The sequence below is a fragment of the Sphingobium sp. WCS2017Hpa-17 genome (genome assembly GCF_031843765.1).
Lineage (GTDB): Bacteria > Pseudomonadota > Alphaproteobacteria > Sphingomonadales > Sphingomonadaceae > Sphingobium.
In genome coordinates this window covers 1-112,891 of the sequence record NZ_JAVTIV010000013.1, presented here as the reverse complement: position 1 = coordinate 112,891, position 112,891 = coordinate 1, and the positions used below count along the sequence as shown (strand labels likewise).

Annotated in this window: 108 protein-coding genes, 6 tRNA genes and 1 other RNA gene; 65 read left to right on the top strand and 50 right to left on the bottom strand. The window is 63.2% G+C overall.

The window, feature by feature from the left end:
• Window positions 1-419: 419 nt before the first annotated feature.
• From RQH62_RS17160 to RQH62_RS17135, 6 genes are all read left to right on the top strand, one after another.
• The gene (locus RQH62_RS17160) at window positions 420-1,193 is read left to right on the top strand and encodes a TIM barrel protein (protein ID WP_311269941.1); all 774 of its coding nucleotides are present in this window, start codon (window positions 420-422) and stop codon (window positions 1,191-1,193) included.
• Window positions 1,194-1,264: 71 nt separating this feature from the next.
• Window positions 1,265-2,221, top strand: a complete 957-nt coding sequence (locus tag RQH62_RS17155; protein ID WP_311269940.1) for a sugar phosphate isomerase/epimerase — start codon at window positions 1,265-1,267, stop codon at window positions 2,219-2,221.
• 19 nt (window positions 2,222-2,240) lie between these two features.
• Window positions 2,241-3,164, top strand: a complete 924-nt coding sequence (locus RQH62_RS17150; protein WP_311269939.1) for a sugar phosphate isomerase/epimerase — start codon at window positions 2,241-2,243, stop codon at window positions 3,162-3,164.
• Between the two features lie 217 nt (window positions 3,165-3,381).
• A complete protein-coding gene (locus RQH62_RS17145; RefSeq protein ID WP_311269938.1) occupies window positions 3,382-3,777 on the top strand; it encodes a DoxX family protein in 396 nt (131 codons plus the stop codon).
• A gap of 223 nt (window positions 3,778-4,000) precedes the next feature.
• Window positions 4,001-6,286 carry a TonB-dependent receptor gene (locus tag RQH62_RS17140; RefSeq protein ID WP_311269937.1) on the top strand — a complete coding sequence of 762 codons (2,286 nt, stop codon included), beginning with the start codon at window positions 4,001-4,003 and terminating at the stop codon, window positions 6,284-6,286.
• Between the two features lie 308 nt (window positions 6,287-6,594).
• Window positions 6,595-7,980 (top strand): glycoside-pentoside-hexuronide (GPH):cation symporter, encoded by a 1,386-nt coding sequence (locus tag RQH62_RS17135; protein WP_311269936.1) that lies wholly within the window; start codon window positions 6,595-6,597, stop codon window positions 7,978-7,980.
• A 74-nt stretch (window positions 7,981-8,054) separates the two neighbouring features.
• Here the strand turns inward: RQH62_RS17135 and RQH62_RS17130 are convergent, their stop codons facing one another.
• From RQH62_RS17130 to RQH62_RS17115, 4 genes are all read right to left on the bottom strand, one after another.
• Window positions 8,055-8,885, bottom strand: coding sequence for a nuclear transport factor 2 family protein (locus tag RQH62_RS17130; RefSeq protein ID WP_311269935.1), 831 nt, complete (start codon window positions 8,883-8,885; stop codon window positions 8,055-8,057).
• On the bottom strand, window positions 8,882-10,564 hold the full coding sequence (locus tag RQH62_RS17125; RefSeq protein WP_311269934.1) for a GMC family oxidoreductase: 1,683 nt from the start codon (window positions 10,562-10,564) through the stop codon (window positions 8,882-8,884). Before RQH62_RS17125 ends, RQH62_RS17130 begins: the two co-directional genes overlap by 4 nt.
• Window positions 10,561-11,211, bottom strand: a complete 651-nt coding sequence (locus RQH62_RS17120) for a gluconate 2-dehydrogenase subunit 3 family protein (RefSeq protein ID WP_311269933.1) — start codon at window positions 11,209-11,211, stop codon at window positions 10,561-10,563. Before RQH62_RS17120 ends, RQH62_RS17125 begins: the two co-directional genes overlap by 4 nt.
• An 87-nt stretch (window positions 11,212-11,298) precedes the next feature.
• Window positions 11,299-12,819 carry an MFS transporter gene (locus tag RQH62_RS17115; RefSeq protein ID WP_311269932.1) on the bottom strand — a complete coding sequence of 507 codons (1,521 nt, stop codon included), beginning with the start codon at window positions 12,817-12,819 and terminating at the stop codon, window positions 11,299-11,301.
• Window positions 12,820-13,141: 322 nt separating this feature from the next.
• Between RQH62_RS17115 and RQH62_RS17110 the strand changes: the two genes are divergently transcribed.
• From RQH62_RS17110 to RQH62_RS17080, 7 genes are all read left to right on the top strand, one after another.
• A complete protein-coding gene (locus RQH62_RS17110; RefSeq protein ID WP_311269931.1) occupies window positions 13,142-14,092 on the top strand; it encodes a ThuA domain-containing protein in 951 nt (316 codons plus the stop codon).
• A 367-nt stretch (window positions 14,093-14,459) separates the two neighbouring features.
• Window positions 14,460-15,686: an MFS transporter gene (locus RQH62_RS17105; RefSeq protein WP_311269930.1), complete on the top strand. Its 1,227-nt coding sequence runs from the start codon at window positions 14,460-14,462 to the stop codon at window positions 15,684-15,686.
• A 3-nt stretch (window positions 15,687-15,689) separates the two neighbouring features.
• The gene (locus tag RQH62_RS17100) at window positions 15,690-16,700 is read left to right on the top strand and encodes a TIM barrel protein (protein ID WP_311269929.1); all 1,011 of its coding nucleotides are present in this window, start codon (window positions 15,690-15,692) and stop codon (window positions 16,698-16,700) included.
• 12 nt (window positions 16,701-16,712) lie between these two features.
• Window positions 16,713-17,105 (top strand): DUF6379 domain-containing protein, encoded by a 393-nt coding sequence (locus tag RQH62_RS17095; protein WP_311269928.1) that lies wholly within the window; start codon window positions 16,713-16,715, stop codon window positions 17,103-17,105.
• A gap of 137 nt (window positions 17,106-17,242) precedes the next feature.
• Window positions 17,243-18,136 (top strand): alpha/beta hydrolase, encoded by an 894-nt coding sequence (locus RQH62_RS17090; RefSeq protein WP_311269927.1) that lies wholly within the window; start codon window positions 17,243-17,245, stop codon window positions 18,134-18,136.
• Between the two features lie 27 nt (window positions 18,137-18,163).
• Entirely contained in the window at window positions 18,164-18,775 is a 612-nt protein-coding gene (locus RQH62_RS17085) for a thioredoxin family protein (protein ID WP_311269926.1), read from the top strand.
• Window positions 18,766-19,278: a hypothetical protein gene (locus RQH62_RS17080; RefSeq protein ID WP_311269925.1), complete on the top strand. Its 513-nt coding sequence runs from the start codon at window positions 18,766-18,768 to the stop codon at window positions 19,276-19,278. The genes RQH62_RS17085 and RQH62_RS17080 overlap by 10 nt, the downstream gene beginning before the upstream one ends.
• A gap of 27 nt (window positions 19,279-19,305) precedes the next feature.
• Here the strand turns inward: RQH62_RS17080 and RQH62_RS17075 are convergent, their stop codons facing one another.
• A complete protein-coding gene (locus tag RQH62_RS17075) occupies window positions 19,306-20,178 on the bottom strand; it encodes a TetR/AcrR family transcriptional regulator (protein ID WP_311269924.1) in 873 nt (290 codons plus the stop codon).
• Here RQH62_RS17075 and RQH62_RS17070 point away from each other — a divergent pair.
• From RQH62_RS17070 to RQH62_RS17030, 9 genes are all read left to right on the top strand, one after another.
• Window positions 20,146-21,228: an LLM class flavin-dependent oxidoreductase gene (locus RQH62_RS17070; RefSeq protein WP_311269923.1), complete on the top strand. Its 1,083-nt coding sequence runs from the start codon at window positions 20,146-20,148 to the stop codon at window positions 21,226-21,228. The two genes, RQH62_RS17075 and RQH62_RS17070, sit on opposite strands and share 33 nt — an antisense overlap.
• 164 nt (window positions 21,229-21,392) lie before the next feature.
• Entirely contained in the window at window positions 21,393-21,995 is a 603-nt protein-coding gene (locus RQH62_RS17065) for an NADPH-dependent FMN reductase (RefSeq protein ID WP_311269922.1), read from the top strand.
• Complete coding sequence (locus RQH62_RS17060) at window positions 21,992-24,379, top strand: glycoside hydrolase family 3 C-terminal domain-containing protein (RefSeq protein WP_311269921.1); 2,388 nt, start codon at window positions 21,992-21,994, stop codon at window positions 24,377-24,379. Before RQH62_RS17065 ends, RQH62_RS17060 begins: the two co-directional genes overlap by 4 nt.
• Window positions 24,376-25,278, top strand: coding sequence for a VOC family protein (locus RQH62_RS17055; protein WP_311269920.1), 903 nt, complete (start codon window positions 24,376-24,378; stop codon window positions 25,276-25,278). Before RQH62_RS17060 ends, RQH62_RS17055 begins: the two co-directional genes overlap by 4 nt.
• A 3-nt stretch (window positions 25,279-25,281) precedes the next feature.
• A complete protein-coding gene (locus RQH62_RS17050) occupies window positions 25,282-26,439 on the top strand; it encodes an alpha/beta fold hydrolase (RefSeq protein WP_311269919.1) in 1,158 nt (385 codons plus the stop codon).
• Complete coding sequence (locus RQH62_RS17045; RefSeq protein WP_311269918.1) at window positions 26,436-27,227, top strand: cyclase family protein; 792 nt, start codon at window positions 26,436-26,438, stop codon at window positions 27,225-27,227. The genes RQH62_RS17050 and RQH62_RS17045 overlap by 4 nt, the downstream gene beginning before the upstream one ends.
• A 4-nt stretch (window positions 27,228-27,231) precedes the next feature.
• Window positions 27,232-28,191, top strand: coding sequence for a fumarylacetoacetate hydrolase family protein (locus tag RQH62_RS17040; RefSeq protein ID WP_311269917.1), 960 nt, complete (start codon window positions 27,232-27,234; stop codon window positions 28,189-28,191).
• Between the two features lie 21 nt (window positions 28,192-28,212).
• On the top strand, window positions 28,213-29,349 hold the full coding sequence (locus RQH62_RS17035; RefSeq protein ID WP_311269916.1) for a Gfo/Idh/MocA family oxidoreductase: 1,137 nt from the start codon (window positions 28,213-28,215) through the stop codon (window positions 29,347-29,349).
• Window position 29,350: 1 nt separating this feature from the next.
• Complete coding sequence (locus tag RQH62_RS17030) at window positions 29,351-30,409, top strand: sugar phosphate isomerase/epimerase (protein ID WP_311269915.1); 1,059 nt, start codon at window positions 29,351-29,353, stop codon at window positions 30,407-30,409.
• Between the two features lie 322 nt (window positions 30,410-30,731).
• Here RQH62_RS17030 and RQH62_RS17025 read toward each other — a convergent pair.
• The 3 genes from RQH62_RS17025 to RQH62_RS17015 form a co-directional block, all read right to left on the bottom strand.
• Window positions 30,732-30,808: transfer RNA gene (locus RQH62_RS17025), tRNA-Ile, on the bottom strand.
• Window positions 30,809-30,833: 25 nt separating this feature from the next.
• Window positions 30,834-31,871 (bottom strand): polysaccharide deacetylase family protein, encoded by a 1,038-nt coding sequence (locus RQH62_RS17020; protein ID WP_311269914.1) that lies wholly within the window; start codon window positions 31,869-31,871, stop codon window positions 30,834-30,836.
• Between the two features lie 46 nt (window positions 31,872-31,917).
• Window positions 31,918-33,702 (bottom strand): HAMP domain-containing sensor histidine kinase, encoded by a 1,785-nt coding sequence (locus RQH62_RS17015; protein WP_311269913.1) that lies wholly within the window; start codon window positions 33,700-33,702, stop codon window positions 31,918-31,920.
• Window positions 33,703-33,904: 202 nt separating this feature from the next.
• On the opposite strand from RQH62_RS17015, the gene RQH62_RS17010 reads away from it, so the two are divergent.
• Window positions 33,905-34,378: an Lrp/AsnC family transcriptional regulator gene (locus RQH62_RS17010; protein WP_056681816.1), complete on the top strand. Its 474-nt coding sequence runs from the start codon at window positions 33,905-33,907 to the stop codon at window positions 34,376-34,378.
• Window positions 34,379-34,408: 30 nt separating this feature from the next.
• On the opposite strand, the gene RQH62_RS17005 is transcribed toward RQH62_RS17010, so the two are convergent.
• Together RQH62_RS17005 and RQH62_RS17000 are read right to left on the bottom strand one after the other, a co-directional pair.
• Window positions 34,409-35,656, bottom strand: coding sequence for a hypothetical protein (locus RQH62_RS17005; RefSeq protein ID WP_311269912.1), 1,248 nt, complete (start codon window positions 35,654-35,656; stop codon window positions 34,409-34,411).
• 98 nt (window positions 35,657-35,754) lie between these two features.
• On the bottom strand, window positions 35,755-37,029 hold the full coding sequence (locus RQH62_RS17000; protein ID WP_311269911.1) for a hypothetical protein: 1,275 nt from the start codon (window positions 37,027-37,029) through the stop codon (window positions 35,755-35,757).
• Window positions 37,030-37,306: 277 nt separating this feature from the next.
• On the opposite strand from RQH62_RS17000, the gene gyrA reads away from it, so the two are divergent.
• Together gyrA and RQH62_RS16990 are read left to right on the top strand one after the other, a co-directional pair.
• A complete protein-coding gene (gyrA, locus tag RQH62_RS16995; protein ID WP_311269910.1) occupies window positions 37,307-40,021 on the top strand; it encodes a DNA gyrase subunit A in 2,715 nt (904 codons plus the stop codon).
• On the top strand, window positions 40,018-40,365 hold the full coding sequence (locus RQH62_RS16990) for a DUF952 domain-containing protein (protein WP_311269909.1): 348 nt from the start codon (window positions 40,018-40,020) through the stop codon (window positions 40,363-40,365). The genes gyrA and RQH62_RS16990 overlap by 4 nt, the downstream gene beginning before the upstream one ends.
• A gap of 183 nt (window positions 40,366-40,548) precedes the next feature.
• On the opposite strand, the gene RQH62_RS16985 is transcribed toward RQH62_RS16990, so the two are convergent.
• Window positions 40,549-41,664 (bottom strand): glycosyltransferase, encoded by a 1,116-nt coding sequence (locus tag RQH62_RS16985; protein WP_311269944.1) that lies wholly within the window; start codon window positions 41,662-41,664, stop codon window positions 40,549-40,551.
• Window positions 41,665-41,733: 69 nt separating this feature from the next.
• On the opposite strand from RQH62_RS16985, the gene RQH62_RS16980 reads away from it, so the two are divergent.
• From RQH62_RS16980 to RQH62_RS16945, 8 genes are all read left to right on the top strand, one after another.
• Window positions 41,734-42,606 carry a lauroyl acyltransferase gene (locus RQH62_RS16980; RefSeq protein WP_311269908.1) on the top strand — a complete coding sequence of 291 codons (873 nt, stop codon included), beginning with the start codon at window positions 41,734-41,736 and terminating at the stop codon, window positions 42,604-42,606.
• A gap of 32 nt (window positions 42,607-42,638) precedes the next feature.
• Window positions 42,639-43,283: a phosphoribosylanthranilate isomerase gene (locus tag RQH62_RS16975; protein ID WP_311269907.1), complete on the top strand. Its 645-nt coding sequence runs from the start codon at window positions 42,639-42,641 to the stop codon at window positions 43,281-43,283.
• 96 nt (window positions 43,284-43,379) lie between these two features.
• Entirely contained in the window at window positions 43,380-44,621 is a 1,242-nt protein-coding gene (trpB, locus tag RQH62_RS16970; protein WP_311269906.1) for a tryptophan synthase subunit beta, read from the top strand.
• Window positions 44,618-44,989, top strand: a complete 372-nt coding sequence (locus RQH62_RS16965) for a hypothetical protein (RefSeq protein WP_311269905.1) — start codon at window positions 44,618-44,620, stop codon at window positions 44,987-44,989. The genes trpB and RQH62_RS16965 overlap by 4 nt, the downstream gene beginning before the upstream one ends.
• Window positions 44,986-45,798: a tryptophan synthase subunit alpha gene (gene trpA, locus RQH62_RS16960; protein ID WP_311269904.1), complete on the top strand. Its 813-nt coding sequence runs from the start codon at window positions 44,986-44,988 to the stop codon at window positions 45,796-45,798. Before RQH62_RS16965 ends, trpA begins: the two co-directional genes overlap by 4 nt.
• Window positions 45,795-46,643, top strand: a complete 849-nt coding sequence (gene accD / locus RQH62_RS16955) for an acetyl-CoA carboxylase, carboxyltransferase subunit beta (RefSeq protein WP_311269903.1) — start codon at window positions 45,795-45,797, stop codon at window positions 46,641-46,643. The genes trpA and accD overlap by 4 nt, the downstream gene beginning before the upstream one ends.
• 36 nt (window positions 46,644-46,679) lie before the next feature.
• Window positions 46,680-48,014 carry a folylpolyglutamate synthase/dihydrofolate synthase family protein gene (locus tag RQH62_RS16950; RefSeq protein ID WP_311269902.1) on the top strand — a complete coding sequence of 445 codons (1,335 nt, stop codon included), beginning with the start codon at window positions 46,680-46,682 and terminating at the stop codon, window positions 48,012-48,014.
• 68 nt (window positions 48,015-48,082) lie between these two features.
• Window positions 48,083-48,523 (top strand): DUF6628 family protein, encoded by a 441-nt coding sequence (locus RQH62_RS16945; RefSeq protein ID WP_184271640.1) that lies wholly within the window; start codon window positions 48,083-48,085, stop codon window positions 48,521-48,523.
• On the opposite strand, the gene RQH62_RS16940 is transcribed toward RQH62_RS16945, so the two are convergent.
• The 3 genes from RQH62_RS16940 to RQH62_RS16930 all read right to left on the bottom strand — a co-directional run bounded on the left by RQH62_RS16940 (window position 48,520) and on the right by RQH62_RS16930 (window position 51,126).
• On the bottom strand, window positions 48,520-49,269 hold the full coding sequence (locus RQH62_RS16940) for a hypothetical protein (protein ID WP_311269901.1): 750 nt from the start codon (window positions 49,267-49,269) through the stop codon (window positions 48,520-48,522). The genes RQH62_RS16945 and RQH62_RS16940 overlap by 4 nt on opposite strands.
• On the bottom strand, window positions 49,266-50,585 hold the full coding sequence (locus tag RQH62_RS16935) for an AmpG family muropeptide MFS transporter (protein WP_311269900.1): 1,320 nt from the start codon (window positions 50,583-50,585) through the stop codon (window positions 49,266-49,268). Before RQH62_RS16935 ends, RQH62_RS16940 begins: the two co-directional genes overlap by 4 nt.
• An 82-nt stretch (window positions 50,586-50,667) precedes the next feature.
• A complete protein-coding gene (locus RQH62_RS16930) occupies window positions 50,668-51,126 on the bottom strand; it encodes a response regulator (RefSeq protein WP_311269899.1) in 459 nt (152 codons plus the stop codon).
• Window positions 51,127-51,300: 174 nt separating this feature from the next.
• Here RQH62_RS16930 and RQH62_RS16925 point away from each other — a divergent pair, with 174 nt between their 5' ends.
• Window positions 51,301-52,710, top strand: a complete 1,410-nt coding sequence (locus RQH62_RS16925; protein WP_405053565.1) for a pseudouridine synthase — start codon at window positions 51,301-51,303, stop codon at window positions 52,708-52,710.
• Window positions 52,707-53,246 (top strand): 16S rRNA (guanine(966)-N(2))-methyltransferase RsmD, encoded by a 540-nt coding sequence (rsmD, locus tag RQH62_RS16920; protein WP_311269898.1) that lies wholly within the window; start codon window positions 52,707-52,709, stop codon window positions 53,244-53,246. Before RQH62_RS16925 ends, rsmD begins: the two co-directional genes overlap by 4 nt.
• Window positions 53,247-53,265: 19 nt before the next feature.
• Here the strand turns inward: rsmD and RQH62_RS16915 are convergent, their stop codons facing one another.
• Window positions 53,266-53,712, bottom strand: a complete 447-nt coding sequence (locus tag RQH62_RS16915) for a globin domain-containing protein (protein WP_311269897.1) — start codon at window positions 53,710-53,712, stop codon at window positions 53,266-53,268.
• 109 nt (window positions 53,713-53,821) lie between these two features.
• On the opposite strand from RQH62_RS16915, the gene RQH62_RS16910 reads away from it, so the two are divergent.
• Window positions 53,822-54,268: an Rrf2 family transcriptional regulator gene (locus tag RQH62_RS16910; RefSeq protein WP_311269896.1), complete on the top strand. Its 447-nt coding sequence runs from the start codon at window positions 53,822-53,824 to the stop codon at window positions 54,266-54,268.
• Here RQH62_RS16910 and RQH62_RS16905 read toward each other — a convergent pair.
• Together RQH62_RS16905 and RQH62_RS16900 are read right to left on the bottom strand one after the other, a co-directional pair.
• Window positions 54,265-54,780: a Fe-S oxidoreductase gene (locus RQH62_RS16905; RefSeq protein WP_311269895.1), complete on the bottom strand. Its 516-nt coding sequence runs from the start codon at window positions 54,778-54,780 to the stop codon at window positions 54,265-54,267. The two genes, RQH62_RS16910 and RQH62_RS16905, sit on opposite strands and share 4 nt — an antisense overlap.
• A gap of 126 nt (window positions 54,781-54,906) precedes the next feature.
• A complete protein-coding gene (locus RQH62_RS16900) occupies window positions 54,907-55,305 on the bottom strand; it encodes a GFA family protein (protein ID WP_311269894.1) in 399 nt (132 codons plus the stop codon).
• Between the two features lie 104 nt (window positions 55,306-55,409).
• Between RQH62_RS16900 and RQH62_RS16895 the strand changes: the two genes are divergently transcribed.
• Complete coding sequence (locus RQH62_RS16895) at window positions 55,410-57,686, top strand: UvrD-helicase domain-containing protein (protein ID WP_311269893.1); 2,277 nt, start codon at window positions 55,410-55,412, stop codon at window positions 57,684-57,686.
• Here the strand turns inward: RQH62_RS16895 and RQH62_RS16890 are convergent.
• The 4 genes from RQH62_RS16890 to RQH62_RS16875 all read right to left on the bottom strand — a co-directional run bounded on the left by RQH62_RS16890 (window position 57,674) and on the right by RQH62_RS16875 (window position 59,058).
• Entirely contained in the window at window positions 57,674-58,192 is a 519-nt protein-coding gene (locus RQH62_RS16890) for a GAF domain-containing protein (protein ID WP_311269892.1), read from the bottom strand. The genes RQH62_RS16895 and RQH62_RS16890 overlap by 13 nt on opposite strands.
• A gap of 132 nt (window positions 58,193-58,324) precedes the next feature.
• A tRNA-Ala gene (locus RQH62_RS16885) sits at window positions 58,325-58,400 on the bottom strand.
• Window positions 58,401-58,565: 165 nt separating this feature from the next.
• A tRNA-Ala gene (locus RQH62_RS16880) sits at window positions 58,566-58,641 on the bottom strand.
• A gap of 87 nt (window positions 58,642-58,728) precedes the next feature.
• Window positions 58,729-59,058: a TIGR02300 family protein gene (locus tag RQH62_RS16875; protein ID WP_311269891.1), complete on the bottom strand. Its 330-nt coding sequence runs from the start codon at window positions 59,056-59,058 to the stop codon at window positions 58,729-58,731.
• A gap of 149 nt (window positions 59,059-59,207) precedes the next feature.
• Between RQH62_RS16875 and aroA the strand changes: the two genes are divergently transcribed.
• The 6 genes from aroA (at window position 59,208) to RQH62_RS16845 (ending at window position 65,573) form a co-directional block, all read left to right on the top strand.
• Window positions 59,208-60,548 carry a 3-phosphoshikimate 1-carboxyvinyltransferase gene (aroA, locus tag RQH62_RS16870; RefSeq protein WP_311269890.1) on the top strand — a complete coding sequence of 447 codons (1,341 nt, stop codon included), beginning with the start codon at window positions 59,208-59,210 and terminating at the stop codon, window positions 60,546-60,548.
• On the top strand, window positions 60,545-61,174 hold the full coding sequence (gene cmk, locus RQH62_RS16865) for a (d)CMP kinase (RefSeq protein ID WP_311269889.1): 630 nt from the start codon (window positions 60,545-60,547) through the stop codon (window positions 61,172-61,174). Before aroA ends, cmk begins: the two co-directional genes overlap by 4 nt.
• 175 nt (window positions 61,175-61,349) lie before the next feature.
• On the top strand, window positions 61,350-63,062 hold the full coding sequence (gene rpsA, locus RQH62_RS16860; RefSeq protein WP_311269888.1) for a 30S ribosomal protein S1: 1,713 nt from the start codon (window positions 61,350-61,352) through the stop codon (window positions 63,060-63,062).
• Window positions 63,063-63,241: 179 nt separating this feature from the next.
• On the top strand, window positions 63,242-63,529 hold the full coding sequence (ihfB, locus tag RQH62_RS16855; protein ID WP_120249753.1) for an integration host factor subunit beta: 288 nt from the start codon (window positions 63,242-63,244) through the stop codon (window positions 63,527-63,529).
• A gap of 105 nt (window positions 63,530-63,634) precedes the next feature.
• Window positions 63,635-63,720, top strand: a tRNA-Leu gene (locus RQH62_RS16850).
• 68 nt (window positions 63,721-63,788) lie between these two features.
• Window positions 63,789-65,573, top strand: a complete 1,785-nt coding sequence (locus RQH62_RS16845; RefSeq protein WP_311269887.1) for a cation:proton antiporter — start codon at window positions 63,789-63,791, stop codon at window positions 65,571-65,573.
• Here RQH62_RS16845 and RQH62_RS16840 read toward each other — a convergent pair.
• The 5 genes from RQH62_RS16840 to RQH62_RS16820 form a co-directional block, all read right to left on the bottom strand.
• Window positions 65,570-66,514: a glutaminase gene (locus RQH62_RS16840; protein ID WP_311269886.1), complete on the bottom strand. Its 945-nt coding sequence runs from the start codon at window positions 66,512-66,514 to the stop codon at window positions 65,570-65,572. The two genes, RQH62_RS16845 and RQH62_RS16840, sit on opposite strands and share 4 nt — an antisense overlap.
• Window positions 66,515-66,557: 43 nt before the next feature.
• Window positions 66,558-67,121 (bottom strand): nucleoside 2-deoxyribosyltransferase domain-containing protein, encoded by a 564-nt coding sequence (locus tag RQH62_RS16835; protein WP_311269885.1) that lies wholly within the window; start codon window positions 67,119-67,121, stop codon window positions 66,558-66,560.
• A 23-nt stretch (window positions 67,122-67,144) separates the two neighbouring features.
• Window positions 67,145-69,808, bottom strand: a complete 2,664-nt coding sequence (alaS, locus tag RQH62_RS16830; RefSeq protein ID WP_311269884.1) for an alanine--tRNA ligase — start codon at window positions 69,806-69,808, stop codon at window positions 67,145-67,147.
• A 136-nt stretch (window positions 69,809-69,944) separates the two neighbouring features.
• Window positions 69,945-70,580, bottom strand: a complete 636-nt coding sequence (locus tag RQH62_RS16825; protein WP_311269883.1) for a hypothetical protein — start codon at window positions 70,578-70,580, stop codon at window positions 69,945-69,947.
• 43 nt (window positions 70,581-70,623) lie between these two features.
• Window positions 70,624-71,895 (bottom strand): Xaa-Pro peptidase family protein, encoded by a 1,272-nt coding sequence (locus tag RQH62_RS16820; protein WP_311269882.1) that lies wholly within the window; start codon window positions 71,893-71,895, stop codon window positions 70,624-70,626.
• Window positions 71,896-72,120: 225 nt separating this feature from the next.
• Here RQH62_RS16820 and RQH62_RS16815 point away from each other — a divergent pair, with 225 nt between their 5' ends.
• Window positions 72,121-73,116, top strand: a complete 996-nt coding sequence (locus tag RQH62_RS16815) for a glycosyltransferase 61 family protein (RefSeq protein ID WP_311269881.1) — start codon at window positions 72,121-72,123, stop codon at window positions 73,114-73,116.
• Between the two features lie 2 nt (window positions 73,117-73,118).
• Here RQH62_RS16815 and RQH62_RS16810 read toward each other — a convergent pair whose 3' ends face one another.
• Both RQH62_RS16810 and RQH62_RS16805 read right to left on the bottom strand, forming a co-directional pair.
• Window positions 73,119-73,745 carry a glutathione S-transferase gene (locus tag RQH62_RS16810; protein WP_311269880.1) on the bottom strand — a complete coding sequence of 209 codons (627 nt, stop codon included), beginning with the start codon at window positions 73,743-73,745 and terminating at the stop codon, window positions 73,119-73,121.
• Window positions 73,746-73,921: 176 nt separating this feature from the next.
• On the bottom strand, window positions 73,922-76,033 hold the full coding sequence (locus RQH62_RS16805) for a malate synthase G (protein WP_311269879.1): 2,112 nt from the start codon (window positions 76,031-76,033) through the stop codon (window positions 73,922-73,924).
• Between the two features lie 94 nt (window positions 76,034-76,127).
• Between RQH62_RS16805 and RQH62_RS16800 the strand changes: the two genes are divergently transcribed.
• From RQH62_RS16800 to RQH62_RS16790, 3 genes are read left to right on the top strand one after another with little or no spacing between them, the layout of a single operon-like run.
• Window positions 76,128-77,033, top strand: a complete 906-nt coding sequence (locus RQH62_RS16800) for a LysR family transcriptional regulator (RefSeq protein ID WP_311269878.1) — start codon at window positions 76,128-76,130, stop codon at window positions 77,031-77,033.
• Window positions 77,034-77,060: 27 nt separating this feature from the next.
• A complete protein-coding gene (locus RQH62_RS16795) occupies window positions 77,061-79,328 on the top strand; it encodes an NADP-dependent malic enzyme (RefSeq protein WP_311269877.1) in 2,268 nt (755 codons plus the stop codon).
• 52 nt (window positions 79,329-79,380) lie between these two features.
• The gene (locus RQH62_RS16790; protein WP_311269876.1) at window positions 79,381-80,076 is read left to right on the top strand and encodes a L,D-transpeptidase family protein; all 696 of its coding nucleotides are present in this window, start codon (window positions 79,381-79,383) and stop codon (window positions 80,074-80,076) included.
• 6 nt (window positions 80,077-80,082) lie between these two features.
• On the opposite strand, the gene RQH62_RS16785 is transcribed toward RQH62_RS16790, so the two are convergent.
• Window positions 80,083-80,970 (bottom strand): EamA family transporter, encoded by an 888-nt coding sequence (locus tag RQH62_RS16785; protein ID WP_311269875.1) that lies wholly within the window; start codon window positions 80,968-80,970, stop codon window positions 80,083-80,085.
• 152 nt (window positions 80,971-81,122) lie between these two features.
• On the opposite strand from RQH62_RS16785, the gene RQH62_RS16780 reads away from it, so the two are divergent.
• The 3 genes from RQH62_RS16780 (at window position 81,123) to RQH62_RS16770 (ending at window position 84,228) form a co-directional block, all read left to right on the top strand.
• Entirely contained in the window at window positions 81,123-82,331 is a 1,209-nt protein-coding gene (locus tag RQH62_RS16780; protein WP_405053564.1) for an MFS transporter, read from the top strand.
• Between the two features lie 40 nt (window positions 82,332-82,371).
• Window positions 82,372-83,511 carry an aspartyl/asparaginyl beta-hydroxylase domain-containing protein gene (locus tag RQH62_RS16775; RefSeq protein ID WP_311269873.1) on the top strand — a complete coding sequence of 380 codons (1,140 nt, stop codon included), beginning with the start codon at window positions 82,372-82,374 and terminating at the stop codon, window positions 83,509-83,511.
• Between the two features lie 90 nt (window positions 83,512-83,601).
• Window positions 83,602-84,228 carry a YitT family protein gene (locus tag RQH62_RS16770; protein ID WP_311269872.1) on the top strand — a complete coding sequence of 209 codons (627 nt, stop codon included), beginning with the start codon at window positions 83,602-83,604 and terminating at the stop codon, window positions 84,226-84,228.
• Here RQH62_RS16770 and RQH62_RS16765 read toward each other — a convergent pair.
• The 14 genes from RQH62_RS16765 to RQH62_RS16700 all read right to left on the bottom strand — a co-directional run bounded on the left by RQH62_RS16765 (window position 84,225) and on the right by RQH62_RS16700 (window position 95,874).
• Complete coding sequence (locus RQH62_RS16765; RefSeq protein ID WP_311269871.1) at window positions 84,225-84,755, bottom strand: hypothetical protein; 531 nt, start codon at window positions 84,753-84,755, stop codon at window positions 84,225-84,227. The genes RQH62_RS16770 and RQH62_RS16765 overlap by 4 nt on opposite strands.
• Window positions 84,742-85,125, bottom strand: coding sequence for a phosphoribosyl-AMP cyclohydrolase (gene hisI, locus RQH62_RS16760; RefSeq protein WP_311269942.1), 384 nt, complete (start codon window positions 85,123-85,125; stop codon window positions 84,742-84,744). The genes RQH62_RS16765 and hisI overlap by 14 nt, the downstream gene beginning before the upstream one ends.
• A 123-nt stretch (window positions 85,126-85,248) precedes the next feature.
• A tRNA-His gene (locus tag RQH62_RS16755) sits at window positions 85,249-85,325 on the bottom strand.
• 100 nt (window positions 85,326-85,425) lie between these two features.
• The gene (locus tag RQH62_RS16750) at window positions 85,426-86,022 is read right to left on the bottom strand and encodes a nucleotidyltransferase family protein (RefSeq protein ID WP_311269870.1); all 597 of its coding nucleotides are present in this window, start codon (window positions 86,020-86,022) and stop codon (window positions 85,426-85,428) included.
• Window positions 86,023-86,032: 10 nt separating this feature from the next.
• Window positions 86,033-86,611, bottom strand: coding sequence for a septal ring lytic transglycosylase RlpA family protein (locus RQH62_RS16745; protein ID WP_311269869.1), 579 nt, complete (start codon window positions 86,609-86,611; stop codon window positions 86,033-86,035).
• 545 nt (window positions 86,612-87,156) lie between these two features.
• A complete protein-coding gene (locus tag RQH62_RS16740; RefSeq protein ID WP_024019962.1) occupies window positions 87,157-87,429 on the bottom strand; it encodes an HU family DNA-binding protein in 273 nt (90 codons plus the stop codon).
• Window positions 87,430-87,612: 183 nt separating this feature from the next.
• On the bottom strand, window positions 87,613-90,009 hold the full coding sequence (lon, locus tag RQH62_RS16735) for an endopeptidase La (protein ID WP_311269868.1): 2,397 nt from the start codon (window positions 90,007-90,009) through the stop codon (window positions 87,613-87,615).
• A 147-nt stretch (window positions 90,010-90,156) separates the two neighbouring features.
• Window positions 90,157-90,480 carry a YbaB/EbfC family nucleoid-associated protein gene (locus RQH62_RS16730; RefSeq protein ID WP_120249737.1) on the bottom strand — a complete coding sequence of 108 codons (324 nt, stop codon included), beginning with the start codon at window positions 90,478-90,480 and terminating at the stop codon, window positions 90,157-90,159.
• Window positions 90,481-90,483: 3 nt separating this feature from the next.
• A complete protein-coding gene (locus tag RQH62_RS16725) occupies window positions 90,484-92,094 on the bottom strand; it encodes a DNA polymerase III subunit gamma/tau (RefSeq protein WP_311269867.1) in 1,611 nt (536 codons plus the stop codon).
• 52 nt (window positions 92,095-92,146) lie between these two features.
• Window positions 92,147-92,244: signal recognition particle sRNA small type (gene ffs / locus RQH62_RS16720), an RNA gene on the bottom strand.
• Window positions 92,245-92,411: 167 nt separating this feature from the next.
• Window positions 92,412-93,377, bottom strand: coding sequence for an SGM family class A beta-lactamase (blaSGM, locus tag RQH62_RS16715; RefSeq protein ID WP_311269866.1), 966 nt, complete (start codon window positions 93,375-93,377; stop codon window positions 92,412-92,414).
• Between the two features lie 8 nt (window positions 93,378-93,385).
• Entirely contained in the window at window positions 93,386-93,721 is a 336-nt protein-coding gene (locus RQH62_RS16710) for a 2Fe-2S iron-sulfur cluster-binding protein (protein ID WP_311269865.1), read from the bottom strand.
• 21 nt (window positions 93,722-93,742) lie between these two features.
• Window positions 93,743-94,831: a cysteine desulfurase family protein gene (locus RQH62_RS16705; protein WP_311269864.1), complete on the bottom strand. Its 1,089-nt coding sequence runs from the start codon at window positions 94,829-94,831 to the stop codon at window positions 93,743-93,745.
• Window positions 94,828-95,874 carry an aminotransferase class V-fold PLP-dependent enzyme gene (locus RQH62_RS16700; RefSeq protein ID WP_311269863.1) on the bottom strand — a complete coding sequence of 349 codons (1,047 nt, stop codon included), beginning with the start codon at window positions 95,872-95,874 and terminating at the stop codon, window positions 94,828-94,830. The genes RQH62_RS16705 and RQH62_RS16700 overlap by 4 nt, the downstream gene beginning before the upstream one ends.
• A 143-nt stretch (window positions 95,875-96,017) precedes the next feature.
• Between RQH62_RS16700 and RQH62_RS16695 the strand changes: the two genes are divergently transcribed.
• Window positions 96,018-96,674, top strand: coding sequence for an alpha/beta hydrolase (locus tag RQH62_RS16695; RefSeq protein WP_155186460.1), 657 nt, complete (start codon window positions 96,018-96,020; stop codon window positions 96,672-96,674).
• Between the two features lie 244 nt (window positions 96,675-96,918).
• Window positions 96,919-98,049 carry an HPP family protein gene (locus RQH62_RS16690; protein ID WP_311269862.1) on the top strand — a complete coding sequence of 377 codons (1,131 nt, stop codon included), beginning with the start codon at window positions 96,919-96,921 and terminating at the stop codon, window positions 98,047-98,049.
• Here the strand turns inward: RQH62_RS16690 and RQH62_RS16685 are convergent.
• A complete protein-coding gene (locus RQH62_RS16685) occupies window positions 98,003-98,194 on the bottom strand; it encodes a hypothetical protein (RefSeq protein WP_311269861.1) in 192 nt (63 codons plus the stop codon). The genes RQH62_RS16690 and RQH62_RS16685 overlap by 47 nt on opposite strands.
• A gap of 119 nt (window positions 98,195-98,313) precedes the next feature.
• On the opposite strand from RQH62_RS16685, the gene rpiB reads away from it, so the two are divergent.
• The 4 genes from rpiB to RQH62_RS16665 all read left to right on the top strand — a co-directional run bounded on the left by rpiB (window position 98,314) and on the right by RQH62_RS16665 (window position 101,837).
• The gene (rpiB, locus tag RQH62_RS16680) at window positions 98,314-98,751 is read left to right on the top strand and encodes a ribose 5-phosphate isomerase B (RefSeq protein WP_311269860.1); all 438 of its coding nucleotides are present in this window, start codon (window positions 98,314-98,316) and stop codon (window positions 98,749-98,751) included.
• 11 nt (window positions 98,752-98,762) lie between these two features.
• The gene (gene glyA, locus RQH62_RS16675) at window positions 98,763-100,061 is read left to right on the top strand and encodes a serine hydroxymethyltransferase (protein WP_311269859.1); all 1,299 of its coding nucleotides are present in this window, start codon (window positions 98,763-98,765) and stop codon (window positions 100,059-100,061) included.
• 90 nt (window positions 100,062-100,151) lie between these two features.
• Window positions 100,152-100,613: a transcriptional regulator NrdR gene (gene nrdR, locus RQH62_RS16670; RefSeq protein ID WP_311269858.1), complete on the top strand. Its 462-nt coding sequence runs from the start codon at window positions 100,152-100,154 to the stop codon at window positions 100,611-100,613.
• A 129-nt stretch (window positions 100,614-100,742) separates the two neighbouring features.
• The gene (locus RQH62_RS16665; protein ID WP_311269857.1) at window positions 100,743-101,837 is read left to right on the top strand and encodes a TrmJ/YjtD family RNA methyltransferase; all 1,095 of its coding nucleotides are present in this window, start codon (window positions 100,743-100,745) and stop codon (window positions 101,835-101,837) included.
• Window positions 101,838-101,921: 84 nt separating this feature from the next.
• Here RQH62_RS16665 and RQH62_RS16660 read toward each other — a convergent pair whose 3' ends face one another.
• The gene (locus RQH62_RS16660) at window positions 101,922-102,218 is read right to left on the bottom strand and encodes a chorismate mutase (RefSeq protein ID WP_311269856.1); all 297 of its coding nucleotides are present in this window, start codon (window positions 102,216-102,218) and stop codon (window positions 101,922-101,924) included.
• A gap of 233 nt (window positions 102,219-102,451) precedes the next feature.
• On the opposite strand from RQH62_RS16660, the gene rpsD reads away from it, so the two are divergent.
• Entirely contained in the window at window positions 102,452-103,066 is a 615-nt protein-coding gene (gene rpsD, locus RQH62_RS16655) for a 30S ribosomal protein S4 (RefSeq protein ID WP_311269855.1), read from the top strand.
• Between the two features lie 110 nt (window positions 103,067-103,176).
• On the opposite strand, the gene RQH62_RS16650 is transcribed toward rpsD, so the two are convergent.
• Complete coding sequence (locus RQH62_RS16650; protein WP_311269854.1) at window positions 103,177-105,147, bottom strand: alpha/beta fold hydrolase; 1,971 nt, start codon at window positions 105,145-105,147, stop codon at window positions 103,177-103,179.
• A 134-nt stretch (window positions 105,148-105,281) separates the two neighbouring features.
• Between RQH62_RS16650 and RQH62_RS16645 the strand changes: the two genes are divergently transcribed.
• Both RQH62_RS16645 and RQH62_RS16640 read left to right on the top strand, forming a co-directional pair.
• The gene (locus RQH62_RS16645) at window positions 105,282-106,943 is read left to right on the top strand and encodes a M28 family metallopeptidase (protein ID WP_311269853.1); all 1,662 of its coding nucleotides are present in this window, start codon (window positions 105,282-105,284) and stop codon (window positions 106,941-106,943) included.
• Between the two features lie 174 nt (window positions 106,944-107,117).
• Complete coding sequence (locus RQH62_RS16640; protein WP_311269852.1) at window positions 107,118-108,263, top strand: acyltransferase family protein; 1,146 nt, start codon at window positions 107,118-107,120, stop codon at window positions 108,261-108,263.
• Between the two features lie 189 nt (window positions 108,264-108,452).
• On the opposite strand, the gene RQH62_RS16635 is transcribed toward RQH62_RS16640, so the two are convergent.
• Entirely contained in the window at window positions 108,453-108,905 is a 453-nt protein-coding gene (locus RQH62_RS16635; protein ID WP_311269851.1) for a DUF6265 family protein, read from the bottom strand.
• Window positions 108,906-109,006: 101 nt separating this feature from the next.
• On the opposite strand from RQH62_RS16635, the gene RQH62_RS16630 reads away from it, so the two are divergent.
• The 6 genes from RQH62_RS16630 (at window position 109,007) to RQH62_RS16605 (ending at window position 112,206) form a co-directional block, all read left to right on the top strand.
• Window positions 109,007-109,993, top strand: coding sequence for an agmatine deiminase family protein (locus tag RQH62_RS16630; protein WP_311269850.1), 987 nt, complete (start codon window positions 109,007-109,009; stop codon window positions 109,991-109,993).
• 1 nt (window position 109,994) lies between these two features.
• Window positions 109,995-110,348 carry a DUF3147 family protein gene (locus RQH62_RS16625; protein ID WP_311269849.1) on the top strand — a complete coding sequence of 118 codons (354 nt, stop codon included), beginning with the start codon at window positions 109,995-109,997 and terminating at the stop codon, window positions 110,346-110,348.
• Window positions 110,349-110,361: 13 nt separating this feature from the next.
• Window positions 110,362-111,210: an N-carbamoylputrescine amidase gene (gene aguB / locus RQH62_RS16620; protein ID WP_311269848.1), complete on the top strand. Its 849-nt coding sequence runs from the start codon at window positions 110,362-110,364 to the stop codon at window positions 111,208-111,210.
• Window positions 111,211-111,216: 6 nt separating this feature from the next.
• Entirely contained in the window at window positions 111,217-111,471 is a 255-nt protein-coding gene (locus RQH62_RS16615; RefSeq protein ID WP_311269847.1) for a hypothetical protein, read from the top strand.
• 119 nt (window positions 111,472-111,590) lie between these two features.
• Window positions 111,591-112,088 (top strand): 2-amino-4-hydroxy-6-hydroxymethyldihydropteridine diphosphokinase, encoded by a 498-nt coding sequence (gene folK, locus RQH62_RS16610; protein WP_311269846.1) that lies wholly within the window; start codon window positions 111,591-111,593, stop codon window positions 112,086-112,088.
• Between the two features lie 42 nt (window positions 112,089-112,130).
• Window positions 112,131-112,206, top strand: a tRNA-Lys gene (locus tag RQH62_RS16605).
• 124 nt (window positions 112,207-112,330) lie between these two features.
• Here RQH62_RS16605 and RQH62_RS16600 read toward each other — a convergent pair.
• The 3 genes from RQH62_RS16600 to RQH62_RS16590 form a co-directional block, all read right to left on the bottom strand.
• A complete protein-coding gene (locus RQH62_RS16600; RefSeq protein WP_311269845.1) occupies window positions 112,331-112,507 on the bottom strand; it encodes a hypothetical protein in 177 nt (58 codons plus the stop codon).
• 13 nt (window positions 112,508-112,520) lie between these two features.
• Window positions 112,521-112,667 carry a hypothetical protein gene (locus RQH62_RS16595; RefSeq protein ID WP_311269844.1) on the bottom strand — a complete coding sequence of 49 codons (147 nt, stop codon included), beginning with the start codon at window positions 112,665-112,667 and terminating at the stop codon, window positions 112,521-112,523.
• Window positions 112,664-112,891, bottom strand: a 228-nt coding sequence (locus RQH62_RS16590) for a hypothetical protein (RefSeq protein WP_311269843.1), incomplete at its 5' end; no start/stop codon positions are given. The genes RQH62_RS16595 and RQH62_RS16590, both read right to left, overlap by 4 nt.

The window sequence follows — 112,891 nt, the reverse complement described above, 5'->3', positions numbered from 1 at the left end:
CTCGCCCGTCCATATCAACCTTCCCCGTAAGGGTTAACGGGTCGGCCTGCACATCGTCCTTTCCGAGGATTGCTCAGCGTTCACTCACGTTACGGCCTGTACGCTCGCACGGTCACCTACGTGACCGTCATCCGGGGGCTTCAGACATTTCGTCACCTCCATGCCTGCCCCGGTTGCTTCCGGCTGGAGCATCGCCGGGCGGGCCTTTCACCCGCTAGAAAGTGCCGCCTTTGCACGGCGCACACCCTTCCCGGACGCTCAACCAAAGCCTCAATATATGCCTGGCGTGGGTATTCCAAAGTAACTTGACCTCATTCGCAAACGCCGCGATATAAACGCTACAAAATAGTGGGGATCAACCTCGCCAGGCATACGAGCGCCTTTGGTGCCACGGGGCCGTAGAATGGGAAGGAGATCCTATGTCTGCGTGCTACCCACTTTCATCCTGTATCGAATGGCAATTTACCGAAGCCGGGGAACTTGACGCACGGCTGCGCGCGGCTAGTGTGGCCGGTTTTGAACTGGTTGAATTTCATCTCTGGCGAGACAAGCCGGTAGACAGACTGGCGACCGCGCTGGCCGAAACAGGCATGCGACTCACCGGCGTGTGCGTCGATCCGCGCCGTTCGATTGTCGATCCGGCTGAACGCGAAGAGATGGTCACGGCAGTGCGCGAGACAATCGCGGCCACGGAGCAACTGGGCAAGCCCGACCTTATTGTCGCGTCCGGTTTCCGGATCGAGGGGCTAAGCGAAGACGAGCATTTCGCCAATGCCGTGACCGCACTGCGTGCCGCGGCAGACGTGGCAGAGGAGGCAGGAGTCACGCTTTTGCTCGAACCACTCAATACCCGATTGTTCGCGGCGATGTATCTGGTCAGCACAAAGCTTGGCCTTGATCTGGTCGAGGCCGTAAACAGCCCCAATCTGCGCCTGCTCTACGATGTCTGGCACAGTGCGGTCATGGGCGAGACGATGGCCGAGGTTCTGGCGGGCCGCATCCATCTGGTCGCCCATGTGCAGGTCGCCGACATGGACGACAGGCATGAACCCGGCACCGGCAGTCTGGACTGGGCCGATATCATGCAAACCTTGCAGGATCTGGGCTATTCGGGTGCCATCGGCCTGGAATATTTCCCCACCCTCCCCATGGACCAGTCGCTGGCGCTGACGCAGCAAAAGCTGGGCTGCTGACGGCAAAACACCGTCAGTCGAAGAGGACGCAAGGGCGACAATCGCTCGCGCCAGATAATTGGATATCCGACATGTATGCCGAAAATATCGCGATCAGTCTCGACCTGATCAATCGCCATTATCAGGAACCAAACCGGAACCGCTACGAAAGCCGGTATTTTTGGGAAGAACTCTATACGCTGATCGCCGCATCCGGTTTCTCCACCATCGAGATTCCTTATGAGCCGGTCTGGCAATTCGGCGGACGCAGCGGCGTGCCGTTCAACCGCTACTGCGTAAACACCAAATATGGCGACGCAACCAATTATCGCGCATTACTGGCGGCAAGCGGGATCAGCCAGGTCAGCGGTGTGACTTTCGATCCCAACCTGTTCATGCGCAACGCCAATCTGGATTTCTATTTCGGCGCCACTGGTCACTTTGCCAAGGAAGCCGTCGGCCACGCAGCAGATCTGGGCGCACGTTATTTCGCCATTAGCCCTTCCCCTTTCCATGGACGGGTCGCGCAATATCATCCCGACATAGAGAATGATCTGGAGAGTTTCACGGCACGCACCGTCACACTGCTGACCGATCTTGCCACCACCGCGGCAGAGCGCGGCGTCGACCTCGTGCTTCGCAACGAATATTGGAGTCTGTTCCGGGGTGAACGGATTTTGGCGCTCGCCGATATGCTACCCGAAACGGTCAAGCTGGACATTGATACGGCGAACCTTTTTATCGCCGGCATCCCGGCCGAAGCCTTCATCGAAGCGCAAATCGGAAGGATCGGTTGCGTGCATCTGACCGACACCGATTTCGTCGATACGCAGTCCGTCTGGAAATCTGCCAATCCCGAATTTCCAAGCGAGCGTGCCACGCAGGTTTTCCGTGATCCCGGCACGGGATCGGTCGACCTGACCGGGATCATGACGCTGCTCGACAAGCTGGACTATCGCGGCGCCGTCACCTGTAGCGCCCGACAGACGAGGGACCCGTTTCGCGCGCTGTTGCGAACCCGCATCCTCCTCAATCAGCTACACAAATAAAGTGAACGGAGCCTCCGTCATGTCGAACATTCGCTACGCAAATATGTGCCACTGGAAAGCGATCCCTTACCGCAAGATCGATAATTTCCGTGAATTCTACTATGAGGACAAGACCAACAGCGCCTATTATTCGGACTGGGACAATATATTGAAATATCAGTCCGCATTGGGCTTTGAAGGAATCGAAATCGCGCCCTGGGACCTAGCCGATATCGTGCCACTGTTCGGATCGCCTCGAAACTTCGCTGAATTCGCGAAGGATCGCGGGGTGCAGGTAATAGGGATGTTCCATGGCGCCCATGCCTCCCATGCTGCGGACCATTTCGACGAAGCCGTGCGCGCCGGGCGGGAGGCGGTCGACACGATCGTCCAGTTTGGTGGCACTTACATGAACACCTGCCCTACCCAGAATTATTACGGGACGGGTCCGTTAAGCCGGGAAGAAGTGCAGCAATGCGCAAAGGTGATGAACGAGATCGGTCTCTACGCGACGGATCATGGGGTAAAAATTGGCCTCCACAATGAATTTTTCTGCGCGATCAACCTCCCCAATCATCGCGAACTGATCGAATCGACCGATCCGAAGCTCGTTCACTACTGCATCGATACTGCTCAGATAGCGATCTTGGGTGAAGATCTGCTCAAATTCTACGATGATTACCATGATCGTATCAGCACGTTTCACCTCAAGGACACCGCTTCTGCCAATCAACCGGATGCCGTGCGCTATGCACAGGATCCGGAAATCGCCGACGATGGCACGCGATGGTTCTGGGAACCGGGCCAGGGTGAACTTGATCTGCAAGGCCTTTATCGCCTGCTAAAGCAACATGCCTTCCAAGGGTGGATTTCGATCGAATATGACGGTTCCCCCGACCTGTTGGCTTCGATGGCCATGACACGCTACTTTTTGGACAAGGAATTGCGGCCAATCTACGACTGAGCGCAGCTTCCGCAGCACGGTGATCAGCCGTTTCTCACGGCTTGACGGACACATGACACCGGATCGCAAAAGTTAGAATGTTATTTTAATTATTGCGATCTCGGGTCCGACACTACCCAGTTTTGCGACCGACATGGTCGACCAACCGGCAACGACCGGACAGGAGAGGAAGCAATTTATGCATTCCCGTAACAGGCTTCATAAGACCGGCAAGATCATGGGCGTCGTCCTCGCATCCTGCTTGCTTGCGCTCTTCTTCCTCTTCGTCGGCTATATGAAGGCCTTCGCGCCGTTGGCCGAGCTGATGCAGCATCACGCCTGGACCGTCTATCTGCCAGAGCCTGTCGGCCGGACCGTCGGGTGGAGCGAAATGGGGTGCGCGCTGTTGCTGCTGATCGGGATCGCTCGACCGGCGGCGGCGCGGGTCGGCGCAGTCGCCCTGCTGCTCAATCAGATGGTCGCGGCGGCGGTGCATGGGTGGATGGGCGAAGCCCAGTCGCTGCCGCAAAATGCCGTCATCGTCCTGATCTGCGTCCTGATCCTTGCCCTGCAATCAGGTCGCCGAATCATGGAGACGGCTCATAAAGAGGCGACGAGCGCCACCTTGCATTGAGGCCCATCGATCCATTGTACGTCCGACCGGCGGACCGACAATTGATCACCCCGACCCGATAAAAACCATGGAATGTTGGGCCTACGCGCCAAAAAACTGGATCGGAACAAAACTAAAATACGTATTCCTTTATGGGTTGACGCATAGGGCGCCCATTATTAAAACCATCATTGCAATTCGTAAAACCCCCTATGAAGGGGGAGGAACATCGAGGGGAGGAACCATGCAAAATTTCCGCCGCATATCCGCGTTGACCGCCAGTGTCGCCGCCATTGCTTTCGCCAGCCCACTCTGGGCGCAGGAGAACGGTCCTGCTGATAACAGCACGACCGGCCTGGCCGACATTATCGTCACCGCGCAAAAGCGCGCCACCAACATTCAGGATACGCCGATCGCGATGCGCGCGTTCGACAGTGACGCCGTGCTGAACGCCGGCATCAGTGACGTGAACGGCCTGTCGCGCCTTGCGCCGGACCTGAACATCACCAACGACACCCAATATACCAAGATTTCGGTCCGCGGCATTTCCAGCCAGGATCATGGCGAAACTGCCGATCCGGCGCTGACCATCAACATTGATGGCGAATATATCAACCGCCCGATTGCGCTGAATGCCAGCTTCTTCGACCTGGAACGCATCGAAGTGCTGCGCGGCCCGCAGGGCACGCTCTATGGCCGCAACGCCACGGCCGGTGCGCTGAACATCGTCGTCGCCAAGCCCAAGCTGGGCGAATTTGCCGGTTATGCAACGGGCAGCTACGGCAATTACAAGTCGCTGTCCGCCGAAGCCGCCGTCAACCTACCGTTGGGGGATAAGGTCGCCATTCGCGCCAGCGGCATGCACAATGAGCATGACGGCTATTTCAACAACGGCCCAGCCGGTCGCGGCAGCGCAGGCAATACCGACGCGGCCCGTCTGTCCATTTACGCCGAACCGACCGAAGGCGTGCGCGCCTATCTGGCCGGCGAATATGTGAATGTCGACACGACCGGCGTCGCCCAATATGGCATCGTCGTCGCCAATAACGGCGTGCTGACCAACCCGGCCTATGCCGGTGGCCTGGTCGATCCCATTCCGTCGACGCCGCAGCTGGAAAATGGCGGCGTGCCGCATAATCTTCAGTTCAATCCGCCGCGCAAATCCTTCCCGCTGGGTGATCTGGGCTATACCCGGATCAAGCAATATGCGGTGCGCGGACGGCTCGACGTCGACGTCGGTTCCATCGGTACGCTGAGCTATATCGGCGGTTATCGCGATGTGCAGTCCGATGTCAGCCAGCCGCTGAACGGCTATGTACCGACCGTCTTCATTCAGAATTACGAGAAGAATTCCCAGACGCAGAGCCATGAAATTCGCCTGTCCGGCGGGGAGAATGGCGGCGTGATCTATCAGGTCGGCGCCTTCTACTTTAACGAAGACCAGTATATGGCGCAGGGACTATTCCTGCCGCTGGCTGCGGGCGGCAGCTACCTCAATTATTTCTACCGCCCCTATGTGAAGAATAAATCCTATGCTGGCTTCGCGCAGGCGACCGTTCCTCTGGCTGAAACGCTGAGCGTCACCGGCGGTATCCGCTATACCAAGGACAAGAAGAACGCCCAGTTCACGAATTTCGGCCCTCGTTTCGGCCTCGGTTCTACACCCCCGACACTCGAAACAGCGGGCAGCACGACCACTTACCCCAACATGAAGGACAGTCAGGTCACCTGGACGCTGGGCGTGGATTATAAGCCGAGCCGCGATAACCTGATCTACGGCAAGGTCGCCACCGGTTACAAAGCGGGCGGTTTCGACAATGTCAGTTCTTTCGGCGCGGAAAAGCTGACTGCCTATGAAATCGGCACGAAGAACAGCTTTGCCAACCGCACGATCCAGTTCAACGCATCTGCCTTCTATTATGACTATAAGGATCAGCAGATCCCGATCTTCCTCGACACCAATGTTGGTGCAGAAGTGGTGAATGCGGGCGCGTCACGCATCTGGGGCATCGAAACGGACACCACGATCCTGCTGTCCCGCAACGATCGCTTCACGGCGACCGTCAATTATCTGAATGCGAAGCTGACCAAATTCTCCGCGAACCTGCTGGGCCTGACGGGCACGCTGACCGACAGCGATCCCAACACGCCGGGACTTCAGCCCTTTGACCTGAGCGGCAATACGCCGGTGCAGTCGCCCAAATGGACCATTGCGCTGGGCTATGACCATGATTTCCACTTCGGCGATCAGAAGGTGACAGCCAGCCTGTTCAGCCGGTTCAAGTCGGATTATTATCTGCAACCCAGCAATGACCTGGCCACCCGGCAGAAGGCGTTCACCCAGACCGACTTCACGCTGGAATGGGTGGCTCCCAATGACCGCTTCAGTGTTCAGGGTTTCGTCCGCAATATCGAAAATTATCGGCCCTTCGCCTTTGCGGGCTATGTGAACGCCGGCGGTTCGCTGCTGATCAACTATGTCTATGGTTCTCCCCGCACCTATGGCGTTCGTGGCACCGTCCGTTTCTGACGGACAGCAGGAACAAAATAGGGCATGATCTGGGGCGGTTCCGGCTAGGCCGGCGGAACCGCCTCTTCTTCGACCGGACCCAGCTTCCGCGACGCGGCAAGCGCCCAAGGAGAAGGTCATGCTTCCGTGCGCCTGCATCGAATGGCTGCTCAGGGACGATACGCCCGATTTCGCCAACCTTGTCCGCGCGGCTAAGGCGGCTGACCTTTTGCATTGAAAAATAACGACAGGGCCGGCCGCAAACCGGCCCTGAATTGCATCCGGCCCGGCACAGACAGGGCCGCCAAAAAGATGGTGAGGAAAGCGCGATGACAAGTGTTGTTGCAGGTCATGCGATGGAGGACCGGCCAGTTACGGCCAGTGCCGGAAACGACAGGCTGAAACCCTGGGAGAAGATCAGCTATGGTCTGGGCGACTTCGCCTGTGGCCTCAGTTGGAACGCGGTGGGCGCATTCCTCCTGTATTTCTATACAAATGTCGCGTTGCTGCCCGCAGCGGCGGTTGGGACATTATTCCTGCTGTCCCGCCTGTTCGACGCAGGCATCGACCTGGGCGTCGGGTTGATGGTTGACCGGACTCGGACGCGCTGGGGCCGCACCCGCCCCTATTTCCTGTTCACAGCCATCCCCTTCTCCATCCTGCTGGTGCTGACATTCACCACCATCGATGCATCGACGGGGGCAAAGCTGGCCTATGCCTATGTCACCTTTTCGCTGCTCGGCATCCTCTACAGCTTTCTGGCAGTGCCCTTTTCCGCGCTGATGCCGATGATGACGACTGACCATGGCAGCCGGATGCAACTGGGTAGTGCGCGCGCAATCGGCACGTCGATCTCCGTCATCCTGGCGACCGCCGCCACCATGCCGCTGGTCGGCATGCTGGGCGGGGGAAATGAACGCACCGGCTTTGCGCTAGTGGCGGCGCTGTTCGCGGTGCTGACGCTGGCGGCGCTGCTCAACCTGTTCTTCAGTTGCCGGGAACGCCACCATGACGAAGCGCCCCGCAGCGAGGCGATCGGCCCACAGGTGCGCGCCATGGTGCGCAACCGGGCGTGGCTGGTGACGTTCCTGTTCTGCACGCTCAATTTCCTGCGCTTCGGCTGCATCATCTCCGTCACCGCCTTCTTTGCAATAGAGGTGATGAAGGCACCATGGATGATCGGCATATTGCTGCCTGCCGTATCCGGTACGCTGCTGCTCAGCGCCTTTATCGCGCCAATGATCTTCAAACGGACGGGCATCCGTAAGGGCTGCATCGCTGCGCTGGCGGCGGCGATCCTGCTGCATCTGATCCTGCCATGGGTCGAGGCGCAGCATATATTGTTCCTGAGCCTGTTCCTGATCGCCGCCATTCTGGTCAGCCTGACCATGACGGCCATTTTCACCATGGCGGCCGACGCGGTGGACTATCATGAATGGATTTTCGGCGTCCGCAACGAAGGGCTGCTGTCATCCGGCATCAGCCTGTCGACCAAGATCGGCATGGCCATCGGCACCGCCATCATCGCCTATGTGCTGGGCATCGCCGGCTATGATCCCAAGGACGTGACGGACGGCGCGCGGGCGGCGATCCGCTGGTCCTATTATGGCTGGCCGATCGCCATCATGGTCATTCAGGTCGCGATCATTGCCTTTTGGCCGATGGACGGCCTGCATGATCGCATCCGCAAGGAGATTGCAGCACGGGCGAACTGATCGTCATTCAGATTGCAAAAAAGGGGGCCGCTGCGTTGGTGCAGCGGCCCCCTTTTTGTTTGCGCTGACGTCGCTCAGAACATCGGGTGGGCGTTGCGCGATGTATCGGGCACGGCCTGGAACATGTCCCAATGTTCGACGATCCGGCCATTTTCGAAGCGGAAGATTTCCACCACCGCCGCGCCGCGATCCTGCGCCGACAATTTGCCGCGATAGTGAACCGCCGCCAGATTGCCGTCGACCAGCACGCGCTGCACCGTGAAGGTCGCGCCGGGGGCCGAACGCAGCCCCTTGATCGCGGCGACTGCTTCGTCGCGCCCCTGCCCCATGCGGCTGTTATGCTGGATCAGGTCGGGCGCGATGAATTGGCTGTATGCGCCATCGACATCGCCCTTTGTGAACAGCAGGTCGATGAAGCGTTCGAACGAACGGCGATTGCGCGCCGTGTCTCCCTGCGCCGCTGGCTTTGCCGGGACCATCGCCAGCGGATCACTGCGCGGCGCGACGGGTTGCAGCACGTCCCAATGTTCGACGACCTTGCCATCGTTCAGCCGGTAAATATCGGCCACGGCCGCGCCCGACGTGCCGGGTGTGCCCTGACCGAACAGATGCACCAGCGCCAAGTCGCCGTCGATCAGCAGATGCTTCACATCGAAATGCGCGCCGGGTTGCGCGAATTTCGGTCCCAGCACGTCCACGGCGACTTTCGCGCCGTCGGGAAGGCCCGGATTATGCTGAGTATAGTCCGAAGCGACATGCGCGGCGAACGCGCCCGCCACGTCGCGCTGCGCGTAGAAGCGGTCGACGAAATCGGTGACGATCGCGCGGTTATCGACCGCTTTTGCCAGCACGGCAGGCGCGATGGCGATGAGCGCGACGCTCAGTGTCCTGATAACGCCCCTCACAGCGCGCCCTCCTTCATCAAGGATACCGCATGGTCGCAGGCCCGCGCCGTCAGCGCCATATAGGTCAGCGACGGGTTCTGGCAGGCGGACGAACTCATCTGCGCACCGTCAGTGACGAACAGGTTGGATATGTCATGCGACTGGCTCCAGCGGTTGAGGACAGAGGTTTTCGGATCATGACCCATGCGCGCGCCGCCCATTTCGTGAATGGCGGTGCCGCCCGGATTGGGCTGGTCAAAGCCCATGATGACATGGCCGCCAGCGGCCTCCATCATCGCAGCGGCTTCCTTCTTCGCGTCGGCCAGCGCGCGCCGTTCATTGTCGCCATGTTCGAAATGAATGCTGAGCATCGGCAACCCTTGCGGGTCCAGCTTCGCAGGGTCTAACGTCAGGCGATTGGTCGCGCGCGGCAGGCTTTCGGCGAAACCGACGAACACCATGCGCCAGGCACCAGTTTTGCGGGTTTCCGCCTTATAATCCTTGCCGATGCCCGCCGACCGCTTGGCCGCCGTCCAGCCGCTCTGCAACGCGCCGCCCTGAAAGCTGTAGCCACGCGTGAAGTCGCCATCCTTGCTATCAAGATTACGGAAACGCGGGATGACGACGCCGGTCGGGCGATTGCCGAATGTCGTGCGATCCTCAAATCCCGGCATCATCGCCATGGTCGACAGGGTCGAGGCATGGTCCATGACATGGGTGCCCAGCACGCCACTGCTGTTCGCAAGGCCATTGGGGAAGGCTTCGGAACGGGAGCGCAGCAGGATGTGCACGCTGTTGAAGGCGCTGGCGTTCAGGAACACCATGCGCGCGCTGTGGCTGCTGCGCTGGCCGGTCTTCACGTTGATGACGCGCACGCCGGTCGCCTTTTTCGTGGCGGGATCATAATCGACCGCCTCCACCAGCGAATCCGTCACCACCGTCAGCCGCCCGGTCGCCTGCGCGGCGGGCAGGGTCGAACTTTGCGTGCTAAAATAAGCGCCGTAGGAACAGCCGCGCGCGCAGATGGAGCGGTACTGGCATGGCGCGCGGCCTTCCTTCGGCTCGGTCAGGTTCGCGGTGCGACCGACAGTCAGACAACGGTCGGGCCATTTTTTCGAGATGGCTTCGCGCACATGCTGTTCCACGACGTTGAGCGCCATGGGCGGCAGGAATTTCCCGTCGGGCAGCGAAGGCAGACCTTCCGCCGCGCCGGACACGCCAATGAAGTCCTCTACATGATCATACCATGGCGCGATATCGGCGTATCGGATCGGCCAGTCGGTGCCGTACCCGTCCGCCTTGTTCGCGCCAAAATCATAGTCCGACCAGCGATAGCTTTGCCGGCCCCAGGTCAGCGACCGACCGCCAAGCTGATAGCTGCGCCACCAGCTGAACTGCGTACCATCGGCAACGGCATAGGGATTATCCTTGTCGTTGACGAAATGGTTCTGGGTGAATTCGGTAAAGTGGCGATTGAGATGCTGCACCGGATATTCCGCAGCATAGAGCTCCGCGTCACCCTCGCCGCGAAACGGCATGTCCCACGGTGCCTTGGTTTCGGTGACATAGTCGGTGCCATGCTCGATCATGCGTCCCCGCTCGATCATCAGCACTTTGAGGCCTTTTTCCGTGAGTTCCTTTGCAGCCCACCCGCCGGTGATGCCGGAACCCACCACGATCGTGTCAAAATCCATGCTCATCCGAAATCCACCGCTGTCCAGTCGCTCGACCAGGAGCGGTTGTTGGGGGCCAAGGGAAGGTTCGGATCCCAGCGACCCGGCACCAGTTCATATTGCAGTTCGCGGCTGCCCCCGATTTCCGAGGTATAATAGCCGGTCAGGATCAGCCCCTTCAGCTTCTTCCACGGATGATCCTTGCGTTCGCCAGTGAAGGCATCCGCATCATAGGCGGACAGCACTTCATGCTGGCGGGCGGGCGGCAGGTTCAGGAACAGCGAGTTGGACAGTTGATTGAGTTCCCGCTCCACCCCATCCAGCACGGAAAGGCCGCCGCGATCTTCGCCCATATGGACACGCCCCGGCGTTTCGGGCGCGGTGTCCTCCAGCCCGTGACGTAGCGCCAGTTCGACGAAGGCCGGCACGCCAGCCGCAACGGCGCCGGGCGTATCGGTTGCGGGAATCACCAGGTCGGACAGACGGGCCAGCAGCAGCTTTTCAGACGCTGTCGCGCCGCCATCCTGCCCTTCGCGCACCTTGTTCCATGCATGCACCGGCAATCCCACCAGCGCACCCAGAACGGCCGCGCCCCCCAATATCTGGCGGCGATCCGCCCTGGCGGGCGACCATTCGTCCGATGGCGCTGAAAGACTTTTTTCGCCTTGTCCCATACCCTCTCCTCGCGCGCCGACACGGGCACCCATATGAACTATAATTCTATTTCTTACAGAGTCAGGAACAAGGCGGCAAGTCTTGTATTACCGCCTTTTATCCCCACTCCCGCGAATTTGAAGCTGACGCGGAATGGCGATCGCGAGCAGGCCAACCACGATCAGGCTGACCGCCACGACTATGGCCGACAGGGTGAAGGCGTGGATCGCATCTTCCCCGGCCGTTCCAGCCAGCGGATCGATCAGGAAGAACAAGGTGCCGATCGCCGCCGCGCCGATGGCGGACCCCAGTTGCTGTGTCGCCTTGAGCGTGCCCGATGCGGAGCCGGCATGGCCGACATCGACTTCGGACAGGGTACAGGGCGGCAAGGGACCGCCGACCAGCCCCATGCCCAGCCCCATGGCGAGCAGCGGAAAGGCTATCAGCCAGGGGGCGGCAGCCATCAGCGGCGGGGCGTTGAACATCGCGATCAGCACGCCCAGCCCCACGACCATCACCGCTGCACCCCATGTGATGATGATCGGGCCGAAACGCGGCAACGCCTTGCGCGACAACATGCCGATAGCGAAGGACGCGCCGAACGCATAAGGCACATGGGCGATGCCCACCTGCGCCGCGGTGAAGTGCAGGCCGCGCTGCATGGCGAGGGTCAGGATGAACAGCAGCCCGCCGGTCGCCGTCTGAAACATCAGGGTGGTGAGCAGACCGAAGGTGAAGCCGCGTGCATGGAACAGGTCCGGCACGATCAGCGCCGAACCGTCCCGCGCCATACGCGCCCGGCTGTGGCGGATCAGGATCAGCGCGATGGGCAGGCTGCATGCCATCAGCGCGAAGCCCCAGAGCGGCCAGCCATAATCGCGCCCCTGAATGAGCGGGAAGATAAGCGCGAACAGCAGCAGCATGACCAGCGCCGTGCCGCCCATGTCGAGGCGCGGACTGTGGGCGGACTTGCCAGCAGGCAGGATGCGCACGGCCATGACCAGTGCGATGATCCCGATAGGCAGGTTGATCAGGAAAATCGGCCGCCAGCCCAGCCCGAACAGATTGGCGCTGAGGATCAGGCCGCCGATGACCGGCCCCAACACCGCCGCAAGGCCGCCCAATATGCCGAACAGGCCCAGCGCCGCCACGCGTTCATGCGGCGGGTACATGATCTGCGTCAGCGACATGACCTGCGGCAGCATGATCGCCGCCGTCGCCCCCTGCAACAATCGCGCTGCGACCAGTTGGCCGGGATCCTGCGCCAGACCGCAGAGCAGCGACGTCAGCGTGAAACCCGCGACGCCGATCAGGAAAGCGCGGCGGTAGCCGAATATGTCGCCCAACCGCCCGCCGGTGATCAGCAACAGCGAAAAAATGGTAGAGTAGCCCGCGACCATCCACTGCACTTCGGCGTCGCTGGCGCCCAGTTGCGCCTGCAATGTCGGCACCGCGACATTGATGATCGTCATGTCGACAAGGTCGAGCACCATGGCGGTGGCGACGATGGCCAGCGCGATGCTGCGTTGCCGGTGGGTGAGCCGCGACGCGGACGCAAGCGCGCTGTCCACGCCGGCCATAGCCTGTCCCACGCCCCGACCTACACCCTGTCCTGCGGTGCCGTTCATACCCCTCCCCTTCGGACCCGCCGGCCACGCCGCGAGTCAATTACGAATTAATATTCTAGTAATAGAATATCGCAATCTGCGTGACCGTCAAGTTTGCCGATCTGGACTGGCAAAAGCCTATCGACAAGCAGAATTTTTGTTCTAATAAATGTTGTGCCGCGCTTTGTCAGCCGCGCGAATCGGTAAGACTGCACCATATTTTGTCCTGCAGGATCAACCCTGTACGGGGTAATTGACGCTGCCGGGCATATCGTCCGGCCGCACCTGACAGCACGCCCCGACTGCCAGCATCATAATCACAATCACAAGAGAGGAGAATGCAATGAAGCTCGTCACGCTTGCCGCCATAACCGCCACCGCCATCCTGGCCCTGCCCGTCAGCGCGCAGGTCATCGTGAACGTCAAATATCGCCCGCCCGAAACCGTGCAGCGCGTCGCCATTCCGGTCGATCCGGCGGAAAAGCGGCTGAAGGTGCTGATCATCAGCGGCCAGAACAGCTATGAACATGACTGGACCGGCGTGAACAACATGCTGCGCACGCTCATGCAGGATACCGGTCGTTTCGATGTGCGCATTACCGAAGATTTCGATCATGGCGACCTGGCGACGCTGAAAAGCTACGATGTGGTGCTGCTCAACTATTCCAGCCGCTGGAACTATGCCGACAAGGATGAACATCGCTGGTCGAAACAGGCCGAGCAGGCGCTGTTCGACTATGTAAAGCAAGGCGGCGGGCTGGTCGCCTTCCACTCGTCCTTCACCTGGGGCCAGAACTCACCCGAATATCAGACGCTGATCGGCGCAGTCATGGAACCGGGGTCCAGCCGCCGTTCGCCGCCGGGTGCTTTCCCCATCCATATCGTCGATCGCGATCATCCGATCACGGCGGGGATGCGCGAATATGTCTGGACCTTCAACGACGACATGTACACCAACATGCGCATGGACCCGAATGCGAAGATCCATGTGCTGGCGACGGCGCGTGATGCGTCGGCCAGTTACGACCCCAAGCTGGCGGGCCACAAATATCCCGCATCCGCCTACACGCCGGAAAAGCTGAAGGCGATGAAGGGCATGGACGCGGATCATCCGCAGGTGTGGACGGCCGATTATGGCAAGGGCCGCGTCTTTTCCATGACGCCGGGCCATGACGAGGTGTCGCTGCATTTCGCGGGCCTGCAATCGCTGGTCCTGCGCGGCACTGAATGGGCAGCGACAGGCAAGGTGACATTGCCCGTGCCCGAAGAGGCGAAGGATTATCCGATCAATTAATCATATGGCCGGGGATGATGCCCCCGGCCATGGCTGGTTTCGACCAGAAGTGGACATGTTCCCCCTCCCGTTGACGGGAGGGGGCTAGGGGGTGGGCTGGACGTCGCGAGAGCCCACCCCGCTGCGACTAACGCGCTGCGCGCGCAAGTCTCGCTGCCCCTCCCGCAGGCGGGAGGGGAGTGGCCGCTCTCCACCCATATCCGCCCTTCCCCAGCCCACGCATTCGTCACGACCAGATAAGGAAGTCACCCTATTGCGGCCCGTCAATCGACGGATTGACAGGCCGCAATCAAAACAATAGACGAATAACAGTTCTAATTAGAGACGTCCGCATTTGAGTCGTCCGGGATAGAGGAGCCAAGGCGCAGTGCGTTCCCTGATCGATTTCTTCCGACGGCTGTCGCTGGTCCCCCAGGGGATCACCATCGTCGTAGCCGGTTTCCTGCCGATCTTCGCGATCGTTTCCATGTTCCCCGCCATCCCGGCGATCATCGATCATTTCGCCGGCGACCCCGCCGCACGATGGAAAGTGCCGATGATGGTGTCGGCTCCTGGGCTGACCATTGCGCTGCTGGCGCCGTTCGCCGGCTTCTTCATCGACCGGTTCGGACGTCGGCCCCTGCTGATCGGCGCGACATTGCTTTATGGCATCGTCGGCACCGCGCCTTTCTTTCTCGACAGCCTGAACGCGCTGATCGCCTGCCGCCTGCTGCTGGGCGTGGCGGAAGCGGCGATCCTGACCATCGTCAACACGCTGATCGCCGATTACTGGGACGATCGCGGTCGCAAGGACTGGCTGTTCCTTCAGGGGGTTTGCGGGCCTTTCTTCGCGTCGGGCGTGATCCTGATGTCAGGCGCGGCATCGGCCGCGCGCTGGAACGGCATCTTCCTCGTCTATGCCGTCGCCTTCCCGATCTTCATCGCGATGATCCTGTGGCTGTTCGAGCCGCGCCGCGCCGATGGCGCGACCGTCGCCGACATCGCCCGCAAGGAAACGGCGCAGCGCCCCCCCTTCCCCACCGCATCGGTCGCGCTGATCGGCGGGGTGACGCTGATCGCGTCGGCGCTCTATTATGTGTTTATCATCAGCGGTTCGCTGGCCTGGCGCGAAGTCGGCGTTATGGACCCGGCGCGCATCGGCCAGCTGACCGCCATTCCCAGCCTGTTCGTGATGCTGGGCGCGCTGATCTTCCGCCTGATGGGCAATATGTCGCATCAGGTGAAACTGGCCACTTTCTTTGGCCTGCTGGGCGCCGGTCTTGCTGGCATTGGCCTCGCCCCGGACTGGCGCTGGCTTACCGCCGCGCTCATCGTTCAGCAGACGGGCGCAGGCATGGCCGTTGCGACCATCATCCTGTGGGCGCAGAGCATGCTGCCCTTTGAACATCGTGGCCGCGGCATGGGCGTGTGGACCGCCTGCTTCTTCTTCGGCCAGTTTTCCAGCCCCTGGCTGGTCCACAAGGCCGAAACCATCGTCGGAACCATGCAGGGCGCGTTCCTTGCAGCGGGCCTGATGGGCATCGTCGCCGCGATCATCATAAGCTTCGTGCGCTCGCCGCGCACCCCTGCCCCTTCCATCGCTCCAGCGGAGTAAATCATGACCAGCGATATCAAACGGGGCGTCAGCCTCTACAGTTTCCAGCACGAAACCTTTCAGGGCAAGATGAGCCTGGAGGATTGCTTCAGGGCCTGCGCCGACATGGGCGCGCTGGGCATCGAAATCATCGGTGAACAGACCTTCTGGGGCTGGCCCGAAGCCAGCGTGGATGAAGCGAAGATCGACGAATGGCACAGCCTGATCGCGAAATATGACGCCGTGGCCGTCAGCCATGACTTCATGCTGGACTACAAGCGTTACAAGGGCCGCATGATGCCCTTTGAGGAGCAGGTTGCCAGCGTGAAGAAGGACATCGACTTCGGCGCGCGCCTGGGGATGAAATATGTCCGCGCGCTCGTGTCGATCGCGCCCGAAGTGCTGGTCGCCGCCGCGCCCTATGCAGAAGAAAAGAACATCAAGATCCTGATCGAAGTGCATGCGCCGCTGCATTTCGATCATCCCTGGATCATCCGCCACGCCGAAGCCTTCGAAAAGTCGGGTTCGGACGCGCTGGGCTTCCTGCCCGACATGGGCATGTTCCTGTTCAAATTTCCGCCGGTCTGGAAGGAACGCTTCATCCGCAACGGCGTGCCGCAGAAGATCGCCGACTATATCGAGACGGCCTATGAAGACCGTGTATTGTCGGAATATGTCATCCTGAACGTGCGGGAAATGGGCGGCGAGGGCCCGGCGCTGGGCATGGCCGAAACGCTGCGCCACAATGCCGCCTATGAACCCAGGCGGATGCTCGATTACATGCACCGCATCCACCATATCCACGGCAAATTCTATCAGATGGATGAAAATCTGATCGAACCCTGCATCCCTTATGACGAGATCGTCAAGGTGCTGAAGCAAGGCGGTTACCAAGGCTATATCTGCTCCGAATATGAGGGCAATCGCTGGATCGAGGATGCGCAGGAAGTCGATTCCGTCGAACAGGTCCGTCGTCAGCAACTCATGCTGCAATCGCTGATCGGCGAACCCACCCCCACCGTTCTCGCTGCCTAAGGAGCCGCAACCATGTTCGACAAGATGATGCTGTGCGACGAAGGTTTCGAAAATGTCGTCGAAGGCGGCGAGACGGTCGGTTTCTCGCTGCTCGCCCGCCTGCCCTATTATCGTGGCCTGGGCCTTTCGATGATCGAGGATATCGGCCTGACCATCGACGGCGAGCCGGTGGCGCGCGAGGATGTGCGCTTTTCGGTGCGCGGGCGGAGCTGGACCCTGGATGAGTTGGAAAGCGTCTATGACGACCGCTGGAACTTCGGCGAAAAGGCGAAGGTCACGGTCCTGCGCGCAGGCGGCCTGACGCCGGGCGCGCACAAGGTGGACATCGCCGTGCGGATGCGCGTGTCCTACCTGCCCTTCGTTCCGACGACCAAGACCGGCCGCGAACTGCAACTCGCCGCCTGATGCGTGCATGGCATGGCGGCGCGATGCGTCGCCATGCTGCCGACCCGCCCAGACGAGAGCGCGGGAATTTAATGACATGGGGAGAGATTGAGATGATGCGACGGCATCGTTGGCGCATGGCGTGCGCCCTGCTGGCCATGGCAACACCTTGTGGCACGCAGGCGCTGGCCACAGGGCCGGGTAGTCCGCCCAGCTTTCAGTTTGCGCCGGCCTCTCCCCCTTCGCAATCCACCGCCATTCCGTTGAACACCGGCCCACAGGCGCCGGACGTTCCAGCGGAAAACTGGTTTCGGATGAACGGCGACCTGAATGTCCGCAACGTGTCCGCCGCCACGCTGACACCCATCCTGCCCGACCCTGCGAAAGCGACGGGCACCGCCGTCATCGTGGCGCCAGGCGGCGGGTTTCTGGGCCTCGCCATCGAAACGGAGGGCTATGCCGTTGCCCGGTGGCTGGCCGACCATGGCGTCGCCGCGTTCGTCCTGAAATATCGGCTGGTTCCGACGCCGGGGGATTTCGGCATGTTCACGCGCGAAATGACAGCCGGCCGCACGGGCAAACCGTCGTCCATCCGTCCGCCGCAAAACACGCCCGACTTTTCCCGCGATGACGGCCTTGCCGCGTTGGCACTGGTGCATGCGCGGGCGAAGCAATGGAAGATCGACCCCGCCCGCATCGGCATGATGGGATTTTCGGCGGGCGCATTCACGACCATCAGCACGACTTTGTCAGCGAAACCGGGGGAACGCCCCGCCTTCATCGCGCCCATTTATGGCAGGCTGACCGCTCGCGACGTGCCGTCCGATGCGCCGCCGATGTTCGCAGTGCTGGCCGCCGACGATCATTTCTTCGCTAGTCAGGGGTTCGGCCTGATCGACGCATGGTTGCAGGCTAAGCGACCGGTGGAGTTCCATCTCTATCAGGATGGCGGCCATGGCTTTGGTCTGGGAAAAGCCGGGACCACCAGCAATGGCTGGATCAACGGTTTCATGACCTGGCTGGAGGTGAATGGCCTCCTGAAAAAACGCTGAGCATTTTCCCAACAGAAAGGGGTCACCATGTTGCGCATGTCCCGAATGGAAGGATTGGGCGCACCAGCCCAGCCCTTCTCCCTGCCCGACACACAGGGCAATATCGTGTCGCTGGACGATTTTGCGGGCTCGCCCGCGCTCCTCGTCGCCTTCATCTGCAACCATTGTCCGTTCGTGCTGCATGTCATCGACGAGTTGGTAGCGTTCGCGAAAGACTATGCGCCAAAGGGGCTGGCGATGGTGGCGATTTCCTCCAACGATCCCGCCGATTATCCCGACGATGATGCGGCTCATATGACGGCCTTTGTGCAGCAATATGGCCTGACCTTTCCCTATCTGCACGATGAGACGCAGTCGGTCGCGCTGGCCTATGGCGCGATCTGCACGCCCGATTTCTTCCTGTTCGGGCCGGACCGGACTCTGTTCTACGCAGGTCAGTTCGATTCCAGCCGTCCGAAGATCAACCGGCCGCCGGTCCCCGGACTGCTGCCGCTACGCACCGACCTGCCGGTGACGGGAGAAGATCTGCGGGCGGCGGTCGATGCACTGCTGACCGGAGAAGCGCCCCCCTCCTCCCAGCGAGCCAGCGCGGGATGCAGCATCAAATGGCGTGAGGATCGGCAACCATCATGGGCATAACCCGCGAGATATGGGTCGCCCCGGCGGCGGTGCAGTTGCAGGAACATGGTCCTGACTGGCTGGACGTGGTGGACGACAAGCCATGGTCGAGTGAGAATGGCTTCCATCGCGGCTTCTGTTCCAGTTTCCGCATTCGTCCCGATCGGCAAATCTGGTTCCATTTCCCGTTTCAGGTTCCGGCTGGCGGGTCCATCGACCAAGTCTCGCTGCTGTGGGAGACGGAGGAAGGTGCGAAGGTCAGCTGGGCCTGCGTCCATCATGGCGGAATGGAACGCCAGCATCTCTACGAACCCAACGCGCCGCTGAACGGTGTGCCCGAACCCATTGATCCGCCGGAAATGTGGCGGAAATTCTATCCTGCCGCAAAGCGGATGCGCGCCGACATGGCGGTGGAACCGGCGATTATCACGCGGTTCGGATTTCAGCTTTGCATATTGGTGGATGGCCCCGGCGTGGTCCGCTTTTATGGGGCGGGGCTACGCTATACAGACATGGTCGGCTGACTGACGCACAGCGCTCTGGCCCAAGGCTCAGCGCGCCAGCGGACCTGCGCGCAGGAAGGCTGCGCACATGATCGCCAGATCTTCCTTCAGTTCTTCCCAATTTCCCTGATTCGCCGCTTCAGGCGAAGACCCCAAGCCCAGGAAACGCGCCAGCGTGTAATAGATCATGCGGAACGCGTTGCCGACCAGCCGCGCATGATCAGGCCGCCCGAATTCGGCTGAATAACGCAACATCTGCGATTCGGCCTCCTGAGTCAGTTTTTCCGCTGAACTGCGCCCTAGTGACGAGATCGATTCGTCATAAATCGCGCGGAACATGATGGGACGCAGCACCGGGCTGTAGCGCTTCAGCAGTTCGGCATAGGATTCGACGAACAGCTGCACGAATTCGTCAAGGCTGGTCGCCTTTTCACCGATGGCCTGCATCATCACCTCCTGATCGTCGCCGATCTGCGCGAGGACGCGACCATGGACGGCGCGGATCAGATCATCCTTGCTGTCGAAGCGCAGATAGATGGAGCCGATCGACACCTTCCCCGCCTTCGCCACTTCGGTCAGCGTGAAATCGTCATTGCCGCCCTTCACCATCAGCTTTTCCGCGGCGGTCAGCATCCGCTCATAAGAAGCGCGCGAACGGCCCTGCTGCGGTACGCGGCTGGCCTCCGCAGGGCCAGAAATAGAATCATTCTTCGACTTCATAGTTGACACTGGCGGCATAATGACCCTATCGATAACGAGAACAATGGTTCTAATTGATTTCCATTCTGACGGCTTTCGCCGCCAATGTAAACAAGTCGTCATATCAGCGCCCACAGGGCAGCGATGGAGGGGATAATGCGCTTTTCTGTTTTTCTGAATGCCCGGTCGATGGCCGCGGAAGAAGATCGCCAGCTGATCCATGACCTGACCGATCACGCCACGCAGGCGTCGGATCTGGGTTTCGACGCCATCTTCATGCCCGACCATCATTTCAACGGCTATATGCCGGTGGCATCGGACAGCTTCATGTTCGCATCCTATCTGGCCGCAAAGCTGCCACGGATGCATTTCGGCTTTTCTGTCGTGTCCGTGCCGCTGCACCACCCGGTGCGCTTTGTCGAACGGATCAACATTCTGGACCAGTTGACCGACGGCAAGCTGCTGGTCGGCGTCGGCAGCGGCACCACGCCCGAAGAAATGATCGGCTTTGGCGTCAATTATAAGGAAGCCGGTGCCGTTTCCGAAAACAACCTGGCCATCGCCGAGCAGCTTTGGACCAAGCGGATGGAAGATCCCGCGATCGACATCGACAATGGTCCGCACAAGGGCCGCGTGTTGCAGCGCATTGCACCCGCGCAGTACAGCCCGCGCCACGCACGCCTGATGCCCGTCGCCATGAAGGAAAGCAGCGCCCGCCGTGCCGCCGAAAATGGCTGGCCCGCCTTCATCCCCGCCTTCACGCCGCCGCAGATCGGCGGCACCGAACCGATGAAGCATGTGTCCAAATATTTCGGCATCTATCGCCAGATGCTGGACGAAGCCGGCCATTCGCCCGAAGTCATCGCGCAGGCGCTCGACTGGACGACGCACACCTATCAGGTCGTGCACGTCGCCGAAACGGACGAGCAGGCGCGCGAGGAACTGGAAGTGATCCTGCGTTCCTATCAGGAAGCGATCGAACGCGAAGCCGCATTCAACGACCGCGCCGAAGCGGACTCCGCCAACAAGAAGACGGACCGCACGCCCAACGCCCTGACCGAAGACTGGATCGGGACATGGTGCCTCTATGGTTCGCCCGAAACGGTGATCGAGCATCTGAAACCCTATGAAGAACTCGGTATCGGCAACATCCTGTGCGGCACTACCACCGGCCCGCTGACGCAGGAGCGGCTGCGACTGGGCAACCAGACGCTGCGATTGCTGTCGGAAAAGGTGATGCCAGCATTCAAGGTTGCCGAACCGGCGGCATAATCAGCTTCACGTGCGAGCGCGGCCCACGAGAAGGCCGCGCCGCTCCTTTCAGCATCGTGCGAAAAAGTGGGTACCGGTTTTTCGCTTGAGACGATGCGACAACAAAAAATGAGAGCCCGCGACCCAGGTCCCATTTAACGGCGCGCGCACCAGAGGAGTGTGGAATGTCCGGTCTTTCCGTGGCCCGCGTAAAGCGGATCATCGGCCTTGGCGGCACCTTTCGTCAGGCATCCTCCAGCGAGCGGATCGTCCGCGCGGTGCTGGCGGACTGTGCGGCGCTGGGCGCTGAGACGATTATGTTCGATGGCCCGGCGCTTGCCCGGCTGCCCCATTTTAATCCTGAAAATCCGACCCGCACCGACGAGGAAAGCGCGCTGGTCGAAGCCGTGCGCGGATGCGACGGCCTCGTCATCGGCAGCCCCGGCTATCATGGCGGCTATTCCGGTCTGGTGAAGAACGCCGTCGACCTGCTGGAAGATTTGCGCGCCGACGCCCGCGTCTATTTTGACGGGCGGCCGGTGGGTCTGGTCGTGACGGCGGCGGGGTGGCAGGCGTGCGGCACGACATTGTCGGCGATGCGCGACGTGGTCCACGCCATGCGCGGCTGGCCCACCCCCGTCGGCGTCGCCGTGAATAGCGTGGAACAGCGACCGTTCGGGGCGGACGGCGCGCTGGCCGACGAAGGTGTCGCCCGCGCCGTGCGGACGCAGGCGCAACAGATCATGGCCTTCGCCATGACAGCAGTTCCGATGGAGAATGCAGCATGACAGACGCGCTGACGCTGGAGCAGCGGATCGCGATGAGCGCGGGGGCCACCATGTGGACCACGGTCGGCTATGCAGATGCGGCCATCCCCTCGCTCGCCATGGCGGACGGACCGATGGGCATTGCCAGCGGCCGGGTGGACGAACGCGACATCGCGTTGCTGACCCCCTGCCCCACGGCGCTGGGCGCAAGCTGGGACGTAGAGTTGAACAGCCGCGTCGGCGCGCTGGTGGGTGGCGAAGCGATCCGCATGAATGTCGACATGGTGCTGGCCCCCAACGTCAATCTGGCCCGCAGTCCGCTGGCCGGGCGTGCATTCGAATATTTCTCCGAAGAGCCGCTGCTGGCCGGGATATTGGGCGCGGCCTGGGCGACCGGGCTGCAATCGACCGGCACGGCGTCGGTCGCCAAGCATCTGGTGTGCAATGACAGCGAAACCGACCGCGACCGGATGAACGCCGTGGTCGACGAAGCGACGCTACGCGAAATCTACCTGCTGCCGTTCGAGCTTTGCGCGCAGGCAGGCGTGGGCGGCATGCTGACCGCCTATAATCGCCTGAACGGGCAATGGTGCGCGGAACATCATCACGTCATCACCACCATCGTCAAAGGCGAATGGGCATTCCCCGGCGTCATGATGAGCGACTGGTTCGGCACGCACAGCACCGTCGCCACGCTGAGCGCGGGGCTGGATCTGGAAATGCCCGGCCCGGCCCGCTTCCTGGGTTTCAAGGCAGCCGAAGCGGTGGCGCAGGGACAGGTGAGCGAAGAGCGTGTATCCGACGCAGCTACCCGCGTCGCTCGTGCCGCCGCCCGGTTCAAAAGCGGCAAGAACGCGTCGATCACCGGCAAGGCCGCCGACGACCTGCTGGTGGAGGCGGCCGCCGCCGGCTTCGTGCTGCTGCGCAATCAGAACGCTCTCCTCCCCCTCATTCCGGGGCGGGACAGGCATATCGCCATCATCGGTCCCAATGCGGCAGCCCCCTGCTATCAGGGCGGCACCTTTGCCAAGATCGCCGTATCGCCCGACGCATCGCGTCCGCTGGAAGCGATACTGGCGCGCTTCGCCCCGCATGGCCGGATCGATTATGAACCGGGCGTCGACCCGCAACCGCGCCTGCCATCCATGCCCGCCAGCCCCGCGCGCGATCTGGGCGATGGCTATGTCAGCGGCATGACCGTCGATTATTATGACGGGCAGGACGCCGACGCGCGCAAAATCGCCAGCGAAACCCGCGACACCAATTCGCTGGTCTGGTTTGCAGGCGTGCATGACGATGTGGCGACGCTGAACAAGCCGGCGCGGATCGTCGCGAGCGGCGTGTTCAAAGCCGATCGGGATGGCGACCATATCTTCTATCTCGGCGCGACCGGCCCCGTCGTGCTGCGCGTCGATGGGCAGGATGTGCTGGCGCAAAAGGAACCGATCCCGTCGTCCGACGTCATGGGCAAGCTGAAAAGCGGCGATGCGCGCAGCAGCACCATTGCGCTGAAGGCCGGACAGAGCGTCAGCATCGAGATCGAGTTCAGTTACGATCCTGCCCGCGTCCATGGCCTGTGGTACGGCATTCGCCGTCCCGACACGCCGCAAGCGATGCTTAAGCGCGCCGTCGATCTGGCGGCGCAGGCGGACGCGGTGATCCTGATGGTCGGTGAAACGTCCGATGCCAGCGTGGAAAGCAAGGATCGCAGCCATACGCGGCTGGCCGACGAGCAGATCGCGCTGATCGAAGCCGTGACCGCCGCCAATCCGCGCACCGCGATCATCGCCAATGTCGGCCATGCGTTCGATACGGCATGGGAAGACAAGGCCGCCGCGCTGCTGATCGCCTGGTATCCGGGCGAAGGCTTTGGCGATGCGATTGCGCAGGTGCTGGCGGGCGACCGCGAACCGGGCGGACGCATGCCCGTGTCGATCGCGCGCCGGGATGAGGATTATCCCGCCTTGTCGCTGACCCCCGATGCCCAAGGCGACCTGATTTATGCGGAAGGACGGCGCGTGGGCTATCGCGGCACGGCCGATCCGCGCCATACGCTGGGCGCAGGCTTTGGTTATGCCGACATCGCCATCGTCGCGGTGCAGCCATTGCCGGACGAAGGCGACGGACTGCGCATCGCGGTCACAGTCGAAAACCGGTCCGACCGGGCCGGTAGCGACGTGGTGCAAATCTACCGGCGTGAACCCGAACTGGCGCTGGCCGCCTTCGCCAAGTTGCACATGCAGGCGGGCGAGCGGCGGGACGTTGTGATCGATGTACCCGAACGCCGCCTGCAATATTGGCGCGACGGATGGCGCGACATCGACAACCCGCGCCTGTTCGTCGGCCGGTCCGCCGCCGACATTGCCTTTGACCTTGCCCTTCCCGTTTCGGAGTCCGTTGCATGAGCCGCGTTAGTGAGATTCGATATGTCGGTTATGCCGTTCCTGATCTGGAGGCTGAGCGGGCATTTTACGCTGAGCAGTGGCAGTTGGTGGAGGCTGGCGAGCGTGATGGCATGGTGTATTTCGCGGCGGATGGCGGCGAGGAAGGCTATGTGGTTCGGCTGCGCGCGGCGGAGGAAAAGCGCATCGATGTGATCGCGCTCGCGGCCGACAGCCGCGCCGATGTCGATACCCTGCATGACAAGGTCGCGGCGGCGGGCGGACGCATCATCTTCGCACCGAAGAATCTCGACACGCTGGGCGGCGGCTACGGCTTCCGTTTCTTCTCACCCGACGGCCTGACCTTCGAGATTTCGAGCGACGTCGCCCGCCGAAAGGCGCGGGACATGGTGCATTGGGAAGGCGTGCCGCAGAAGATCAGCCATATTGTGCTGCACTCGCCCGATCATAAGGCGCTGGTGCAGTGGTTCTGCGATGTGCTGGGCTTCAAGGTGTCGGACTGGCTGGGCGATTTCATGTGCTTCCTGCGCTGCAACGGTGCGCATCACCGCATCGCCATCCTTCCCGGACCGCCCTGCCTCAACCATGTCGCCTATGACATGCTTAGCGTCGATGACATGATGGTGGGCATCAACCGGTTGCGACAGAAGGGTACCGACATTCGCTGGGGTCCGGGTCGCCATACGGCGGGCAACAATACCTTCAGCTATTTCACCACGCCTGCAGGCTTCGCGGTCGAATATACTTCGGAACTGGAATATGTGGATTTTGAGGGCCACCAGCCCAAGGTCCATATTCCCGGTCCCAAGGTGATGGACCAGTGGGGCATCGGCGTCGGTGGTCCGCAAACCATGCCGCATCCCGAACCCGACAAGGGCCTGTTCCGGGCGGCGGAGGTCTGACGAATGGCCCTGTTCGAATATTTCCCCAATTATATCTGGAATCTGTCGGTCGCGATCGCGATGGAGAGCGGTGGGCAGATCGGCGAGATCGTCGACATGTGCCAGCCGATCAAGGATGCGGCGGCCAATGGCGGCGACGCGGGCACGCCGATGTTCATGAAGGCCTGGGCCGCGATGGGAGACAAGCTGGTCAATCTCGCTGCCGAGGATGAAGTGAAGGGACGCAATTTCTCCGCGTCCAACAAGCTGGAGCGCGCGTCGCTCTACCTGATCACGGCCGAGCGGATGCAGGGTCATGGCGCGCCGGGGCGCGAAGAAACCTATGCAAAAGCGCGCGATGCCTTCGATCGTTCGACCGCGTTGGGCGCGATCAACCGCGAGCGCGTGGAAATTCCGCTCGACACCGGTACGATGCCCGCCCTCTTCACCCGCGCTCCTGGTGAGGGCAAGAAGCCCGTCGTGGTCTTTTGCAACGGCCTCGATAGCTGCAAGGAGCTGCTCTACTGGACGCGCCTGCCTGAACAACTGGCGCGGCGTGGCATTTCGACCCTCTGCGTCGACCAGCCCGGATCGGGCGAGGCGCTGCGGCTCCAGAACCTGCCCGTCAATCCGCATAGCGAAAGCTGGGCGAGCAAGGCGGTCGACTGGCTGGAACAGCAGCCCGAAATCGACCCCAAAGCCATCGGCATGACCGGCATTTCGCTGGGCGGCCATTTCGCGCCGCGCGCCGTCGCCTATGAACCGCGCTTCGCCAGCGGCGCCGTCTGGGGCGCGAACCACAACTGGCGCGAAGTGCAGGACAAGCGCTTGGCGCGCGAGGGCGAAAATCCGGTCCCGCATTATTGGGCGCATGTCCATTGGGCTTTCGGCGCGAAGGATCAGGAGGATTTCCTCGCCAAGTCGGAGGCGATGAACCTCAACGGCCATATGGATAGCATCAAAGTGCCCTTCCTCGTCACCCATGGCGCGAATGACCGCCAGATCAGCGTTGCCTATGCCGACGATCTCTATGACCAGCTCGTCAACTCGCCGCGCCGGGAGAAGGTCATCTTCACCCCTCGCGAAGGCGGCGTGGAGCATGTCGGCGCTGACAATATGGCCTATGGTCGCGATCTGATTTCGGATTGGTTCGCCGAAACGCTCGGAGGAAAGACCGCATGACCCGCCGCTTCATCGACCTGTCGATCACGCTGGACAATGACGTCGTCTCCGATCCGCCCTTCATGCGGCCCAAGATCACCTATGAGACGCATCAGGAAACAGTGAAGGAATTGCAGCATTTCTTCCCCGGCGTGACGGCGGAGCAGACGCCGGGCGGGGAAGGCTTCGCGGCAGCGGAGTGGGTGACGCTGACCACCCATAATGGCACGCATCTCGACGCGCCCTATCATTTCTCGCCGACCATGGATGCCAAGAACGGTGAACCCCAGCGGGCGATCACCATTGATGAAGTGCCGCTTGACTGGTGCTTCCGCCCCGGCGTGAAGCTGGACTTTCGCCACCTCCCCGACGGCTATGTCGTCACCGCGGCGGATGTGGAGGCGGAACTGGCGCGCATCGGCCACGACCTGCAACCGCTCGACATCGTGCTGGTCAACACGGCAGCGGGCAAGGCGCTGGGTCGGCCCGATTTCGTCAATGTCGGCTGCGGCATGGGCTATGAGGCGACCATGTATCTCACGACGCGCGGCGTGCGCGTGACCGGCACCGACGCCTGGAGTTGGGACGCGCCGTTCAGCTATACCGCCGAGAAGGTGAAAGAGACGGGTGACACCTCGCTGATCTGGGAAGGGCATAAGGCCGGCCGCGACATCGGCTATTGCCACCTTGAAAAGCTGCACAATCTGGAGGCGTTGCCCGCGCACGGCTTCACCGTGAGTTGCTTCCCGCACAAGATCAAGGGCGCTTCGGCCGGCTGGACCCGCGCCGTCGCCATCATCGAAGAGTAAGCCCATGCGCCTTACCACCCTTTCCAACGGGACGCCGGACGGCGAACTGGTCGTTGTGTCGCGTGATGCGCAGCGCTGCCTGCTTGCGGGCGGCACGCTGCAACAGGCGATCGAGCGCTGGCAGATCGCAGAGCGGCAATTACGCGGGCTTGAAAAGCTGCTGGAGCAGGGCGGCGGCGAGCCGCTCGATCATGGCCGCCTGCTCGCGCCGCTGCCGCGCGCCTGGCAATGGCTGGATGGGTCGGCCTTTCCGCAACATGGCGAACTGATGCAAAAAGCCTTCCACCTGCCGCCGATCGAGACGGACCGGCCGTTGATGTATCAGGGCCTGTCCGATCGCTTCTTGTCCGGCGCGCAGGACGTGCCCCTGCCCAGCGAAGCAGACGGCATTGATTTCGAGGGCGAGTTCGGCATCATCACTGATGCTGTACCGATGGGCACGCCCGCCGAACAGGCGATCGCTCATATAAAGCTGGTCCTGCTCATCAACGACTGGTCGCTGCGCGCGATTGCGCCGGTCGAAATGAAGACCGGCTTTGGCTGGGTGCAGGCCAAGCCCGCCTGCTCGGTCGCCCCCTTCGCGGTGACGCCTGACGAACTCGGGGATGCTTGGGCCGACGGCCGTGTTCACCTGCCGCTGGAAGTTCAGGTCAATGGCCAATGGTTCGGCCATCCTCATGGCCGTGAAATGGCTTACGGCTTCCATGACCTCATCGCCCATGCGGCGCGGACCCGCGATCTGGTCGCTGGCACCATCATCGGTTCCGGCACCGGGTCCAACACCGATTACGCCAGTGTCGGATCATCTTGCATATCCGAGCGCCGCGCGATCGAGATGATCGCCGGCGGCAAGCCGGAAACGTCCTTTCTCCATTTTGGCGACAGGGTGCGAATGGAGGCGCTGGGACGGAACGGATCGCCGTTCGGGAATATCGACCAGCGCGTCGTAGCCGCCGCAATCTGAGCGACAATAGGGAAGAGAGACATGGCTAAAATCCGTGCAAAAATCCGTATGGGCATGGTCGGTGGCGGGCCCGGCGCTTTTATCGGTCCGGTCCATCGGATCGCGGCGGAACTGGACGGGCATATCGCATTGGTTGCGGGCGCGTTCAGCAGCAGCGTTGAACGCTCGCGCGAGGCTGGCGCGCATTATCGCATCGATCCGGCTCGCGCCTATCCCCACCTGAATGCCATGCTGGCGGACGAGGCAGCGCGTGAAGACGGCATCGATTTCCTGTCCATCGTTACGCCCAACCACTTGCACCTACCTGCCGCCATCGCCGCGCTGAACGCCCGCGTGCCAGTGATGAGCGACAAGCCCGCCACTGCCACGCTGGACGAAGCGCTGGAACTGCGCCGCGTCGTGCGGGCATCGGGCACGCCCTATGCGCTGACCTATACCTATTCCGGTTATCCACTGGTGCGCGAAGCGCGGGCGCGCATCGCCGCCGGAGAGATTGGCAAGGTACGCAAGGTCGTGGTGGAGTATCCGCAGGGCTGGCTGGCCGGAGAAGCCAGCGGCAAGCAGGCTGAATGGCGGGTCGACCCGGCGCGTTCGGGCCTGGGCGGATGCATCGGCGACATCGGCGTCCATGCCTTTCATCTGGCGGAGTTCGTCACCGGCCTGACCGTCACAGAATTGCTGGCGGATCTGGCCGCTATGGTGCCGGGCAGAGCGCTGGACGATGACTGTACCGTGTTGTTGCGGTTCGACACCGGCGCGCGCGGCGTGCTGATGGCGTCGCAGATTTCGGTCGGCGAACGCAATGGCCTGCGCATCCGCGTCTATGGCGAACATGGCGGCATCGACTGGCGGCAGGAATCGCCCAACGCGTTGACGCTGCATCATGGCGACGGCCGCACGGAGATTATTCAGGCGGGCGACGCCTCACTTGGCCCTGATGCGCGCGCCGCGACGCGCACGCCCGGCGGCCACCCGGAAGGCTATCTGGAAGCCTTCGCCAACCTCTACAGCGATTTCGCCCGGATGCTGCGCGGCGAACCTGCCCCGTTGCTACCCGGCATAGACGATGGTGTCCGGTCCATGGCGTTCATCGCCACCGCCGTCGACGCCAGCGCCCGCCGCGCAGGCTGGACGCCGCTCATCATCCCCGGAGAATGACATGAAGACGATCAAAGGCCCGGCCATTTTCCTGGCGCAGTTCGCAGGAGACACAGCGCCGTTCAACAGCCTGGACAGCATCGGCCGGTGGGTCGCGGGCCTGGGTTACAAGGGCGTACAGATACCAAGCTGGGACGCGCGCCTGTTTGATCTGGCAAAAGCGGCGGACAGTCAGAATTATTGCGACGAAGTGAAAGGAACGCTGGCTGCCCATGGCCTGTCGATCACGGAACTGTCGACCCATCTTCAGGGGCAGCTTGTCGCCGTCCACCCCGCTTATGACGCGCAGTTCGACGCCTTTGCAGCGCCGGAAGTTCGCGGCAATCCTACCGCGCGGCAGGCATGGGCCGTGGATCAGGTGAAAATGGCAGCTCGCGCCAGCCAGCGTCTGGGCCTTACCGCCCATGCGACTTTTTCCGGCGCGCTGGCATGGCCCTATGTCTACCCCTGGCCACAGCGGCCCGCCGGCCTGGTGGAGGATGCGTTCGACGAACTGGCACGGCGCTGGAAGCCGATACTGGATGTGTTCGAGGATAATGGCGTCGACGCCGCGTTCGAAATCCATCCGGGCGAAGACCTGCATGACGGTGTTACGTTCGAAATGTTCCTCGACCGGCTGGGCGGCCATGCCCGTGCCAACATATTGTACGATCCGAGCCATTTCGTGCTGCAACAGCTCGACTATCTGGCGTTCATCGACATCTATCGCGACCGCATCAAATGTTTCCATGTGAAGGATGCGGAGTTCCGGTCTACCGGGCGTTCCGGCGTCTACGGCGGCTATCAGAGCTGGGCTGACCGGCCGGGCCGGTTCCGGTCACTGGGCGATGGCCAGGTCGATTTCCCCGCGATATTTTCCAAGATGGCGCATAACGACTTCCCCGGCTGGGCTGTGCTGGAATGGGAATGCGCGCTGAAGCACCCGGAGATCGGCGCAGCGCAAGGCGCGCCTTTCATCGCTCGGCATATGATCGAAGTGACGGAACATGCGTTCGACGACTTTGCCGCTGGTGGTGCCGATCGTGCCCTCAATCGCCGCATGATGGGGCTCAATGACTGACGACCATCATAGCCCGGCAAACAGCGTAACGCGATGAAGAACGGTGTCCGAGCCGAGCAACACGGCAACCGTGCCCGTCGCCTCCAATCCTGTTCACGGCGATTTTTGAAACGGTCTGCACCGAGATGCGGGATTTGGTACGACCCTTTGCTGCCGTTCCTGCGCCAATTTCCGATCCTCACGTCCAAAAGGGACAGTTGGTCGAACGTCGCACTTCAAACCGGCCCTATGCCGTCCAACTGTGGCTAGCCTTTTCTGACGATGCCGGACGACGGCTTAACTATGACGGCAGCGCGCGACGTCATGATAGTGACGCTTCATTTGGTGGGCCCGGCAGGACTTGAACCCGCAACCTATCCGTTATGAGCGGACAGCTCTAACCAATTGAGCTACAGGCCCCACCTTGCGCTGCCGATAAGCAGCATCACGCCGCTTGGCAAGCCCGTCCGTGCATGGGAACGGCGGCAATGAACTGATCCAAGGTCGCGGCCGTTACGCCACGGCGCGCCAGATGCGCCAACACCCCGTCCCACCAGGCATAAAAGGCAGCCCGGTTGCCTTCATCGCGGACATAGGGCGTATGGCCCGGCTCCAGCGTCGGCGAATGGAAGCTGAAGTTGAGGACCGGCACGCCTTCCGCGATCAGCGCGTCGATCGCGACGATCGCCTCATGCAGCGGCACGCCTTCGGGCGTCAGCGGAATGCGGCTGAGCATCCGCGCGCGTGACAGCGCCCCGGCAAGCGGCCCCATCGCCTGGGCGGCGCGATACAGCCGCTCCCCGCCCCCGCGCAGCAGGCCGGCAAAGGCGGTCGACAGCGGCAGTTCGATCAGCGACCGGGTCGGTCCTGCCCAATAGGGCGTTTGCGGCAGACCGTGGAAATCCGGACCATGCTGGTGGCTGTAATCGAAACGGCTGCGAACCGAACTGTCGAGCAGAAAGCCGGCCTCCTCCAGCAATCGCGCGCTATTGGGACCAACACCGTAACGGCCGGCGCGATAGGCGATAGGTCGGCGACCGAAACGCTGCTCGATACGCTCGCACAACGCCTCCAGCTTGGCACGCTCCACCGCTTCGGGCAGGAAACCGACATAGCTGTTGGCGGCATTGACCGTCTCCACATGGGGCGGATTGACCCAGGGGTGAAGATGCGCACCGATATCGGCCGCGCCGTCGCTGGCCCATTGCCCCATCATCGCCGCCGCCGCATCATCGTCGATCACCGGATAATCGGTGACATAGATGGGCTTCACCCCTGCGGCGGCAAAATAGGCCTGGCCGCGCGCCATGCCGGCCAGAGCCGTCACGCCATGGCCGATACGGCTGAACGGCGCGTCCCAGTCAAACTCTTCCTCGGTATCGACGAACAGCATGAAGCGCGTGCCGAACGCAGGATCGAGCCGGATCATATCCTGCGCCAGCGGCGGCTGGAGCAGATTGCCATCATGATGGGGAACAGTCATGCCCAACCTCTATCGCCCAATGGTTGCGATAGGGTTTCCCCGGCCTTTAGCCAATATCCGCCATGCCACCGGCCGCCGCAACGGCGGGGATGGTGAGCAGCAGGCGACCCGGTTCGATGACGAGACCGCCACCGCTGGTCGCCGCCAGCCCTCGGATCAGGCGCAATGAGAAGCCGAGGCCGAGCAACGGCCCGTCGACCCAGTCGCCCGTGCCGTCATAGCCCGGATCGAGCAATTGCGTCTCTTCCATGCCAGCCAGCGTAGAGGGGCGATCGACGGCGAAAACCACCCGCCCCGCCCCGCCGTCCGGCTGGAACCAGCAGGCGCCGGTGACGGTTTCGGCCGGAGGCGCTACGGACAGCACGGTGCGCAGCAGATGCTGCACCATCCGCTCGCCCTGCACCGGGTCTACCCGCACCTGCGGCAGGCCGGGCGCGATGGCGATGTCGATCTCCGGCGCGCCCTGATCGCGAAAGCGGGTGGCGACCTGCGTCACCAGCAGTGCCGGGTCGATCAGTTGCGGCACGGTCGCGCCGTCGCCGCGTGACACGCGCGCGGCGAGGTCCAGATCGTCAAAGGCGGCGAGCAGATGGCGGGCATCGACCGCAATCTTGCCGGCCATGTCGCGATAGGCGACGCCGGCCGCACCGAACAACTCCTGCTCGATGATCTCGGCAAAGCCCAATATGGCGTTCAGCGGCGTGCGCAGTTCGTGCACCAGTTGCCGCAGCGAATCCGCCGACAGCCCGGCGATCGCCATGGCGGCAGGCCGGGGTTCGCTCGCCACCTCATGCAGGAAAGGCCGGCGCGCCTGTCCGCGATAGCCCTGGAACCGGCCCGAACGGGTATCGAAGAAGGGCGTGGCCGACAGGCGCCATTCCCCCGCCATCACGCCCCCGACGATGGTGAAGCGGCCATTCTGGAAAGCGCTGCGGCGGGCAAAGGCGCCGGCGACATGCGCGTCGGGACCGCTATCCCCCTCCAGTGCGACGACGCCCAGATCCAGCCCGATCAGCGCCGCGCGCGGCCCCTGGTCGATCCACAGGATCACGCCTTCCGCATCCGTCTCGAACGCGAAGAGGCGCGGCGCGGGCGGACCGCCATTATCGGAATTGGCGGCATCGGAATTGGCGGCTTCGGGCGGCTTGCGATTGCTGGTGAAGCGGGCGATCCGATCGACCAGATTGCGGATCTGCCCTTCCTCGCCCGATTGCGCGCGCAACGGTGTGACGTTCGTTGCGGGAGGGGTTTCCACAGAAGCTGCTGCCGGCGGGACCGGAGGATCGAACGGCGCCGGCCCTTTTGTCGCTTCGGGTTCCCGATCGACCTGCATATCGGCGCTCAGGATCATGTCTTCGTCACCGACCATGTCCCGCCGCTCGGTGGACAGCACCAGATCATGCGGACCGAATGCTGCGAGCGCCTGCCGCGTCGCCGCGCCGATATCCCGGCGCCCGCGCAGCACGCCCCGCGCCGTCGGCGTCAGATGCGACAGCAGGTCGACCCACGCACCATCGGGCAGTTGCGCCCGCGCGGCCGCGGCCGCGGCGATGGACGGCCGATCATTGGCGAAGAAGGCGACCAGGCTCGGCGAACGCAGCCGGCCGCCCAATTCCACCACCGTCGCGATTCGCTGCGTTTCGGTCAGGTGCGGCCGCAGGGCGGACAGGCGATCGAGCAAGGCACCCCGCTCCGAGGCATCCATCAGTGCCCGGTCGACCCGGTCGCGCTGTGCCAACAGGTCGACGCATTGGCGCCACAACGTCACCGCGCCCAGCCCGCCGCGGTCGTCCGCTGCCAGAACTGTCTGCAAGAGATCGTTGAAACGCACGAAATTCCCCAAATTAGACGGGTTGCAGGCCCATAGCCGACCTTGTGCCGACGCGGCTCCCATCACCGATAGGCGCTCGGACCGAAAAGGAAAAGGCCCCGATCCCACGAACGAAAGCGATCGTCGCATAGTGGGACAATTGCATTGCCCTGAAATATTATTATGATGGCTTGCACAAACAGGACAGGAAATAAGCGAAATAATGGCCGGCCCCAATATCGACGACATCGACATGCAGATCCTGGGAGAACTGCAACAGGACGGCAGGATGACCAATGTGGAATTGGCGCGCAAGGTCGGCCTGACCGCGCCGCCCTGCCTGCGCCGCGTACGCGCGCTGGAGGAAGCCGGCGCGATCAAATCCTATCATGCCGTCGTCGACCCGGCCATGCTGGGCTACACGATCACCGTCTTCGCCATGGTCAGCCTGAAAAGCCAGGCAGAAGCGGACCTGAAGGCGTTTCAGGACCATGTCGCCTCGCTGCCCGAAGTACGCGAATGCCATATGCTGAACGGCGAAATCGACTTCATCCTGAAAGTCGTCGCGCCCGATCTGCAAAGCTTCCAGCAATTCCTGACGTCGAAGCTGACGCCGGCACCGAACGTGGTCAGCGTCAAGACGTCGCTGACCATCCGCACGTCGAAAAATTTGCCCGGCGTCCCCCTGCCCGTCTGAACCGACGGGCAGGCAGGATCGCCGCCGTCGTCAGCCGACCTTGCGATCCTGATGTTCGGCCCACAGCGTCCAGAAACCCGCAATCGCGGTCCAGTTGCCGGTCACCTGCGCCAGCGTCGCCTGCGCATTGGCCAGATCGCCAGACCGCGCCAGCGCCACGCCCAGACGGGCGTTGGTGCGGCCGGCATCGACGCCGCCCTTGCTCAGCGCCAGCCGATACTGCTCCACCGCCTGCGGAAACTGGCTCAGGGAGAAATAGCTGTCCGCCACGGCCAGCGCATCCTTGCCATTGCTGGACGCCGCCGCCTTCTTCGCCTGCGCGGGTAAGGCGGCGATTTCCTTCACCGCCTTGGGCGTGATGCTCTTGAGCAACTGGCTGGTGACGCTCTGTGTCGGCGTCAACTTACCGGCGCTGCGGCCTGACTCGATGATCGCCTTCGCCTCCGCGTAATAGCCGGACTTTTCCGCTGCCTGGGCATAATTCTGATAATCGCGCTCACTCGCCATCGCGCCATTGGCCGCCTGAAGACGATAGAGGTCGAGTTGCAATTGCGGCTCCAGTTCGGCCGCGGCCTGATAATTGACCAGGGCCGTACGCCATTGCGGCTTGCCGTCCTCCTGATTCAGCCGTTCGCGATACAATTGCCCTACCTCGGCCCAGTCGCCGGCCTGATAAGCCATGGATATCCCCCGGTCGATCCAGGCCAGCGGTACGACTTTTCCTGCTGCTTTCTGTTGGGCGATCGCCGCCTGCACGAGGGGCCGGGCGTCCTTGGGTCTGTTGCGGCGCAGGGCGATGTCGGCACGCAACATGGTGGCGTCGACCCCGTCATAGCCCAGCGTCTTGGCGTAATCGAGTTGCGCGATCGCATCGTCATAATTGCCGACCCGATAGGACAGATAGGCAGCGACAAAACGCAAACGCGGCGCCTCGGTGCGCGGCAAAGCACTGGTTTTGAACATGTCGGTCAGCGCGACCCGCTGTGCCTGCACATCACTGCGCAGGACCGCCAACTGGAATCGCAGCCCGGCGGCAGTATAGGATTCGAAATCATTGCTCGGCATCAGCGCGGATATCCGCGTGCCCGCAGTCGCCGCATCGCGCGCCTTCAGCGCTGCCTCGGCCGCCTGTACGCTGGCACGAAAACCATCGGACATGGCGATCGGCGGGCCACTCACCACCGGCTTCTTCTTCGCGATGGCCGGCGTCGCGATCATCATGGTCGCGGTCAGCAGCGCCGCCATCGGCAGGCGGGAAATCAGGATAGAATCACGCATGGCCGCCCCGGCCTCCCCCAGAAATATATCAAAGCAAAAAACAGCAAAGCGAAGGCGCCATGGCCGCATGCGACCATGGCGCCTTCGCTTCAAGGGTATCAGGCGCCCTTGGTGCTCAGATAGGCGAGCCACAGGTTGGCGACCTGCTTGCGCGATCCGGCCTGCACCGCTTCGAACGACGCCTTGGCACCGGCATTGTCGCCGCTCAGCGTCTTGGCGATGCCGAGGCGCGTGTTGACTTCATCCGCATCGACGCCACCCTTCTGCTTGGCCAGTTCGAACAGCGACACCGCCTTGGCATAGTCGCCATAGCCCAGATAGGCGTCGGCGGTCGCTGCGGCGATCTTGCCGTTGGCGCCCTTCTGCGCGTCAGCTTCGGCCGAACCCAGCGAAGCCTTGTCGCCCGCGATCTTCGACGTCGCCGCCTGATAGATGTCGCTGGCCGCGCTGGCGTTCAGCACGCCCTTCGACCGCCCCTTGTCGATCACGGACTTCACTTCGCCATAGATACCGGTCTTCGACGCCATTTCGGCATATTCGGTGAAGTCGGCCGCGATCACCAGACCGTCCGACGCGCCAAGAACGCGCAGCACGTCCAGATTTTCACGATTCGAGATGGTCGGGTTGGCGCGCTGGAACAGGCGGACGAGCGTGCGCAGATTCTGGCCGTTGGGTTCCGCCTGATAGGCCATGGTCGCCCATTCGGTCACTTCCGGCAGCTTGGCAGCTTCCGCACGGCCCACGCCTATCTGATACCATTGCGCCGGCACAGCCTGGCCCGACGCCTTGGACGCTGCAGCAGCGGCCTTCAGCGCGGCCAGGCCCTTCTGGTTGAAACCACGCGCCGGTTCGACCGAACCATTGCCGGTACCCGCCTTGCCGAAATAGGCCTGCGCCAGCGTCGGCTGCACCGCTTCGGCCTTGTAGCCGGCGGCCAGTGCCGCTTCGCCGCGCTGGATGGCGAGGTCGTAATTCTTCGCCTGCATCGCCTGATCGGCGGCAATGGCGTTGAACTGACCGGCCTGCTCCGGCGGGGTCAGGCCGCTGTCCAGCATCTGGGTCAGCGCTTCGCTTTGCAGCGCGCTATCCTTCGATGCGATCGACGCGTTCAGCTTGATCGCGCCGATCTGATATTTGTCGTCATTCGACTGTGCCTTGCTGTCTGCTTCGGCCAGTGCCGCCTTGGCACCCGCAAAGTCCTGCTTTTCGGCAGCGGCCTGCGCGGTCTGGAGCGCCTTGATGACATCGGGCGAAACGTTGAGCTTCGGCCCTGCCTTCTTCTCTTCCTTCTTCGCGGCAAAGGCGGGCGCCGAAACGGCACCGCTCGTCAGCGCCAAAGCCAGCGCGAGCGCCACCGGGGTAACAAAACGCATGATCCTCATCTCCTCTGCGCGCCTGTCGGGGGACAACAGGCGACATTTCGCGATTAAGCGCCGATTAGGGGGCGGCGCGTGAACGGCCATTGAACAAGCCTATATCGTCCGATTTTGCAACAGTTATGCGCCCCTTTCGTTCCGCCTGCGATCATATCCGTGCATCATGGCGTCCTCCTTGCACATGCGGGCGCGCGATCCTGCGCGAGGGGTGACAGATTTGTTTCGCTCGGCTAGGGATCGGGCAACAGACTCCATCCTGAAAAAGAGAATCGCATTGACCGACGAGACTGTCCTCGCCGACCCTTCGGACATCAGCCCCATCTCCATCGTCGACGAGATGAAGGCCAGCTATCTCGACTATGCCATGTCCGTCATCGTCGCCCGCGCCCTGCCGGACGTGCGCGACGGGCTGAAGCCGGTGCATCGCCGCATTCTCTTCTCCGCCCAGGAATCGGGCTTCGTCTATAACCGTCCCTACCGCAAGTCCGCCCGTCTGGTCGGTGAAGTCATGGGTAAATATCACCCCCATGGCGACAGCTCGATCTACGATGCGTTGGCCCGCATGACCCAGGACTGGTCGATGCGCATGCCGCTGATCGACGGTCAGGGCAATTTCGGTTCGATGGACCCCGATCCGCCAGCCGCCATGCGCTATACCGAAGCGCGTCTTGCCAAGGTCGCCAATGCACTGCTGGAGGATCTCGACAAGGACACCGTCGATTTCACGCCTAACTATGACGCGTCGGAAAGCGAGCCGCAGGTATTGCCGGCCCGGTTCCCCAATCTGCTGGTCAATGGCGCGGGCGGCATCGCGGTCGGCATGGCGACCAACATCCCGCCGCACAACCTCGGCGAAGTGCTGCGTGCCTGCCTCGCCTATATCGACAATCCCGGCATCACCACGGACGAACTGATCCAGATCGTCCCCGGCCCCGATTTCCCGACCGCGCCGCTGATTCTAGGCCAGTCGGGCGCCCGCAGCGCTTACCACACCGGCCGTGGTTCCATCATGATGCGCTCGCGCCATGTAGTCGAGGAAGGGCGTGGCGATCGCCAGTCGATCGTCCTTACCGCCATCCCCTATCAGGTCGGCAAAAGCGGCCTCGTTGAAAAGATCGCCGAAGCCGCCAAGGACAAGCGGATCGAGGGCATCAGCGACATTCGAGACGAATCGAGCCGCGAAGGCGTGCGCATCGTCATGGACCTGAAGCGCGATGCGACGCCCGAAGTCGTGCTGAACCAGTTGTGGCGTAACACCCCGGCGCAATCGAGCTTCCCCGCGAACATGCTCGCCATCCGTGGCGGCCGGCCGGAAATATTGGGCCTGCGCGAGATTATCGAAGCCTTCGTCAAGTTCCGCGAAGAGGTCATCACCCGCCGCACCAAGTTCGAACTGAACAAGGCACGCGACCGGGCGCATATCTTGCTCGGCCTCGTCGTCGCGGTCAGCAATCTCGACGAGATGGTGAAAATCATCCGCGGATCATCCAGCCCCGCCGAAGCCCGCGAAAAGCTGCTGGCCCGCGAATGGCCGATCAGCGAGATCGCGCCCTACCTCCGGCTGGTCGAAGCGATCGAAACCGAAGTCACCGGCGATATCTACAAGCTGAGCGACATTCAGGTTCGCGCGATCCTCGACCTGCGCCTGCATCGCCTGACGGCGCTGGGCCGCGACGAAATCGGCAAGGAACTCGCCGAGCTGGCCGAAGCGATCGCCGAATATCTCGCCATTCTGGGCGACCGGGTGAAGCTCTACGCCGTGATGCGCGAAGAGCTTGAGGCGATCGAAAAGGAATTTGCGACCCCGCGTCTGTCCGAAATCACCGCTGCCGCCGACGGCATCGAGGACGAAGACCTGATCGAGCGCGAGGAGATGGTCGTCACCGTCACGGTGCAGGGCTATATCAAGCGCACCCCGCTCGAAAGCTTCCGGGCGCAGGCGCGCGGCGGCAAGGGCCGGTCGGGCATGGCGACCAAGGATGAGGATGCCGTCACCGAATTGTTCGTGACGTCGACCCACACGCCGGTCCTGTTCTTCTCGACCGCCGGCAAGGTGTATCGCATGAAGGTGTGGCGCCTGCCCGAAGGCGGGCCGGCGACGCGTGGCCGTCCCATGGTCAACCTGCTGCCGCTGGGTCCGGGCGAAACCATCCAGACCGTCCTGCCCCTGCCCGAAGATGAGGATAGCTGGAAGGATCTGCACGTGATGTTCGCGACCGCGAACGGCACCGTGCGCCGCAACAGCATGGACGCCTTCGCCAACATCCCGTCGAACGGGAAGCTGGCCATGCGCTTCGATGAAGGCAGCGACGATCGCCTGATCGGCGTCGCGCTGCTGACCGAAGAAGATGACGTCCTGCTCGCCACCCGTCAGGGCAAGGCGATCCGCTTCGCCGCGACCGACGTGCGCGAATTCCAGAGCCGGACCTCGACCGGCGTGCGCGGCATGACGCTGAAGGCCGACGACGAGGTCATCTCGCTGTCGATTCTCAAGGGCTTCGACGCGACCCCGGACGAACGCGACGCCTATCTGCGCGCCGCGCCGTGGAAGGATAATGACGCCGAATCGACCCTGCCGGCCGAACGCGCCGCGGAATTTGCGGCGGCGGAACAGTTCATCCTGACCGTCTGCACCAATGGCTATGGCAAGCTGTCGTCAGCCTATGACTATCGCCGCACCGGCCGTGGTGGTCAGGGCATCACCAATATCGACAATATCGCCCGCAACGGCCGCGTCGTCGCCAGCTTCTCCGCCACCCAGGCGAACCAGTTGATGCTCGTCACCGATCAGGCGAAGTTGATCCGCATGGGCCTCGACAGCCTGCGCGTCATCAGCCGTAACTCGGCCGGCGTCCGCCTGTTCGACGTTGCGAAGAACGAACATGTCGTCAGCGCCGCGAAGATCGAGGAAAGCGACGAAGCCAGCGAAGCGCCCGAAGCAGGGTCGGAAGCGGGTTCGGAAGCGGGTTCGGGCATGGGGGAAGCGTGAGCGACCTCTTCGCCTACAAGGTGCTGACGGCCGATCAATATGACCATTTCAAGGCCGACGCTGTGTTCAAGGGCGCACCGATCGACCTTGCCGACGGCTATATCCACATGTCCACCCGCGATCAGGCGGCCGAAACGGTCGCCAAGCATTTCGCGGGACAGGATCGGCTCGTCATGCTGATGATCGACCTCGCCCCGTTCGGCGATGCGGTAAAGTGGGAAGTGTCGCGCGGCGGCGCGCTCTTCCCCCACCTCTATGGCGACCTGCCGATCAGCGCGGTCGCGGGCAAAGTCGTGCTGCGCATCGGCGATGATGGCGCGCATCTATTCCCGGCGGGGTTTTAAAAACTACTTCCAACCAACAGCCGTTCGCCCTGAGCCTGTCGAAGGGCGCGAGCCGGACGCAAAACTGTCCTATTCGGTGTAGAGGTGGTAGCCGCACTACCGGCTGCCACTTCAATCTGCACCCCGACAGAAAATATCCTATTCCCGCATCGAAATTTCAGGATCAGCGGGAAATATGCGAAGTTAAGCGCTGCGCACCATGCCCACTACCTTGCCGCGCCTCACCCGGTAGTCCCAGCCGCCCCAGCGGATATGGCTGGACAGGGCCGCCCGCCCCTGCACCGCCAGATGCGCCCATGTCACCACAAAGGGCGCAACCACATCCCACCAGAGCGATCGTCGGGCCTGTCCTATCTGCCCCGGTTCCAGCACGCCTGCGATGATCCTCCGCCGCACCAGCGCCCGGCTCCAGGCCGCGCCATAGCCGACCGCAACCGCCGTCCATCCACCCCAGACCAAAGCCCAGAGCCAGAACGCCGCCTGCACCACGACAACACCCGTCGCCAGCGCCCACATGCCGACGCTGTTGGTGACGATGTGGCGATATTGCCGCACGCCAAAACCCAGCAACTCCGCGAAACCGCCTTCCAGCGGACTGGCCACCAGCAGGTCGCGCACCGGCCGCAGCCGCAGCCTGGCGCGCCAGCCTGCCAGCCCGATGCTCATGTCGTCAGACAGCCGCCCCGCCAGCGCCCCATCAAGATCCAGCCGATCGGCCACCGCCCGAGGCAGCGCCATGGCCCCGCCCCATGGCATGGTCGCACTGGCGAAGCGGGGCAGCGTCGCCAGTTGCATCTCCACCGCCCCGACCAGCGCCGCCATGCCACCCTGCCCCGGCAACAGCAGCCGATAGCCGGTGGCGATATCCGCCTTCCCCCTCACCAGCGGAAAGAGCAGCCGGCCAACCAGTCGCGGCGGCGGCGCAATGTCAGCATCGATGAAGACCAGCCATGCGTCATCCGGCCGCAACGCCCGTAACGCCGCGCGCAGCTTATGGACCTTCTGCCCCTCGTCGCTCGCCACACCGGCCGCGACGACCTGAACCCAGCCGCCTTCCCGGAACGCCAGCGCCTCAGCCGCCGAACATTGTCCCGATGTCGCGATCAACAGGCGAAACTGCGCAGTCTGCGCCTTCAGCCGGGCGATCAGGTCCGGCCCACCATCCCAGTCATCCCGCACGCTCAGGATGACCACCGCCCCCTCCGGCGTCTCGATCTTGCGATCAACCGGCAGGTTGCGCCAATAATTGATGACGCCCAGCACGGTCAGCGCCTGAAGGCCGATCCAAACCCAAAGCATCGCCCCAAAAAGCATCACCTTCCCTGCGCCCCTTTACCGTCTCACCCGCTGCTGTATGACGCTTGGGCGATGCTCTCCAACCCCTTTCTCTTCTCCCTGATGCGCCATTTACCCGCACCGGCCGCAAGCTGGCTCGGCGGATGGCTGTCCGCCCATGTCGCGCGCCGCAGCATGAAGCTGCGCGACGCCCGCGCCCGCGCCAACCTCGCCATCCTGCGCCCTGAACTTTCGGCGGCAGAACGCGAAGCGATCCTCACCCGGCGCTGGGTGAATGTCGGCCGTACCATGGCGGAACTCGCCAATATCGACCGGTTGGTGAACGACGCCCATGTGACGGTGATCGACAAGCCCGCCTATCAGGCTGTGCTTGATGGCCCCGGCCCGATGATCGCCTTCACGGCCCATCTCGGCAATTGGGATCTACTCGCAGCCCATATCAAATGGTCGACCGACCGGCCCGGCCTTGGCGTCTATGAAGCGCCCGAAGATCCGAAGATCGCGGCCCAACTCAAGAAGGCCCGCTCCAGTTACATGGGTGAAGCGATCGGCGGCGAAGGCGCAGCGCGCGGCGTACTCAAGCATCTGACCCAGAAGGATCGCGCGACCCTCTATATCTTGGCGGACGAGCGGCGCGACCGGCAGGTCTGGTTCCCGACCTTCGGCCGGCCGCTGGAACCATCGGGCAACCTGTCCATCGCCCTGCGGCTGGCGCGCAAGGTCGGCGCGAAATTTCTGCCCTTCTACCTTTTGCGCACCGGCGGCCCGCATTTCGCACTCCATTGGCACCCTCCGCTCGATCCCGCGACGATGAGCGATGCGGAGATCGTCGCCACGCTGGACCGCTTCCTCGGCGACGCCTGCGTCACCCATGCCGAACAGTGGCTCGCCCTGCACGATATGGACCTGACCCAGCCGGGCCAGCCGCCTTTGAGCGGTATGTGACTTCCCTGCCCTGACGGTCTAAAGGCTCGCCCATGTCCCGACTCGCGATCAAGATTTGCGGCCTTTCGACGCCAGAGACGGTGGGCGCCGCCGTGCAGGCAGGCGCGAGCCATGTCGGCTTCGTCCATTTCGCCAAAAGCCCGCGCCATGTCGCGCCGGACCAGATCCGCGCACTGTCCGCCGCCATCCCCGTGCATGTCCAGCGCGTCGCCGTCGTGGTCGATCCGACCGACGAGATACTGGCCGAACTGGTCGCCACCGGCGCGCTCAGCACCTTCCAGTTGCATGGCAAGGAAACGCCCGAACGCGCCGCCGCCATCCGCGCGCGCTTCGGCCTGCCGGTGTGGAAGGCGATTTCGGTCAAGACCCGCGCCGATATCGACGCCGCCAATGGCTATGCCGGTGCCGCCGACCTGCTGCTGTTCGACGCCAAGACGCCCGATGGCGCGGCGTTGCCCGGCGGCATGGGCCTGCGCTTCGACTGGACGCTGCTGCGCGGCGCGCCGATCGCCGCGCCATGGGGCCTGTCCGGCGGCCTTGGCATCGACAATGTGGCCGAGGCCGTGCGCATCACCGGCGCGCCTCTGGTCGACGTCTCGTCGGGTGTGGAAAGCGCGCCGGGCATCAAGAGTGTGGACAAGATCATGGCCTTCTGCAAAGCGGTTCAGCCATGTTGATGCTGAACATCCCTGCCATGCGCATCGAAGGACGATGGCGCTGATCGCTTGCCCATTTGAAAGCGAACGCCCCATATTGTCCTTGGAAAGATAGTCATGACCGATACCGTAACCCTGCCCAATAGCCTGCGCAGCCAGCCTGACGCCAACGGCCATTTTGGCGCCTTTGGTGGCCGCTATGTTGCCGAAACGCTGATGCCGCTGATCCTGGAACTGGAGAAGGTTTATAAGGAAGCGAAGGCCGATCCGGCCTTCGACGCCGAATATGCCGAACTGCTGCGCAGCTATGTCGGCCGCCCCAACCCGCTCTATTATGCCGAGCGGTTGACCGAAGCGCTGCGCGCCAAGGCCGAGCCGGGCAAGGGCGCCAAGATCTACCTGAAGCGCGAAGAACTGAACCACACCGGCGCGCACAAGATCAACAATTGCATCGGCCAGGCTTTGCTCGCCCGCCGCATGGGCAAGAAGAAGGTCATCGCCGAAACCGGCGCGGGCCAGCATGGCGTCGCGACCGCGACCGTCGCCGCCCTGTTCGGCATGGAATGCAAGATCTTCATGGGCGCCAAGGATGTCGAGCGGCAGAAGCCCAACGTCTTCCGCATGAAGCTGCTCGGTGCGGAGGTCATCCCGGTCCATTCCGGCTCCTCGACGCTCAAGGATTCGATGAACGACGCGCTGCGTTACTGGGTGTCGAACGTCCACGACACATTCTACATCATCGGCACCGCTGCGGGTCCGCATCCCTATCCCGAACTGGTCCGCGATTTCCAATCGATCATCGGCAAGGAAACCCGCGCGCAGATCATGGAAGCCGAAGGCCGCCTGCCCGACCTGCTGATCGCTCCGGTCGGCGGCGGCTCCAACGCCATCGGCCTGTTCCATCCCTTCCTGGACGATCCCGATGTCGCGATGATCGGCGTGGAAGCGGCCGGCGAAGGTCTGGACAAGAAGCATGCCGCGTCGCTCGCCGGTGGCAAGTCCGGCATCCTGCACGGCAACCGCACCTATCTGCTTCAGGACGAAGACGGCCAGATCACCGAAGCGCACAGCATTTCTGCCGGCCTCGATTATCCCGGCATCGGCCCGGAACATAGCTGGCTGCACGAAATCGGCCGGGTGCAATATATGCCGATCAAGGATGACGAGGCGCTGGAAAGCTTCCAGACCCTCTCGCGCCTGGAAGGTATCATCCCCGCGCTCGAATCCGCCCATGCCGTCGCCGCCGCCGAGCAGGTCGCGCCGACGCTGGACGCGGACAAAATCATCGTCGTCAATCTGTCCGGCCGAGGGGACAAGGATATCTTCACCGTCGCCGACGCGCTGGGAGTGGAGATGTGAGGCAGACGGGCTGGATAGTAATCGCGCTGGGGTGCGCGTTTGCAATCGCAGCATATGGTTGCCGATATGCCGGCTATGACAATTGGGAAGCGCTTGCGATTATCGCCTTTGCTGTTTGCTTCACATTGGGATTAACCATTGTTTCGATATCGGCGGCAAGTCGCTTGATCAAAGGCGAAGTTATCTTGCGGCCAATAAATGCTTTCAAATCCGCACTTATCATTTTTGGGTTGATGATTGGGATTAGAGTCCTGTTTTGGACCTTCTCCCATTCCGCTAATCCAGATTATTCCGAGGCTCTCATACATACTGGAGCTTTTTCGATAGTGTATGGCCTTTACACGACAGCATATCGCAGGATGACATGACTGACCGCCTCACCACCCGCTTCGCCGCCTGCAAGGCGCAGGGCCGCGCGGCCCTCATCACCTTCGTCACCGCTGGCGATCCTGACGTCGCTTCGACGCCCGCCATCCTCGATGCGCTCGTCGCGGGCGGCGCGGATATCATTGAACTGGGGATGCCCTTCACCGATCCGATGGCCGATGGCCCGGCGATCGAACTGGCGAACCTGCGCAGCCTCGGCTCCGGCACGAAGACGAAGGATATTTTCGCCCTCGCCGCCGATTTCCGCGCTCGCCATGCCGACACGCCGATCGTCCTGATGGGCTATGCCAATCCGATGCTGATCCGCGGCGCCGACTGGTTCGCCGACCAGTGCAAGGCCGCCGGCGTCGATGGCGTCATCTGCGTCGATATCCCGCCGGAGGAAGATGCCGAAATCGGCCCGGCCCTGCGCGCGGTCGGCGTCCACCTCGTCCGTCTCGCCACGCCGACCAGCGATGCAGCGCGCCTGCCCGCCGTGCTGAACGGCGCCAGCGGCTTCCTCTATTATGTTTCCGTCGCAGGCGTCACCGGCAAGCAGTCGGCGGCCCAGGCGTCGATCGACATCGCCGTCGCCAAGCTGAAGGCCGCCACCGACCTGCCGGTCGCCGTCGGCTTTGGCGTGCGCGGGCCGGAACAGGCCGCCGCCATCGGTCGTATTGCCGATGGCGTGGTCGTCGGCTCCGCCATCGTCGATATCATCGGGTCGCATGGCGATGCCGCCGCCCCCTTCGTCCAGGATTTCGTCGCCACATTGCGCGACGCCCTTTCTATTCGGGAGACCGCCGCATGAGCTGGATCAACCGCGTTCGTAACGCCCTGCCCTTCACCAAGAAGGAAACCACCGCCGAAACGCTGTGGCACAAATGCCCCTCCTGCAAGGAGATGATCTTCATCAAGGAGTGGGAAGAGAATCTGTCCGTCTGCCCGCGCTGCGACCATCATGGCCGCATCGGCCCGTCGGAACGGTTCGAGCAGATTCTCGACGCCGGCTTCATCCTGCTGCCGACGCCGCATGTGCCGGAAGACCCGCTCAAGTTCCGCGACTCCAAACGCTATCCCGACCGGATCAAGGCCGCCCGTGCCGCGACCGGGGATCAGGACGCGCTGATCAACGCGCGCGGCGCGATCGACGATGTGCCTTTGGTCATGGGCGTGCAGAATTTCGCCTTCATGGGCGGCTCCATGGGGATGGGCGTGGGCGCGGCCTTCATTCAGGGCGTCAATGACGCAATCGCTCATAAATGCCCCTATGTCATCTTCACCGCTGCCGGCGGCGCGCGGATGCAGGAAGGCATCTTGTCGCTGATGCAGATGCCGCGCTCCACCGTGGCAATCCAGAAGCTGCACGCGGCCGGCCTGCCCTATATCGTCGTGCTGACCGATCCGACCACGGGCGGCGTCACAGCCAGCTATGCCATGCTGGGCGATATTCAGATTTCGGAGCCCAATGCTCTGATCGGCTTTGCCGGCCAGCGCGTGATCGAAAGCACGATCCGTGAAAAGCTGCCCGAAGGGTTCCAGCGCGCCGAATATCTGCTCGATCATGGCATGATCGACATGGTCGTCCATCGCAGCGAATTGCGCGATGCGCTGGCCCGCGTGATCGGCTATCTCAGCCCGCGCGCGGCAGCCTGATCCAGTCGTAAACGCGCGATAAGGGAGCAGCGCGCCATGGCCGACCACGCCGTTTCGGACGACCGCGAAGTGCAGGCGCAACTGGACCGGCTATGGTCGCTGTCCCCCGGCGCAGACGTGCTGGGGCTGGAGCGCATCACCCAGTTGCTGAAGCGGCTGGACAATCCACACCGCTCGCTGCCCCCCGTTTTCCATGTCGCCGGCACCAATGGCAAAGGATCGACCTGCGCCTTCCTGCGCGCGGCGATGGAGGCGGACGGGAAAAGCGTCCATGTCTTCACCTCCCCTCATCTGGTGCGCTTCAATGAGCGTATCCGCATCGCGGGGCAGTTGATTTCAGACGAACAGCTTGCCCGTTATCTGGAACGGGTGCTCGATATCGCCGAAGGCGTGAACGCCAGTTTCTTCGAGGTCACGACCGCCGCCGCCTTCCTCGCCTTCTCTGAGCATGAAGCGGATGCCTGCATCATCGAAGTGGGCCTGGGCGGGCGCCTCGACGCGACCAACGTCATCGCCAATCCCGTCGTGTGCGGCATCGCGCAACTGGGCATCGATCATCAGGCCTTTCTGGGCGATACGCTGGAAAAGATCGCAGCGGAAAAGGCCGGCATCGCCAAGGCCGGCGCCCCGCTGGTAACCCAACGCTACGCCGAATCGCTCATGCCCGTCATCATGGACGCGGTCCGCAGCGCATCGACCCGCTGGATCGGACAGGGTGATGGCTGGGATGCCGCCGTCTATCGCGATCGTATCCATTATCGCGACGATCTGGGCCGACTGGAAACGCCGTTGCCGCGCCTCGCCGGCGCGCATCAGGTGCAAAATGCCGCGCTCGCCTTTGCCATGCTGCGCCATCAAAATGCCGTGCCGCTTTCCGAAGCGGCGCTAAAGGCCGCGCCCCTCTGGGCGCAATGGCCTGCGCGCCTGCAAAGACTGGACCATGGCCCGCTGCTGCGATCGCTGCCGGACGATACGACCGCCTGGCTGGACGGCGGCCATAATGCCGGGGCTGGCGAGGCGATCGGCGCCTTCTTCACCGCCGACCGACTGGAAGGACAGAAGCTCCACCTCATCATCGGCATGCTGGCCAACAAGGAAGTGGACGCCTTCCTCGCGCCCTTCGCGGGCAAGATCGGTCATATCCACGCACTGCCAGTGCCGAGCCATGACCATCATCCGCCAGAACGCTTTGCCGCAATCGCGGCAAAATGGGGCATCGGCTGCACCGCGCACCATGATGTAAGCGCGGCGATCGGAACCATCGCTGCGGAATGTGCGGCAGCGAGCGAAACCGCGCCCAAGCTGCTAATCGGCGGCTCCCTCTATCTGGCCGGCGAAATTTTGCGACTGAACGATCAACTGCCTGATTGATTATAGTTGCGACTAACTCGCAATAGCGTAGGATAGCCTTCTCGAACCAACGCAGAAGGCGCGATTCTATGGCTTATGGAGAGACTTCCCCCCTCGACCTACCCCGGCCCATTCCGGGCGGCTATGGCAATCGCCTGTTCCTGTTCGTGATGCGCCGGATGGCGACGGCCGGGGTCAATGACGCTCACGCCGCCAACGCGATGCTGGGCGCGTTCGGTCGCAGCTATCGTCGGCCGCTGGTGCTGATGCGGGCAATGATGCTCGAACTGGCGCGCGCGTCGAGCCGCAAGATATTGGTCGCCCCCTGCTGCTGCGCGCGCATGACGGCGGACGAGGCGTTGATGATGCAGGCGACCGGCGATGCGCTACGCAACCCCAATGCCGCCTATGATCAGGTGAGCGAATTGCTGGGCAACGACCATGCGCTGGGCGCACTGACCTGCCTGCAAGCGGTGGCGCAGGCGCATAGCGACCTTGGCCGACCGCTGGACCTGTACGCCGCCGGTTAAACCTTCCGCAATTCGGCCAGTTGCTCGCCAGCCCAGCGATACATGTCGGCCTGAGCCGCGCGCTGGGTACGGTCCATTCGTTTTGCGCGCCGCTCTACGTCCTCCAGGATCGACCTGGCGCGATGGCGATCCCCCTGTTGCAGCAGGAAGGCAACATAGTGGCAGCGGGCTTCCTCGCCCGCGATCCGTTCGATGACATCCTCGAACAGCAAGCGTGCTTCCGCCGCACGGCCAAGATCGGCCAAGATTCGTGCCTTCAGCAACGCGCGCCGGTCCCGTTCGCTGCCCATGGCCAGGTCTGGCGCGGCATCGAGCAGGCGCAATGCCTCAGTGCTTGTCCCGCGTTCGAACAGCACCCCGGCCAGTTTCACCTGCGTGCCCCAGTCACTGCCCGGCCCCATCGACAGCGCCTTGCGATAGGCGCCCTCCGCCTCGGCATAGCGATGGCGCACCGCCTGCGCATCGCCCAGCGCGATATAGTTGGCGGCGGTTTCGGCGAGGTCGAGATTGCGCTCCGCATCGCGCACCGCCCGTTCCGGATCGACCTTCCCCACCACCTGCGCCCGCGCGGTGCGGACATGGCGGTTGTTCCAATGCTGCGGCAAGACCTCCAGCATCAGATAGGCAAAACAACCCAGCAGCGAGAAGAGCATGATGAACAGCAGCCAGATCTGGTTACGACCCGACCGGATCACATGGACGGCGCAAAGTATCTGGACGCAAAGCGATGCGACGATGAGGATCATGGCGTGTCACTTGTCTCCGTTGCCGCCGTGCCGACGCTGGCATCAATCAGACCAGCGCGCATCATCAGCCAGAAGAGCAATATGCCCGGCACCGCCAGTGCGGTCGTGAGCAGGTAGAAATCGACATAGCCGAACCGCTCGATCAGCCCCCCTGCCGTGGTGCCGGTCAGGAAACGACCGACGATGCTGGCCGCGGCGGAAATCAGCGCATATTGGGCGGCGGTGAAGCGCAGGTCGCACAGGGCGGAGAAATAGGCGACAACGGTGACGCCACCAATGCCGCTGGCGAAATTTTCAAAGCCGATCGCGCCGGCCATACCCCAGTTACTTTTACCCAGCGCAGCAAGGGCGGCGAAGCTGAAATTGGATACGCACATCAGGATCAGGCTGAATAGTACCGAGCGCTTCATCCCCATGCGGGCGTAAAGAATGCCCCCAACGAAAATGCCGATCAGATAGGCCCAGAAGCCGATACCAACGTCATAGATGGCGATTTCGTCGTTGGTGTATCCCATGTCATCGAACAGCAGGCGGAATGTCAGATTGGCCAATGTGTCGCCAATCTTGTGCAACAGGATGAACAGCAGGACCAGAAATGCGCCACGGCGCCGGAAAAACTCCATCAGCGGCCCGGCGATCGACTGCCAGACCTCTGCCATGCCGCGCCGCTCGACCGGATCGCGATGCCGTTCCGGCTCACCCAGCAGCAGGCCGGTCAGCATGGCGGGCAATGCGAAGACAGCGCAGGCGAGATAGGCACCCTGCCAGCCGATGCGCGACGCCAGCACCAGCGCCAGCGCGCCTGCCGCAACCGAGCCGATGCGCCAGCCATATTGCGACATGCCCGACCCGACGCCCAATTGCTCAGGCTTCAGCGTTTCGATGCGGTAGGCGTCGATCACGATATCAAAGGTCGCGCCAGCGGCGCCGACAAGGATAGCAGCATAGGCCGTCTGGATAAGGCCGGTCGAGGGATCAACGAGCGCCAGATTAGCCACGGCCGCCATGACGAGGATGCCGGCGACCAGCAGCCAGGAGACGCGCTGCCCCAACCGGCCGACTACCGGTAGCCGAACGCCATCCACCACCCACGCCCATAACCATTTAAGATTATAGACGAGGAAAGCCAGGGTAAAGGCGGTCACTGCCTTCTTGTCGATGCCGTCCTGCGCCAGCCGCGTGGTTAGCGTCGCGCCAATCATCGCATAAGGAAAACCGGACGACACGCCCAAGAAGAAAGCAGCCAGCGGCCCTTTCTGTGCATAGGGTCTGACGGCATCCAGCCAGCTGCGGCTGCCTTGTGTAGCGTCAGTCATAAATGCGTGCGTCCCCCGATGGCGTCAATGCGGGCGCCACCATATGGCCAGATCGCCGCCAAGCAAGCCTGCTGTGCGGCGATCAGCCCGGCAGTTCGAACAGGCTGAGGCCCGGTGGCAGTTTCGGCCGCCTTGCGCCGCGCAGAAGCGCATCAATCACGCCGATCGCGGCAATCAGGTCGCGTGGGCCATAGGGCTTGGAGAGGCAGCCGATGGCCAGCGTCCGCGCCTCGACCGGGCAACGACCGGTCACGAACAGGACTGGCAGACCGCGCAGGGCGGCATGGCGAGCGACGTCGATGCCGGTCTTCTCGCCATGAATGGCGACGTCTGCGATGACGAGGTCGACGCCGCCTTCGTCCATCACCCGCACAGCATGGTCATGATCGTCCACGGTGGCGGCGATGCCATAGCCGGCCTGCGCCAGCGCATGTTCATTGTCGAAGGCGACGAGCGGCTCATCCTCCACCACCAGCACGGTGCGGATCGCCTTGCGGCGCTTCGACACAGCGCCTCCCTCTTTCACCAGCCCGAAAAACATTTGCCGATCCGCCCTGATTCCGCCATGCACCCGATGAAACGCCGCGCCCCCGCACCGGGTTGCCCGATGGACGGTCAGTCCCCCTCGCCCAAGCGCCGGAGCGGCACATCTCAGCCTGTTGCTGGCTTTCGTCCCATATGGGAATAGCCAGTGCCCATGAAAAGGAACCCGCCCGTGCAACCGCCGAAAAAATCAGGACCGCCCCGGCGGGGAGGACCAGGCGGCCCGAAACGTCCGACCGGCCCCGGCCGGGGTGGCGCAGGCCAGGGCGGATCGGGCCGGCGTTTCGGGGCTTCGCCCGATCGCGGCGCTGGCCGGGACGCCGAGCGGGGCGATGCAAAGCCGCGCTTCTACAAGGGCGACGACAGTCGTTCGGATCGTCCGCGCGGCGAGCGACCCGAACGAAGCCGTGCCGACACTGGTGCGCGTCCGGCACGTGGCACTGGCCCGCGCGACACGACGGCCAAGCCACGTAGCCAGCGCACGGAAAGCGAACGGAGCGAGCGCCCTCGGACCGAACGCGCGCGCAGCGATCGTCCCCGGACAGAACGTGCCGGCAGCGATGGTTTCCGCCCGAATGGCGTACGGCAGGAGCGTGCTCGCCCGGCGGCCCGGCCGGACGGTTCACGCCAAGAGCGCATGCGGCCCGATCGCCCAGACGGCCCACGGCAGGACCGTAGCCGCCCTGACCGTCCGCGCGATGACGTCGTCAAATCCTATCCGCCGCGCCGCCCGCGCGGGAAAGGTCCGACGCCAACGACCAATCCCCATCCCGCTCATGCCGCTGCCAGCGAGGGCAAGGGAGAACCCCAGCGCATCGCCAAACTTCTGGCCCGCGCTGGCGTGGCCTCCCGCCGCGAGATCGAGCGGATGATCGAGGAAGGCCGCGTCGCCAAGGACGGCATAGTCATCGACACGCCCGCGACGCTGCTAACGTCGCTGCGCGGCGTGACGGTGGATAAGGTCGCGATCGCCGCGCCCGAACCCACGCGCCTGTTCCTGTTCCACAAGCCAACCGGCTATCTGACGACCGAGCGCGATCCGGCAGGACGGCCGACCATCTACGACCGGCTGCCCGCCGACCTGCCGCGCGTCATGCCGATCGGCCGGCTGGACATGAATACCGAAGGGCTGTTGCTGCTGACCACCGATGGCGGCTTCAAGCGCGAGATGGAATTGCCTGCAACCGGCGTGCCGCGCACCTATCGTGCGCGCGCCTTTGGCGAGGTCAGCCAGCAGCAACTGGAAGACCTGTTCGACGGTCTGGAAATCGACGGCATCCGCTACGGCCCGATCGAGGCCAATCTGGAGCGGCGCACCGGGCGCAACCAGTGGATCGAAATGACCCTGACCGAAGGCAAGAACCGGGAGGTTCGTCGCGTGCTCGAACATATGGACCTGAAGGTCAACCGGCTGATCCGCACCAGCTATGGCCCCTTCCATCTGGGCGAATTGCCGGTCGGCGCGGTCGAGGAAGTCCGCGAGCATGAACTGGCGCATTTCCGCAAGAGTTTGCGGGATGCGGGCAAGGCCGCAGGCAAGAACGCAGACCGGAACGAGGCTGACGGAGACGGGGACGCATGAGGATCATTTCGGGCCAATGGCGCGGCCGTCCGTTGACCGCGCCCAAGGGCGACGCCACCCGCCCCACCGGCGACCGGACGCGCGAAACGCTGTTTTCCATGCTGCTCAGCCGCATCGGATCGTTCGAGGGGCTGGCCGTGGGCGATTTCTTCGCCGGGTCGGGCGCGCTAGGGTTCGAGGCCCTGTCGCGCGGTGCGGCCTCCTGCCTGTTCGTGGAGCAGGACAAGCCGGCGCTGGACGCGATCCGCGCCAATGGCGACCGGTTGGGCATCCGCCCGGACATCCGTCCCTCCAGCGTGTTGGCGCTGGGGTCGGCGCCCAAGCCGCTGGACCTGATTTTCATGGACCCGCCCTATGGCACCGGCGCGGGCCAGGTGGCGCTCGACAAGCTGGCGCGGCTGGGCTGGACCAATGCCGCCAGTTGGATCAGCATCGAAACCGACCGGCGCGAGGATGTGGTGGTGAAGGGCTTTGCCGTCGACGCAGTGCGCGACGTCGGCAAGGCGCGGATCACCCTGCTGCGGGCAGAGGATTGATCGCTCCGCGCCGGAGCGCTCAAGCCGCTTCGGCGTAGGCCTTCGCTTCTTCACCGATTAGAATGTCGGCCAGGAACTGATAGGCTTCGGCCCAGGCGGCCAGCACTTCGTCGGTGGCGACCTCTTCACCCAGCACATCGCGGATGGCAGGCAGCAGCGCGGCTGCAACCTTGGGATAATGGTCCGGCTGCACCCCGGTCTGGACATGGCGCGCAACCATGCGCGCGACCGCGCCGCCCAGCGCCTCCAGCCTGTCGATATTTTCCGCATAGCCAATGATCGCCGCGGCCAGCCTTTTGGGCTGCTCGCCGCTGTCCTGCGCCGCCTGATCGAACATCGCCTTCACCGCTTCGTCCTGAAACAGGCGCGCATACATCGCGGTGGTGATGGCGACGCCATGCTTACGCAGCGCAGGGCCGGTGGATTTCACGATGGCGATGGTGGTTTGAGACAGCGAGTTGGACACCTGATTGACCTTTTTTATGAGTCGATAAGATGCATTTATTTTGCATGTTTTAACATGTAAATAGAATATATGTTTGATAGCATCATCCCGCACGCGTATCAGAACGAAGATGCAACTGACCCGCCACACCGACTATGCCCTGCGCGTGCTGATCCATCTCGCCGCCGCGCCGTCCGGGCGGGCGACGATCCCGGAGATCGCCGACGGCTACGGACTGTCGCGCAATCATCTGATGAAAGTGGTGCATCATCTGGCGCAGGGCGATTTCATCCATACCCAGCGCGGGCGTGGCGGCGGCTTCACGCTGGCACGCGCAGCAGGGGATATCAGCATCGGTGCAGTGGTGCGGCATAGCGAGCCGGACATGAAAATGGCGGATTGCGCCCGTTGCGCCATCCGCCCATCCTGTGGCCTGACCGGTATATTGGCCGAAGCAACCCATGCTTTTCTGGCCGTGCTCGACCGCCATAGCCTCGCGGATGCGGCGCGCGACCGAAGCGGGCTGGCGGCCTTGATCGCCGCACTGCCCACTTCGGCCTGCGCCTCAGCCGGTTAGCGCTTGCGCCCCTTCGGCGCCTCGCCGCGATTGACGCAGCTATCCTGCACCGTGCGGGTACAGGTCGGATAGTCTTTCGCTTCGGTCGGCGCCGGGCTCATATTACCACCCACCGTCACGGGATTGGATGCGGAGCCGATCGGTGCCGATGGATCCTGCGGCACGTCTGCGGGCGCCGGCACCATGCCGGGGTCTGCCGGCACCGCGCCCTTGGGTTGACCGGCATTGGGGTCGCCTTGCGGTGGTACGGGCGGCGTGGGTGCCGCCGGAGCGGGAGGCGCAGCAGACGGCGCGGGCGGTGCGGCCGGGGCGGATGGCTCTGCCGGCGCGGCAGGGGCAACCGGCGCCGATGGCGGCGTGGCTGCCGGATCGGCGGGCGCCGGCTGTTCCGGTGGCGTCATGGCGTCAGCGGGTGGCTGACTGCCCGGTGCGGGTGCCTCCTGCGCGATGGCAGCACCGCCCAGCGTGGCAAAACCGAGCATCGCGACGCCGGCCAGCATGATGGATTTCATCGGGATCATCCTTTCCTATTCTGTTCTTCGCCCCGTTCGGAAAGGAAAACCGATGTCGTGACAGCCCCGTTCCGTCCCGACGACGAAATGAGGCATGCGCACGACGGGATGAGCGCTCGCAGTAGCTTACGGCCCTTCGGGATAGCGGGCAAAAGATGGCAGGTCGTGGGCCTTTTCCACCCATGGCAGGGCTTCGGCCATCTGGATCTGCGCCTGGGGCGGCAGGGCGGTCGGATCGTCCAGCGTTCCCGTCTGAATATCGATCGCGCCGGGGAAAGCGATGGGATTGGTGTAGAAGACACCGGTGCCGCAGGTGCCACAGAAATGGCGCGTCGCATGTTCGGAGCTTTGGTAGCGCACAGCCTCCCCCTCGATCTTTACCGCATCTTCCGGAAACAACGCCCAACCGACCATCGGCGCACCGGCGCTGGCGCGGCAATCCTTGCAATGGCACAGCGCGCTATAGGCCGGATCGCCGGTCGCTTCATAGCGGATCGCCCCACACTGGCATCGTCCCGTCAGCATCACTCTTGCTCCCTTGCATGATTCGCCTTTTGTTCTCATAGAAGGCCCGTCGCTGCAAGCACCTGCCCTTGCCCCTGCTCCCTCCCATGCCTAGTTGATCCATCATGACTGTCCCTGCCCCCTCCCCGAACGATCCCCCCTATCTGGACGGACTGAACCCGCCGCAACGCGAAGCGGTGCTGACCACCGAGGGGCCAGTGCTGGTTCTGGCCGGTGCGGGGACGGGCAAGACGGCGGCGCTCACCGCACGGCTGGCGCATCTGATCGGGACACGGCGGGCATGGCCATCGGAAATCCTGGCCGTGACTTTCACCAACAAGGCGGCGCGGGAAATGCGCGCGCGCGTGGGGCGGATGATCGGCGACGCGGTGGAGGGGATGCCCTGGCTCGGCACATTCCACGCCATCGCCGCCAAGATGCTGCGGCGCCATGCCGAACTGGTGGGACTGCAATCCAATTTCACCATCCTCGACACCGACGATCAGTTGCGGTTGCTGAAGCAGCTGGTGCAGGCGGAAGGGATTGACGAGAAGCGCTGGCCGGTGCGGCAACTGGCCGGCCTGATCGACCAGTGGAAGAATAAGGGATGGACCCCGGCCGATGTCGGCGCGGGCGAAGCGGAAGGCTATGCCCATGGCAAGGGACAGAAACTCTATGCCGCCTATCAGGCTCGACTGCGCGATGTAAATGCATGTGATTTCGGTGACTTGCTTCTCCATGCTCTGACGATTTTGAAGACGCATCGCGACGTGCTGGAGCAATATCAGCAGAAATTCCGCTATATCATGGTGGACGAATATCAGGACACCAACAGCAGCCAATATCTGTGGCTGCGGCTGCTGGCGCAGACGCGCAAGAATATCTGCTGCGTGGGCGACGACGACCAGTCCATCTATTCATGGCGCGGCGCAGAGGTGGCGAACATCCTGCGGTTCGAAAAGGATTTTCCCGGCGCGACCATCATCCGGCTGGAGCAGAATTATCGCTCCACGCCGCACATATTGGGTGCGGCGTCCGGGGTGATTGCGGAAAATGGCAATCGCCTGGGCAAGACATTGTGGACCGACATCGACGTCGGCGAAAAGGTGCAGGTCGCCGGCGTATGGGACGGGCCGGAGGAAGCGCGGCGCGTCGGCGAAGAGATTGAATCGGTGCAACGCAAGGGCGGCTCTCTGGACGAAGTCGCGATCCTCGTCCGCGCTCAGCATCAGACCCGCGAATTCGAAGACCGGTTCATCCAGATCGGCCTGCCCTATCGCATCGTCGGTGGCTTCCGCTTCTATGAGCGGGCGGAAATCCGTGATGCGCTGGCCTATCTGCGGCTGGTGAATCAGCCGGCCGACGACCTGGCGTTCGAGCGAATCGTCAATGTGCCCAAGCGCGGGTTGGGCGACAAAGCGGTGGAGAAGTTGCACCGGCTGGCGCGGGCGGAGGGCATTCCGCTGGCGCTGGCGGCTGCGCGCATCCTCGACACCGACGAACTGACGCCCCAGGCACGACGGTCGCTGGGCAATTTCATTGGCGATCTGGCGCGCTGGCGGGACCGCGCGGCGCAGCTCCCTCATGCCGAGCTGGCACGGCAGATACTGGACGAAAGCGGCTATACCGCGATGTTGCAGGCCGAACGCACGACCGAAAGCGCCGGACGGCTGGAAAACCTGTCCGAACTCGCCCGCGCGATGGAGGAATATGAGACGCTGGGCGCCTTCCTGGAGCATGTCAGCCTCGTCATGGACAATGAGGCGCAGCAGGACGAGCGCAAGGTCACGATCATGACCATCCACGCCGCCAAGGGACTGGAGTTCGATACCGTGTTCCTGGCGGGCTGGGAGGAAGGCATCTTCCCCTCGCAACGGGCGCTGGACGAAGGCGGCCTCAACAGCCTGGAGGAGGAACGGCGGCTCGCCTATGTGGCGATCACGCGGGCGCGCAAGCGCTGCACCATCCTGCACGCCGCCAACCGCCGCATCTACGGCCAGTGGACCAGCAGCATCCCGTCGCGATTCGTCGGCGAATTGCCGCCCGAACATGTCGAATCGGAAAGCAGCATGTCAGGGGGGGCATCGTTGTGGCGCGCCAACTGGTCGGAACGGGACGATCCCTTCGCCAATGTCGCGCGCGGCAGCGGACGCGGGCCGGGCTGGCAACGGGCGCAGTCCACCGGGCAGTTCAGCAAGGAACCGGTGCGGATCGTGGAAGCGCGGACATCGGCTGTGTCGCTGGGCAACAAGGGACGCAGCGACATGAGTGTCGGTCTGCGCGTGTTCCACCAGAAGTTCGGCTATGGCAGCGTCGCGGAGATCGAGGGTAACAAGCTGGAGATTGATTTCGAAACCGCCGGTCGCAAGCGGGTGATGGATAGTTTCGTTCAGCCGGCTTGAGGGTGGGACGTCGGCGTCGAAATCGATTTCGGCACGGCGCAGAGTTTGGCGGACAGAATGGCGCTGACGTCGCTGGCGAACCCTTCGACGATCGCCACCGCCGCTGCATTGCTGACCAGCCGCGGCTCCGGGTCGATTGCGCAGAGCGTGCCGTAAAAGCTGCCGTCCGACAGGATCAGCGGGAAAGAGACATAGCTTTTGAATCCGTAGAAGCGCGGCACCGGATGCCGCTGCCAGGCAATGTCGGCATCGACATGGTCGATCACCACATAATTTTCGGTCTGGCGGATATCGTTGCAGATGGTCATCTGCACCTCCAGTTCAGCGCCGGGTTCCAGCCCGAAGGCGATCTTGTCCAGCACCTGGCAGGCAATCCACCGATCTTCGGTCACGCGCGCAACGGCGGCAAAGCCCATCTGCGTCACCTGACACAGGCGCACCAGAATGGCGCGGATCGCATCGTCATCGCCCTGCGCAGCGGCCTGAACGGCTAAATCATCCTTCATAACAGCGGAATGGCAGGAAAGCGCGCTCTTGGCCAGTAGGAGGATGTGGCAGCGGGAGAGGATCGCAGCGGCGATGGCGCTGGCAGCAACGCAAGGAAGCGCCTGAGCCTACATATGGAATTTGAAGAAAGTTGGTGGAGCCTAGCGGGATCGAACCGCTGACCTCCTGCATGCCATGCAGGCGCTCTCCCAGCTGAGCTAAGGCCCCATCCTGTGCAGCGTTGCCGTCACATCATGGTCAGACCATGTCCGGCACTGCCGTCGGTCTTATGTCTAACGCGAAGTCAGGGATAACTTCTCGTCTTCCCCCCTCACTTGCGTTCGGGAATTTTTCGGGAAAATGTCCCCTGGACATTTTCTGATCCCGAAAAATTGGTGGAGCCTAGCGGGATCGAACCGCTGACCTCCTGCATGCCATGCAGGCGCTCTCCCAGCTGAGCTAAGGCCCCGTACCAGTGAGGCGCCGCTTGGGTCCGGCGCCTCGGAGGTCGCTGCCTCTAGGGTCGTGTGACCCCGTTGGCAAGCAGAAATTTCATTTAATTATCGTCGTTGTCGTCATCGCCGCCAGCGTCGACGCCCAGGTCGTCATCGCCGCCCAGATCGACGTCATTATCCGGCGAATCGCCGTCGTCATCGACGTCGATGTCCAGATCGTCGTCCGCCGCTTCCAACTCACCGTCAGCGGTTTCGATCACCTTCTTGGGCGCTTCTTCATAAGGAAGCGGCTGCTTCGACTTCAGCACCGGTTCCGGTTCCCAGGCGCTGCCGCAATTGATGCAGGTTACCGGATCGTCCTTGCCCAGGTCGTAGAAGCGAGTCGCGCATTTCGGGCAGGTCCGCTTCGTGCCCCATTCAGCCTTCACCATGTCCGGCCTGTTCCTTCTTCGATGCTTCAAACAGAAATCACGCGGCGCAACGCACAGGTTGCCCGCGAAACGTCGGGCGCCTTGCCATAGCGGGATCGCGCTGTCAAAAGCCGCTCGCATTTTTTCGGTTCCAACACAATGGATACCCCGTGACCCAGCATGACGATCAAGCCATCCCCCGCACCTTCTCCGCCGCGCCAGCTTTGGCGGGCAGCGTCACCGTGCCGGGCGACAAAAGCATTTCCCACCGCTCGCTGATGCTGTCGGCGCTGGCCGTGGGCGAAAGCCGGGTCGAGGGCCTGCTGGAGGGCGAGGATGTGTTGGCTACGGCGGCAGCCATGCGTTCCATGGGCGCAACGATCGAGCGCGACGAGGATGGCGTGTGGCATATCCATGGCGTGGGCGTCGGCGGCCTGCTCCAGCCCGAAACCGCGCTGGACATGGGCAATAGCGGCACGTCGACCCGCCTGCTGATGGGCCTGCTCGCCAGCCATGACCTGACCGCGACCTTCGTGGGCGACGCATCGCTGAGCAAGCGGCCGATGGCGCGCGTGACCGAACCTCTGTCCCGCATCGGCGCCAGCTTCACGACCAGCCCCGGTGATCGTCTGCCACTGACGATGAAGGGCGCCTGCCCTGCCGTACCGCTGGACTATACCCTGCCCGTCGCGTCGGCGCAGGTGAAGTCGGCGATCCTGCTGGCCGGTCTCAACACGCCGGGCATCACCCGCGTGGTCGAGCCGATCCCGACCCGCGACCATAGCGAGCGCATGCTCAAGGGATTCGGCGCTGACCTCAAGGTCGAGGTGCAGGCGGACGGCACGCGCATCATCACGCTGGTCGGCGAAGCGGAACTGAAACCGCAGAATATCGTGGTGCCGGGCGACCCGTCCTCCGCCGCTTTCCCGATGGTCGCGGCGCTGCTGGTGTCGGGATCGCAGGTCATGATCGCGAATGTGGGCCTGAATGGCACGCGCGCCGGCCTGATCGACCTGCTGCGCGAAATGGGCGGATCGATCGAGGTGGTCAACGCCCGCGAAGTGGGCGGCGAGCCGGTCGGCGACCTGATCGTCACCGCGTCGGCGCTGAAGGGCGTGGAGCCAGACCCGGCGCGCGCGCCCAGCATGATCGACGAATACCCCGTCGCCTTCATCGCCGCAGCTTTTGCCGAAGGGCGCAGCATCTTCCGCGGTCTTGAGGAACTTCGCGTCAAGGAATCGGATCGGATCGCCACCATGGCGCAAGGGCTGCGCGCGATCGGCGTGAGCGTGGAGGAACTGGAAGACGGCATCATCATCGAGGGTAGCGGCGGCGCGCCGCTGCTTGGTGGCGGACCGATCGCCACCAGGCTGGACCACCGCATCGCGATGAGCTTCGCCATCGCCGGGCTGGTGTCCAAGGATGGCGTCACCATTGACGACATGCGCCCGGTCGCTACCAGCTTCCCGACCTTCCTTCCCCTCCTCCAGTCTCTGGGAGCGATTGCATGATCATCGCCGTCGACGGCCCCGCCGCATCCGGCAAGGGCACCATCGCCAAGGCGCTGGGCCGGCATTACGGCCTTCCCGTTCTGGACACTGGGCTGCTCTATCGTGCGGTCGGCCTGTCCGTGCTGAAGGCGGGCGGCGATCCGGATCATGAGGGCGACGCATTGGCCGCCGCCGGTTTCGATGACGCGACCCTGGCCGATCCCGCGCTGCGCAGCGAAGCGGTGGGCAGCCTCGCCTCTCGCGTGTCGGTGCATCAGAGCGTGCGCGACGCACTGGTCAAGCGGCAGCGCGACTTCGCCACCCAACCGGGTGGCGCGATCCTGGACGGGCGCGATATCGGTACGGTTATCGCGCCCGATGCCGACGCGAAGATCTTCGTCACCGCCAGCGTCCATGTCCGCGCCGAACGCCGCTTCAAGGACGCACAGGCCCAAGGCGGCCATCCCGACATGGACAGTCTGATCGCCGACATTCAGGCGCGTGACACCCGCGACATGAGCCGCGATCATGCACCGCTGAAGGTGGCCCAGGGCGCGGACTTGCTAGATACGAGCGATTTGACTATAGACGCGGCCGTCCAGCGGGCCATCGCGCTTGTGGACGCCCAGCTTGAAGGTCGCCCCTGAGGGATGACCCGACAAGGCGCGCGGAGTTTCCGGGCGCCCTTTTCGCTTATCTCGCCTGCGCGTTTCACGGCCGTAACCCATTGGATACGCGCCGGATATTCGGTCCTGCGCGTGGTTTGGCCAAAGACCATCGGACACAACCGATTGGCCAGCAATGATGAGTGAAGGACCAACCATGGCCTCTACGGCATTCCCCTCGCGCGACGATTTCGCCGCGCTTCTCAATGATTCTCTCGGTGGTGAAGACGGCGGCTTTGAAGGCCGCGTCGTCAAGGGCACCGTTACCGCCATCGAAAACGACCTGGCCGTCATCGACGTAGGCCTGAAGTCGGAAGGCCGCGTGCCGCTGCGCGAATTCGCTGCGCCGGGCCAGAAGGCTGACCTGAAGGTCGGCGACGAAGTCGAAGTCTATGTCGACCGCGTCGAAAACGCCCATGGCGAAGCCATGCTGTCGCGTGACCGCGCTCGCCGCGAAGCCGCCTGGGACAAGCTGGAAAGCGAATTCACCGAGAGCGCCCGCGTCGAAGGCGTCATCTTTGGCCGCGTCAAGGGTGGCTTCACCGTCGACCTCGACGGCGCCGTGGCGTTCCTGCCCGGTTCGCAGGTCGACATCCGCCCCGTGCGCGACGTCACCCCGCTGATGGACATTCCGCAGCCCTTCCAGATCCTGAAGATGGATCGTCGCCGTGGCAACATCGTCGTGTCGCGTCGCGCCATTCTGGAAGAAACCCGCGCCGAACAGCGTTCGGGCCTCATCCAGACGCTGGCCGAAGGCCAGATCATCGAAGGCGTCGTCAAGAACATCACCGACTATGGTGCGTTCGTTGACCTAGGCGGCATTGATGGCCTGCTGCACGTCACCGACCTGTCGTACAAGCGCATCAACCACCCCAACGAGATGATCAACATCGGCGACACCGTCCGTGTTCAGATCATCCGCATCAACCGCGACACCCAGCGCATCAGCCTCGGCATGAAGCAGCTGGAAAGCGATCCGTGGGAAGGCGCCGCCGCCAAATATCCGATCGGCGCCAAGCTGTCGGGCCGCGTCACGAACATCACCGAATATGGTGCGTTCGTCGAGCTGGAGCCGGGCATCGAAGGTCTGGTCCACGTTTCGGAAATGTCGTGGACCAAGAAGAACGTCCACCCCGGCAAGATCGTTTCGACCAGCCAGGAAGTCGAAGTTCTGGTCCTCGAAGTCGATCCCGAGAAGCGCCGCATCTCGCTCGGCCTCAAGCAGGCCCAGTCGAACCCGTGGGATTCGTTCGCCGAACGTCACCCGATCGGTTCGACCGTCGAAGGCGAAGTCAAGAACGCGACCGAATTCGGTCTGTTCATCGGCCTGGACGGCGACGTCGACGGCATGGTCCACATGTCGGACATCGCATGGGGCATTTCGGGCGAAGACGCGCTGGCGCTGCATCGCAAGGGCGAGTCGGTTCAGGCCGTCGTTCTCGACATCGACGTCGAGAAGGAGCGCATCAGCCTCGGCATGAAGCAGCTTGAGCGTGGCGGCCCGGCCGCTGGTGGCACCGCTGCGGCGGCTGCCGGCCTCAACAAGAACGCGATCGTCACCGTGACCGTTCTGGAAGTGCGCGACGGCGGCCTGGAAGTCCAGGCTGGCGAAGACGGCGCTGCCGGCTTCATCAAGCGCAGCGACCTGGGCCGCGACCGCGACGAACAGCGTCCGGAACGCTTCCAGGTTGGCCAGAAGTTCGACGCCATGGTGACCGGTTTCGACCGCGCCAAGAAGCCGACCTTCTCGGTCAAGGCGATGCAGATCGCCGAAGAGAAGCAGGCGGTTGCGCAGTACGGCTCGTCCGACAGCGGCGCGTCGCTGGGCGACATCCTGGGCGAAGCGCTCAAGGCGAAGAGCGAAGGCTAAGCCCTTTCGCTTTCCAAGTGACAGAAAAGCCCGCCGGACCATCGTCCGGCGGGCTTTTTCATGGCCGTGATCGCATCATCCTTTTGGAAACGTAACGATCCCCTTGTTCGCCGATTGTCAACGCCTTGCAGATTATCTATAACAGCGCAGGGGCACAGCAGAGGGGCGCTGGAGATCCAATGATCCGTTCGGAACTGATCCAGAAACTGGCCGAGGAAAATCCCGGCCTGAGTTTGCCGGAAGTGGAAAAGATCGTCGATCTTTTCTTCCGGGAGATTGTCGACCGCCTGTCCACGGGCGGTCGTGTCGAATTGCGCGGCTTTGGCGCATTCACCACCCGCGCACGCGATGCCCGCACCGGGCGCAATCCGCGCACCGGCGAGCAGGTCCCGGTGGACGCCAAGCGCGTACCCTATTTCAAGCCGGGCAAGGAAATGCGTGAACGGCTGAACGGCAAGGACGCCTGAGTCAGCCAATCTGTCGAAAACGGAAGACGATCGCGCCATTGCGCGATCGCCCTTGACCTGCCGCGCGCCAGCCGCCACTGAGACGCGGCGTGGCTATTCTGTCATGCGGACGTGGCGAAATCGGTAGACGCAGCGGACTTAAAATCCGCCTCCCCCTGGGAATATGGGTTCAAGTCCCATCGTCCGCACCAGCAAAGATGACAGGTTTTTTCCTGTCAAAACACTGGCTATTGCGGCCAGTTGCCGCAATGATGGTTTCATGGCCGGCGCAATCAATCCCAACAGCTTCAGCGACTCCCTCGTCATCCTGGGGGCGGCGGGACTCGTCATTCCGGGATTTGCCCGTTTTCGGATCAGTCCGGTAATCGGCTTCATTCTGGTCGGCCTGGCGGTCGGCCCGGCGGGTCTGGGGTCGCTGGTGGGCCAATATCCCTGGCTCTATCATGTCACCATTTCCAATAGAGAGGCGATCGAGCCGTTCGCGGAACTGGGCGTCATCTTATTGCTCTTTTCCATCGGGCTGGAGCTGAGTTTCCGGCGATTATGGACCATGCGTACGCAGGTGTTCGGGGTCGGCGCGGCGGAACTGATCGGCGGCGCGCTGCTCATCGCTATGGGCCTCTATTTCCTGGGCCAGCCCTATGCCGGCGCGATCGGACTGGGGCTGGCGCTTGCCCTCTCCTCCACCGCCGTCGTGTTGCCGATGGTCGGCACGCAAAGCGCAGTCGGTCGCGCGGCCTTCTCCATGCTGCTGTTCGAGGATCTGGCGCTGGTCCCGATCATCTTCATGCTGGGCGCCCTTGCCCCGTCCGTCGCGGCCAGCCCGGACGGCGCCTGGGGCGAAATGGCCAACACGCTGATGAAAGGCGGCATCACCATCGCCGTCATGCTGGTGCTCGGCCGCGTCATCCTGCCCCATGTGTTCAGCCAGGCAGCGCGGACCAAGAGCCCGGAAGTGTTTCTGGCGGCCAGCCTGCTGGTGGTCATCATATCCAGCCTGGCGACATCGATCGCCGGCCTGTCGCCGATCGTGGGCGCTCTGCTCGCCGGCCTGCTGATCGCCGAAACCGATTATCATAGCGAGGTCGAGGTGATGACTGCCCCGTTCAAGGGGCTGGCGCTGGGCGTGTTCCTGATCACCGTGGGCATGAGCCTGGACATTCGCGTCATTCTGGCCAACTGGCCCAGCCTGATGCTGGCAGTGGTCGGCGTAGTGCTGGCCAAGACGCTGGTGACAGGGGCACTGCTTTACATTTCCGGCGCGCGCAAGGGCGTGGCGCTGGAGGTCGGCGTGCTGATGTCCAGCCCGTCGGAAACCACGCTGATCGTGCTGTCGGCCGCTGCCGCCGCGCAACTGATCCTCCCCTCCACCGCCGCCTTCTGGCAAATCGTGACCGCCATCGGCCTCACCATCACACCGCTGCTGGCGCGGATCGGCCATGACATCGCCCGCCGGCTGGAAACGGCGCTGGGGGAGGAAACGGTCGAAACGACCGAGGAACATACCGAAGCAGCGGCCGTCATTATCGGCTTCGGTCGGGTGGGGCGCATGGTGTGCGACCTGCTCAAGACCCACAAGCAGCGCTTCATTGTCGTCGAATCGGACCCGGATGTCGTCGCGGAGGCGCGGCGACTGGGCTATCCGATCCTGTTCGGCGACGTCGCGCGCGCGGAGATGCTGGACCGGCTGCGTCTGGGCCATGCCCGCGCGCTGATCCTGACGATGGACGATCCGGTGCTGTCGGTGCGCGTAACCAAGCGGGTGCGGGGCTGGGTGCCCGACCTGCCGATCATTGCCCGCGCCCGTGACACCGATCATGCCGCGCAACTCTACAAGGCCGGAGCCAGCGATGCCGTGCCCGAGACGCTGGAAAGCTCGCTGCAACTGGCGGAGACGGCGCTGGTCGATCTGGGCGTAGCGATGGGGCCAGTGATCGCGTCGATCCACCAGACCCGCGAGGATCTGCGCGTCGGGATCAAGGAAGCCGCGCAGATGGAAACCGCGCCGAAATTGCGGCGGTTACGCGCAGACGAAGTACCCTAATCCCCCTCTTCGGGCGGACTAAATACCGACCAGCCGGTGCGCCGCGCCAGCATTTCCAGCGCCTGCGTGCCAAGCTGACTGTTGCCGCTGTCGTTGAGGCCGGGCGACCAGACCGCGATTGAGGCACGGCCGGGAACAATGGCCAGGATGCCGCCGCCCACGCCCGATTTGCCGGGGATGCCCACGCGAAAGGCGAAGTCGCCCGACGCATCATAATGGCCGCAGGTCAGCATCAGCGCATTGATGCGCCGTGCCCGGCTGGGCGACACCACCCTGCCCCCGTCGGGATGTCGCCCGTCCAGCATCAGGTAGCGGCCGGCAAGCGCCAGTTGGCGGCAATTCATCTCGATCGCGCATTGATGAAAATAGCTGCCCAGCACCAGATCGACCGGATGCCTGACATTGTTGAACGCGCGCATATAGTTGGCGAGCGCCATGTTGCGGAAGCCGGTCGCGGTTTCGGATGCGGCAACATCCTCGTTGATGGCGATGCTGTCGTCACCGGTCAGATAGCGCATGAAGCGCAGCATTTCGCCGATCGCCACGCGCGGTTGATGGCCACCGAGATTCACGTCGGACACGACGATGGCGCCTGCATTGATGAAGGGGTTGCGCGGAATCCCCTCCTCCCGTTCCAACTGCGTGATGGAATTGAAGGCGTTGCCGGAAGGCTCCCGCCCCACCCGGTCCCATAGCTGGTCGCCGACCTTGCCCAGCGCGAGCGTCAGGGCGAAGACCTTCGATATGGACTGGATCGAAAAGCCGGTGTCCGCGTCGCCCCCGGTCAGCATCCGTCCGTCCGCCGTCGCGATGGCGATGCCGAATTGGGCCGGATCGACCTTCGCCAGTTCGGGAATGTAGCTGGCAACCGTACCGCGATCGTCGGCAGCGGCCATGGCGGCGGTGATGTCAGTCAGGAGCGCGGGAAGATCGATGGCCATGATAGGCCTTTAGCCCAAGCTGGTACTGATGAGAAAGGCGCGATCAGTCGAGCGCGCGGTTGACCGTCGCGATACGCGCGCGGACTTCGTGCAACAGCGCGTCGAAGGACGAAACCTGCTTCGCGCCATAATGCCCGGCCGTAATATCGACATTGCCCTTCCGCCAATAGCCGTCCGGGCAGAAGATGATGAGTTTTCCCGATCGGGCATGCAGCCCCATTTCAAGCAGACTGACCGGGCTTTGCGATCCCGGTGCGAAGTAGAGGATGATGATATCCGCGCTGTCGAGCGCGGCCAGTTCCCATTCCACCTGTTGCCGGAAATTCGGGTCGCTCGCTTCCGGCTTCCACGCCGGGTTCCAGTCGGGCCGGCGCGGATTGAGGATAGCCACGCGCGCATCGGCCAGCGCCGCGATCATGTCGCGCTGCCAGTCGGTCGCCTTGCCCATGTCGATGCTGCCGCCCAGAAACAGGCGGGCGCGGTCATGGCTGGCTGGCAGCGGTTGCGGCGAGGTGACGACCACCGGTTCGGCGGCCTGCGCAGCGAGCGGTGCCGCCAGCAGCAACGATGTCAGCAACAGGCGACGCATGCCGATGGACGGCGTCATGTAGTGACGCCACCCCGCTCCATTCAGGCCGGCACGCTGGCGAGCGCAGCCTTGACCGCGTCAATGGCCGCCTGTGCCTTGTCGCCGTCGGGGCCACCGCCCTGCGCCATGTCGGGACGGCCGCCGCCGCCCTTCCCGCCCAGCGCTTCCACGCCGGCGCGGACCAGATCGACGGCGCTGAACGTGCCGGTCAGGTCGTCGGTGACGCCCACGGCAATGGTCGCGCGGCCGTCGACCACGGCCAGCACGGCGGACACCCCGCTGCCCAACGTCTTCTTGTTGCCGTCCACGATACCGCGCAATTCCTTGGGATCGAGGCCGTCGATGACCTGACCGAGGAAATCGATAGCGCCGACCTTTTCCGGCCCGGCCGCCTGTGCGGACCCGCCACCGCCAAGGGCCAGTGCCTTCTTGGCGTCGGCCAGTTCGCGTTCCAGCTTGCGGCTCTGCTCGACCAGCGCGGCGATGCGTGCGGGCACGTCGTCGGGCGAGGTCTTGAGCGCAGCAGCGGTCTGGCGCAGCTTGTCGTCGCGGTCGATCAGCCACAGACGCGCGGCTTCGCCGGTCAGCGCTTCGATCCGTCGAACGCCCGAGGAGACGGCGCTTTCCGCCACGATCTTGAACAGGGCGATATCACCGGTCGCGCGGACATGGGTGCCACCGCACAGTTCGACCGAATAGCTGTTGCCGCCCGGTTCGCCCGGCAGGCCCATGGACAGGACGCGCACTTCGTCGCCATATTTCTCGCCGAACAACGCCATGGCACCGGCCGCGATGGCATCGTCAGGGGTCATGAGGCGGGTCGTGACCTCCTCATTATGGCGGATCTGCGCGTTCACATCGGCCTCGACCTTCGCGATCTGCGCATGGGTCAGGGCTTCGGGGTGCGAGAAGTCGAAGCGCAGGCGCTCCGCCGCGACCATGCTACCCTTCTGCGTAACATGCCCGCCCAGTTCCTTGCGGAGCGCGGCGTGCAGCAGATGGGTGGCGCTATGGTTGGCGCGGATGCGGTCGCGACGCTCGACGTCTACGACGAGGTTGACCGTATCGCCGACCTTGACGCTGCCGGCGCTGATCGTCGCCTGATGCGCGTGCAAACGGCCCAAAGGCTTCGACGTATCCGCCACATCTGCGGACAGGCCGCCCAGCGAACTGATCGTGCCGGCGTCGCCATTCTGGCCACCGCTTTCGCCATAAAAGGGAGTCTGGTTGGTGATGATCGCCACGCTGTCACCAACGGTGGTGCTATCCACACGCACGCCGTCCTTGACGATGGCCAGCACTTCGCCTTCACCCTTGGTAGAGGCATACCCAACGAACTCGGTGCTGCCGAGCGTTTCGGCTATATCATACCAGATTTCGTCCGACGCCTTTTCGCCCGATCCCTTCCAGGCGGCGCGCGCGGCGGCCTTTTGTTCGGCCATGGCGGCATCGAAGCCAGCGCGGTCGACCAACAGCCCTTGAGTGCGCAGCGCATCCTCGGTCAGGTCATAGGGGAAGCCATAGGTGTCGTAGAGCTTGAACGCGGTTTCGCCCGGCAGGGTCGCCCCTTCGCCCAAATCGGCGGTCGCTTCGTCCAGCAGGCGCAGGCCGTTTTCCAGCGTCTTGCGGAACCGGGTTTCCTCGCGCAGCAGGGTTTCCTCGATCAGCGGCTGGGCGCGGACCAGTTCGGGGAAAGCGCCGCCCATTTCCGAAACGAGGCTCGACACCAGACGATACATCAGCGGGTCTTTCGCCCCGATGATATGCGCGTGACGCATGGCGCGGCGCATGATCCGGCGCAGCACATAGCCGCGGCCTTCATTGGCGGGCAGCACGCCGTCCGCGATCAGGAAGCTGGTCGAGCGCAGATGGTCCGCGATGACGCGATGGCTGGCCTGAAACTCGCCATCGGTGGCGGTCTTGGTCAGTGCGGCCGAATCCTCGATCAGCGCCTTGAACGTGTCGGTGTCATAATTGTTATGGACGCCCTGCATCACCGCCGCGATGCGCTCCAGCCCCATGCCGGTGTCGATCGACGGCTTGGGCAGTTCCGAAACGATCTCGTTCGCTTCCTGCTCATATTGCATGAAGACGAGGTTCCAGATTTCCACGAAGCGGTCGCCATCTTCTTCCGGCGAACCGGGAGGGCCACCCCAGATATGGTCGCCATGGTCGTAGAAGATTTCCGAGCAGGGACCGCAGGGACCGCTATCGCCCATCGCCCAGAAATTATCCTTGGTCGGGATGCGGATGATCTTGTGATCGGGCAGGCCGGCAATCTTCTTCCACAGGTCGAACGCCTCATCGTCCGTGTGGTAGACGGTCGCGGTCAGCTTTTCGGCGGGCAGACCCCATTCCTTGGTCAGCAAGGTCCAGGCATGGGTGATCGCCTGTTCCTTGAAATAGTCGCCGAAGCTGAAATTGCCCAGCATTTCGAAGAAGGTGTGATGGCGCGCGGTGTAGCCGACATTGTCGAGGTCGTTATGCTTGCCACCCGCGCGGACCGACTTCTGGCTCGACGTCGCAGTCTTGTAGGGGCGCGTTTCCAGACCCGTGAAGACATTCTTGAACGGCACCATGCCGGCGTTCACGAACATCAGCGTCGGGTCGTTGTGCGGCACCAGCGGCGCGGACGGAACGATGGTGTGGCCGTTGGCCCCGAAATAGTCGAGGAAAGAGCGGCGAATGTCGTTGGTCGAGGTCATGGGGGCGATTTAGTGGGAAGCGGCCCGCCGCACAAGCGGGGGATTTGGTCGTGAGGTGCCGAGAGATACCTGCTGCCGAAATGCATATTCTTATGGCTCACGTTCATTCATTCCGGCATGGAATAAGAACATCATCTTATGCAAAACCAATGTTCTTAGATGAAACTCTAAATAAATTTGTACGAACCGTAATAATAACCCGCGCCGCCCCTCCTTCTATCGAACTTACAGGCTCAAGAAGAGTGTCCGTTTCAACATTAACTTTAGTTATAAGAGAGTCATCTTCAAGAAGGCAAAAAAATGGCATTTCATCAGGTTCGGGCTCTTCATAACTTCCCACCTGAGAGAGAGATTGAGGCATCGTGAGAGCGTCAAAAAGCGTTTTGAGACGATTGTCTATATCGCCTGCGCGCAAAACGTCGCCAACCCTATCATCTCGCAAAAATAGGACTTGGATGTCGCATCCAATTTCGAGATCTCGTGTAACTAATGGAACAAAATTATAACTGCCCAATGCGTGCTTGATCGAAAGCGATTTTATTGAATTATTGTTGTGTGGACGACCAAATATTGCTGTACCGGGGCCGGGCATTTTACCTGAACTGAGAGGCTTACCAAAGCTCGAAAGATAGGGATTTATCTCCCACAAACGACGAATTTGCTTGTGAAAAATTTTTCTAATTCTCTGTTTTTCGGTAGCCCTTGCATTTTGGAGACGGCCTTTATTAGTTTCTGAAAGAACCAACCCCTGATAAGTTAATCGAAATTGCACGTTTCCTCCTAACTAAAAAATATCATCTCTCAGCCGTTCCGTACTACGTTATCGGCTCTTCAATCGACACCGGCGGTTTCGAGAACCATTGCGATCCCTGCGCCGTCATATGGAAGCAATCCTCGATGCGAACGCCCATAACGCCGGGCAGATACAGCCCCGGTTCGTTGGAAAAGCACATGCCGACGTCCAGCGTCGTCGTTTCGCCATGGACCAGGTTGACCGGTTCATGCCCTTCCATGCCGATGCCGTGGCCGGTGCGGTGGGACAGGCCGGGCAGCGCATAGCCGGGGCCATAGCCCTGTTTCTCATACCAGCCGCGCACCGCGTCATCGACCGAACCGGCGGCCGCGCCCAGTTTCGCGGCGGCGAAGGCGATCTTCTGGCCCTGCGACACGTCGTTCCAGGCCTTGCGCTGCTGCGCGCTGGGGGCCGCGCCATGGACGAAGGTGCGGCTGATGTCGGACTGGTAATCCTCTACCGTGCAGCCGCAGTCCATCAGCACCACTTCGCCCGCGCGCACCGCCTGCGGCTTGCCGGAGCCATGCGGATAGGCGGCGGCCTCGCCCAGCAGGATCAGGTTGAACTCAACCTGCCCGCCCAGTTGCTTGGTCGCGGCGCTCATCAGCGCGCCGATGTCAGCCGGGGTCATGCCGGCCTTCACTTGCGGGTAAGTCCAGCGATAGGCGGCCATGGTGACGTCGGCGGCCGTCTGCATCAGGGCGATTTCCGCCGCCGTCTTGCGCATGCGGATGGCGCGGGTGACGGGGTCTTTCACAAGGCTTGCGGCGGGCAGCACGGCCTTGAGGCCATCGACCGCGAAATAGCGGACCGTTTCCTCGATGCCGATGCGCCCCCTGACCAGCCCCTTCGCGGTCAGGAAATCGGCGATCGGGGCATAGGGGCTTTCATGCTCCTGCCAGACGCGGACCTCTGCGGGAATGGCGAGCGATTCGTCGATCGAGGGCTTCTCGAAAAAGGGGCAGACGACCAGAGGCGTGCCGCTGGCCGGGATGACCAGCGCGGTCAGGCGTTCGCTGCGATGCCAGCGGATGCCGCTATAATAGATGAGGCTGGCGCCCGGCTCGACCAGCAGCGCGTCGATGCCCTGCGCCTGCATCATCGCCTGCGCGCGGGCGAGGCGGTCGGCGCGCTCCGCCTTGCCGATCGGCGTGACGCCGCCGGTCAGGGATTTGAGCGCCTCGCCCGCTTTCTCCTGCGCGAACAGGCGCGGACTGACCAGCGATGCGGCAAGGCCGGCAGCGGCAGTGCGCAGCAGGGTACGGCGGTCTGGATGATAGAAGGTTTTGGTCATGCGGTTTCCCCGGCTGCGTCGGCCAAATGGCTAACGCAGCAGGCGTGCGATCACAACAGTCGGCGCCTCTAATCGCCAAGCAATCCGCCGGGCCTGCGCGATGTCAAGCCTTGCCATCCTTCGCCGGGACTGCGAGGGCATGTCTCAAACGGCAATATTCGGAGTCACGGCCGCATGGCGGAGCAGCTTTTTCAAACTTGGCCCAGCAGCCGGCAAATTCCGCCCATGCCGATGCTGTGGAATGACGGACTGACCCATACGATCGAGCAATATCACGCGATGAAGCTGGAGGCGCCGTCGGCGAGCATCTGGGCCTTCGACGATGCCCAACTGATCGGTCCGTGCATCCCGCCGGTCCTTCAAAGCCTGTCGGAAGACATGAAGAACGCGCTGTTTCCCGGCTACATCATCCGCAAATATGCCGATGAAAGCTATACCGGCCAGTTCCTGCAAGGCGACGGCGAGCGGCGGACGATCGACACCGCCTGGACGGTCTGGAACTATAATTGCGTCATTTACGGTCATTTCCTGCTGGAGGTGATGCCGCGCCTGCTGGTCATGCGCGCGGCGCACCGGGACGATCCGTCGCTGGCGGCGATCCCGATCATCCTGCCGTCCAATGCACCGTCCTATGCGCTGAAATGGATCAGCCTGCTGCTGCCCGACTTCCGCGTCGAAACGAAGGCGCTACAGGATGTGCTGACCGTGCGCCGGCTGCTGATCCCCGGCTGGGGCAATCGCTTCGTTTATTCCGATGTCGTCCATGACGAACTGGAATTGCTGACGGCGCCCTATCGGCAGGAAGGGGCTGAACGGAAGCGGATTTTCGTGGACCGGCGCGTCCAGTCCTATCGCATCCTGGCCAATGCCCAGGCGCTCCAGGATATCGCCGCCAATTACGGCTTTGAAAGCATCAGCCCGGAACATCTGACGCTGGAACAGCAGATCGCGCTCTTCGCGTCGGCCGACGATGTGATCGGCGAGTTTTCCAGCGCGCTGCACAACAGCATCTTTTCGCCCGCCGGATGCCGGGTGATGGCGATGAACTACATCACCGAATGCCAGTCGCGCATCGGCAATTTCCGCAGGCAGCGGGTCGGCTATATATTACCCCGCGAAGGCCCGATCGGCTTCGATCCCAGCATAAAGGGCGAACGCCATTTCGAAATCGATCCCGCCACATTCGAGCGGAAGCTGAACATCATGCTGAAGCGGCAATAGGGTCAGGCATAGGCATAAGGTCCGCCGGCGGCCAGCGCTGCCCCGTAGGCGGGCCGCGCGTGCATTTCCTCTAGCCAGCGGATCAGATGCGGGCGGCGGCTGTCCAGGCCGCCCCGCGCGCGCGACGCCTCCAGCGGAAAGCTCATCATCATGTCGGCGGCGGTGAAGCTGTCACCGGCAAAGTAGGGCCGGATCGCCAGCTCGCTTTCCAGCCAGTCGAGATGATCGTCCAGCATGCGCTGTACCGTCGGGCGCGCGGGGCGGCCGAGCAGGCCGAGCTTGCCGACGACGAGCAGCGCCAGCAGCGGCGGCATCATCGACCCTTCGGCATAATGGAGGAACTGGCGGTAGAGGATAGCGCCCTGCGCATCGGCGGGCGGGCCGAAACGATTGCCGGACCGGGCGACCAGATAATCCATGACCGCGCCCGTCTCTATCAGGCGATGACCGTCCACCTCCACCACCGGGGAGCGGCCAAGCGGATGGATCGCGCGGAGCGATGCCGGCGCACGCATTGTCTTGCGGTCGCGTTCATAACGGCGGACTTCATAGGGTTCGCCCAGTTCCTCCAGCAGCCAGAGGATGCGTTGCGAACGGCTGTTGTTCAGATGATGGACGATAATGGCCATGTTGGCTCCCATGCTGCCCGACGGTCAGGGCGTAACGCAGCATGGGAGGATTGCCAAGGCATCGCGCTGTTCCCCGGCGAAGGCCGGAGTCCAAAGCCGGGGTCCAGAGTTGTCAAGCGCGGCGTTTCGAAAACTGGACCCCGGCTTCCGCCGGGGAACAGTGTCGTGAATTTACCTTATGCGTCTTCCAACGCTTCCGCCTTCTGCTCCGCGCGGAAGGCGTGGAGCAAAGGCTCGGTATAGCCGCTGGGCTGCTCGACGCCTTCGAACACCAGCGCACGGGCGGCTTGATAGGCCAGGCTCTCCGCTTCACGCCCGCTCATCGACTGATAGAGCGGATCGCCCGCATTCTGCGCATCGACCTTTGCGGCCATCCGCTCCAGCGCGGCGTCGACCTGATCCGCCGTGCAGATGCCGTGCAGCAGCCAGTTGGCCATATGCTGCGAGGAAATGCGCAGCGTCGCGCGATCCTCCATCAGGCCGATATCGTGGATGTCGGGCACCTTGGAGCAACCGACGCCCTGATCGACCCAGCGGACGACATAGCCGAGGATACCCTGCGCATTATTGTCCAGTTCCTGCGCGATCTCCTCGTCCGAGAAGTTGCGACCGACCGCGATGGGAATGGTCAGCAATTTGTCCAGCGGGGCGATCCCCTCCGCCTTGCGCTCTTCCTGACGGGCGAAGACGTCGATGCGATGATAATGGGTCGCGTGCAGTGTCGCGGCGGTCGGCGACGGCACCCAGGCGGTGTTGGCTCCGCTCCTGGGATGGCCCGATTTCTGCTCCAGCATATCGGCCATGCGATCGGGCGCGGCCCACATGCCCTTGCCGATCTGCGCGCGGCCCGACAGGCCGCAGGCGAGGCCGATCTGGACGTTGCGGTCCTCATAGGCGGTGATCCAGTCGCTGCTCTTCATCTCACCCTTGCGGATCATCGGACCAGCCTGCATCGACGTGTGCATCTCGTCCCCGGTGCGGTCGAGGAAGCCGGTGTTGATGAAGACGATGCGACCCTTCACCGCTTCGATGCAGGCGGCGAGATTGGCCGAAGTCCGGCGCTCCTCGTCCATGACGCCGACCTTTAGCGTATGGCGCGTCATGCCCAACATGTCCTCGATCGCGTCGAACAAACGATTGGTGAAGCCGGCTTCCTGCGGCCCGTGCATCTTGGGCTTGACGATATAGACGCTACCCGCGCGGCTGTTGCCGCCCTCCCGCTTCAGGTCGTGCAGCGCGATCAGGCTGGTGACGATGCCGTCCAATATGCCTTCCGGGACTTCGTCCCCATTGGGCAGGCGGATGGCCGGATTGCTCATCAGATGGCCGACATTGCGGACGAACAGCAGGCTGCGGCCCGGCAGGGTGAAGGCGCTACCGTCCGGCGCGGTGTAGCTACGGTCAGGATTGAGCGCGCGGGTCATTTGGCTCCCGCCCTTCTCGAACGTCTCGGTCAGGTCGCCCTGCATCAGCCCCAGCCAGTTGGCATAGGCGGCAACCTTGTCCTGCGCATCGACGGCGGCGACGGAGTCCTCCAGATCACAAATGGCGGTCAGCGCGGACTCCAGAATGACGTCGGATATGCCGGCCGGATCGGTCGCGCCGATCGGGTGCGCCGTGTCGAAGACGACTTCGATATGCAGGCCATTATGGCGGAACAGCTTGCCCTTCGCACTGGTGCCGATGCACTGCGACGGATCGGCGAGAATGATGTCATCGCCCGACAGATCTGCCCAACTGCCGTTCGCCAGCGGGATCGCGTCGTCCAGAAATGCCTTGGCCCAGGCAATGACCTGCGCGCCGCGCGCGGCGTCATAGCCCTTCCCCGTCGCCGTGCCGGGAATGGCGTCAGTGCCGTAAAGCGCATCATAGAGGCTGCCCCAGCGCGCATTGGCGGCGTTCAGCAGGAAGCGGGCATTGAGGATCGGGACGACCAGTTGCGGGCCGGCCAGACGCGCGACCTCGTCATCGACATTTTCGCTGCCGATGGTGAAGGGCCCGGGTTCGGGGACCAGATAGCCGATCTCGCGCAGATAAGCCTGATAGGCGTCCGCGTCATGCGGCTGGCCCCGGCGCTGTTCGTGCCAGCTGTCGATCTGCGCCTGGAGCGTGTCGCGCTTACGCAGCAGCGCGGCGTTGTCCGGCGTAAAGCGGGCGAAGACATCAGCGGCGCCGGCCCAGAAAGCCTCGGGCGCGATGCCGGTGCCGGGCAGCGCGCGGCTGTCAATGAAATCGGCCAGCTCCTGCGCAACCTGAAGGCCAGCTTTTTCGATCATGCGGTCGGTCATGAATCCACTCCTTGATTGCGCCCTTCATAATCCCTTCGCATTATGCCGTGTAGACGCTATTATGCGAAGACAGTCATTCCTTTGGTGAACGAATATGATGGACCCCGACCATGAATTGTTCGTGACCGTCGTTGACGAGGGCGGGTTGGCGGCGGCCGGGCGGCGGCTGCATATATCGCCCGCGATGATGTCGAAACGGCTGGCGCGGCTGGAGGAGCGGCTGGGCGCGAAGCTGGTCCATCGCACCACGCGGCGGCTGGCGCTGACTCCGGCGGGCGAACGGCTCCATGCCGACCTGCGCGGCATATTGGCCGCGCTGGACGAGGCGGAGCGGCGCGTGTCGGGCGCATCGGCGATGGCGAGCGGGCCGCTGCGCATCACCGCGCCGACCTCCTTCGGACGCATGCACCTCGCCCCCTATCTCCAGCACTTCATCGATACGCATCCCAAGGTCGATTTGACGGTCGACCTGTCGGACGATTTCGCCGACCTGATCGAGAGCCGCGCGGACCTTGCCATCCGCATCACCGCCGATCCGGGGCCGGGGCTGACGGCACGGCGGCTGGCGACCAACCGGCGCATCCTCTGCGCCGCACCCGCCTATCTGGCGCAGCATGGCACGCCGCAGACGATCGCCGACCTGAAGACCCACCGCCTGCTCGCCGCCGAAGGGCAGATGCCCTGGCGGCTGGTCGGGCCGAAAGGACCGGTGAGCATCGAGGGGCGCAGCCATGTCCGCACCAACAGCAGCGAACTGGTGCGCGAACTGACGCTGGCGGGCGGCGGCATTGCGCTGCGGTCCTTATGGGACATCAGTGAGGCTTTGCTGCGCGGCGACGTGCAGCAAATTCTTCCCGCCTATGAAGGGTCGCGCGACGTCGGCCTGTTCGCGGTGCAACTGCCCCAGGCCAATCCGCCGCGCAGCATCACCGCTTTCGTCGATTTTCTTGTTACACTTTATGTCCCAATGCCGCCTTGGGAACGGACCGTCTTGCCCTAGCGGAACCGAGGCTCTAAGGCCGCGCCCATGGACGATAACACCCGCCGCGCCGCCCTCGACTATCACCGCTATCCCCAGCCCGGTAAGCTCCGCATCGAGCCGACCAAGCGCATGGTGAACCAGCGCGACCTTGCCCTGGCCTATTCGCCGGGCGTGGCCGCGCCCTGCGTCGAGATCGCTGCCGATCCGGCCAAGGCCATGGACTATACCGCGCGCGGCAATCTGGTCGCCGTCATCTCCAACGGCACGGCCGTGCTGGGCCTGGGCGCGATCGGCGCGCTGGCGTCGAAGCCGGTGATGGAGGGCAAGGCCGTCCTCTTCAAGAAATTCGCCGACATCGACGTGTTCGACATCGAAATCGACACGACCGACGCGGACGCTTTCGTGGATGCCGTTGCCCTGATGGAGCCGACCTTCGGCGGCATCAATCTGGAAGACATCAAGGCGCCTGAGTGCTTCGAAATCGAGCGTCGCCTGAAAGAACGGATGAACATTCCGGTCTTCCATGACGACCAGCATGGTACCGCGATCGTCGTCGCCGCCGCCGTGCGCAACGCGCTGGTGCTACAGGGCAAGACGCTGGCCGACGCAAAGCTCGTGACGTCGGGCGCCGGTGCCGCTGCGCTCGCCTGCGTCGACTTGCTGGTGTCGATGGGCCTGCCGATCGAAAATGTGACGATGACCGACAAGGATGGCGTCATCCATTCGGGTCGCGAAGGCATGTTGCCCAACATGGCGCGCTATGCCCGCACCACCAATGCGCGCACCCTGCCCGACGTGCTGCCGGGCGCGAACCTGTTCCTGGGCCTGTCGGCACCGGGCGTGCTGAAGGCTGAATGGCTGCCGCTGATGGCGCCCAATCCGCTGATCTTCGCGCTCGCCAATCCGGAGCCGGAAATCCGCCCGGAAGCCGCCCGCGAAGTGCGCCCCGACGCGATCATCGCCACCGGCCGGTCGGACTATCCCAACCAGGTCAACAACGTCCTGTGCTTCCCCTATATCTTCCGCGGCGCGCTGGATTGCGGCGCGACGCAGATCAACGAAGCGATGAAGGTCGCCGCAGCGGACGCGATCGCCGCCCTCGCCCGCATGCCCGCGCATGACAGCGTGGCGCAGGCTTATGGCGGCCGCAAGCTGGTGTTCGGCGCCGACTATATCATCCCGACGCCCTTCGATCCCCGCCTGATCGGCGAGATCGCTGTCGCCGTCGCCCGCGCCGCGATGGACAGCGGCGTCGCGAAGAAGACGCTGGACCTGGACGAATATAAGCGCAGCCTGACCCATCAGGCGACGCGATCGGGCCAGTTGATGCTGCCGGTGTTCGAAGCAGCGCGCGGCAGCCAGACCCGCATCGCCTATGGCGAGGGTGAGGATGACCGGGTGCTGCGCGCCATTCGCGACGCGCTGGACGAGGGCATTGCCCGCCCGACCATCGTCGCGCGCCGCCGCATCCTGGAACAGAAGCTGCCCGAACTGGGTCTGGGCTTCGAACTGGACCGCGACGTCGATGTCGTCGATCCTGAAACCGACCATCTGGTCATGGGCGAACTGGTCGAGGCCTATCGCGCGGTCGCATCACGCCGGGGCGTGCCGGCCGACGAAATATTGCGCCATGTCTATCGCCGCCCGACCATCACTGCCGCCATGCTGTTGCAGACCGGCCGCGTGGATGCCGCACTGGTCGGCGGACGCTCCGAATATTGGGGCCAGGTCGAACATGTGCTGCGCATCATCGACCGGGCGCCGGATCATAGCCGCGTCTATGCGCTGTCGGGCCTGATCCTGGACGCGGGCGCCTTGTTCATCACCGACACCCATATGGTGCCGGACCCGACGCCCGAACAGATTGCGGAAATGACGCTGGCGGCGTCGGCAGAGATCCAGCATTTCGGTCTGAAGCCACGCGTCGCGATCCTGTCCCACTCCAATTTTGGGGCGTCGCACACCGACAGCGCGCGCAAGATGCGCAAGGCTTACAAGATCGTGCGCGATGCCGCGCCCGATCTGGCGGTCGATGGCGAAATGCATGCCGATGCGGCACTCAGCCAATCTTTGCGTGAGCGCCTGATCCCCGATTCGCGGTTCGAGGGGCCGGCCAACCTGCTGGTCATGCCGAATCTCGACGCGGCCAACATCACGCTCACTGCGCTGGCGGCCTCCTCCAGCTCGCCCACGGTCGGGCCGATGCTGATGGGCCTGACCAAGCCGATCCATGTGCTGACGCCCGGCGTGACGTCGCGCGGCATCCTGAACCTGACCGCGATCGCGGCGGCGGAAGTGGCGCGGGAAGGCTGAATTTAACCTTCTGCGCCTATGCTGCCGCTGACATGGAGGCAATGGGACGAAGATGGCGGGTTTCCTGAAACGGTTCGGACCGAAGCTGGCGATCGGCGGCGTGGTGGCGATGACCGCGCTGGTCGTAGCCATCTCGGTCGACCGGCAGGCGTTCGAAGGCAGGGCCGCGCCAGAAGCGCCCGTGCCGGAAAAAGCCGCCAACGCCGCTTCCCCTGCCCCCAATTCCAGCGCTGCCAAGCCCCCCGAATTGCGCAGCGATCAGGGCATGACCGTAGATCCCCATGCCCTGCGTGTGAAGCGGGTGCTGAAGATCGACGGGCCGTTCCGCCATGGCGATTTCGCCTGGGACGAAAAAGGCGCACCGTCGACCGGCCGCATCATCGTGACCGTCGACCTGCGCGCGCAGACATTGTCGGTCTTCCGCGACGGCTATGAGATCGGCGCGGCCGTCATCCTCTATGGTGCCACCGACAAGCCCAGCCCGAAGGGCGCCTTCCCGATCACGCAGAAGATCGCGGACTATTATTCGCGCACATACAATAATGCGCCGATGCCCTTTGCCCAGCGGCTGACCAGCGACGGCGTGTTCATCCATGGCAGCGACGTCAAATGGGGCAACGCTACCCATGGCTGCATCGGCGTCCCTAAAGACTTCGCCGAAAAGCTGTTCGGCGTGACGAAGGTGGGCGACCTGGTGGTCATCACCGATGGCAAGATGCTGGATGTCAGCAAGGCGACGGTCGGTTAAGCGACCTTATTGTGGCGCATCCTCGATCGTGGGCTTGTGCCCGGCGGTCAGCGCGCTGCCGCCCGACGCCGACATGATGCACAGGATCGCGATCCACTGAAGCAGGGTCAGCCGCTCACCCAGCAAGGCAAAGCCGATCACAGCTCCCACGGCCGGCGCGGAACTGACCATCAGGCCGAACACCGGTGCCGGCAATCGCCGCATCGCCTCCATATCCAGCGAATAGGGCAAGGCGCTGGACAGGAACGCGATGGCTATGCCCAATGTCAGCACATGGGGGCTGAACAGCGCCGCCGTGTAATGAGCGACACCCACGGGCAGGATCAGGATCGCTGCAATCGCCATGCCCAAGGCGACTGCATCCCCGCCCAATGCGCCGGAAACGCGCTTGCCAGTCAGGATATAGGTGGCCCAGCAGGCCGCCGCCGCCAGGGCAAAGCCGACCCCCAGCGGATCGAGCGCCGCATCGCTGCGCAACGGCAACAGCAGCAACAACCCGCCGACCGCCGCCGCCAGCCACAGGAAATCGCGCGGCCGGCGCGATCCGAACAGAACGACGGCCAGCGGCCCGATCACTTCGATCGCGATGGCAATGCCGATCGGAATACGGGCGAATGCCTGATAGATGAGGATATTCATCAGCCCCAGCACGGCACCATAAGCCAGCAGGGACCATCGCAGGTCCGACGGGACTGCCCGTCGCCATGGCCGGCGGAACAGCAACAGCAGGATCGCGCCCAGCCCGACCCGCAAGCTGGTGATGCCATAAGCGCCGACCAGCGGAAACAAGGTTTTGGCTATCGCAGCACCCAGCGTAACCGACGTCAGCGACGCCAGCACGGCGCCGGCCCCGATGATGACCGCCCGTCCATCCTGCCCGATTTTCTCTGTCATGGCGGCGCTATAGCCGATCCCGCGACGGGCACGAACTGCAATTGATTGCAGAGCGCGGCATCGCAGGTGCAAAAATCTCATACGAATGCAGGGTTGACCAGCGCTGTCATCAGGCCCATCTGCGGGACTTCCGTATCTTTTTGCAACGCAGCATGGAGCTGGTCATGGCCACCCGCCCCCACAACGCGCATCCCGCGCTCGTCCTGTTCGCCCTGTCGGTGGGGGCGTTCGCGATCGGCACGACCGAATTTGCGGCGATGAGCCTGCTGCCCTTCTTCGCCCGCGACCTGGGCATCGACATCACCGTCGCCGGCCATGCGATCAGCGCCTATGCGCTGGGCGTGGTGGCGGGCGCGCCGGTGATCGCTGCATTCGGCGCGCGCCTGCCCCGCCGGACGCTGCTGATCGGCCTAATGGCGATGTTCGCCGTGGCCAACGCCCTGTCCGCCCTGTCGCCCAGCTATCACTGGATGCTGCTGTTCCGCTTCCTGTCCGGCGTGCCGCATGGCGCCTATTTCGGCGTCGCCGCGCTGGTCGCCGCCAGTCTGGTGCCAATCGAGAAGCGCACGCTCGCCATCGCCAAGGTCATGTCCGGCCTGACCGTCGCCACTGTACTCGGCGTGCCGGTCGCCAATTGGGTGGGTCAGGCGCTGGGCTGGCGCTCCGGCTTTTTCGTCGTGGCGGCGCTGGCCGTGGCGACGGTCACTTTGGTGGCGCTCTACGCCCCGCGCGACGCCGGCGATGCCAAGGCCAGCCCGATGCGCGAACTGACTGTGCTGGGCAAGGGGCAGGTGTGGCTGACGTTGCTGACCGGCGCGATCGGCTTTGGCGGCCTGTTCGCCGTCTACACCTATGTCGCTTCGACCATGATGGAAGTCACCCATGTGTCGGAAACCTATGTTCCGGTGATTCTGGCGATCTTCGGCATCGGCATGACGCTGGGCAATCTGATCATCGCCTGGCTGGCGGACAAGGCGCGCAACCGCACCGTCATCGGCGTGCTGCTGTGGAGCGCCGCGTCGCTGGCGCTGTTCCCGCTGATGGCCGGCAATATCTGGACGCTCAGCCTGATCGTGTTCCTGATCGGCATTGGCGGGGGCCTTGGCACGCCGCTACAGGCGCGCCTGATGGACGTGTCGGGCGATGCGCAGACGCTGGCTGCCGCGCTGCATCACAGCGCCTTCAACGTAGCCAATGCGATCGGCCCCTGGCTGGGCGGCCTGTCGATCGCAGCGGGCTATGGGTTGGTGTCGACCGGCTGGATCGGCGCAGCGCTGGCACTGGGCGGCCTCGCCGTCTTCCTGCTGGCTATCACGCTGGAACGCCGCGCGCCCGACATGATCCCGGCCGCCGCCGAATAAGCCGCTTTCCCCCGGCTAACCCGCCGGATAGAGCGGGAATATGAACGATCAGGCGAGAGAAGCGAAACTGGCGGAAACGGCGATGGCCGCCCTGCGGCGCGGCGATGTGCCGGTCGCATTGGCGGCCCTACGCGAGATGGCTAACCCGCCCCCCATGCTGCTGGCGCAAGCCTGCAACCGCAGCGGTGATCTGGATGGCGAGGCGGCGGCGCTGCGGCGCATGCTGGACGCCGACATGCGCAGCCTGCCCGCCCTGCTCGCCATGGGCCAGAATATGTTGCGACGGGGCGACGAGCGCGGCTCGATCAGCTGGTTCCGCGCTGCTTTGGCACAGGCCGCCGCCACCGGCGCGCCGCCACAACTGCAACCCTTGTTGCAGCAGGCGCAGGCCAGCATCGCGCAATCCAGTCAGCGGTTCGAGGATCATCTGACCGCCGCGATCCACGACCTGCCGTCCCTGCCGCGCATCGCCCATGCCACCGACCTGCTGCTCGGCAAACGCGACCTTTATCTGCAACAGCCCAGCATGTTCTACTTCCCCGGCCTGCCCCAGCGCGCCTTCTACGAACGTGACGAATTCGACTGGGTCGCGCCGATGGAAGCGATGACCGGCGCGATCGTCACAGAACTCGCTGCGGTGCGCGCGCAGGATGCGGACTTCGCCCCCTATGTCCAGACAGTGGCGGAACGCCCCGCGCCCAATAATCCGCTGCGCGACGATGACAGTTGGGGGGCGCTCTATTTCTGGCAAAGTGGCGCTCCGGTGGAGGAGAATGCGCGACGCTGCCCCTCGGTCATGGCCGCGCTGGCGCTGGCGCCTATTCCGGTGATCGCCGGGCGATCGCCCATGGCGCTCTGGTCGTTGCTGAAGCCCGGCACCCATATCCAACCGCATCACGGCCTGCTCAACACCCGGCTGATCTGTCACCTGCCGCTGCTGGTACCCGACGACTGCGCGCTGCGCGTGGGGGCGGAGACGCGCGCCTGGCGCAAGGGCGAGATGCTGCTGTTCGACGACAGTATCGAGCATGAAGCCTGGAACCGTAGCAGCGACACCCGCGTCGTCCTGCTGTTCGAAGTGTGGCGGCCGGAAATCAACGCGGAGGAACGCGAGGCACTGACCCGGCTGTTCCAGGCGATCGACCTGTTCGGCCCGGCGCAGGTCGATACCGGCGGCTGAGCCTTTGCAGATGCGCGTAATGTCGTTATAGGCGGGCGTAATAATATAACAGGGGATGTCCATGGCGTCATAGCTTCACGGATATCGTTCATGCCCCCTGTCATCCCCACCCAGCAGACGACCGCCCGGCCCCATAGCCTGGCCGAGGATGGCTATGCCATCGCCATCGGCTGCGCCTTCATCGCCATGGGGCTAATGCTGCTGAAGGCCGCCAATCTGGTGACCGGCGGCATGGCGGGGATCGCACTGCTCCTCTCCTACCTCATCCCCTGGTCGCCCGCCGCGCTGTTCCTGCTCATCAACATCCCCTTCTTCCTGTTCGCCGGGCGGGCGATGGGCATGGCGTTCGGCCTCAAGACCCTGTTCGCCAATGTCGCAATCATGGGCGTGGGTCTGGCCATGCCCACCGCACTCCAGATCGCGCGGGTCAGCCCCTTCTTCGCCGCGCTGTTCGGCGGCTCCATCATCGGTTTCGGCATATTGGCGATCGCCCGCCATGGCGCGGGCGTCGGCGGCGTGGGCGTGGTCGCGCTGATCCTGCAACGGCGGCGCGGCTGGAATGCCGGACGGACGCAGATGCTGTGCGATATCGCGATCCTGCTGGGATCATTGCCATTGCTCAGTTTCGAACGGTTCGGCCTGTCGGTCCTGTCCGCTGCCGCCATGAACATGGTGCTGATCGTCAATCACAGGCCGGGCCGTTATATCGGCCACTAACTTTCGCACAGCGCGTCGCCGCCGCTATCGCGCGCGCGCAGGGCGCTGGCGGCATCGCTGGCGATGCGGGGGAAGCTGACCCCCTCCAGCGATCCGCGCCCCTGACACAGGTCGGCACAGGCCATGTCGACCACGCCGGGCAGCGCGACCTGATCGCCATCATATTGGGCGACGACGATGCAGCGCCCCCCACCCTTGAAGCTCAGGATCAGCTTGTCGCCCGCGCGCCGCGCCGTGCCCTGCCCGCGGCAACTCTGATCCTCGCCGAAATTGGCCTGCAAACCGAAGCGGAAGGCCGCATCCTTGGCCGGCATGACGCATAGCAGGTCGCGCCCGGCCTCATGGCTGCGCTGATACAGGCCGACCGGCGATGTCTTGCTCGTGTCGGTGATCGCGCCGCTCTCGATCGCGGCGCGCTCCAGCCCGGACGCCGGCACGCCACCGGCATCCGGGGCAGCATCGGCCGCAACCGGTGCGCGCTGGCACCCCGCCAGCAGGATCAGGACAGCGAGGCTAGCCTGCCGCATCGACCGCAGGATCGACCAGAGTCAGGCCATCCGGCCCGACCCGGCGAAAGAAGCAGGAACGCGCACCGGTATGGCAAGTCGGGCCGGCCGGCACCGCCTTCACCCAGACCGCGTCCTGATCGCAATCGATGCGGATGTCGCGCACTTGCAGCATATGGCCGGACGTCTCGCCCTTCTTCCACAGCGACTGGCGGCTGCGCGACCAGAAATGGGCCAGCCCCGTCTCGATCGTCAGGGCCAGCGCCTGCGCATTCATATGCGCCACCATCAGCAGGTCGCCGTCCGCCGCATCCGTCACCACGGCGGTGATCAGGCCATTATCGTCATATTTGGGATTGAGGGTCAGCCCCGTGTCGCGCGCGTCGGTCATGCGCGCGCTATAGAGCATCGGGGCGAAAAGTGGGAACCGCTTTTGCATGGCGCGACACAGGAAATGCGCGCCTGTCCCCGACCGGGACAGCGCCCTTCGGATCGAGGGGGAAATATTGAAAAATGGGGCGATTGACGGGATCCGAACCCGCGACCTCCGGTACCACAAACCGGCGCTCTAACCAACTGAGCTACAACCGCCACAGGGGCCGTAGCCCCGAGAGAAGCGCCACATATGCGGCCCAATAGCAGGCGTCAAGCGCGCAATTGCCATGATATTGCAATGATGCAGATTCTCTCGTCATTTGTCGGTCGGGCGCTGAGCCGCATCTTCCCAAGGCAGGATGACAAGATCGGGCCACAGCGCCGCCCAGCGCCGCGATTTGCGTTCATAAAAGGCCCGGTCGATCAGCGTCGCATTGGCCCGGACGCAGGGCGCCAGAAAATCGTCGAGCCCAAAAGGCGCAGACAGATGCACATCATTGATCGCCACTGCCGACACGGTGGTTGGAAACGTCTTCGTGGCCCCGCGCGCCGACCGATAGGGCGGAATCGGGATGCCGAAGCGGTCGGGATACCAGAGATGCACCCGCGCCTGATTCTTGACGTCCAGCCGGATCGGCAGGTCGGCGAACAGAAGCGCCGCATGGTCCGCCGCGCGCGCCTCCCCCGCTTCGGACAGGTCGTCGGGATCGAAATAGATGATGTCGGCGTCGTCGATGCCATGCAGCGATGGGAAATCGAAACAGATGTTCCACCAGACCTGCGCCAACAGGCTGCCGGACAGCCAGACATCGGGCAGACCCAGCAGCGGCCAGCGGCGCAGCATCGGTCCGGCGACGACATGGTCCATGGCGATGCGCCGCACCGCCTGCTTCTGCGCCGCCTGCTCGATCATGCGGCGGCCGTCACGGCGCGGATGCCTGCAACTGCGCGCGCAGATTGGCGAGGATGCGTTCGGGCACGCGCGGCCGCTCCGGCGCGGCCTTGCCCTTGCGCAGCTTCTCCCGGTCCTTTTCCGGCGGATCGACGATGCGGACGCGCACCGCCGCATGGCCCTGCGCCCGGATGCCCAGTTGCTCGGCCGCGCCCCTCGACAGGTCGATTACCCGCCCGCGTCCGGCAAAGGGGCCGCGATCATTGACCCGCACCACTATGGTCCGGCCGGTGTCCAGCGCCGTCACCTCGACATAGCTGGGCAATGGCAGAGTCGTGTGGGCGCCCGTCACCCATTTGGCGCGGAACTGCTCGCCATTGGCGGTGCGATTGCCCGATTCCGATCCATACCAGCTGGCATAGCCCAGCATGTCGTAACCGGGATCGGCGGCGGGCACATAGGTGGTGCCGCGCACCGTGTAGGGCGGGCCGATCTTCACCGGCATGTCACGCACCGGGCGATAGTTGCCGCCGCCGCAGGCCGACAGCAGCAGCGCCGCCGCCAGCACCCAAACCGCCCCGATCGCCCTGCCCGCTTGTCGTCCCGTCATGCCACCTTCCTAACGCCGCGTACCGGCGCGGTCGAGGGGCGGGTTGGCGGAAGGGATGATGAACCACCATGCTCCATCGTCACCCCGGCGGCGGCGGGTATCTAAGGCGGTAGTAGAAAGAGGCGAGCCTGCTCGCGCCATCTGTTGACGGAGCGCCCGCCTGCCTGAGATGCCAGCTTCCGCTGGCATGACGATAAAGGCCGGCTAGCGACCAGAAATGGACATGTTCCCCCTCCCGTTCACGGGAGGGGGTTAGGGGGTGGGCTGGACGATGCGACAGCCCACCCCACTGCGACTAACGCGCTGCGCGCGCAAGTCTCGCTGCCCCTCCCGCGAGCGGGAGGGGAATGGCAGCAATCCACCCAAACAAACCAAAAAGAAAGAGACGAAAAGGCGCTGCCTCTTCGTCTCTTTCGCCTTTCGGCGTCTCACGGCGCGGAGGCTATGCCTCCTGTCGCCGCACCACTCTCCTGAAAACTTTCCGGCCGCGATGCCGGACGGTCATCAAACGGTGGGCGCCCGCCGATCGGCAGGCGCCGCGCCCATCAGTTGACCGAATCCTTCAGGCCCTTGCCGGCCTTGAACTTGGGCTGAGCCGAAGCCTTGATGGTCATGGTTTCGCCGGTGCGCGGGTTGCGGCCGGTCGACGCCTTGCGCTGCGAAACCGAGAAGGTGCCGAAACCGACGAGGCGGACTTCGTCGCCCTTCTTCAGCGCGCCGGTGATGGCGTCGAACACGCCTTCGACAGCCTTGGTCGCGTCATTCTTGCTGAGGCCGCTGCTTTCAGCGACTGCGCTGATCAGATCCTGCTTGTTCATGCCTTGGGAACCCCCTTGTGCTGTTTGGTTGTATTAGGAATCGCGGCGTAGGGGGCGCAATAAGGCCCGGATTCCTGCGCCTGTCAAAGGGAAAGCGACGAAGCCACCGGCTTGAACCGAAATTTGCGTCCACTGGCGCAATATGGCCGAAACCCGCGGATAGCCGCCGCTTTCTCCCTCACATCAGTGGCGCAAAGCGGGATCGCCGTCGCGCCCCGCGACATTGCTCGGCTGGGCGGCGAGGTCGTCCTCTTCCGTCCAGGCGATCGCTTCGGGCACGGACGCCAGCGCACGGGCCAGCACCTCATCGACATGAGACACCGGCACGATTTCCAGCCCTTCACGAATGTTGGCCGGAATTTCCGCTAGGTCTTTCTCATTTTCCTGCGGGATCAGCACCGTCTTGATGCCACCGCGCAGCGCCGCGAGCAGCTTCTCCTTCAGGCCGCCGATCGGCAGTACGCGGCCTCGCAAAGTGACCTCGCCAGTCATCGCCACATCCTTGTGGACGGGGATGCCGGTCAGCGTCGACACGATGGTCGTCACCATGCCGATGCCCGCCGACGGCCCGTCCTTGGGCACAGCGCCTTCGGGCAGATGGATGTGGATGTCCTTGCGATTGAAGACGCTCGGCTTGATCCCATAACCGGGCGAACGCGCCCGCACATAGGAAAAGGCGGCCTGCACCGATTCGTTCATCACTTCGCCCAGCTTGCCGGTCGTCTTGATGAGGCCCTTGCCGGGCACGGTCACGGCTTCGATCGTCAGCAGTTCGCCGCCGACTTCGGTCCAGGCCAAGCCAGTCACCGCGCCGATCTGATCCTCTTCCTCGCCCATGCCATGGCGGAATTTCCGCACGCCGGCAAAATCGGCCAGATTGTCAGGGGTTATGACGACCTTGTCATAGGCGCCCTCAAGGATCTTGCGCAGCGCCTTGCGCGCCAGACGCGCCACTTCGCGCTCCAGCGTGCGGACGCCGGCCTCGCGCGTGTAGTAGCGGATGAGGTCGCGCACGGCCTCTTCCGTCACTTCGAACTCGCCGTCCTTCAGACCATGCGCCTCGATCTGCTTGGCGATCAGGTGGCGCTGGGCGATCTCGACCTTTTCATCCTCGGTATAGCCTTCCAGCCGGATGATCTCCATGCGGTCGAGCAAAGGCTGCGGCAAATTCAACGAGTTGGCCGTCGTCACGAACATGATGTCCGAAAGGTCGACGTCGATTTCCAGATAATGGTCCTGGAACTTGCTGTTCTGTTCCGGGTCCAGCACTTCGAGCAGCGCGGACGCCGGGTCGCCCCGGAAGTCCTGCCCCAACTTGTCGATCTCATCCAACAGGAACAGCGGATTCATCGTGCCCGCCTTTTTCAGGTTGGTGACGATCTTGCCCGGCAGCGATCCGATATAGGTACGGCGATGGCCGCGAATTTCGGCTTCGTCGCGCACGCCGCCCAGCGACTGGCGCACGAATTCGCGCCCCGTCGCCTTCGCAATCGAGCGGCCCAGCGAGGTCTTGCCTACACCCGGCGGGCCGACGAGACACAGGATCGGCCCCTTCAGCTTGTTGGTGCGCGCCTGAACCGCCAGATATTCGATGATCCGGTCCTTGACCTTCTCCAGCGCGAAATGATCCTCATCGAGGATATCCTGCGCCTTCTTGAGGTCGTTCTTGACCTTGCCCTTCTTGCCCCAGGGCAGGCCGAGCAGCACGTCGAGATAGTTGCGCACGACCGTGGCTTCGGCCGACATGGGCTGCATGCCTTTGAGCTTCTTCAATTCCGCCGTCGCCTTGGCACGGGCTTCCTTGGACAGCTTGGTCTTGGCAATCTTCTCGGTCAGTTCGGCAAGCTCGTCGCCTTCCTCACCCTCGCCATTGCCCAGTTCGCGCTGGATCGCCTTCAGCTGTTCGTTGAGATAATATTCGCGCTGGGTCTTTTCCATCTGGCGCTTCACGCGGCCACGGATCTTCTTTTCGACCTGGAGCACGCCCAGTTCGCCTTCCATAAAGGCGAACACCATTTCCAGACGCTTGACCGGATCGGCCTCGACCAGCAGCGACTGCTTGTCGGACACCTTGACGTTGATGTTGGCGGACACGGCATCGGCCAGACGTCCGGCATCCTCGATCTCGCGCAACTGCACCGGCGTTTCGGCCGGCAGCTTCTTGTTGAGCTTCGCGTAATTTTCGAACTGCTCGGCGACGGAGCGCATCAGCGCGGCAGCCTCCGGCCCTTCGGCAGCAATGTCCTCGACATCGGCTACATCGGCGACCAGATAGGCCTCAAGCGCTTCCATCTTCTCCAGCCGCGCACGATGCTTGCCCTCCACCAGCACGCGCACGGTGCCGTCGGGCAGCTTCAGCAATTGCAGCACGATCGCTACGACGCCGGTATCGTAGAGCGAATCCCGGCCCGGATCATCCTCTGCCGGGTCCAGCTGCGACACGAGGAAGATTTCCTTCGATCCTTCCATCGCCGCTTCCAGCGCGGCAACGCTCTTGTCACGGCCGACAAAGAGCGGGACGATCATCTGCGGGAAGACGACGATGTCGCGCAGCGGCAGAAGGGGATATTGCACAGTCATTCAGTCTCCGGGGCCGAAGCGAAGCGGCCCTCTCCTACGGTTCATCGCCATTATGGGGATGCCCGTCGTGGCAATCAATTGCCCGTTGTCATAATGGCGCAACGATGAACCAAAGATGATGATCCACCGTCACGGCAAAATCTGCGCTCAGAACGGCAGCTTGAAGCCGGGGGGCAGCGACAGACCGGCGGTCATCTTGCCCATTTCGGCGTTGCTGACCTCGTCCGCCTTCTTGCGCGCATCATTGAACGCGGCGGTGATCAGGTCTTCCAGCATCTGCTTTTCCGACGGGGCGAGCAGGCTGTCGTCGATCGACACGCCCAGGATGCGGCCCTTGGCCGACGCCTTCACCTTCACCAGCCCGCCGCCGGCCGCGCCTTCGACTTCCAGCTTGTCCAGGCCATCCTGCGCCCGCTGCAATTCTTCCTGAACACGGGTCGCCATGCCCAAAATGTCGTTCAAATCCTTCATATCTCACGCACTCCATTGTTCGAGCTTGTCGTCCAGCTCGGCATCGGGGAAGGCCGCCATCGCCGCCTTGACCACCGGGGTTTCCAATATTTCGGCGCGGGCCGCCGCTTTCTCGGCCTGCTCCTGCTGTTGCAGGGTCGCGCCGCCGCCGCTTTCCTCGAGCCGCACGGTCCATTTCATGCCCGGCAATGCGCTATTGAGCGCCTGCGTCAGGTCACGCTTGAAGTCGCCCTGCGGCCAGTCATGGGTCAATCGCACCGCAACCTCGGGCGGATTGAGCGACACCAATGCCGCGCAATCGTTCAGATGATTGGCCAGCGATGGCTTGGTCCGATCAACCAGTGCGACCAGATCCTGCATCGTGCGGGGCAGCGCGGCGGATGGTTCGGACGGCAGCCTTGCCTGTTCGCCACCTTGCGGCGTGGGCAACCCGGTCGGCACGCCTTCGCGCAGCATCCGCGCCAGTTCGCCCGGATCGGGCATGGTCGCGGCGTGCATGACGCGCAGCAGCGCCATTTCGCAGCTTTCGATCGGCAGGACGGCGCTCGCCACCTCGTCATGCCCCTTCAGCAGTAATTGCCACAGCCTATGCAGCGGCGCGAAGCCCAGTTGCGACGCCCATTCGGCAATCGCCTCCCGCTCCTCGGCCGACTGACCGGGACTGGAGATATCGCGCCCGGCCTTCACCAAGGTCACCGCATGGGTCAGTTCCAGCAGGCCGCGCATCAACGCCAGCGGCTCGACGCCCAGCGCATATTGATCGCGCACGGCGGTGAGCAGCGCACCGGTATCGCCCTCCAGCAACAGGCCGAGCAGCCGGCGGGTGGAGCCACGATCGGACAGGCCCAGCATGTCGCGCACCTGGGTCGCCGTCACCAGCAGCGCATCATCACCCATTTCGGCATGGGCGATCGCCTGGTCGAGGATCGACAGGCCATCACGCGCGGAGCCTTCGGCCGCCTGCGCAATCAGCGCCAGCGCGTCGGCTTCGGCGGTGACGCCTTCCTTGTCGCAGATATTGGCGAAATGATTGGCCAGCATGTCAGCGGGAATGCGGCGCAGGTCGAACCGCTGACAGCGGGACAGCACCGTCACCGGCACCTTGTTCACCTCGGTCGTGGCGAACAGGAATTTCACATGCGCCGGCGGCTCCTCTAGCGTCTTCAACAGCGCGTTGAAGGCGTTTTTGGAGAGCATATGGACTTCGTCGATAATATAGATCTTGTAGCGCGCCGACACGGCGGCATAGCGCACCGCCTCGATAATCTCGCGCACATCGTCCACGCCGGTATGGCTGGCGGCGTCCATTTCCACGACGTCGATATGCCGCCCCTCGGCAATGGCGACGCAGGGCTCGCAGATACCGCACGGGTCGATGGTCGGGCCGCCCTGCCCGTCCGGGCCGACGCAATTCAGCGCCTTGGCGATCAGCCGCGCGGTGGAGGTCTTCCCCACCCCGCGCACGCCGGTCATCAGAAAAGCATGGGCCAGCCGTCCGCGCCGGATCGCATTGCCCAGAGTCTGGACCATGGCATCCTGCCCGATAAGCTCGCTGAAACTGCGCGATCGATATTTGCGCGCAAGGACGCGGTAGGGCTGCGGGGAATCGGACATGGCTTACGTCCTAGCCGCTTGCACGGCCATTGTCGAAGATGGATGCTGTTTGAAAAGTAGGAGCCGGAACGACCCGTGACGAAATCACTGTGGCTGCTTCCGTCAGGACCTGACCCGGTTCGCGACGATCACGTCCGCCCGACTCCCGGCGCGGCATATGGCGAAGTGATGACGGGATGGCAAGGGGGCTTTCACGCCCTCTCATTCCCCTCCCTCTCAGGGAGGGGTTAGGGGTGGGTGCCTCCGAAGAAGGCTCGCTACGCTCGCGACCCACCCCCGGCCCCTCCCTTAAAAGGGAGGGGAGAAAGAGAGTTTAGCTACTCCAGCCCGCTCTTCTGCGCCTTCGCGACGAAGGCCAGCGCCGCCTGCGCCGTCTCCGCGATCGCAGCCTCCGCCTTCTTCGCATCGACGGTCGGCCGGTCGAGATAGATGGCCAGGATATATTCGTCGCCCGACGGCGCATGGACCAGCGCCACGTCATTATAGGCGGTGCCGCACGTCCCGGTCTTGCTACCCGACGTCCAGCCCTGCGGCAGGCCGGCCTTGATCCGCTTGTCGCCGGTGCTGCTGGCATTGAACCAGGTGCGCAGCGTCTCGGCGCTCTCCTGCTTCATGTCGCGAAAGAAGAGCCGGCCCATCAGCCCGGCCATCGCGGCGGGCGAAGTGGTATCGCGCGGATCACCCTCGGCATTTTCATTGAGCGTCGGCTCATTGCGGTCGAGCCGCGAAACCGTATCGCCATGGGCGCGCATGAAGGCGGTCAGCCCCGCCGGCCCGCCCAGCATCGGCAGCAGCAGGTTGGCGGCGCTATTGTCGCTCACCTCGACCGCCGCCTGCGCCAGTTCACCCATGCTCATCCGGCCGCGTTTCTTGTTCTTCTTTACCACCGGGGCGTAATCGAGAATATCGTCGCCGCTGAAGGGGATCGTGCCCTCCAGCCCGAACTTGCCCGCACTCGCGCCGATCAGCACGGCGGCGGCCAGCGGCGCCTTGAACGTCGAACACATGGCGAACCGCTCATCCCGGTTGAAGCCCAGCAGCAGCGCGCCGGACTTGTCCACCAGCGCCACACCCAGCCGGCCGCCCGTTTCCTTCTCGATCTCGGCCGGGTTGCGCGCCGCTGTCAGCGCCGATTGCGGCACCAGATAGCGCGGCGCGGCCGGCATCAGCGAATCGAGCGCCCCGGTCGGCACCGGTTCCTTGGCCGGGGCCTTCTTCTTGTCGGCGGCCAGCGAAGGCGTGGCGATCAGCGCCAGCGCGGTAAAAGCGGTCAAGATTTTCATGGAAGCGGTCACATGCCCTGCATATTGTTGAATTCGCCCGGCATGCGGACGGTCAGCTGGTCCAGCTTGCCGTCCAGAACGATCTGGCAGGCCAGCCGGCTGGTGCGGGTGGCGGCGGCGGCGAGGTCGAGCATATCTTCCTCATCTTCGCTGGCGCGCGGCAGTTTCGCGAAATCATCGGCATCGACGATGACATGACAGGTGGAGCAGGCCATCTGCCCTTCGCAGGTGCCCTCCAGCGGCTGGCCGGCGCCCTGCGCTATGTCCAGCAGCACCGACCCGGCGGGTGCGTCCACATCCTGCCGTCGCTCGCCGTCGGCGCTGATGAAGGTGACCCTGGTCATGTTCTGCGTGCGCTCCCTTTGTCACGGCGCCGCTTGTACGGCTGCCGCGTCCTGCAATGCTTCTGCTGCCCTCTCCAACTCCTGCGGCGTGGTGTAGCGGCCAAAGCCGATCCGCACCGATCCGCGCGCCTGCGTATCTGTCAGCCCCAGTGCGCGCAGCACATGGCTAGGCCGCCCGGACCCGCTTGCGCAAGCGCTACCGAGCGAAAAAGCGACATTGCGGCAATGGGACAACAGTCGTGCCCCGTCGATTCCCTCGCGCCGCAGGTTGAGATTGCCGGGATAGCGGCGACTGGCTGAACCATTCAGCGTCCAGTCGGCAAACAGGGTGCGGGCTAGCAGACCAAGGCTTTCGACATGGGCGCGATCCGCCTCCGCCCGCTCCTGCATCAGCCGCGCAGCCACGCCGAACCCGGCGCAAAGCGCGGGCGACAGCGTGCCGGAGCGCAAGCCCCCTTCCTGCCCGCCGCCGTGGATCAGCGGTGCGGGGCGCACCCCTTCGCGCAGCCAGAGCGCGCCGATCCCCTTGGGTCCATGGATCTTGTGCGCGCTGATCGCCACCATGTCGCAAGTCGCCGGGATCGGCACCCGGCCATAGCCCTGCACCGCGTCGCACAGCAGCAACGCGCCTGCCGCATGCGCCAATTCCGCCAGTGCGGAGACAGGCTGAATCACGCCAATCTCGTTATTCACCAGCATTGCGACAACGAGTGAGACACCTGGAACGATCGCCTGCACAGCCGCCGCCATGTCGACCAGCCCGTCCGACCCGACCGGCAGGACCGTCACGTCGCGCCCGGTGCGGCCCATCGCTTCCGCCGTATCCAGCACCGCGGCATGTTCGGTCGCGATGGTGACGACGCCACCCGACGGCGCGCCCTGAATCGCGATGTTCAGCGCCTCGGTCGCGCCGGAGGTGAAGAGCAGCTTGCCGCCCGGCGGCAGCAACGGCGCGATGGCGTCGCGGGCGACCTCTACCTGCGCGGCGGCGGCGCGGCCCAGTCGGTGCGCGCTGTGCGGATTGGCGAACTGGTCGCGCAGCAACGGCACCATCGCGTCAAACGCTTCGGGCGCAAGTGGCGTCGTCGCCTGATAATCCAGATATATCATGATCTTGCCTTCTGCGACATGGCTGTCCATGTCGCAATAAAGCTGTCCAACTCGCTGTCGCAAGTCTGCGGACCGAAGCTGACGCGGACGACTTCGGCGGCCTCGCCGTCCCCCCAGCCCATCGCCCCGAGCACATGGCTGGTCTTGAGCGACCCGGAGGAGCAGGCGCTGCCCGCCGATACCGAAATCCCCTTCATATCGAACTGGATCAGTTGCGCACGCGCCGACAGGCCGGGCATGCGGTAACTGGCGATGGTGGGCAGGCGCGGCGCATCGCGCGCCACGATGATGCCGCCCGCCGCCTCGATCGCCGCATCCAGCCGCGCGCGCATGTCGGCGGCGCGGGGGAGCCAGTCCTCCCGCGCCTCCAGCGCCGCCGCCATGGCGAGGATCGCAGGCAGGTTTTCGGTCCCGGCGCGATAGCCCTGCTCCTGTCCGCCGCTCGGCTCGATCAGGGCCAGGTCGCGGAGCAGCAGCGCGCCGATGCCCGGCGGCCCGCCGAATTTATGCGCGCTGATCGCGATCATGTCCGCATCCGGCAGCGCCAGCTTGCCGGCGCTCTGGGCGCAATCGGCAAACAGGATGGCGCCTTTGCGGTCGATTCCATCGAGCGGCTGGATCACGCCCGTCTCATTATTGACGTGCTGGATGGCCAGCACAACGTCATCCCAGCGAAGGCTGGGATGACGAGGAGGTTGGACGATTCCCTTCCCATCCACCGCCAGCCGTTGCGCACCCTTCGTCACGCGCAGCACGGCGTCATGCTCCACAGGCGAAGTGACCACCTGCCCCGCCTTCGCGCGGGTCAGGCCGATGCCGATCGCCTCGCTCGCGCCGGAGGTGAAGATGACATGCCCGTCCCACCTCAGCGCGGCGGCCATTCGCCTGCGCGCATCCTCCAGCGCGGCGCGAGCGGCGCGGCCGTCGGCATGGGGGCTGGACGGGTTGGCCCAACTGGCCATCGCCTCCACCATCGCCGCCTGCGCGGCGGGCAGCATCGGCGTGGTAGCGGCATGATCGAGATAAATACGTGTAGCGGCCAAGCGGCATTACTCATTGATTGCGGAAATGGCGGCGGCATCTATATAGGCGGTTTGCCGCGCTGCGCCAGCGTGAAGCCGTCGCCTGCGCGCACCGATCCCCATCCCGCCACCCTGACAGGTGGCCCAGAACCATAACAGGTGCCATGCCCGACGTCATTTTCCCCGGACCCGAAGGCCGCCTCGAAGGCCGCTTCAGCCCCCCGCCCCGCCCGCGCGCGCCGGTCGCCATGATCCTGCACCCGCATCCGCAGGGCGGCGGCACGATGAACGACCGCATCACCCAGGCGCTGTACAAGACCTTCGTGAAACGCGGCTTTGCCGTTCTCCGCTTCAACTTCCGGGGCGTCGGCCGCAGCCAGGGCACGTTCGACAATGGCATCGGTGAACTGAGCGACGCCGCAGCCGCGCTCGACTGGGTGCAGAGCTTCCATCCCGAAGCACAGACGACCTGGATCGCCGGTTTCTCCTTCGGCGCGTGGATCGGCATGCAGTTGCTGATGCGCCGCCCGGAAATTCGCGGCTTCATCTCGGTTGCGCCGCCCGCCAACATGTACGACTTCTCCTTCCTCGCGCCCTGCCCCTCGTCGGGTATCATCGTGCAGGGGACGTCGGACGAAGTGGTGACGGCCAGCGCCGTGCAGAAGCTGGTGGACAAGCTGCGCACGCAGAAGGGCATCACCATCCATCATGACGAAATTCGTGGCGCGAACCATTTCTTCGAGCATGAACTCGACCAGTTGATGAAGTCGGTCGACAATTATCTCGACATGCGCCTGTCGCCGGATTCGCCGATCCGCTGATCGCCTGCATCAGGACAAACGAAAAAGGCCGCCCCGAAAGGCGGCCTTTTTCATGCCGGGAGAGGATGGAACCCGGCGGGTGGGGACTGGGTTTTGCCGGGTTCCATAGACAAGAACGACAGCCGCCCTTCGCCCTTGATTAGACGTTGGTCGAAGCTGTCGATTTTTCCGGCCAACGCCCTCTTTACCCCGCCCGATATTTTCCCGCTTGGCGCATCCGCCGGACAGGCCTAGCCGCGCCGTCATGTCCGACGCGCCCCAAAAACGCCTGATCTGGAGCCGCTATTACAGCGCCTTCATCCCAGCCGGCCCGGCCGGCCCCAGCCTTTTCGACCGGCTGAAGGCGGCCAGCGGCGCCATTGGCGGGATCGCCATCACCGGCCTGCTCTGCGGCCTGATGCTGGGCAATGGCTTGGCGCATCCGCTGCTGGTCGCACCGATGGGCGCGTCCGCCGTGCTGCTCTTCGCCGTGCCCGCCAGCCCGCTGGCCCAACCCTGGCCGGTGCTGGGCGGCAATGTCATTTCCGCGCTGGTCGGCATTTTCGTGGCAAAGGCCGTGCCCGCCCCCACCATCGCGGCCGCGCTGGCGGTGGGCGCGGCGATCGCTATCATGTCGCTGCTACGCTGCCTTCATCCGCCCGGCGGCGCGGTCGCCCTGTCCGCCGCGCTGGGCGTGAAGGGGGTGGCGAGCAGTTATATGTTCGCACTGGTGCCGGTCGGGGTGAATACGCTGCTGCTGCTGGTCGTCGCGATCCTCTTCCACCGGATCGCCGGCCATAATTATCCCCATGTCGCACCGAAAGCGCCAGCCCGCCACGGCACCGCCGATCCTGCGCCGCTGCTGCGCGCCGGTCCCAGCGATCAGGACGTCGCCGATGCGCTGAAGGGCTATGGCGACACGCTCGACGTGGATCAGGCGGACCTGCGCCAGTTGCTGGCCGACGCCGAACTGCGCGCCGCGGAACGGCTCCACGGCAGCGTTCCCTGCGCGGAAATCATGTCGCGCGACGTCATCCATGTGTCCGCCGGCCAACCCATGGTGCAGGTGCGCACGCTGATGCAGGAGCGCGGGCTGTTGTCATTGCCGGTGCTGGACGATGCCGGTCGGGTGCAGGGGATCATCGGCGCGCTGGATCTGGGCAAGGACGGGGATAGCGCCGGCGACATCGCCCGTCGCCCGCTGCTGGTCCATCCCGACACGCCCATCGCCCGGCTGATCGCCCCCCTGAGCAGCGGCGCCCGCCGCGCGGCGATCGTGGTCGATGCCGATCATCGCTTGCAAGGGCTGGTGACGCAGACCGACCTGCTCGCGTCACTGGCGCTGCGGGCTAGCGCGGCTCCAGCACCGGCAGGTCCGGCCCCGGAATCGCACTGATCGCCACATTGCCGAACATGACGAGGCCCGCCACGATCATCAGCGCCCCCCGTTTGCGGTCGCCCTTCTTCGCGATCGCGTAAATACCACCGCCCGTGAGCAACACGCCCGCAAGCATCAATATGGATAAAATCGTGCCAGCCATGGGAGATGCCATAAGCGGCAAGCTGGACGGTGGCAATTGCCTGCCGCTCCCCCTATGAGGCGCGCAGAAACGAATCACCCCTCGGTGCAGGCCCCCTTCCGGGAAGGAACACGTCTCACATGAAAATCGCCATCGCTTCCGACCATGCCGCCGTCGATCTGAAGGCGGAACTCGCCCAATGGCTGCGCGATGAAGGGCATGACGTAGACGATCTTGGTCCGGCGACTGCCGACCGCGTCGATTATCCCGATTTTGGTTACAAACTCGCGACGGCCGTGGCGTCGGGCGCAGCGGAGCGCGGCATCGCGATCTGCGGGTCGGGCATCGGCATTTCGATCGCGGTCAACCGCCACCCCGCCTGCCGCTGCGCCCTGGTAGGTGAGCCGCTGTCCGCCGCCCTTTCGCGCGAACATAATGACGCCAACGTCCTGGCCATGGGCGCCCGCCTGACCGGCGTGGACATGGCCAAGGCCTGCGTCACCGCTTTCCTCACCACCGATTTCGGCGGTGGCCGCCATGCCGGCCGCGTCGAGAAGCTCTCCCAGCCCGCGCTCTGAAAGGATCTTCGATGAGCACCGACACCCTTTCCCCCATCCGTCAGGCCGGCTTCTTCAGCGAAGACCTCGCCAGTGCCGACCCCGAAATCTTCGGCGCGATCGGCAATGAACTGAAGCGCCAGCAGGACAAGATCGAACTGATCGCGTCCGAAAACATCGTGTCGAAGGCCGTGCTGGAAGCCGCCGGTTCGATCTTCACGAATAAATATGCCGAAGGCTATCCGGGCAAGCGCTATTATGGCGGCTGCGAATATGCCGACGTGGTGGAAACGCTGGCGATCGAACGCGCCAAGCAGCTGTTCGGCGCGCAGTTCGCCAACGTCCAGCCCAATAGCGGCAGCCAGATGAACCAGGCCGTGTTCCTGGCGCTGCTCCAGCCGGGCGACGTCTTCATGGGCCTCGACCTGTCGTCGGGCGGCCACCTGACCCACGGGTCGCCGGTCAACATGTCGGGCAAGTGGTTCAAGCCGGTGGCCTATGGCGTCCGTGAAGACGACCACACCATCGACATGGACGAAGTCGCCCGCATCGCGCGCGAAAACAAGCCCAAGCTGATCATCTGCGGTGGCACGGCCTATTCGCGCGTGTGGGACTTCAAACGGTTCCGCGAAATCGCCGACGAAGTGGGCGCGTACCTGCTGGCCGACATGTCGCATTTCTCCGGCCTCGTCGCCGGCGGCGCGCACCCTTCGCCGGTGCCTTACGCCCATGTCACCACCACCACGACCCACAAGTCGCTGCGCGGTCCGCGTTCGGGCATCATCCTCAGCAATGACGAGGCGATCGCCAAGAATCTGAACAGCGCGATCTTCCCCGGCCTTCAGGGCGGCCCGCTGATGCACATCATCGCGGCCAAGGCTGTGGCTTTCAAGGAAGCGCTGACGCCTGAGTTCAAGGCTTACGCGCATCAGGTCGTCGCCAACGCCCGCGCGCTGGCCGAAACGCTGGCCGATGCCGGCCTGTCGATCGTATCGGGCGGCACCGACAATCACCTGCTGCTGGTCGACCTGCGCCCCAAGAACACCACCGGCAAGGCAGCGGAAAAGGCGCTGGATCGGGCCTACATCACCTGCAACAAGAACAACGTGCCCTTCGACACGGCCAGCCCTTTCGTGACGTCCGGTGTTCGCCTCGGCACCCCGGCCGGCACCACCCGCGGCTTCCGCGAGGAAGAATTCCGCGAAATCGGCCGCCTGATCGCGCAAGTGGTCGAAGGCCTGAACCGCAATGGCGACGAAGGCGACGGCCAGGTCGAGCAGCATGTCCGTGAAAAGGTGCTGGCCCTGACCGCGCGCTTCCCGATCTATTAAAGACTATCAAAGCCCCTCCCTTTCGGGTTTGATTAAGGCAGTGCCTCTATCGAACCTGATCGGGAGGGGCTTTTATTTGCGGAGACATTGATGCGCTGCCCTTTCTGCGCCCATGAAGACAGCCAGGTGAAGGACAGCCGGCCGACGGAAGATGGCAATGCCATCCGCCGCCGCCGCCAGTGCGAAGCGTGCGGCGCACGCTTCACCACCTTCGAACGCATCCAGTTGCGCGATATCTGGGTGGTGAAGAGCGAAGGCCGCAAGGAAGCGTTCGAGCGCGACAAGCTGGCCCGCTCCATCGGCATAGCCTGCCGAAAGCGCCCGATCGACCCCAGCCGTCTGGAAAAGCTGATCTCCGGCATCCAGCGCCAGCTGGAAACGAGCGGCGACAGCGAAGTCCCCGCCCGCGCGATCGGCGAAATGGTGATGGAGGGGCTGAAGCGCCTCGACAGCGTCGCCTATATCCGCTTCGCCAGCGTGTATAAGGACTTCACCGACGCCAAGGATTTCGAGGAATTCGCCAGTACGGTAAAGGAAGTCGGGCGGGAATAGCAGCTCCAATTCCCCCCGTTCGGTTAGAGCGAAGTCGAGAACCCAACGAAACGGCAATGTTTGAGAAAGCGCCTAACTGGCCTAACTCAAAATCCGTTCAGTTCGAGCCTGTCGAGAACCACGCGCACCATGAGTTTCTGGATCTACATCCTTCGCTGCTCCGACGGCACATATTATACCGGGCATACGGACGATCTGGAGCGGCGCATCGCCCAACATCAGATGGGCGAACTGCCGGGATATACGCATGATCGCCGTCCGGTGGAATTAGTGTTCAGCGAGACTTTCACGGATCGGATCGATGCTCTGGAACGGGAGCGACAGGTAAAAGATTGGTCGCGCAAGAAGAAAGAGGCGCTGATCCGGGGCGACTGGAACGCAGTCTCTGACGCTGCCCGTTCTCGACCACGGGTCTCGACTACGCTCGACCCTGGCTCGAACCGAACGGGAAGGCTAGAGGCTCAGCCCCTACTCAGGACGAACGGTGATAATGTGATAGAAGAAAATTCCTCCCTCCCCCCCGTCATCGTTCTGGTTCGCCCGCAACTGGGCGAGAATATCGGGAAGGCCGCACGGGCCATGCTCAATTTCGGGTTGACCGAAATGCGGCTGGTCACCCCGCGCGACGGCTGGCCCAATCCCGATGCCGGTCCGGCGGCGGCGGGCGCGGACTTCATTCTCGACAAGGCCCAGGTCTATGAGACGCTGGCCGATGCGGTTGCGGATTGCGCCCATGTCTATGCCACCACGGTGCGCAAGCGCGGCGTGACCAAGCCGGTCGTGACGCCGGAGGAAGCCGCCCGCGAAATCCATACGGCGCAGGGTCGCGCCGCCTATGTCTTCGGGCCTGAACGATCCGGGTTGGAGACGGAGGATGTCGCGGTCGCGCGCAAGATCCTCACCGTGCCGATCAACCCGGAATTCGGATCGCTCAATCTCGCGCAGGCGGTGATCCTGTGCGCCTATGAATGGTCGAAGAACGCCAGCCTCGCGCAGCCGACCGTCACGGATCTTGGCGAACCCGCACCGCAGGTCGAACTGGAAGGCATGATCGACCAGCTCAACACGCTGCTGGAAAAGGTCGGCTATTTCTTCCCGCCCGACCGTGCGCCCGCGACCAAGCTGACGCTGCGTAACCTGCTGACCAAGCCGGGCTGGAACCATCTGGAAGTGCGAACGCTGCGCGGCGTGCTGTCGCATTTGAACAGGCCGCGGGAACGCTGAACGCCTCTCTTCCCGTTCGGTTCGAGCCTGTCGAGAACCTTCACGCAAGGGTTCTCGACAGGCTCGAACCGAACGGAGATCGCTTTATCCCCGCGTCCGATCATATTCCGCCATTTCATAAGTGATCGACGCTTCGACCAGTTGTTCCCACAAGTCGGCGATCACGTCCGCCGGCGCGCCGACCCGCCGGGCCTCTGCCACCGCTTGCTCAATCACCTGCTGCTTGCGCGCCTCATCCCGCACCGCGCTGCGGTCAGGCTTGATCCGAGCGGCGGCGCGCATATGGGCGAAGCGCTGACCGAGCAGCGCGACAAGCTGGCGATCCAGTTCGTCCACGCCTGCGCGCACCTCTGTCATGCTGGTATAGCTGTCTGGGTTCATGCGCGCCGGATTTAAGCGTCGGATGCGCCCCTGTCGAGGGTTGACATAAGCCCCTCTTCTGGTCATAGGCGCGCCTTCGCAATTGGCTCCGCATCCCGGTGAAGCGGTGGCCCTGCCCCTGAAACATGGACGTAGGCGATACCGGGAGCAACATTCATCCTCCCCGAAAAGCGGGAACCGGTTTTCGGATCAGGAGGATGAACAAACGTCGTAAGCAATTCAAAGGAAGTATCATGACGAAGCGCACCAGCGCCAAGTACAAGCTCGACCGTCGCATGGGCGAGAACATTTGGGGCCGTCCCAAGTCGCCGGTCAACAAGCGCGAATATGGCCCCGGTCAGCACGGCCAGCGCCGCAAGGGCAAGATGTCGGACTACGGCATCCAGTTGCGCGCCAAGCAGAAGCTGAAGGGTTACTACGGCGACATCACCGAAAAGCAGTTCAAGAAGAACTATTTCGAAGCCAGCCGCATGAAGGGCGACACCGGCCAGAACCTGATCGGTCTGCTGGAACGCCGCCTGGACGCCGTCGTGTACCGCGCCAAGTTCGCGCCGACCATCTTCTCGGCCCGTCAGATCGTTTCGCACGGCCACATCTATGTGAACGGCGTGAAGTGCAACATTGCCTCGCGTCTGGTGAAGCCGGGCGACGAAATCACCCTGGGCAAGAAGGCGCAGGAAATGGCGCTGGTTCTGGAAGCACAGAGCCTGCCCGAGCGTGACATCCCCGACTATGTGTCGCCCGATGGCGCCACCAAGGTCACCTATGTCCGCGTGCCGACGCTGGACGAAGTGCCCTACCCGGTGAAGATGGAACCGAATCTGGTCGTCGAATTCTATTCGCGCTAATCGGTTTACCGAGCAGAGTTACAAAGAAGGGCGGCCCCGCAAGGAGCCGCCCTTCTTCTTTGGGCAATGGCCGCGAAAAGAGGGGGAAGCCACAACCTCCCCGTCCCTGTCTATTTCCCCAGAGTCGACAGGAAGTCCGCGCTCTGCTGCAACATGTCGGCCCGCGCATCGCTGTCGTTCAGATTATGGGTCAGGCCGTCATAGACGACCAGCCGGCTGCGCTTGCCCGCCCCTTGCAGCTTACCCTGCATGATCTTCGCCTGGCTGATATCGACATTATTGTCGTCCGTGCCATGGAACATCAGCACCGGCGCGCGAAAGGCGGACGCATGGTTGACGGGCGACGCCTGAACCGTGTCACTGCCTACACGTTGCTGTTCCACCAGGAAATTGCTGCTCCAGCGCGTACGACGCATCCAGTCGCCGATATCGGTAAGCGGAGCAATCGCCACGACGGCCTTGAACAGGTTGGGATCGATCGCCTGCACCTGCAAGGCCGCATACCCGCCATAGGACCAGCCGACGATCGTGAGCTTCGCGGGATCGGCAATGCCCTGCTCCACCAGCCAGCGTCCTGCATCGGCAATGTCCCCGATGGCCGTGCGCCAGGCGTGGAACGCATTGCGCATCATCCATTGTTCGCCAAAACCGGTGGAGCCGCGAAATTGCGGCTGGATGACGGCAAAACCGCGCGCCGCATAATATTGCGCCATCCAGTCGAAACCCCATTCGTCGCGGGATTCCGGACCGCCATGGGGCATGACGATGGCTGACAGCCCCTTTGCACTTTCCTTGCCCGACGGCAGGGTCAGATAGGCGGGGATGCTGGTACCGTCCGCCGCTTTGTAGCTGATCGACTGCATGGTCGCGAGCGCATGGCCAGCGAGTTCGGGTCGATCCGGCATCACAGGTGATAATTTCCGCGCAGTCCTGTCGAACAGATAATATTGGCCGGGATCGACGTCGCTGCCTGCCCAGACCAGCACCCGCTGGCCATCGCTGCTCATGTCGCCGATATGCACTGCCTTGCCGCCGAGTGCCTTACCTAGCGACTTGATCAGAGCAGCCACCTGTTCGTCGAAATAGACGGCCTGACGATGATCGGTAACGAAGCTGGCGCCGACAACGCGCTGATCACGACCAACGCGGATCAGGCCAGTGACATCCACCTGCGGATGGGCGAACAGCAGTTTCTTTTCCAGACTTGGGTCGAGCGCCACCGTGACCAGCGCGTCGCGGCCGTCCGTCTTCTCATAACCATAAGCCAGATTTTTGGCCGCATCGACCGCGACGGGGTAGAAACCGCTATTCTCCTGCACATGATAGACGGACAGGTCGCTCCATCCATTCTTGCCCTGTGGTCGATAGAGGAATTTATAATCGCCGCTGGCGTACCCCGTGCCCTTGAGATCCTGCAAGCCCATGATGCGCACCGTGCCGTGACCATCGGACACATAGTCAATCGCCTGCGACTGCGGCGTTTCGATCCGCTTGGCCGCACCGCTGCGCGTGTCGATGCGATCTACACCCAGCCCCTCCAGCCGCTTTTCGATCAGACTGCCGACCTTGGCTTCGGGCACATAGGAACGGGTCATGAGAATGGCGCCATCCTCACCCGGCAGCAGATCGACAATCTCGCCACCGCGTAAATCGAAGGACAGTGCATTTTGTCCGCGCCGCTGGCTCAACAATTTGATGTTACCGCCCGCCGCATCGACCCCGAACACATTGCTGAAGCCATAGACATCGTCGCCGTAGCGCTGCGCTCCGGAAATCTGGCAGGCAAGCCGGTCCGCCGACACCCAGTCGCACCGACTGAGATATTCCGGTTTTCCAGTGGACGATGCGACGACCTTGGGTTCTGCGTCTTCCTTCGCCTCCAGAACATAGGTTTGGGTGGCTCGCCCCGCCCCGGCCGCGACCAGCGCGATCTTTTGTCCGTCGGGTGACAGGCTGGCGGAAATCACCGTCTCCCGCGCGCCAAATGCCTTTGCAAGCGCGTCGGGCTGCCCCTGCGCCAGCGCGCCATGCGCCACACCCGTCGCCAGCAGAGCCAGCGCGGCCTTGATGATAATCGTCATCCCTCTGAAATCCCCCCCAAAACCCCGTGAATTCCTGTGGCTATGTCAAGCAGAAGGCAAAGGCAACGGCCTTGCTTGCCCTTGCCGGCGCGCAGTGGCATCACCCGCACATTCGTAAAATAAAGGGTAATACCATGCGCACTTCCATCGCGGCGATCGCCGCCATTCTTGCCCTGACAGGCTGCTCGACCGAGGGCACCGACAAGCCGGCCGCCACCACCGGCCAGCCGTCGATCGACACGATGAAGCGGTTGGTTGAAGAACTGTCCTCTGACGCCTTTGAAGGGCGTGCCCCCGGTTCGGCCGGTGAGGAAAAGACGCTGGCGCTGCTGGTGGCCGAGTTCGAGAAGCTGGGCCTGAAGCCCGGCAACAAGGGCAGCTGGTTCCAGGACGTGCCGCTGGTGGAAATCACCGCGAAAAATGTGTCGCCGCTGACCTTCACTGGCGGCAAGGCCGATGTCAGCGCCGCTTATGGCGCGGAGATGGTCGCGGGCACCTATCGCACCACGCAACAGCATATCGCGGTCAAGGACAGCCCGGTCGTCTTCGTCGGCTATGGCATCAACGCGCCTGAAAAGGGCTGGAACGACTATGCCGGGCTGGATGTGAAGGGCAAGACCGTCATCATCCTGGTCAATGATCCCGATTATGAGACGCAGGGGCTGACCGGCCCGTTCAACGGCCGCGCCATGACCTATTATGGCCGCTGGACCTACAAGTTCGAAGAAGCCGCGCGACAGGGTGCCGCCGCCGCGATCATCGTGCATGACACGGTGCCCGCCGCCTATGGCTGGAACGTCGTGCAGTCGAGCTGGACCGGCGCGCAGCATGTCGCCGACAGCGCCAATGGCAATGCCGACCAGAGCGCCGCCATCGGCTGGATCCAGAAGGACAAGGCCGCCGCCCTGTTCGCCAGCGCGGGACTGGACCTGACCGCCCAGATGGCTGCCGCCAAGAAGCCCGGCTTCAAGGCCGTGCCGCTGGCTGGGGTGAAGGCCAATCTGTCCTTCGACAATGACCTGCGCAAACATAGCTCAAAGAATGTCGTCGCCCTGCTGCCCGGCAAGACCCGGCCGGACGAATATGTGCTCTACAGCGCACATTGGGACCATCTGGGCCATTGCGAGGCGGCGCCGGACGGCGACGATATCTGCAACGGCGCGGTCGACAATGCCACCGGCACGGCTGCACTGGTCGCGCTGGCCCAGGCCAATGTGAAGGCCGGACCGACCGACCGCAGCCAGGTGTTCCTGGCAGTGACGGGCGAGGAATCGGGCCTGCTGGGTTCGGCCTATTATGGCAAGAACCCGGTCTTCCCCTTCGCCAAGACGGTGGGCGGCGTGAACATGGATGCGCTCAGCGTCGCGGGCCTCGCCAAGAATGTCGTCGTCATCGGCAAGGGCAAGTCGCAGCTCGACGCCTATCTCGACCGTGCGCTCAAGGCGCAGGACCGGGTCGCCACCACCGAACCGACCCCGGAAAAGGGCTATTATTACCGTTCCGACCATTTCAGCTTCGCCAAATATGGCCTGCCGATGCTCTATTTCGAAGGTGGCGAGGATCTGGTGAAGGGCGGCACCAAGGCGGGCATGGCCGCCGCAGAGGATTATACCAAGAACCGCTATCACGGCCCCAAGGATGAATATGATCCCAATTGGGACTGGACCGGCGTCGCCGCCGACCTGAAGCTCTATTACACCGTCGGCCGCGAACTGGCGACCACCACCGACTGGCCCAATTGGGTGGACGGCGACGAATTCCGCGCCATCCGCGACAAGGATCGGGCTGGGAAATAAGCTCCCCTTTCGGATCGTCAGCACCTGCACGAGAATAGGAATATATCCAGACAAAATATTTATACAATATTGCACATTTTAGTAACATTGCATTCTTTTGATATTTGCAAACATGACACTTCCAACGCTCATGCCATTTTGATAAATCCCATAATAATACATATGGAGCGTGTAATGGGGCAACGCATATATTTTTTGGACACTGCGCGCGCAGTTTCGATTTTACTTGGCCTCCCATTGCACGCATCCTATGCTTATTCTTCCGGCGAACCCTGGCTGATAAAATCACATGCCACGTTCGACATATTTTATGTCGTGAGCCAGTTCATTCACGGCTTTCGAATGCATGCATTCTTTCTGATTGCTGGATATTTCTCCGCATTGACTCTCTGCAGAAATGATAGCCGATGGCTGAGCAAAAGAATGGAGCGACTGGCGATACCGTTGATCGCCACGCTTTTTACGTTCAACATTGCCCAATTTCTCATTGTAAAAATGCTCAACCCAGGCGCAATTGACAGAGCCAATGAAGCGGGCAAGATCGGATCCGTCTGGTCTGCGCATATGTGGTTCCTGATTGCGATGATCTTTTACACGATTATGCTATACATTCTTCCAAAGACAGTATGGCATGACAGAAGCAGATATTACGCCAAGATTATGATAGCGCATCCATTATCGTCGCTGATCATATGCATCACGGCTATCATTTTCTGGACTTTGGGCACAAAATTTGCCCTCTCTCTTCCACCTTTTAAAATTTTCTCCGCAACGACCATGGGCATATTCCCGCTATTCAAGATAGCTTCCTACCTGCCATTCTTCACGTTCGGCGTCCTTTGCTATACATATAACGAATTGTTCGAGCGGATAACGAGATGGAACAATCTCGCCATTGGATTTAGCGTCATCGCAGTCCTACTGCACGCCCTATTGCCGTCTGGAACTGAACCTATTCTTACCGTACTTCGTATCATCCTGGCAATATTTTCTGGAATTGGCGGATCGTACTTAACCCTCGCCTTATCCAGGCGATTTCTCAATATCAAAAACGAGACAGTGTCATCTATCGTCAATGCCTCGTTCAGCATCTACCTGTTCCATCATCCCTTCATTGTAATCGGCACTGCACTCCTATCCATTATAATGGTGCCCGTCGGAATCGGCTTTCCCGCGCTGATCCTCTTCGCCCTTAGCGCAGCATGGGGGCTTCATCTGATCATCAGAAATTCACGCCTGCTTCTTTGGCTATTCAATGGAAGCGCAGAGAAGTCGTGGCGACCAACGCATATTGCGCCATCTTCCACAACATCATCATAGGTTGAGTACGAAGAGCGATCCCGCGCGAAAACCCAGAACTCGACATCCGGGGGCACAGCGGCCCCGGCCGCTGCGACGCTGGAGTATTTTGAAGTCATCTGGAACAGATGACGGCTCGCAAAATACAGAAAGCAAACAACTTTCAGGGCATGTCGCGGTTCAATCCAATCGCATCACGCCACTAATGACTCATTGCCCTGCGGGGCTGTAGGTCCAGTTCTGCGCGCCGCTGCCGTCCATCTTCGACGTTTCCGCCATCAGCAATCGCCCTTCGCGCCAATAGCGGATGCGTTGCGGATAATCATGATCGGGATTGGTGAAAGTGACGTCGCGCACACCCTGCTCGACGGCGGGGAAGATGGTCGCCGGGCCACCGTCCGGCGCGGCGTGGAGAGCAAGCGATCCGTCCGCCCCCCGCACGATCCGCATCACTTCCCAGCCGCGCAGGCTTTCCCCGCGCCCGGTCCGGCCGACGCCGATCATCGTGCCGCCGCGCGGCAGGGTCCAGACCTCCTCGCTCCACCGATCGCCGGCATTTTGCAGCCATTCGCCGGTCAGCCAGTCCGGCAGTTCGCCCGCGCGAGCCTGCGCCGACAGGGAAAGCAGCAGGGTCGCCGCGATGATCGAAATGTGTTTCCGCATGGCTTTCGCCCTCTGTCCAGACCCGGTCGGGCACGCTATGGAGCGCGCATCATTTCCCGCACTTTACGGACCGGCTTTCCCGCCGGGCAAGGATAAAAGCCATGACGTTTCGCATGCCCGCCGAATGGGCGCCGCACGACTGGACCTGGATCGGCTTTCCGACAAACCCCGCCGAATGGCCCGACGCGTTCGAGGAAGCCCGGCAACAGATCGCCGCTTTCGCCAGCGCGCTCCATGCCGATGGCAAGGGCGAAGACGTCCGTCTGGTCGTCGCCAATGATGGCGATGCGGATGCCGCGCGCGCACTGATTGCGCCCGGCGTATCGGTCATCGTCCACAAATTGGGCGACGTCTGGCTGCGTGATACCGCGCCGATCGCCGTGCTGAACGGCGCAGGCGGCAAGGCACTCGTCGATTTCGGCTTCAACGGCTGGGGCGGCAAATATCAGATGCCCGGCGACGAGGATATCGGCGCGCGGCTCGCCGCGACCACAGACCTGCCCGTTTCGACCCAGAATTGGGTGTTCGAGGGCGGTGCGATCGACACCGACGGTACCGGCCTGTTCGTGACGACCGAACAATGCCTGCTGAACCCCAACCGCAACCCGGACCTGGATCGCGGCAAGATCGAAACGCTGCTGGCAGGCGCGCTGGGCCTGTCGGACATGCTGTGGCTGGGCGACGGCCTGCTGAACGACCATACCGACGGCCATGTCGACAATCTCGCCCGTTTCGTCGCGCCGGGCAAGCTGGCGCTGCCGATCGCCACGACGCCGGATGATCCCAACGCCGCCCTCTATGCCGACGCCCGCGACCGCGCGAAGGCCCATGGCGTGGAAGTGGTCGATATCCCCTCCCCCGGTCTGGTGCTGGGGGATGGCGAGGCGATCCCGGCCAGCTACATGAATTTCTATGTCGGCAACGCCGCCGTCATCGTGCCCATCTATGGCCAGCCTAACGATCAGGCCGCGCTCGACGCCTTCCGCCCCTTCTTCCCCGGCCGGGATATTGTGGGCCTGCGCAGCGACGCCATATTGTCCGGCGGCGGCAGCTTCCATTGCTGTAGCCAGCAGATGCCCTCCATCTGAGATGAGCGCGATGCTCGCTCTGCGCGCTCTGCTTTCGGGACTCCTTGTCGCCATCATATCGGTGGTGTCCCGGCGCTATCCGGGGCTGGGCGCGTTGATCGCATCGCTCCCCCTCATTTCGGTACTGGGCATGATCTGGCTGTGGAACGACAAGCCTGATGTGGAAAATATGGCACGTCATGCGGAGGCGACATTCTATTATGTCATCCCTTCGCTGCCGATGTTCCTGCTGATCCCCATGCTGTTGCGGCGCGGCCTCCCCTTCATCCCGGCCCTGATCGCGGGTTGCGTGCTGACGATCCTGCTCTATCTCGTCACCGTCGCCATTGCCGCCCGCATCGGCATTCGCCTCTAGGAAGCGCAAAATCATGACCAAAGTCACCGTCGCCGCCCTGCAACTCGCCTTCTCGGACGACATGAACGCGAACATCGCGCTGGTCGCCGATCATGTGCGCCAGGCCGCCGCGCGCGGCGCGAAGATCATCCTGCCACCCGAACTGTTCGAAGGCCCCTATTTCTGCCGGGTCGAGGATGAGGCCCTCTTCGCCAACGCCCAGCCGACCGACGAGCATCCCGCCGTGCAGGAAATGCGCAAGCTGGCCAAGGAACTGGGCGTCTATATCCCGACCAGCTTTTTCGAACGGGATGGCCATCATCATTACAACTCGCTCGCCATGATCGATGATGAGGGCGAGATCATGGGCGTCTATCGCAAAAGCCATATTCCCGACGGGCCGGGCTATGAGGAAAAATATTATTTCCGCCCCGGCAATAGCGGCTTCAAGGTGTGGAAGACCAAGTACGGCACCATCGGCGTCGGCATATGCTGGGACCAATGGTATCCCGAAACCGCGCGCTGCATGGCGCTGATGGGCGCGGAAATGCTCTTCTACCCGACCGCCATCGGCTCCGAACCCTATGATACGGAACTGGATACCAGCCGTATGTGGCGCCGCGCGATGATCGGCCATGCCGTCAGCAACTGTATGCCGGTGATCGCCGCCAATCGCATCGGCGACGAAGAAGGCCAGCTCTTCTACGGCCACAGCTTCATCACCGACGAATGGGGTGATTTCGCCGCCGAGGCCGACGCCAAGGATCATGGCGCGCTGGTCGCGACGCTGGACCTGGCCAAGGCCCGCACCCATCGCGCTGGCATGGGCTTCTTCCGCGATCGCCGGCCTGAACTTTATGGCCGCATCGCGCAGGATATTTGATTCGAAATGACTGAACCGACCGAAGACACCGCCATCGACACGCCGGAAGAGGTTGCAGCCGAACAGCCGGGCGACCTCGGCCGGCCGCAGAAGCGCCTGCTCAAGCGGCTCTACAATGCCCGCACCGTCCCGGTGATGGTGAATGATCGCCCCTTCCTCACCTATCGGGAGGCGATGCGCTACTTGCTGTCGCTGAACGAAGAAGCCCGCGAATCCGCCTATGCCCAGATGAAGGCGCATGTCCGGGACAAGGTCCGCTAAGCGCGTGCCCCTATCCCATCATCCGTTCGTTTCGAGCGCAGTCGAGCAACCACGCCTTGCGCTGGCCGCTTCTCGACTGCGTTCGAAGCGAACGGACTAAAATTCCGGGTTGCTGGATAATGGCGGGCTCTGATCCCCACCTCTACGCACTGGCGCTGGGATCAAACCGCCCTCTATCCGCCCGCCTGACGCCCGCGCGGCTGTTGCAGGCCGCCACCGCGCTGATCGGCGAACAGGCCCGCGTCCTGCGCATCTCGCCCACTCTCTCCACCCCACCACTCGGCCCATCGGCCCGTCGCTTCGCCAATGGCGCGCTGCTGGTCGAGAGCGTGCTCTCGCCACCCGCCATGCTGGCCTTTCTCCAGACCATAGAAAATCGCCTCGGCCGCCGCCGCTATCGCCGTTGGGGCGCGCGCAGCGTCGATATCGACATCATCCTCTGGTCGGGCGGCCGCTGGGCCAGCCGCACGCTCACCATCCCCCATGCTGCCTGGCGCGGGCGCAGCTTCGTGCTGACCCCGCTGCTCGCCGTCACCCCCGACTGGCGCGACCCGCGCACCGGCCTTTCCGTCCGCCATTTGCACGCACGCCTACAAAAAGCCGCACGCCAAGGTTGACCATCCGGCTCGCCGCCTTTAGGGCGACCTCCACCGCTTCGGGGGTCCATAGCTCAGTCGGTAGAGCAACTGACTTTTAATCAGTAGGTCGCTGGTTCGAGCCCAGCTGGACTCACCATTCGAGCCCTTGTTATATAAGGGTTTTTCATAGGCAAGCGGGTCGCGTTTCTACAAACGTTTCGACACACATTTCTACAAATTCGGCCTGGTCGCGTGCTGTTCCGCGTGATTCTGCGCCCCATTCACCCACCGTCCCCATCATCGGCCAGGCCGCGGATGGCGTCCGAAAGTTCGTCCAGAACCTGCAAATAGTGGCTGCATCGAGTGCGTTCGTTTCTGGACAGTCTGTGGTTTCTGGCCCGGCGCGCATATTTCTCGCGAAGTTCAGCCGCCTTCCTTGCCTCATCGCTCACCTTCATAGGCCGGTTTCCTTCAGTCATCCCAATGACCCCTTGCGCCATCCACAACCATGCCAAACGCGATAAACGGCGCGGCGATGACATAGGCGAGGGTGGCAAGGGCAAACATCGGCACAAAGAAAATGGCGATGCTCAGCCTATGCAGGAAGCGCCCGCTCATTGCCCCGCGCCCTCGCCCACAATCTGGCGCTGAATGTCAGCTTTCATCTGCAATAAATCCTGCTGATATTTGAACCCGGTTTCGGTGAAATTCTGACCCAGCAGCCTTGTCGCCTCAGCAAGATCATCCTCAACATGGGATAGCTTGGTAAGCAGCGCCATCTTATCGGCGGGGACATCGCGGCTGGCCGCAAAAGCCTTCATGTCGACCAATGCCGGGCGCTG

Excerpts from the sequence above, each read along its gene's own strand:
- RQH62_RS17160 (WP_311269941.1), top strand. The coding sequence starts at position 420 with ATGTCTGCGTGCTACCCACTTTCATCCTGTATCGAATGGCAATTTACC.
- RQH62_RS17155 (WP_311269940.1), top strand. The coding sequence starts at position 1,265 with ATGTATGCCGAAAATATCGCGATCAGTCTCGACCTGATCAATCGCCAT.
- RQH62_RS17150 (WP_311269939.1), top strand. The coding sequence starts at position 2,241 with ATGTCGAACATTCGCTACGCAAATATGTGCCACTGGAAAGCGATCCCT.
- RQH62_RS17145 (WP_311269938.1), top strand. The coding sequence starts at position 3,382 with ATGGGCGTCGTCCTCGCATCCTGCTTGCTTGCGCTCTTCTTCCTCTTC.
- RQH62_RS17140 (WP_311269937.1), top strand. The coding sequence starts at position 4,001 with ATGCAAAATTTCCGCCGCATATCCGCGTTGACCGCCAGTGTCGCCGCC.
- RQH62_RS17135 (WP_311269936.1), top strand. The coding sequence starts at position 6,595 with ATGACAAGTGTTGTTGCAGGTCATGCGATGGAGGACCGGCCAGTTACG.
- RQH62_RS17125 (WP_311269934.1), bottom strand. The coding sequence starts at position 10,564 with ATGAGCATGGATTTTGACACGATCGTGGTGGGTTCCGGCATCACCGGC.
- RQH62_RS17120 (WP_311269933.1), bottom strand. The coding sequence starts at position 11,211 with ATGGGACAAGGCGAAAAAAGTCTTTCAGCGCCATCGGACGAATGGTCG.
- RQH62_RS17115 (WP_311269932.1), bottom strand. The coding sequence starts at position 12,819 with ATGAACGGCACCGCAGGACAGGGTGTAGGTCGGGGCGTGGGACAGGCT.
- RQH62_RS17110 (WP_311269931.1), top strand. The coding sequence starts at position 13,142 with ATGAAGCTCGTCACGCTTGCCGCCATAACCGCCACCGCCATCCTGGCC.
- RQH62_RS17100 (WP_311269929.1), top strand. The coding sequence starts at position 15,690 with ATGACCAGCGATATCAAACGGGGCGTCAGCCTCTACAGTTTCCAGCAC.
- RQH62_RS17095 (WP_311269928.1), top strand. The coding sequence starts at position 16,713 with ATGTTCGACAAGATGATGCTGTGCGACGAAGGTTTCGAAAATGTCGTC.
- RQH62_RS17090 (WP_311269927.1), top strand. The coding sequence starts at position 17,243 with ATGGCAACACCTTGTGGCACGCAGGCGCTGGCCACAGGGCCGGGTAGT.
- RQH62_RS17085 (WP_311269926.1), top strand. The coding sequence starts at position 18,164 with ATGTTGCGCATGTCCCGAATGGAAGGATTGGGCGCACCAGCCCAGCCC.
- RQH62_RS17080 (WP_311269925.1), top strand. The coding sequence starts at position 18,766 with ATGGGCATAACCCGCGAGATATGGGTCGCCCCGGCGGCGGTGCAGTTG.
- RQH62_RS17070 (WP_311269923.1), top strand. The coding sequence starts at position 20,146 with ATGGCCGCGGAAGAAGATCGCCAGCTGATCCATGACCTGACCGATCAC.
- RQH62_RS17075 (WP_311269924.1), bottom strand. The coding sequence starts at position 20,178 with ATGGATCAGCTGGCGATCTTCTTCCGCGGCCATCGACCGGGCATTCAG.
- RQH62_RS17065 (WP_311269922.1), top strand. The coding sequence starts at position 21,393 with ATGTCCGGTCTTTCCGTGGCCCGCGTAAAGCGGATCATCGGCCTTGGC.
- RQH62_RS17060 (WP_311269921.1), top strand. The coding sequence starts at position 21,992 with ATGACAGACGCGCTGACGCTGGAGCAGCGGATCGCGATGAGCGCGGGG.
- RQH62_RS17055 (WP_311269920.1), top strand. The coding sequence starts at position 24,376 with ATGAGCCGCGTTAGTGAGATTCGATATGTCGGTTATGCCGTTCCTGAT.
- RQH62_RS17050 (WP_311269919.1), top strand. The coding sequence starts at position 25,282 with ATGGCCCTGTTCGAATATTTCCCCAATTATATCTGGAATCTGTCGGTC.
- RQH62_RS17045 (WP_311269918.1), top strand. The coding sequence starts at position 26,436 with ATGACCCGCCGCTTCATCGACCTGTCGATCACGCTGGACAATGACGTC.
- RQH62_RS17040 (WP_311269917.1), top strand. The coding sequence starts at position 27,232 with ATGCGCCTTACCACCCTTTCCAACGGGACGCCGGACGGCGAACTGGTC.
- RQH62_RS17035 (WP_311269916.1), top strand. The coding sequence starts at position 28,213 with ATGGCTAAAATCCGTGCAAAAATCCGTATGGGCATGGTCGGTGGCGGG.
- RQH62_RS17030 (WP_311269915.1), top strand. The coding sequence starts at position 29,351 with ATGAAGACGATCAAAGGCCCGGCCATTTTCCTGGCGCAGTTCGCAGGA.
- RQH62_RS17020 (WP_311269914.1), bottom strand. The coding sequence starts at position 31,871 with ATGACTGTTCCCCATCATGATGGCAATCTGCTCCAGCCGCCGCTGGCG.
- RQH62_RS17010 (WP_056681816.1), top strand. The coding sequence starts at position 33,905 with ATGGCCGGCCCCAATATCGACGACATCGACATGCAGATCCTGGGAGAA.
- RQH62_RS17005 (WP_311269912.1), bottom strand. The coding sequence starts at position 35,656 with ATGCGTGATTCTATCCTGATTTCCCGCCTGCCGATGGCGGCGCTGCTG.
- RQH62_RS17000 (WP_311269911.1), bottom strand. The coding sequence starts at position 37,029 with ATGCGTTTTGTTACCCCGGTGGCGCTCGCGCTGGCTTTGGCGCTGACG.
- RQH62_RS16985 (WP_311269944.1), bottom strand. The coding sequence starts at position 41,664 with ATGCTTTGGGTTTGGATCGGCCTTCAGGCGCTGACCGTGCTGGGCGTC.
- RQH62_RS16980 (WP_311269908.1), top strand. The coding sequence starts at position 41,734 with ATGCTCTCCAACCCCTTTCTCTTCTCCCTGATGCGCCATTTACCCGCA.
- RQH62_RS16975 (WP_311269907.1), top strand. The coding sequence starts at position 42,639 with ATGTCCCGACTCGCGATCAAGATTTGCGGCCTTTCGACGCCAGAGACG.
- trpB (WP_311269906.1), top strand. The coding sequence starts at position 43,380 with ATGACCGATACCGTAACCCTGCCCAATAGCCTGCGCAGCCAGCCTGAC.
- trpA (WP_311269904.1), top strand. The coding sequence starts at position 44,986 with ATGACTGACCGCCTCACCACCCGCTTCGCCGCCTGCAAGGCGCAGGGC.
- accD (WP_311269903.1), top strand. The coding sequence starts at position 45,795 with ATGAGCTGGATCAACCGCGTTCGTAACGCCCTGCCCTTCACCAAGAAG.
- RQH62_RS16950 (WP_311269902.1), top strand. The coding sequence starts at position 46,680 with ATGGCCGACCACGCCGTTTCGGACGACCGCGAAGTGCAGGCGCAACTG.
- RQH62_RS16945 (WP_184271640.1), top strand. The coding sequence starts at position 48,083 with ATGGCTTATGGAGAGACTTCCCCCCTCGACCTACCCCGGCCCATTCCG.
- RQH62_RS16940 (WP_311269901.1), bottom strand. The coding sequence starts at position 49,269 with ATGATCCTCATCGTCGCATCGCTTTGCGTCCAGATACTTTGCGCCGTC.
- RQH62_RS16935 (WP_311269900.1), bottom strand. The coding sequence starts at position 50,585 with ATGACTGACGCTACACAAGGCAGCCGCAGCTGGCTGGATGCCGTCAGA.
- RQH62_RS16930 (WP_311269899.1), bottom strand. The coding sequence starts at position 51,126 with ATGTTTTTCGGGCTGGTGAAAGAGGGAGGCGCTGTGTCGAAGCGCCGC.
- rsmD (WP_311269898.1), top strand. The coding sequence starts at position 52,707 with ATGAGGATCATTTCGGGCCAATGGCGCGGCCGTCCGTTGACCGCGCCC.
- RQH62_RS16910 (WP_311269896.1), top strand. The coding sequence starts at position 53,822 with ATGCAACTGACCCGCCACACCGACTATGCCCTGCGCGTGCTGATCCAT.
- RQH62_RS16905 (WP_311269895.1), bottom strand. The coding sequence starts at position 54,780 with ATGAAATCCATCATGCTGGCCGGCGTCGCGATGCTCGGTTTTGCCACG.
- RQH62_RS16900 (WP_311269894.1), bottom strand. The coding sequence starts at position 55,305 with ATGCTGACGGGACGATGCCAGTGTGGGGCGATCCGCTATGAAGCGACC.
- RQH62_RS16895 (WP_311269893.1), top strand. The coding sequence starts at position 55,410 with ATGACTGTCCCTGCCCCCTCCCCGAACGATCCCCCCTATCTGGACGGA.
- RQH62_RS16890 (WP_311269892.1), bottom strand. The coding sequence starts at position 58,192 with ATGAAGGATGATTTAGCCGTTCAGGCCGCTGCGCAGGGCGATGACGAT.
- RQH62_RS16875 (WP_311269891.1), bottom strand. The coding sequence starts at position 59,058 with ATGGTGAAGGCTGAATGGGGCACGAAGCGGACCTGCCCGAAATGCGCG.
- cmk (WP_311269889.1), top strand. The coding sequence starts at position 60,545 with ATGATCATCGCCGTCGACGGCCCCGCCGCATCCGGCAAGGGCACCATC.
- rpsA (WP_311269888.1), top strand. The coding sequence starts at position 61,350 with ATGGCCTCTACGGCATTCCCCTCGCGCGACGATTTCGCCGCGCTTCTC.
- ihfB (WP_120249753.1), top strand. The coding sequence starts at position 63,242 with ATGATCCGTTCGGAACTGATCCAGAAACTGGCCGAGGAAAATCCCGGC.
- RQH62_RS16845 (WP_311269887.1), top strand. The coding sequence starts at position 63,789 with ATGGCCGGCGCAATCAATCCCAACAGCTTCAGCGACTCCCTCGTCATC.
- RQH62_RS16840 (WP_311269886.1), bottom strand. The coding sequence starts at position 66,514 with ATGGCCATCGATCTTCCCGCGCTCCTGACTGACATCACCGCCGCCATG.
- RQH62_RS16835 (WP_311269885.1), bottom strand. The coding sequence starts at position 67,121 with ATGACGCCGTCCATCGGCATGCGTCGCCTGTTGCTGACATCGTTGCTG.
- alaS (WP_311269884.1), bottom strand. The coding sequence starts at position 69,808 with ATGACCTCGACCAACGACATTCGCCGCTCTTTCCTCGACTATTTCGGG.
- RQH62_RS16820 (WP_311269882.1), bottom strand. The coding sequence starts at position 71,895 with ATGACCAAAACCTTCTATCATCCAGACCGCCGTACCCTGCTGCGCACT.
- RQH62_RS16815 (WP_311269881.1), top strand. The coding sequence starts at position 72,121 with ATGCCGATGCTGTGGAATGACGGACTGACCCATACGATCGAGCAATAT.
- RQH62_RS16810 (WP_311269880.1), bottom strand. The coding sequence starts at position 73,745 with ATGGCCATTATCGTCCATCATCTGAACAACAGCCGTTCGCAACGCATC.
- RQH62_RS16805 (WP_311269879.1), bottom strand. The coding sequence starts at position 76,033 with ATGACCGACCGCATGATCGAAAAAGCTGGCCTTCAGGTTGCGCAGGAG.
- RQH62_RS16800 (WP_311269878.1), top strand. The coding sequence starts at position 76,128 with ATGATGGACCCCGACCATGAATTGTTCGTGACCGTCGTTGACGAGGGC.
- RQH62_RS16795 (WP_311269877.1), top strand. The coding sequence starts at position 77,061 with ATGGACGATAACACCCGCCGCGCCGCCCTCGACTATCACCGCTATCCC.
- RQH62_RS16790 (WP_311269876.1), top strand. The coding sequence starts at position 79,381 with ATGGCGGGTTTCCTGAAACGGTTCGGACCGAAGCTGGCGATCGGCGGC.
- RQH62_RS16785 (WP_311269875.1), bottom strand. The coding sequence starts at position 80,970 with ATGACAGAGAAAATCGGGCAGGATGGACGGGCGGTCATCATCGGGGCC.
- RQH62_RS16780 (WP_405053564.1), top strand. The coding sequence starts at position 81,123 with ATGGAGCTGGTCATGGCCACCCGCCCCCACAACGCGCATCCCGCGCTC.
- RQH62_RS16775 (WP_311269873.1), top strand. The coding sequence starts at position 82,372 with ATGAACGATCAGGCGAGAGAAGCGAAACTGGCGGAAACGGCGATGGCC.
- RQH62_RS16770 (WP_311269872.1), top strand. The coding sequence starts at position 83,602 with ATGCCCCCTGTCATCCCCACCCAGCAGACGACCGCCCGGCCCCATAGC.
- RQH62_RS16765 (WP_311269871.1), bottom strand. The coding sequence starts at position 84,755 with ATGCGGCAGGCTAGCCTCGCTGTCCTGATCCTGCTGGCGGGGTGCCAG.
- hisI (WP_311269942.1), bottom strand. The coding sequence starts at position 85,125 with ATGACCGACGCGCGCGACACGGGGCTGACCCTCAATCCCAAATATGAC.
- RQH62_RS16750 (WP_311269870.1), bottom strand. The coding sequence starts at position 86,022 with ATGATCGAGCAGGCGGCGCAGAAGCAGGCGGTGCGGCGCATCGCCATG.
- RQH62_RS16745 (WP_311269869.1), bottom strand. The coding sequence starts at position 86,611 with ATGACGGGACGACAAGCGGGCAGGGCGATCGGGGCGGTTTGGGTGCTG.
- RQH62_RS16740 (WP_024019962.1), bottom strand. The coding sequence starts at position 87,429 with ATGAACAAGCAGGATCTGATCAGCGCAGTCGCTGAAAGCAGCGGCCTC.
- lon (WP_311269868.1), bottom strand. The coding sequence starts at position 90,009 with ATGACTGTGCAATATCCCCTTCTGCCGCTGCGCGACATCGTCGTCTTC.
- RQH62_RS16730 (WP_120249737.1), bottom strand. The coding sequence starts at position 90,480 with ATGAAGGATTTGAACGACATTTTGGGCATGGCGACCCGTGTTCAGGAA.
- RQH62_RS16725 (WP_311269867.1), bottom strand. The coding sequence starts at position 92,094 with ATGTCCGATTCCCCGCAGCCCTACCGCGTCCTTGCGCGCAAATATCGA.
- blaSGM (WP_311269866.1), bottom strand. The coding sequence starts at position 93,377 with ATGAAAATCTTGACCGCTTTTACCGCGCTGGCGCTGATCGCCACGCCT.
- RQH62_RS16710 (WP_311269865.1), bottom strand. The coding sequence starts at position 93,721 with ATGACCAGGGTCACCTTCATCAGCGCCGACGGCGAGCGACGGCAGGAT.
- RQH62_RS16705 (WP_311269864.1), bottom strand. The coding sequence starts at position 94,831 with ATGATATATCTGGATTATCAGGCGACGACGCCACTTGCGCCCGAAGCG.
- RQH62_RS16695 (WP_155186460.1), top strand. The coding sequence starts at position 96,018 with ATGCCCGACGTCATTTTCCCCGGACCCGAAGGCCGCCTCGAAGGCCGC.
- RQH62_RS16690 (WP_311269862.1), top strand. The coding sequence starts at position 96,919 with ATGTCCGACGCGCCCCAAAAACGCCTGATCTGGAGCCGCTATTACAGC.
- RQH62_RS16685 (WP_311269861.1), bottom strand. The coding sequence starts at position 98,194 with ATGGCTGGCACGATTTTATCCATATTGATGCTTGCGGGCGTGTTGCTC.
- rpiB (WP_311269860.1), top strand. The coding sequence starts at position 98,314 with ATGAAAATCGCCATCGCTTCCGACCATGCCGCCGTCGATCTGAAGGCG.
- glyA (WP_311269859.1), top strand. The coding sequence starts at position 98,763 with ATGAGCACCGACACCCTTTCCCCCATCCGTCAGGCCGGCTTCTTCAGC.
- nrdR (WP_311269858.1), top strand. The coding sequence starts at position 100,152 with ATGCGCTGCCCTTTCTGCGCCCATGAAGACAGCCAGGTGAAGGACAGC.
- RQH62_RS16665 (WP_311269857.1), top strand. The coding sequence starts at position 100,743 with ATGAGTTTCTGGATCTACATCCTTCGCTGCTCCGACGGCACATATTAT.
- RQH62_RS16660 (WP_311269856.1), bottom strand. The coding sequence starts at position 102,218 with ATGAACCCAGACAGCTATACCAGCATGACAGAGGTGCGCGCAGGCGTG.
- rpsD (WP_311269855.1), top strand. The coding sequence starts at position 102,452 with ATGACGAAGCGCACCAGCGCCAAGTACAAGCTCGACCGTCGCATGGGC.
- RQH62_RS16650 (WP_311269854.1), bottom strand. The coding sequence starts at position 105,147 with ATGACGATTATCATCAAGGCCGCGCTGGCTCTGCTGGCGACGGGTGTG.
- RQH62_RS16645 (WP_311269853.1), top strand. The coding sequence starts at position 105,282 with ATGCGCACTTCCATCGCGGCGATCGCCGCCATTCTTGCCCTGACAGGC.
- RQH62_RS16640 (WP_311269852.1), top strand. The coding sequence starts at position 107,118 with ATGGGGCAACGCATATATTTTTTGGACACTGCGCGCGCAGTTTCGATT.
- RQH62_RS16635 (WP_311269851.1), bottom strand. The coding sequence starts at position 108,905 with ATGCGGAAACACATTTCGATCATCGCGGCGACCCTGCTGCTTTCCCTG.
- RQH62_RS16630 (WP_311269850.1), top strand. The coding sequence starts at position 109,007 with ATGACGTTTCGCATGCCCGCCGAATGGGCGCCGCACGACTGGACCTGG.
- RQH62_RS16625 (WP_311269849.1), top strand. The coding sequence starts at position 109,995 with ATGAGCGCGATGCTCGCTCTGCGCGCTCTGCTTTCGGGACTCCTTGTC.
- aguB (WP_311269848.1), top strand. The coding sequence starts at position 110,362 with ATGACCAAAGTCACCGTCGCCGCCCTGCAACTCGCCTTCTCGGACGAC.
- RQH62_RS16615 (WP_311269847.1), top strand. The coding sequence starts at position 111,217 with ATGACTGAACCGACCGAAGACACCGCCATCGACACGCCGGAAGAGGTT.
- folK (WP_311269846.1), top strand. The coding sequence starts at position 111,591 with ATGGCGGGCTCTGATCCCCACCTCTACGCACTGGCGCTGGGATCAAAC.
- RQH62_RS16600 (WP_311269845.1), bottom strand. The coding sequence starts at position 112,507 with ATGAAGGTGAGCGATGAGGCAAGGAAGGCGGCTGAACTTCGCGAGAAA.
- RQH62_RS16595 (WP_311269844.1), bottom strand. The coding sequence starts at position 112,667 with ATGAGCGGGCGCTTCCTGCATAGGCTGAGCATCGCCATTTTCTTTGTG.